Raw genomic sequence first — 115343 nt, forward strand, 5'->3', positions numbered from 1 at the left:
TTCAAAATGGGCCCAATCCTCAATGAATTGCAGGATCTTTCACACAAACTAGGCAATGACGAGTTCCTTGGCAAAGGTACACTCACCGTTTCCGAAATTTTCTTCACCTCCCCTAGCCGATGCGCGGTTGCTGACAGCTGTGCGGTATCTATCGACCGTCGTCTGACTTGGGGCGAGACATGGGAAGGCGCGCTGGATGAAATACGCGCCCTGCCGGCGGTACAAAACGCCGGAGCCGTCGTGTCAATGTATCACTACGATCGCCCGTCATGGACGGGACTTGTATACCCAACCGAATGCTACTTCCCAACCTGGAAAGTTGAAGAAAACCACTTCACTGTCCGTGCGTTGAGCAATGCCTATGAAGGACTCTTTGGCAAGGCGCCCGTGGTTGATAAGTGGACGTTCTCCACTAACGGCGTATCTATCATGGGCCGCCACGGTATTCCGGTCATCGGTTTTGGCCCAGGCAAAGAGCCTGAAGCCCACGCGCCAAATGAAAAAACCTGGAAATCACATCTGGTGACCTGCGCTGCGATGTATGCCTCTATTCCGCTAAGCTGGCTGGCAACCGAGTAATCCTGACCCGTCATTCCTCCCGTCGTTTGCGGCGGGAGTCTGGAGTTCTCTATGCGCGTATTGATTAAAAACGGCATTGTGATCAACGCTGACGGCCAGGCGAAACAGGACTTACTCATTGAGAACGGCCTGGTCAGCCAGCTTGCCGATGACATAACCCCGGAGCAGCCCTGCGAAATTATCGATGCCAGCGGGTGTTATGTGATGCCCGGTGGGGTTGATGTTCACACTCACTTTAATATTGATACCGGGCTGGCCCGCAGCTGCGACGACTTTTTTACCGGAACTCGCGCAGCGGCCTGCGGTGGTACAACCACTATCGTTGACCATATGGGCTTTGGTCCGGTGGGGTGTCGGTTACGCCACCAACTTGAAACCTACCATGGTTACGCCGCCTACAAAGCGGTTATCGATTACAGCTTTCACGGCGTCATTCAGCATATTAACCACGCCATCCTCGATGAAATTCCAATGATGGTTGAGGCAGGGATCAGCAGTTTCAAGCTTTATCTCACCTATCAATACAAACTCAACGATGACGAAGTGCTTCAGGCGTTAAGTCATCTGCATCGTGCAGGGGCGCTGACTACCGTTCACCCTGAAAATGACGCGGCAATAGCCCGCAGACGCGCTGAGTTTTTGGCCGCGGGTAATACTGCCCCCCGCTATCATGCCCTCAGCCGTCCGCTAGAATGTGAAGCGGAAGCCATCGCCCGAATGATCAACCTCGCCCAGCTTGCGGGTAACGCACCACTGTATATCGTGCATCTCTCTAATGGACTGGGGCTGGAATACCTGCGTCTTGCCCGTTCGCGCCACCAGCCAGTGTGGGTAGAAACCTGCCCGCAGTACCTTCTGCTGGATGAGCGCTGCTACGAACGAGAAGATGCGCTGAAGTATCTGCTCAGCCCACCTCTGCGTAATGCCAGCAATAACGATGCGCTGTGGTGTGGCATTACGGATGGTCAAATTGACGTACTGGCAACTGACCACTGCGCGTTTTCAATGGCACAGCGGCTGTATCTTTCCGGCGGTGATTTTAGCCGCTGCCCCAATGGCCTGCCCGGGGTAGAAAACCGTCTACTGCTGCTGTTCTCGCACGGCGTGATGACCGGACGAATAACGCCTGAGCATTTTGTCGCGCTCACCAGCGCCAACCCGGCAAAACTGTTTGGCCTGTGGCCGCAAAAAGGGCGGCTTGCTCCCGGAGCCGATGGCGATGTGGTGATTATCGATCCGCGTCGAACCACAACCATTCGCCACGAAATGCTGCACGACAACGCAGACTATTCACCCTGGGAAGGATTTGTCTGCCAGGGCTCTATTCGCCAGACCTTGTCCCACGGTCGGGTTATTTTCAATAACGGTAGCTTCACCGGCACAGCGGGTCAGGGGCGTTTTCTGCGCCGGGCCCCCTTTTCTACCGCCCATTTATCGATGAGCGGCAATGCATCCTAAAGTGAGGAATCCATGAGTAAAAGAATTGTACTTGCCCTCGGCGGCAATGCCTTAGGCGAGGATCTGGCCGGGCAAATGCAGGCAGTAAAACAAACATCACAGGCCATCGTTGATCTGATTGCTCAAGGGCATCAGGTGGTCGTGACTCACGGTAATGGGCCGCAGGTTGGGATGATTAACCTGGCCTTCGAAGCGGCCGCCAAAACCGATGCACATACACCAATGCTGCCAATGTCGGTCTGCGTGGCGCTGAGCCAGGGCTACATTGGCTACGATCTCCAAAACGCGCTGCGTGAAGAGCTGCTCTCGCGCAATATGCATATCCCAGTGGCAACGCTGATTACCCAGGTTGAGGTGGATGCCAATGATCCGGCGTTCAGCAACCCAACTAAACCTATCGGTTCATTTTTCAACAAGGAAGAAGCCGACCAGCTTTCCCTAAAGGGTTATGTGCTCAAAGAAGATGCTGGACGAGGCTATCGTCGCGTCGTTGCTTCGCCAAAACCGATTGATATCATTGAAAAAGAAACAGTTAAAGCCATGATGGATGCCTGCCACGTAGTGATTACCGCCGGCGGTGGTGGGATCCCGGTGATCCGCGAAGGTAACCATCTGCGCGGGGCAAGCGCGGTTATCGATAAAGATTGGGCCAGCGCCAAACTCGCGGCAATGATTGATGCCGATATGCTGATAATTCTTACCGCGGTAGAAAAAGTGGCTATCAATTTTGGCCAGCCGAACGAACAGTGGCTGGATAACCTGTCGCTGAGCGATGCAGAGCAGTTTATTGCTGAAGGGCATTTCGCCAAAGGTTCAATGCTGCCGAAGGTGGAAGCCGCCGCTTCCTTTGCTCGCTCACGTCCAGGCCGTAAGGCGCTGATCACCGTATTGAGCAAAGCAAAAGAAGGTATTGAAGGTAAAACCGGGACTGTTATTCAGGGATAAGTTAACTTATCTGGCCAACTATTGTCGTATCATATTGGCCAGATAACCAAAGCCATATCAGGCAACCGTCAGTAACGCTTTTTTCTCTTTCACGCTCCGATTCATTAAGGTCATCAACGCTTCCAGTACGCCGCCGCCAATCGCACGTGCTTTATCCGATACGCTGGTGTAATCCGCTTTCTCACCCCGCGGGTCTATATCTCCGATCTTAAAGCCGGTATCCACCACCAGCCCATCGTTCAATAACCCGCGAACCATACCACTCAAGGGGGCAAGGATATCCACATCGCCAACGAGAGCAATCACCTCACCTTCACTGACAATATCCCCGAGCTGTACCCGGTTACGCATTACGCCAGCGGCCGGAGAGCGAATTACCCGCCTTGAGGTGTGGCCCATGATATTACCCGGTACACCAGTATTTTCTTGCGCCCGGCCCTCATAAATCACCTGCCCCAGCCAATGGCCGCGATTGGTTTCAATCACCGCATGGCAGTCCTGCCCGGCGTTAAACCCTGGACCAAGTGCGATAACTGCCGGAGCCAGTCCCAGGTGCGTACCGAGATTTTCTTTCGCCAGGATGGCATCCACCACGCAGCCTGGCTGCAGCTCATCAAGAGATTCGCACAGTGGGTCAATCAGCACTGGAATCACACCATTCTCAGCAATACGTAACGCTTCCTGGACAGTGGAGACACGTCTGGCATTTACCCCTTCAACCGTCACTTCATCGTCAAATATCGCCTGAGCAAACGCAACGGTACGGCGGATAACCGTAGGTTTTTCAACTTCCAGCATGATGACCTTAAAGCCCGCGTGCCATAGCCGCAGGGCCACGCCGGTGGCGATGTCTCCGGCACCACGGATCACCACTCTCAGCGGTCGTGACGGCGTTTCCGTGCACATCATCAATCCACCAGGAGCCTTATTTTTAACCTGTAAGATTTCGGCCAGCACACTAATAGCAATCTCATTCGGCGTTTCTGCGCCAATGTTATAGCCCACCGGGGCATGTAACCGGGCAATCTTTTCTTCCATCACGCCGTTATCCCGCAACTGGCGGAGAAAAACCTGCACTTTACGGCGGCTAGCCAACAGCCCCAGCCAGGCGCTTGGCAGTTCAATCAGCCTGTCTAATGCTTCCCGGTCTTTATTATTGGTCGCTATCAGCACAAAGTTGTCCGGGCGAATCGCCAGTTTCTCTATCGTGCCACTGAAGGTGTCCGCATGCAGTAGCTGTGTTAGCGGTGGAAAAAAGGCAGGATTAAGGCTTTCCGGGTAGATATCCGCTACCGAAATTTCAAATCCCAACTGCGCCGCGCTATGGGCGACAGCACGATTGACATGCCCAGCGCCAATCAGCACCAGCCGTGGGCGAAGGCCGTGTACACTGATGTATACCGACATCGCACCGCCACAGTCAGAACCCACCGCATTGTTGCCGTTTCGCGCCATCCGACCATGAAACATTCTTGCCGCTTTTTCATTAATTGCTTCAAGCGCTTCATCAATGACTCTTCGCTCCACCATGCCACCGCCGATGGTGCCCAGGATACTGCCATCATCGAGGACCAGCATTTGAGCGGAATGCCGCGGCGTGGACCCTCTGCTGTCTACAATCTGAGCCAAAGCAAAGGGGCGGTTTTGTTCTTCCAGTTTTGCAGCTTCTGAGAAAATATTCATAACAACCTCAAATGGATATCCTTTCATTACCCCGAAATGGAGTCACTTTCTCTCTCGTCTGCGCGTAATTGCCTGTCTCTCCTGGACCGAACCGGCCCAGATCACATCCACCGCACCACCGGTCAATAGCTCACCTTCCTGTAAATTCTCATTTTGAGAAAGTTGATTAAGCAGCCAGATACGTCGACAACCCGGTGGCGTCCCTTTGAACACGCCCTGGGGGTGCTGAACCAGTCGATGCAATATGGGCCAATTCAGCCTTTCACCCTCGCCGGAGCCGGTTATGCGGGAAAAAAACGGCCAGCGATGGACTGTCGCTGGCCCAAGAGCTTTTCCGAGCATGTCAGCGCCCGTTATAGCAACTACGCAACAACAGGATAATGGAATGCAAGGTTCATGCTCATTTGGGGCTTTTATGGCAAAACCGTGAGCACCGTCAGCTTCTACCAGCACAACGTCGACATTACCCGCCGCCAGCAAGGCATCAAGCTGCGCGGGCGTGAAACCTTTGACCTTGCCCACGCTCGGTAACCAGGCTGAGAAACAAGCTTGGAGAGGGCTTTGCCATACCTCTGCGGGTAAAGCCCGGGGATCTCGACAGAAGGTCACCGGAAGGTGTCGCGGCAGGAACATATGTGTGGTGGTTGTCAGCAACACTCGCCGCCCCGCCTGCTGAAATACCCTCGCCAGCCATAATAAAGTACTGGTTTTCCCTCCCGCCCCAACGGCAGAAATTAGCAGCGGGCTTGCGGTGACGTTTAAATCACAAAACAATGCATCTATGTGGGGTATATTTTCCATTGTGTTTTGACGACTCCATAATGTTGAAGGATATATGAAACAAGTCGACTGTATTATTCCCGCCGCAGGTCTTTCTTCGCGCATGGGCCAATGGAAAATGATGTTACCCTGGCGCATGAGCACAATACTTGACGCAAGCATTAAAAATGCTCAGCAATTTTGTTCGAATATCATTCTGGTGACCGGTTATCGCCATGAAGAACTTGAGGCTCGATATTTTCGAGAATCCGGCATTACCCTTGTTCATAATCCAGATTATCAACAAGGGTTATTCTCATCGGTATCTGTGGGCGTAAATAAGGCTACTGCGGATTATTGTTTTATTAGTCACGGAGATTTGCCCTGTCTGCATCGGGAGATATTCGAATCCTTGTGGGAACAACGCATTAATGGCGTATTATTACCTCAATATCAGGGGACGCCTGGCCACCCTATTCTGGCGAAACGCGACGTCTTGCAGCAATGTTTACAACAGCATAGCGGGCAGTCAGTTCGCCAGGCCTTGCTCGCCCACAAGCATAAAATACTAGCCCTGGATTACCCTGAAATGATTTTTGATGTCGACACGCCAGACGATTTTAGTCGCCTGCAGCTTTATCAAAAGAACCCGAGACCTCAGTAAAATTATCATATTGATAGATAAGTATTGTTTTTGATAAATAGAGAAAATTACTTTTATTGAGTGATTTTAATTCTCATCACCGCCCCCTGTCCTTACTCACAAATTCGGGGAAAATAAGGATCTTACTCACATTTTTTCACTGTCCCTTTCCGATTAAAAATATTTGGTGTGATTGTTGCTCTTCCTCTCCCTAGCCGCCGGTTCTCCGGCTTATTCGATTTCACAGGTCAGTCTAAGGAGAGGATTATGGGCGATATCATGCGTCCCGTTCCGTTTGAGGAATTATTGACGCGTATTTTTGATGAATACCACAATCACCGGTCTATCTTCGGTATTCCCGAGCAACAGTTTTATTCGCCAGCAGCACAACAGCACCTGAGCGTTTTTGGCGAGCCGTGTGTCACGCCCGTCGGCCCTGCTGCCGGGCCGCATACTCAGCTGGCGCAAAACATTATTACCTCCTGGCTGACCGGCGGGCGGTTTATTGAGTTGAAAACGGTTCAAATCCTCGACCGTCTGGAACTGGAAAAGCCCTGTATTGATGCGGAAGATGAATGTTTCAACACCGAATGGTCGACAGAATTTACATTGCTGAAAGCATGGGATGAATATCTGAAAGCCTGGTTTATTCTTCATCTGCTGGAAAAAGTGCTGCCGTTAACGCCGGTGAAAGAAGGTAAATCGTTTATTTTCAATATGAGCGTCGGCTACAACCTGGACGGGATTAAACAGCCCCCGATGCAGCAATTTATCGATAACATGATGAATGCGGCGGGTCATCCTAAGTTTGCACAATACCGTGAAACGCTCCATCACTGGCTACACGATACCAGCGTTCGTATCCGCTATCCTGATGCTGAACTGGAGACATTAAGCCAGTCTATTCCGGCAGAGATGGTTCACGGCGTTACGTTGTCGACCATGCATGGCTGCCCGCCGGACGAAATAGAAGCCATTTGCCGCTATATGCTGGAAGAAAAACAGCTGAATACCTTTGTGAAGCTCAACCCAACGCTGCTGGGCTATTCGCGCGTACGTGAAATTCTCGATACCTGCGGCTTTGATTATATAGGCCTTAATGAAGCATCGTTTGAACACGATCTGAAGATTGACCAGGCGCTGGAGATGCTGCAGCGCCTGATGCAGCTGGCGAAAACGAAGAACCTTGGCTTCGGCGTGAAGCTGACCAACACGCTGGGCACGGTTAACAATAAAGGCGCGCTGCCGGGTGACGAAATGTATATGTCCGGGCGCGCACTGTTTCCGTTGTCAATCAACGTCGCCGCCCTGCTATCCCGTGAGTTTGAGGGCAAACTGCCTATTTCCTATTCCGGCGGGGCGAGCCAGCTTAACATCCGCGAAATATTCGAAACGGGTATTCGACCGATCACAATGGCAACGGATCTGCTTAAACCGGGTGGTTATCTGCGCCTAAGTGAGTGTATGCGCGAGCTGGAACAGTCCGATGGCTGGAATATGACTCAGGTTGATGTTTCTCGGCTGGACGCGCTGGCAGAGAAAGCCGTCAGCATGGCGTATACCCAGAAGCAGTGGAAACCTGACGACCGGATTGATGTCGGCGAAAAACTGCCGATGACCGACTGTTATGTCGCCCCCTGTGTTACGGCCTGCGCCATCAAACAGGATATCCCGGAATACATTCGCCTGATGGGTGAACAGCGCTATGCCGATGCCCTGGAGCTTATCTATCAACGTAACGCGCTGCCAGCGATCACCGGCCATATTTGCGATCATCAGTGTCAATACAACTGCACCCGACTTGACTACGACAGCGCGCTGAACATCCGCGAGCTAAAAAAAATCGCTCTCGAAAAAGGCTGGGATGAATACCAGCAGCGCTGGCATAAGCCCGCGGGCTCCGGGACGTTGCACCCGGTTGCGGTGATTGGGGCGGGCCCGGCTGGGCTCGCTGCGGGGTATTTCCTTGCTCGTTCAGGTTACAGTGTCACGTTATTTGAACGAAAAGCCAATGCCGGTGGTGTGGTGCGTAATATCATTCCGCAGTTCCGCATTCCCGGCGAGCTTATCCAGCAGGATATTGATTTTGTTGTGAATCACGGGGTTAACATCGTTTACGGGTGTGACCCATGCCTGACCGTCGAAAAGCTTCAACAACAGGGTTTCCGCTACGTGCTGGTTGGCACCGGAACGGATAAAAACAGCGGCGTTCAACTGCGGGGGGATAACCGGAATGTGCATAAATCGCTTCAGTTCCTGCGTGAGTTTAATCGCGGAGATAATCTCCAGCTCGGTAAACATATCGCTGTTGTTGGCGCCGGAAATACTGCAATGGACTGTGCCCGCGCGGCGCTGCGCGTACCAGGCGTAGAAAAAGCAACCGTGATTTATCGCCGTTCTCAGCAAGAAATGCCCGCCTGGCGCGAAGAGTACGAAGAAGCGCTACATGAGGGTGTGGAGTTCCGGTTCCTGAATAATCCGGAACAGTTCGATGCCGACGGCACGCTGACCCTGCGCGTGATGGCTTTGGGTGAAATGGACGACAAAGGTCGCCGTCGTCCGGTAGAAACCGAAGAAACCTGTACCCTGCAGGTAGATACGTTGATTACCGCCATAGGTGAACAGCAGAACGCCAAAGCGCTTGCTGCGATGGGCATTCCACTGGATGAACACGGTTGGCCAGACGTTAACGCCGACGGTGAAACGCCTGATTCTGGCGTGTTCCTGATCGGCGACGTCCAGCGCGGCCCTTCTTCCATCGTTTCTGCCATCGGCAATGCCCGGCGCGCTACTGACATCATACTGGCCCGGGAAAACATTCGCAGCCATCACGGTGAAAAACGCTGGAATAATGTCGATCCTTCCGAGGTTTATCGCCGTAAAGGCACCATCGTCGTTGCTCAAGTGGATAAAGATGACCGCGATGCCTTTGTTGCCCAGGAAGCCTCACGCTGCCTGGAATGTAATTATGTCTGCAGCAAATGTGTCGACGTTTGCCCGAATCGGGCCAACGTTTCTATCGCCGTACCTGGTTTCCAGAGCAGGTATCAAACGCTACACCTTGATGCTTACTGCAACGAATGCGGTAACTGCGCCCAGTTCTGTCCATGGCAAGGCAAGCCCTACAAAGACAAAATTACCGTTTTTAGCCTGCCCCAGGACTTCAGCCACAGCAGCAATCCTGGATTCCTGGTGGAGGGCAACCGGGTGCATATTCGCCTGAACGACCGGACATGGCTGTTAACGATAAATGAACGCGGTGAGTTCACCCGGATCCCGCCGCAGTTGGATGAGATGTGCCGCATCATCAGCCATATCCACCGTCACCATCATTACCTGCTGGGAGTCGTTGAAGCATGAATATCTTAATTCTGAAAAACGCCACAGCCGCACAGATATATCCGGCGATGGTGCGCGAAAATATCGATATCGCCATTGAAAACGATGAAATTATCGCGGTTGGGAGCAACCTGCGTAGTACATTTCCACAGGCCAATATTAAAGACATGCAGGGTCGTTTAGTCATGCCGGGAATGGTCTGCGCCCATAACCACTTCTATTCAGGGTTATCGCGCGGCATTCAGGCAAATATCGCCCCCAGCCCGGACTTTATCTCGACACTGAAAAACCTGTGGTGGCGGTTGGATCGTGCGTTAGATGAGGAGTCGCTGTACTACAGCGGGCTAATTTGCTCCCTGGAAGCGATTCGTAGCGGCTGTACCGCGGTGATCGACCATCACGCATCACCCGGCTATATTGCCGGGTCGCTCAGCCAATTGCGCAATGCCTTTATGAAGGTAGGTTTGCGCGGCATGACCTGCTTTGAAACCACTGACCGCAATTGTGGCCAGCAAGAGTTGCGGGCTGGCGTGGAGGAGAACATTCGGTTTGCAAACGAAATTGACCAGGCGCGGGAAGCTGGACGTGAGCCTTATCTGGTCGAAGCGCATATCGGCGCACATGCGCCGTTCACCCTCAGCAATGACGGATTGTCGATGCTTGGTGAAGCCATGAAAGCAACCGGCCGCGGGCTACATATTCACGCGGCGGAAGACAGCTATGACGTTTCTCACGGTCACCATCATTACGGCAAAGATTTGCTGGTTCGGCTGGCAGAATACGACCTGCTTAACAACAAAACGCTGGTCGCGCACGGTCTTTATCTCTCTGATGCCGATATCGCTCTACTGAATGATTGTGATGGTTTCCTGGTGCATAACGCCCGTTCTAATATGAACAATCATGTGGGCTATAACCATAAACTTAGTGCTTACCGCAATCTGGCATTGGGTACGGACGGTATTGGTTCAGACATGTTTGAGGAGATGAAATTTGCCTTCTTCAAGCATCGTGATGCCGGCGGCCCTCTGTGGCCAGACAGTTTTGGCCGCGCCCTCAGCAACGGTAACACTCTGCTCAGTCGCAACTTCAACGCCAAATTTGGCCTCATTGAGGCGGGTTACAAGGCCGACCTGACGATAAGCGATTATCTGCCACCGACGCCGCTACTTGCAGACAACATCGCCGGGCATATTGCCTTTGGCATGGGATCAAACCATGTCCACAGCGTGATGGTCAACGGTGTAATGGTGTATGAAGACCGGCAGTTCACGTTCGACTGCGCACCTGTTTTTGCTGAAGCACAAAAGGTAGCAACGAAAATGTGGCAGCGAATGGATTCACTCCCTTGATTAAGCCTTCTTTACCCGGTGCCTAAAGTACCGGGTCATTCGCCCGGAACAGAGATTGTTCCGGGCATAACTTATTAACGAAGAAACAGACCCGCGGTGGCGCGCTCGCGCTGCTTTTGCATTTCCCTCAGTTGCTGCTCACTTATCTTACGCAATGCCGTCGTCGGGCAAACATCAATACACGCCGGGCCAAGCTCGCGGCCCTTGCACAGATCGCACTTGACTATAGTTGCCTTCTTTTGTTGAGAATCCACGTCCACGGTAATTGCCCCGAACGGACACGCCACCACACAGTTTTGGCAGCCAATACAGCGGGAAGCATCGGCTTCGACACGCTCACTTCCCATCGTTAACGCCGTTACCGGGCAGGCACTTACACAGGGGGCATTTTCACATTGATGGCACATCACCGGCACACTCAAGGTGTCAAGGCGGAGCACTTTCAGGCGCGGCTGAAACGCCGCCTCCTCAGTAATGTGCTCCAGTGCGCAGGCAATCTCACAGGTTCGGCAGCCAATGCAGGATGCCGAATCCGCCAGGATAAAACTGGTCATACGCCCTCCTTGCATTTAAACATGTCCAGTATTTCACTGGCCGCCTGCCGGCCGGCAACCATTGCCGTGACCACGAGGTCCGCGCCGTGTACCGCATCGCCACCAGCATAGATTTTGTCATTGCTGGTTTGCGTTGTGCCTCGCCCTCTACCGCCTGTGCAGATTTGCCCCCAGCGGTCGAGCTGCACACCGTAACCACGGAGCCAAGGCATATCATGCGCCTGAAAACCGAATGCCATAATGAGAACGTCGGCAGGCAGTTCAAAGTCGGAGCCCGCAACAGGTCGAGGACGACGACGGCCATCAGGTCCCGGTTCGCCCATCTCGGTGCGGATCATGCCGATCGCCATTACCTTGCCTTTACGATCGCGCTTGATGTACTGAGGCTGCACGTTAAACTGGAACTCGACACCTTCTTCCCTGGCGTTAATGACCTCTTTTTTCGAGCCTGGCATGCTCAGCTCATCGCGGCGGTAGGCGCAGGTGACGCTCGCCGCCCCACGACGTATTGCGGTACGCAGGCAGTCCATTGCCGTATCACCGCCGCCAAGCACCACAATGTGTTTATCTTTAATATTAACCATTGGGTATTCCGCGCTCTCGTCCAGCCCCATCACTTCGCGAGTACTGGCAATCAGGAAAGGCAATGCCTGGATTACGCCAGGAGCGTCCTCACCCTCCAGCCCTGCCGCCATAAGGCCGTAAGTCCCTACACCAAGGAATACTGCATCATAATTCTCCATCAGATCGTTAAACTGTATATCACGCCCTACTTCATGATTAAGGTGAAAACGGATGCCCATTTCACTGAAAATGCTACGCCTGACGCTCAGAATTCCTTTGTCCAGTTTGAACGGTGGAATACCGAAAGTGAGTAATCCGCCAATTTCCGGGTGTTTGTCAAAGACATCAACCTGAACTCCAGCGCGAGCCAAAATATCAGCACATCCCAGCCCGGCAGGACCAGCACCGACAATTGCCACACGTTCTTTACGCGGCACGATGTCACTTATCTTAGGTCGCCAGCCTGACGCCAGCGCAGTGTCGGTGATATAGCGTTCCAGGTTGCCAATGGCCACCGAGCCGCCTTCTTTTTTTAGCGTGCACGCACCTTCACACAAACGATCCTGCGGGCACACACGACCACAGATTTCCGGCAACGAGCTGCTTTGATGGCACAATTCAGCGGCTTCGATAATCTTCCCTTCTTTCACGAGGCGGATGAAGTCAGGAATGTGGTTATGCAGAGGACATGTCCAGTTACACCATGCTTTTTGTGCACAGTGCAGGCAGCGCTCACTTTCGTACTCGGCATCGCAGTTGCCAAGCCCGAAGTAGATCTCTTCGAAATGCGTTTTGCGGATACCTGCTTCTACCTTTTTTGCTCCAACGCGAGGTGGCTTGCTGATAAATGCATCCCGGCGACTGGGCTGGCGAGTTAGCACCGTCTGCCCTTGTACACTCCGGATTTGTCGCTGACGGCGCAGGCCTTCTAACCCGGTATCATCCATCAGGCGTAGCGCTTGTGTTGGGCAAACGCTGACGCAGGCAGGTTTTCCTGTTGGATGCTCACTGCACAAGTCACATTTTTGTGCCAGCTGCGGGGCGCTGTCATCGGCAGAAACCATCTCAATGGCGCCAAAGGGACAGACGATCGCACAACTCTTACAGCCAATGCATTTCTCTTGCTTTAATTGAATGCTGTTATTAGCAAAATAGAGTGCATCTGTTGGGCAAGATGCGACACATGGCGCATCGTCACAGTGATGGCAGGTTGCCGCATTGCTCTCTTTACGGTGGAAAACAACGTGGATCCGCGGCTGAAAATCCGTACGCTTCAACGGCCAGCTGTCCTGATGGTGAGCGGTAACGCAGGCAACCTCGCAGGCATGGCAGCCAATACAGCTTGTGGCATCGGCAACAATAAATCTGTTCATTTGCTTCCCTTTTATTATTCAATAAATACATCAAGGGATGCGATGCAATATTCAGACGCATTTGTTGTTTTTAAGGAGAATGGATTTATTTTTGAGAGATCCGTCAATAAAATAATTAACAACATTAAAATCAGCACATTGAGATTCACCTGGCCACTTTAAATTATCGCCACGATATTCGCTCACTACCAATATGAGAGATAAATTATCTCAATGTGATATTCCACGCTGCACCTGTATTTATCCCTCGTCGCCAGCCCCGCTTTTATAGCTCATCTGCCGTGATTTAATTCACAAATATATTCATCTCAGGCCAAAGCACACATTTTTGGCACAGCTTACGCATAGATAACGCCGTGTGCGCAACTTGCTGGTGGCAACATCAGCTCAGGGAGGCATCTGCCTTCGAATCGTAACTTCCTCTCCGCCTCTACGAACGAGAGCCGAAGTCGTACAGGAGATAATTACTTCATGAAAGACTCTGCCATTCCTGCCTCAAACACTGCGGCATCAACCGCGCCGGTCGATGAGGTTCTGCCTATTACGCAAATGATTCTCTACGGCCTGCAGCATGTATTGGTGATGTACGCCGGTGCCGTAGCTGTTCCGCTAGTGGTCGGTAACGCCGTCGGTTTACCTGCTGAACATATTATCTTGCTGATAAGCGCGGACCTGTTTATCTGTGGTGCGGCGACCATCGTGCAATCTTTGGGTATTCGCCCCTGGCTGGGCTGCCGATTACCATTAATTCAGGGCTGCACCTTCGCAGCGTTAATCCCTATGGTGTTGATCGGCAAAGAGTACGGCATCGGTACTATTTCAGGCTCGGTTATCGTCTCCGGGATCTTTATTTTATTCTGCGCGCCGTGGATAAGCCGCCTGATTCGGTTCTTTCCCAAAGTCGTCATGGGTGGCATAGTCACCCTGATTGGCCTGTCTATTATGCCTGTTGCTGGCGGGTGGATTGGCGGCGGCAGCAGCGAAATGGATGGGTTTGGCGATATGTTTTCATTGCTGATGGCCGCTATCACGCTGGTTATCATTCTTAACCTCTACACCTTCGCTACCGGCGTTGTAAAAAATACCGCAGTGCTCGTTGGGCTTGTTATCGGCACAATTTTGTGGAGTTTTTTTAAGCCGCTAGATTTCCACCTGGTTAACGCCACCCCCTGGATGCACTTTCCGCAGTTGATGCAGTTCGCGCGCCCGGAATTCCATATTGTGCCGGTTGCTCTGCTGTCGATGGTTATGGTGGTGGTCATGGTTGAAACCATGTCTTCCATTATGGCAACCGGCGATATCGTCGGTAAAAAAGTGGACTCTGGCATGCTGCGAAACGGCCTTAATACCTGTGGCTTAGCCACCACGATCTGCGGTTTCTTTAACCTCTTCCCTTATGCAGCCTTTGCCCAGAACGTTGGCCTTATCGGCTTGACCGGCGTACGTAGCCGCTTTGTGGTATCGGTCTCTGGCGCGATTCTCATCTTAATGGGCGTATTTTCCAAACTGGCGGCGCTGGTGGTGCTAATCCCTAAGCCCGTGCTGGGGGGCGCAGGGATAGTGATGTTCGGGATGGTCGCGGTCTCCGGCATTCGTACCCTCGGTCAGGTCAACTATAGAAATAACAACAATGGGATGGTCGTGGCCTTAACGCTAGCTCTCGGTATGATGCCGGTGCTAGTCCCTAACCTGTTTACCCAGTTCCCCCCAATGATGCAGCTGTTTTTACACAGCGGGATAACTATCGGTACGTTGACCGCCATTGTTGCCAACCTGACGCTCAACGGCAGCGTACCTCTACGTGTTTCTCACGATGCCCCGGAACCCGATCCAGCACCGCCTAGCGCCGCTGCACGCAATATGGCCGTACGTACCGTGCGTATGTGGTTACTGCTGCGCAAAGTGCAGAAGGAACAACAGCTGCAGCAAAGCACGGAGAAATAATGGAAGACAAAATCTTACTCGCCCTGCTGGCACTTGCGCTGATGACAATCCCCGCCGTTCAGCAGGCTATCGCCTTTGGCATCAGCAGTCGTTTTAGCTTTGGGCTGCTGTTTTAGATTCACCGTTAACTGGAGGGCCATGATGAAAAAAGTGACCACCGTTTGCCCATACTGTGCCGCCGGCTGCAAACTACGGCTGGTGGTTGAGAATGGGAGGATCGTTCGCGCTGAGGCGGCGATGGGCAAAAATAATCAGGGCACGCTGTGCCTGAAAGGCTATTACGGCTGGGATTTTGTTCACGATACCCGCATTTTGACGCCGCGCCTGCAAACGCCAATGATCCGCCGCCACCGGGGCGCCAAGCTGGAGTCCGTGTCCTGGGATGAGGCGCTTAATTATGTTGCTACACGCCTCAGCGAAATCAAAGAAAAGTATGGTCCCGATGCTATCCAGACCACCGGTTCCTCTCGAGGCACCGGCAATGAAACCAATTATGTGATGCAAAAGTTCGCCCGCGCGGTGATCGGTACCAATAACGTTGATTGCTGCGCGCGCGTCTGACACGGCCCTTCGGTTGCAGGTCTGCACCAGTCGGTCGGTAACGGCGCAATGAGCAATGCCATCACTGAGATTGATAACAGCGATTTAGTGTTTATTTTCGGCTATAACCCGGCAGATTCACACCCTATCGTGGCAAATCACGTCCTGAACGCTAAACGCAACGGCGCGAAGATTATTGTCTGCGACCCCCGGCGAATTGAAACCGCCCGTATTGCTGACATGCATTTGGCGCTGAAAAACGGCTCTAACATTGCGCTGCTTAATGCACTTGGCAACGTCATTATTGCCGAGGCTCTCTACGACAACGCGTTTATTGCCCGACGCTCTGAAGGTTTTGACGAATATCGCAAAATCGTGGCTGGCTATACGCCGGAATCTGTTGAAGCTATTACCGGCATCAGCGCACAAGATATTCGCACCTGCGCACGGCTATACGCCACGGCTAAGTCCGCCACCATTCTATGGGGAATGGGAGTGACCCAGTTTTATCAAGGGGTTGAAACCGTAAGGTCGCTGACAAGCCTTGCCATCTTAACCGGCAACCTCGGTAAACCTGGCGTGGGCGTTAACCCTGTGCGAGGGCAAAATAACGTTCAGGGTGCCTGCGATATGGGCGCACTGCCTGATACTTTTCCTGGCTATCAGTTCGTTAAGGTTCCGGAAAACAGAGCGAAATTTGCCAAAGCCTGGGGGGTAGAAAACCTACCCGCACATACGGGCTATCGCATCAGTGAACTGCCACACCGCGCTGAACACGGCGAAGTGCGTGCGGCTTATATTATGGGAGAAGATCCACTGCAAACCGATGCCGAACTTTCGGCAGTGCGCAAGGCGTTTGAAACGCTGGAGCTGGTCATCGTGCAGGATATTTTCATGACCAAAACGGCAGCAGCGGCCGATGTTATTCTGCCCTCCACCTCCTGGGGAGAGCATGAAGGTGTCTACACTGCGGCAGACAGAGGTTTTCAGCGCTTCTTTAAGGCGGTGGAACCCGAGTGGGATCTCAAAACCGACTGGCAGATTATCAGTGAAATTGCCACCCGGATGGGCTACCCGATGCACTACAACTGCACCCAGGAAATCTGGGATGAGTTACGGCATCTGTGCCCGGACTTCTACGGAGCTACCTACGAAAAAATGGGTGAGCTTGGCTATCTGCAGTGGCCATGCCGTGATGTGTCGGATAAGGACCAAGGCACGTCGTATCTGTTTAAAGAGACATTTTCGACCCCAAACGGCCTGGCGCAATTCTTTACCTGCGACTGGGTTGCGCCCATCGATAAACTCAGCGACGAGTTTCCGATGGTGCTTTCAACGGTGCGTGAAGTCGGCCACTACTCTTGCCGTTCTATGACAGGCAACTGTTCTGCGCTGTCGACGCTGGCCGATGAGCCTGGGTATGCGCAAATCAACACTCTCGATGCCGCACGGCTGGGCATTGCTGATGAAGCGCTAGTGTGGGTGAACTCCCGCAAGGGGAGAATTATCACTCGTGCGAAGGTCAGTGAACGGCCCAATAAAGGTGCAATTTACATGACATACCAATGGTGGATTGGTGCCTGTAATGAGCTGGTAACCGAGAATCTTAGTCCGATTACCAAAACGCCGGAATACAAGTATTGTGCGGTTCGCGTTGAGCCGATTGCTGACCAGCAGGCCGCCGAGCAGTATGTCGTAGATGAGTATCGCAAATTGAAGGCACGGCTGCGGGAAAGTGCGATGGGCTAGCGAGGAATGTCTTATAGTTTTTGAGTGGGCCGGGCGATGTGATAACGTCCGGCTTTTTACTTAGTTCAGGATTTTAACGCGTGGTGAATGGAGTCGAGAATAGGCTGGTAGCCGGTACAGCGGCAGATATTGCCTTCCAGCACATCTTTAAGCTGTTCATCGCTTGGCTGCGGCTCTTTTTCCAGCAGCGCGGTAGTACTAACCAGTACACCAGGCGTGCAAAAACCGCACTGCACACCGCCTTTTTGAATAAACGCATCCTGTAATTTTTGCGTAACCGGATTATCGTTCAGACCTTCAAGAGTGGTGATCTCTGCCTCATCGCATTGTTCTGCCAGCACCAGGCAGGAACAGACCGCGTTACCGTCCATGATGACCGTGCAAGCACCACACTCCCCAATGGAGCACCCCTCTTTCGTGGCGCTCAGATGCAAAGTGTTACGCACCAAATCCAGCAGGCGCATGTTGCCTTCTACTTTGGCTTCGACCAGTTTACCGTTGACCTTTACTTTGATTGTGCTCATAGCTCTATCCTATACAGGGCACGTTTGCGCCCCGTCCTCATGGTTATTCTTCAGACGCTTGCGCCATCATGTCGCGGAACATGCTGATAAATACCGGCTGCTTATAGGCCGCAGACCAGCGTTTGCCGATCGCGGCATAAATCAGTTTGTCGAGTACCTCGCAGGCGCTGTCGATAGATGTCTGGTTCAGCCGTTGGCCCAGTAAACAACGTTCAACATCTAGCAAACGCTGAGGCTTGCTGAACAGCGCGCCGTCAACCAGTCGGCAGTAGCTCACCGTGCCGTCGTCGGCAAACTCCAGCAGGGCTGTCAGGCTTTGGCGAGTGATATTCAGGGCGTTTCGGCGGCCCAACTGATGGTAAAAACCTTTAGCGCCAGGTTTTGTCGGCAAAGGAAGGATAAGGCGGGTTAATAGCTCATCCGGCTCACGCTGCGTTTTGTAACCCGAGATCAGAAATTCGCCCAGCGACATACGGCGAACACCGCGATGAGACTGCAGTTCAATACTGCCGTCGTAGAGGATGGCCGGAGGGATGGAATCCCCACACGGCGCGGCGTTGACGATATTACCGCCGATGGTTGCCCGGTTACGAATTTGGTGTGACCCTACCGTGTGGCAAGCCTGTACCAACAGCGGATAGCGTTCGCGAAGCAGCGGATGTTCGGTAATGCGGTTGAACGTTACCGCCGCACCAATCGAAATCTCGTGCGTTTGTGCATCTTCGGTCACCTGCCTCAGCTCGCTGAGGCGCGAAATATCCACCAGCTTCATCGCTCGGGTTTGCATCCGTCCTTGCACAATCACGTCCGTGCCACCGGCAATAGCCGTGACGCCGTCACTTTTTAGCAGCTCCAGCGCCTCAGTTAACGTTTTAGGCCGCGTCACTGTGACATCCGTCAGACGTAATACCTGTTTTTTATTCTCAGGCTCGATCATCAATTCGCTCTGACGAGCCGGTTTTTTCAGGTTATACCCCAGGATCACCTGTTCCAGGGTTAACGGCAGCTTGTTGAAACGCGTTCCCAGCGCAAAGCTCACCGCGTTATTGATGGCCGCAGCGACTAACTCGGTGGCCGGCTCGCCTATCCCTTTCGCACCCAGCGGACCAGCTTTGTCTGGATTTTCGACGCCAATAACGGTAATTGGGGGAATATCTTTGATCGTTGGCAGCAGGTAGCTGTCAAAGTTCTCAGACTTCACCTGCCCGTGCTCAATGTTGAAATCCTCTAACAGCGCATAGCCAAAGCCCTGTGCCACACCGCCACAGACCTGCCCTTCAAACCCAACCGGATTCAGGACCTGCCCGACATCATGAGCGGCAGTAACGTGCAGTAAATCAGTTTTACCGGTGCTGATATTCACCCGAACCTCGGCCACCTGGCAGCCGTAAACCCAGGTAAAGTATGGGCTACCGCAGCCTTTTTCTTCATCCCAGTGAATGGGTGGCGGCACAAACCAACCGTATTCGGTCAGGCTCACGCTGGCCCACTTCGTTTTATTAACCGCAGATTTGAAGTCAATCCGTTGGCTGTTATCTCGTTTATTGAGAATAAAACCGCCCTGCCACAGGGTATCCTCAAGATGCGTTGCGCCGATGCTCTCACCGACAACGCTGAGAATGCGCTGTTTGATTTTCTCGGCAGCGTCAATAATCGCTCCACCGCCAACCATTGTTCCGCGCGTTGCCGCCGTGGAGCCACCATCCCCGATGACCGAGGTTGGCGGCTCCATAAAATGAAACTCACTCATCTCGATGCCAAACGCTTCGGCGGCAATCATCGTCATGGTGGTTTGCAGCCCTTGGCCGTTTTCCGATACCGATGTCGAAAGGTTTACGCTGCCGTCCTCATTGACCTGAATCAGCGCCGTTGAGGTATCAACCCCTTCAGCACCAATCGAACAACCGCGATAACTTAATGCCAGACCGATGCCGTAGCGGTAGACACCGCCCTTTTCGTTTAGAGCCTGATAATGTTTTCGCTTCGCCATAAACTCGGACGAAGCAGTGGCCTTCTCCAACACTTCATGCGCGGAAACCGTATGTTGGTCAAACACCTGGCCGGTAATCGACGCATCGCCTTGGCGTAACGCGTTAATTTCACGCACCTCGACAGGTGAAATTTTCAGGTACTCGGCAATTTCATCCATTAATGATTCGTGAGCGTAAACCACCTGTGGGGAACCAAAACCGCGCATCGCGGAGGTGTAGCTGTTGTTGGTGTACACCGCCGTGACGTCGATATGTACATTCGGGATGGCGTATGGCCCTGCGGCCTGCACTGACGAACGCCAGGTGACAAACGGTGACGATGCGGCATAGCCACCGCTATCGGCCAGAATATCAACTTTGATGGCATTGATACGACCGGTGTCGTCCAGCCCGACCTTATATTTCATTTTATACGGATGGCGTTTGCAGCTTTCGATAATTGACTGCTCGCGCGTGTAGGTAAATTTCACCGGTTTCCCGGTCAGACGCGTCAGCAGCGCTGAACGGCAGGCCAGATGGTCAATAACATCATCTTTGCCACCGAACGAGCCTCCCATAACGGCACGTTTTACGTTGATCAGGCTTTGCGGACAGCCCATGAACTTAGCGACAAAACCGCGAACGCGGTGCGGATTCTGCACCGATCCAGAAATAATCAGGCTGCCGTCGGTCGGGTCAAGCCAGGTCAGCACCACCTCAGGTTCAATATAAGCATGTTCCTGAAAGCCCACTTCATACTCGCGTTCGAGTATATGACTGGACTGCGCGAAGCCTTTTTCAACGTCTCCTTTGAGGGTGTGATGATGCGCGGCAATATTATCGCTGCGCTCCGGGTGAATGCAGCGAGCGTCTGGTGCAAGCGCAGCTTCAACATCGGTTAATGGCGCGTAGGGCGTATAGCGTACGTGGATTTTGTCGGCCGCCGCACAGGCCGCTTCATAGGTTGTGGCGGCAACCACGGCAATGACATCGCCGTGAAAGACCACTTCATCCTTAATAATTGGCAGGTAATCTTTAACGATAACGCCAACAACCGGCGTGCCGGGAATATCCTGCCAGGTGGCAATTTTGACCACGCCTTCAACCGCCAGCGCTTCACTCAAGTCGAGCTGCTCTATTTTTCCCGCCGGAATATCGGCATAACGACAGACGCCATACAACATATCCGGCAGCGTAATATCATCGCCGTAGATGGCCGTTCCTTTGACCTTTGCCAATCCATCCACGCGTCCTGGCGACGCTGAACGCAAAGCACACATAACGTTCCCCTTATTATCAAATCAGTCAGTCACTCACGGGAGAAACCCATCGTGCTAACGAATCCAATATTTGTGCCAATAATCAATGAGGTGGTGGTCGATGTGTTTTTTTGTGACCAGGCGTGAGAAAAACGACACTCGTTGAACGGGATATGTTGCTCAAGAGACAACTTAGGATCGTTTTTTAGCCTTACGCTGCTGAGATTCTCAAAGTAATAATTACGGATTATCAAAATAATAATGCGCAGATTGATGCGGTTACCCGCATTGCGAATTGATTATCTGCGTGAAGCACGCCCGTAGTTTTTCCCTCGTCTACAGTTAAGTTAACCAGTCCTCGTCGAATAAATCACCCTATGAGATTTGCGCTAAAAACCCATCTGTTCGCCCGCCTTCGGCTATTGATTTCAGTGGCTGCAGGCGTCATTTGTTATTTCGCCCTTCCCGCCCAGCTTGGTACCCTGCAAAGGCTGCTGATCGGCTGGAACGTTTTGGCCTGGCTTTACCTGATCTTTATCTGGTTTCGCATGCTGCGAACGGCAGCCAGCGACATCCCGCGAATAGCCAGAGTTCAGGACCAAAGTGCCGCGCTCGTGTTAAGCCTGCTTATCTTTGCCTGCATGGCAAGCCTTGTGGCTATCATGAGCGAACTGCCATCATTGCGCTCGCTTTCGGGAACGCCACTTGCGCTGCATATTGTTCTGACGGTAATGACGCTGATCGTCTCCTGGACTTTGTTGCCCAGTGCTTTCGCGATGCACTACGCACATCAACATTACTTGCACCGCAGCAAAGAGATCACTCCAATGATCTTTCCTGATAAACCAAGCGATCCAGATTATTGGGATTTCCTTTATTACGCTTTCACCATAGCCGTTGCCGCACAAACGGCCGATGTAGCCACCGGGACAACCGGCATGCGCAAAATAACCCTGCTGCAAGCGGTCATCTCGTTTATCTTCAATCTGGCAATTTTAGGACTTTCCGTTAACGTGGGAGCCGGGCTGTTGAGTTAAGCTTTTTGAGCAAGCAGACATTTCGTGAATGCCATACAAAACAGGCTATAATTTAACCAATATCGCCGCATGTAAAGGTGAAACACGATGCCTAATCCCTTCGATGCCTGCATGTCTATCGCCCTGATCTTAGGCGCATTACATGAAATGGGATTGATTCCCTGGTAGTGTGATGTCTGGAAATTGACAGCTGGATAAATCTCATTAAGGTGAGAGACGTACATAACGCTGTGCTTAGCGGAGCAGCGTCCTACTTCTGTTGCGTCTCAGGAACCCCATGACACCTACGCTTCAAACTTTTGTCGGTAGTTTGCTTCAGGATAATAAAACACTCGTCGCCTCTTACGATCTTGAGTCCCTGTCGCCCGACCTGAAAAATACTCTTCAGCTACAAACTTTGCGCCAGCCTGGCATTTATAACTATGCCCTATCTCCCTTTTCTCTCGACTATCGCAGCGTTCAGCGACTCTGCGTTATCAACGGGATGGGCGTCACGCTGGGGGATTCACTGATTGGTATTTCGGCGCTGCACGCAATCAAAACCATTAACCCTAAACTTCACCTGACGGTACTGCGTCCTCATACCTGCCAGGCTTATGTGGAAGAGATTTATCGACTCGCGGGTAATGTAATCGATGAGCTGCATTTTATGCCTCAGGAACTGGCTTCACTGGCGGGATATGATGCGCTGATTGACGCCGGGAACCAGCTCTTCCGGGAGGATTTCGCCACTCTGGAAATGCACGATTTTTTCCTGCGCCACCTTGGCATTGCCCCTGAGTCCGTATCCGAAGAGATAAAAACAAACCGCTGGCTTCGTGACGGCATGTCAGAGCAAATTTCCCCGTTGGAAGGTCGTTACGTACTGTTCAATCACCGCGCCAGCACTCCGCTTCGCGACATCCCAGCCGCTGTGCTCGTTGAATTTGTAGAACAGATCTATCAGCAGCACGACGTGCCCGTTGCAGGATTTGGCAAAATAGATCACCCGCAGTTTATCGATCTTTCTTCACGCTCAAGAAATACCGCAGACTTTATCGGCATTATTCGCCACGCCAGTAAAGTCTATACCTGTGATTCCTCGGCTTTACATATTGCCGCGGCCTTTGAGATACCTACAACGGCCTATTTTAACGCCATCAAACCGTCGTTGCGGGCGGCTTATTACCCCCAGTGTGGAAGCGTTGACCTGGGCACTGAGCGTTCCAAACTGCTACATCAAAGTGAAGATAGCGCGTTGTTAAAAGAGATAGAGGATAATTATTGGCGTTACCTTGCCGCTTTATAACGTCCAAAAGCTGGCCGTCATATTACGGCCAGCCCCAGGCTATTTATTGATGCCAATAACGAGCACGGTTGATTTCTTACATTGATTATCCTGGCAAATACCGGAGAACCAAATCTGCCCTTTACCGATGGCCAGCCCCTGATAATTCGCAAAAAGATCCTGATATGTCTGAGTCTTTACTACCGCAACCAAATCCGGCGTAAAAATAGCCTCATAGTTTTTAATGAACTGCTGCGACGTTTTGATCTGCACTTTTTTCCCCGCCAGCGTGACCTTTATTGGGTATGAAACCAGTTTTGCTACCTCAGCTTTATTCTGCGCCACGACCTGCGTTTTGAAGATATCGAAAAAAGCATGATAGTTCTGATGAGAGCTGAATAACTGATCCAGATTTGCATCCATCTCCTGCTCGGTGGCCGCGAACGACGAACCGGACAAGACAATTGTCGACACCAGCAACAGTCTGGCGAGTAGCGATGTAAACTTCATAAAATATACCCCTTGCCTTAAATATCATTGAATTATCGTATTTATATCGTTCTACATTCCCTGTCACACATACCCTTTGATGTACCGGGAATCCAACAGGCATTCCCTCGGCAGCATCATATATGATATAATTTTGACCAATCTATTGATTTTAAATACAAGTAAACAAAACGTATTAATATGAAACAACTTTTTCTGGCGCTCTGCCTTTTCACCCCCTTCAAAATGTCGATGGCATCGGTCAGTGGGACTTTTGATGTAAGAATGACGATTCTGCCAAAGCCACTGCCGCCAAAAGTGACTAAAATTAAACTTTCAGCAGATACGGTAATGATAATTAATGAATGGTAGTGTTTTCATTCATCTGGCAGTTTGTATGGCGACAATTCGCAGCCACTAAAAAGCCGCTGAGTGAATCCACCAGCGGCTTTTTGTTGTTGATTCAGGCTATCCGATCTTAACGTTCTATTCTTTGCCCAACGTCTATCCGGTTCCCGTCAGGATCGGCAAACACAAAGGCCCGCAGGCCATAATCTTTATCCTGAATCCCCTTAATGATCCTGGCCCCCGCCTGCTGGCAAAGCGCAAACAGCGCACTGGCGTCATCGACCAGAAGATGTGCCACCGGGAAATTCGCCGCCTTATGCTGCGGCTGCAGTGTCAAATGGAGTTCACTTCCCCCCTGTTTGACGATAACAAATCCAACCGGATCGCCATTTTGAAACGTCTGGCTAAACCCTAATCCGTCCACGTAAAATGCAATTGCCTGCTGCATATCTTTTACTGGCAACACTGCCGCAATACGGCCAAATCCCACAGTGAAATCCATTCTCAACCTCGTGATTGACTGAAATGTGGCCATCAATGCAGACGGTGCCGCAGCTGATGCATTTCATTTTGATGCCGGACGGTGCCAGGGTGAACTCATCATATCCGGGCGGTCAGCCTCACACAAAGCTTATCGGCTGGAGCCGTTTGCCCCATACTTATTACGCTTATGCTGATACAGCAGTTCATCTGCTTTCAATAACGCAGTTTCTAAGGTATCACCGGCCACCATCTGATAGCTCCCGTAAGAAAAAGCGACCATTTTCTGTTCGTCAATCGTCAGCAGGTAATCCTGAATACGTGCAATCACTTCGTTAGACTTGATCAGGCTGTAATCAATCAGGATCAGGCTAAACTCATCGCCACCAAGGCGAATGCCGTAATCGCTTTTACGAATAGATTGTGCCAACGCCTTGCCCAGATACTGAATAGCCCTGTCTCCCATGGCGTGACCAAGCGTATCGTTAATTCTCTTCAAACCGTCGCTATCAATAGAAATAACCGTAACCGCGATGTTGTTATTTAAGAGTCCCTGGATTTTCTGTTCCAGAGAGGATGTCAGTACCTTGCGGTTATATAACCCCGTCATCGCGTCGGTCATATTGTCGTGAGACAGCGACCGGTGGCGATTGAGCTGCTTGCTGGCATAGCGACAAAGCAGCCAGGTTCCACCTACATAGAGGGCAATTAGCCAGAAAATAGCAATCAGGAAGTAAATTCCGTCCAGTTGGACGTGCAGCGTATAGTAACCAGTGATGTTTTCCACGTAGGAAATGGGCGTAAACGATTTCAGCGCCGGATGATGGAAGCTAATTTTTGCGCCGGTGGCATTGTCGGTAACGTACAGGGATAAAAAATGCCATAACAGCGGCCTTTCTGCCGTATAGAAGGATGTCGCCAAATCGTCGATATTAATATCGGTAATAAACAACCCTTTTATTTCTTCGTGTTGAAATACCGGTGTAATCATACTGATAATGTTTTTATGGGTATAACCATCTTTATAAATATGGGAAACAATATTTTCGCCCTGACGCAGATCGGCTAACGCAGAATCGTCAATATTAATGGTCTTCGCGCTGCGATCGATATCTATACGACCATTTTCACTCACCAACCAGTTATTAAAGGTGTAATGATGGGTGTCGACAAGCTTATCAATGTAAATGTAGTTATTTTTCAGATCGATATAATAGCGGGTATTGTTGAACACATAGCCACTGTAGTTGGAGAAACTGTACTTAGACACAGCACGGGTGACGTTGTCTTGCACAACGAACAGCGCCGTCGTATCGCCCGCCCAGCTGGCGCAGGATGGATTGCGCGTTTGCAACGTCCCCTTCAACGCCATTAATTTTTGGCCGGCAAGATTTAAGCCATAAACACCATTTAATGATTCTGCATATTTACAAACATCAATTTTCGTATTCGCAACGCTTGTTATGCCTGATGGCGCAGAGGAAAAAGCGCGAGACAGACGGAAAGCCGCATTCTGGTTAATATACTCTTCATGAAACAACGCAGACTTGCCATTTTCTGCAATATACCCCATGTAACTTTTCAGATCCCGGTATTCTCGGAATACAAATCCGGCAAATATCAACGTCGTCAAAATAACGATAAATATAATGGTGTTGATGTATTTTAGCGGCGACAAGATGGTGTAATCCCTTGAAAATCCCACTTGTAAGGTAGGCCCGAGTATAGCATAGCGATAAGATGGCGTTGACCTGGCCGGTAGAATATTCCTGGTTGCAGTGTGCCAATTAAGGGACCAGGGTGCGACATACGCTCAAGACGAGCTTGCGTAACCAGCGGTGCGAGAGATCAGCCTCTGAGCGCGGATGCCACATCTGAGAAACGACAATCGGGCTCGTATTCACCGGCAGCTCAAACATTGCCAGCCTGGCGTTATCGCCCACCACCTCACGAACAGGTTGATTAAGCAGGAAAGAATGTGGGACCAGTGCAATCAGATCCGACCCCTGAGCCACCTTTAATGACGCCGGAAATCCCGGCACGACGGCGGCAATTTTTCGTGATAGCCCCCTTTTATCCAGCGCCTCATCTACGGGGCCGTGCGTGGAGCGGATACGACGGGAGGCGACCACGTGCCCATAGGCGAGATACTGCTCTACGGTTATCTCAGAGAACCCGGCCAGCGGATGTCCGGCTCGAACGACACCGACAAAGCGATCGCGAAACAGCGCCTGAAGCCGTATTTCCGGGCCCATTTCGCCCATGACGCCGATTTCAAGGTCTACCAGGCCTTCACGCAGATGACGCGGGCCTTTTTCAGGTTTTGAAGTAAAGCACAACTGAACACCCGGCGCTTCTGCCGCTGCGGCGGCGATAAGCGACGGCGCAAATGCCTCAATAAAGCCGTCATTGGCTCTGATAATAAATTCGCATGTCAGCGTGGAAAGGGACAACTCTGCTGTGGAGGGGCTCAGTAAGGCTCGAGCCTCAAGCGCAGCGTTTCTCGCACGGTCACGAATCGCTTCGGCATAGGGCGTGAGCACCATATGTCTTCCCGCCCTGACCAGCAGAGGATCGCCGGTTGCCGCCCGCAGACGACTCAGCGTACGGCTCATCGCCGAGGGACTGAGCCCCAGACGCCGGGCTGTGCCGGCCACGCTCCCTTCAGCAAGAAAGGTATCCAGCGCAAGCAGCAGATTCAGATCGGGTTCGTTCATTCTGGCATCCTGTAAAGAGATATGGCGTCTGGTGCAGCTATTTAGTGCATATCATGCGTCTTCCGCCTGTCTTTAAGTATCACTATATTTGCTGCACTGACAACCTGATACTGAATGCCGCGCTGCGGTAAGGAACCGTGATGGAATTATTTTCAACCCAGCCAGACGATGAAGGTTTACCCGGTCGCCAGCGCCTGATGGCAATGCTTGCCGTAATGACCACCGTGACGATGGCCGTATTCGATGGTTCGATGGTGAACATCGCGCTGCCGACTATCGCCAAAGCGCTCGGCGTGCCTGCGAGCGATGCCGTTTGGGTGGCAAATGGCTACCTGCTTGCCGCCGCCATGACGCTGGCGATCTTCGCCGCACTGGCGACCCGACTGGGCTTCAGGCAAATATTTGTTTTCGGGCTGGGCCTGTTTACCCTGGCCTCTGCGGGCTGCGCGCTATCCTCGTCACTTAATATGCTAGTGGTAATGCGGATCTTACAGGGAATCGGTGGCGCGGCGGTGCTGAGTATCTCTCCGGCAATTCTGCGTTCGGTATTCCCAAACCGCCTGCTCGGCAGGATCCTGGGGCTAAATGCCTTTCTCATCGCCACCAGCACGGCCATTGCTCCCTTGCTGGGCGGGACGCTGCTCTCCACGCTGGGTTGGGAATGGCTTTTTGCCGTTAATATACCGTTAGGCATTGTGGCGCTTGTACTGAGCCTGCGCGTTCTGCCGGGTGTTGCAGTCGCCAATCCTAAACCCTTCGATTATGCAGGATCGCTTATGTCTGCTTTGCTGTTGGGCTCGCTGATCATGGCCGCCGACAGCTTTACTAAAAGTGAAGACATGATGTCGGCATTGACGTACAGCGTTATTTCATTGCTTGCTGGCGCAGCCTTTGTCTGGCGTGAACGTCGCGCCGCACAGCCCGTGCTACCGCTGACCTTGTTCGCTTCATCACGGTTTTCGCTGGCTGCTATGACCTCGCTGGCTTCGTTCATCGGGCAAGGGATAACGTTTGTCGCTCTGCCGTTTTTATTCCAGAACGTTTATGGCTACAGCGCATTCGCCTCCGCCCTGCTCTTTACGCCCTGGCCCGTGGGGATCATGCTCGCAGCGCCTCGTGCCGGTCGGCTTGCCGACAAGCATTCACCAGCGCTTATCGCCACCACAGGTTTAGGCGTGTTTACGGTTGGACTGGTGCTTTTAGCCCTGTTGCCGGCTCACGCACAGGCATGGGATATCGGTTTACGTAGCCTGGTGTGTGGCATTGGCTTCGGTATTTTCCAGAGCCCCAACAACCGGGAAATGATGGCTAACGCCACGCGGGAAAACAGCGGTTATGCCTCTGGCATACTGGCCATTATGCGGACTTTCGGCCAATGCCTGGGCGCGGCGATCGTAGGTATTATTCTGGCCATTTACGGCAACGCAATATGGCAGGAGCCGCAGGCGATTCGCCTCAGCCTTTGGGTTGCTGCAGGTGCAACGCTGCTAGCTATAAGCTTAAGTGGCCTGCGTACCAGGCAACCAAAACAGCAAAATATTTAGCTGAGAAAATGATCTTCAGCCAGGCTATAGAGGTCAATATCCCTCGAGGAAACACCATGAATCTGGATGCGAAAACCGACTTAACTCTGGAAAGAGTGATCGACACGCCCCGACAGCTTGTCTGGGAGTGCTGGACCCAACCACAGCATCTAAAACAGTTTTTTGTCCCCCGCCCCCATAGCGTATCGGCCTGTGAGATAGATCTTCGGGTTGGGGGGCGGTTCAATACCGTTTTTAACGTTGATGGCCACGAGATGCGCAATAATGGCGTCTGGCTGGATATCGTGGACGGGCACAAGCTGGTCTTTACCGACGCCTACACCGAGGGCTGGAAGCCCGCAGAAAATCCGTTTATGACCGCTATCCTGTTGCTTGAAGACGCAGACAACGGGAAAACTCGCTACACGGCCATCGCTCGCCACCGCACGCCAGAGGCCCGGCAAGCCCATGAAGAAATGGGTTTCTTCACCGGCTGGAATATCGTAGTCGATCAGTTGGTTGAGTATGCACAAGGCATGAAGCGTTAACGCTGCAGCTTAGAGTGACCAGTCGCTATTTTGCAAAACAACCCTATAACCATCGGGATCGATAAAAGTAGCGCCCTTTACGTCCCAATAAGGGTTGAACGCAGACAGCCGGGTAAAACCGGCTGCCACCATTCTGGCGCAGGAGATTTCCCATTCGATACGCTCGGGCACATAAAGCACCAGTAAGTCATCTTCAGTCGGTCGTGGGGTAATGAGATGATGCTGGCAGACCGTAAATTCCAGATGCCAGCTCAGCGACGGGCGTCCCAGCATCACACCGCTGAAACCGTCATGATCGCTAAATTGCGCTATTTGCTGAAGACCGAGTCCCGCGCAGTACAGATCCCGGCTTCTTTCAAGACTGCTCACCGGACGGGCAATACGCATATGGCTGAAGTTCATCATTTTTTCCTGTTCTGATGTCCACTCAACCTTAATGTTATTCTTTTCTCGTCATTTTCCTCAGAGTGCGATTACAGGCTACAAACTGTAGGCAGGTATTGGGCGGAGCGTCCCCGTCAGGCTGTCGAAAACCGTACGTTCCGCCGTGACAATCGTCATACCGGATTGCCTCAGCACTGAGATATCCGCGGCGATGCGCTGCAGCCCAAACCAAAACAAGCCGTCGAGGGCGTTGACCTGAAGCCCGCCTTCGAGGGCAATTTTCAGCCGCTCTCTCGGGCTTCTGACCTGCAGCGCGATCTGCTGATAGGCCGTCGCTGGCGTGCCGCCTGGATCGATTCTGCGTATGCGATTCGAAAAACGATAGCGGAAGGCATCCGGCACGGCGCTGAGATCCTCTTTTATGCTGTAGACTTCCCCGCGCTTATTGTCGTTGATAACCACGCTCTTCTGGTTAAGCTGCAGCTCAGCGCGTAGTTTGTCGATCAGCTGCGGCGCCCGCAGAAGCAGTAGCCGAAAAGGCAGTTCAAAGCTGGTCACGTAGTCCACGTTCAGCAACGCCAGGCGCAGACGCTGCTCAGCATCCTGAGGCTCTCTCTGGAATTCCTCCTGGACCTCCTCCCATTGTCGGCTTATGCGAGGCGACGCTTCTGTTTCGGTGAAGCTGTACTTTTCAATCTGGTAATCAATGCGGTCGTTCATGCAGGCACCTTTCACATGTCAGGATCCAGCTCGCAAACCATCTCGTAACAGCGCAGCAATGTGCCGCTGCGCGACATGGGATAGAGTCCCTCTTTCACCACGCGAAATCCCTGCTTCAGGTAAAAGTCGCGGGCGTTCGGCGTGGAAGACAGCGTCAGCCTGCTCATCCCCCTTGATCTTGCTTCCTGCTTGATGGCCTGAAGGATCTGTTTGGCCAGCCCCCGACCCGTCCAGGCCGGCAGGGTAAAAATGGCCTCAACCGAACCATTTTTCAAATCCAAAAAACCCGTGGCCACCGGCTCGCCGTTTTCATTATCCGCGACAAAAAAAGGATTATTCACGATTTCGTTTCGGTAACCCTCGGGCATCTCATCGGGTGTCCATGCAGCCAGCACATCTTCAGGATAAGTATCCCGACAGCCAAAACGAATCGCCTCGTTTCTTATTGTCCACAGCGCCTGAGCTTCATTAAGCGTTGCTCGTCTAACCATCATGAAATGCTCCGTTACTTTAAGGAAAGTATGTCTGATGACTTAACGCAAAAAGGAATGTTAACCTTTGACAAAAATAACATTTAATTAAGGACCACTCGATGAAAAAAACATCTGCCCTGTCCGTTTCGCTGGCCCTGCTTTTTAACGCTTCGGCCTTTGCCGCTGACGCTAAACTGCCTGAGCCAATAGCCGCCCTGGAAAAGCAAGGCTTCGAACTGAAAGGGGAATTTAAAGCCCCGGGCGATCTGCAGGGTTACGCCATGCAATATCAGGGACAAGGCACAACCGTTTACCTGACGCCGGATAAACAGCACGCCATTATGGGCAACCTGGTCGATGCCGAGGGGAAAAACCTGAGCGATGCGGAAGTAGAGAAGTTTGTCTATGCACCGATGGCCAAAGCCATGTGGCAAAACCTTGAAAAACATCGCTGGGTAGCCGCCGGGAGCGAAAAAGCGCCGCGCATTGTCTACGTGTTTGCCGACCCGTACTGCCCGTATTGCACCCAGTTCTGGGAACAGGCTCAGCCCTGGCTGAAGTCAGGTAAAGTTCAGCTCCGCGTGCTGCTCGTCGGGATGCTACGTCCGGACAGCGGCCAAAAAGCGGCGGCAATTCTGATGTCGAAAGATCCGGCCAAAACCCTCGCCGACTATGAGAACAGCAAAGGGAAGCTGGCGCTGCAAAAACCAGAGAAAATAGATCCGGTTATCGGCGAAGCGTTGAAGGATAACCTGACGCTGATGGACGATCTCGGCGGCAATGCCACGCCGTCAATTTATTATCTTAACGCCGAAGGCCGCCTGCAGCAGCATCAGGGCATGCCGGATGCCGAAACGCTGAATACCATCATGGGCGATAAATAACGTTTATAGCCTCAGCAGCGGTTTGCGCTGGCGGCCCGGTTCACGGAACAGCTCCAGCGCCTGTCGCCACTCCTCCAGGGCGTACACCGCCACATCGGGCTGCTGCGTTTTTAGCAGCAGTTCCCAGAGCGATTCAAACCAACCCTGCCACTCTTCAACGGGCGTGACAGCCAGCGTATCGCGCAGATGAAATCGCTGTGCGGTGATGTATTTCCCGCGAGGAGAAAACGCTTTCCCACTCAGTAAACCGTAAGAAATCAACGCCCCATTCGGATTGAGGTGATCGAGCATCAATGTGGCTAACTCACCGCCGACGGCGTCATACACCACGTCAACACGGCCAGCGGCCTCGGCAATACCGCGGCCATCATCCATATTAAGCGGGATAACACCTGACTTGAGCAGTGCCGGTAGATGCTGCGCCGAGCGATAAACGCCATAAACCTCCGTAGCGCCTTGCCTTTTGGCCCACTGCGCCAGTAAACCAGCACACGTTGACCCCGCCGCTGTAACCAGTACGCTTTTTCCCGCCACAGGCCACTTTTTCAGCATCAGCCAGGCGGCCAGGGGATTGATATAACCACGCGCCGCAAGATCATCGGGAACGTTGTCCGGCACGACCACCGCCCATTGTACCGGGCAGTCAACCCATCGCTGCCAGGTGCCTTCCCCGCGCAGAGGCAGCACACGCTTGCCAATCCACGCAGGATGATCCGCCTGCTCTACGATACCAACACCTTCGTACCCGGCAATGCGAGGCGGAAAGACCCGATGGCGGTAAGCCCCGGTAATCGGAATAAGATCGGAAGGATTAAGAGGCGCATAGTGCATTCGCACCCGGAGCGTGCCGGAGATAAACGGCGCCAGCGGCGCTTGTTCGAGGGTTAAGACCTGTTCAGGTTCGCCAAACTGCCGGAACCAGAGGGCTGTGTTTTCCATACTGAATGCCTGCAACTGCCATATTGCAGGCACTATATCACGCCTGTGTCAGCATAAAACGCACCGTATAAGTGACCGTGTCACTTGTCATCTCATAAATTACGGTAGTAGAACGTCGTGGAGCATGGGCTGCCGTCCGGCATCAGCGCATAATGCGGAAGATCCCCCACGCGCAGCCAGCCCATACCCTGGTAGAATTTCTCCGCATCACTGCCGGTGGCGGTGTCCAGTACCAGAACTGATTTTCCCTGCGTGGTGGCAACGGCTTCCAGATAAGCCATCAGGCGCTGCGCAATACCTTTCCGCCGCGCCACGCGATGAACCAGAAGTTTAGCCACATCGGCCCGGTGAGGCTGATTTTCTGGCTGGCTGGTGATCAACTGCACGGTGCCGACAATACGCCCCAGCCCATCTTCCGCCACAATCATTGTGCGTTCGCCTCGTGCCACACTCTGCCCAACCTCATGCCAAAAAGCCGCCGCTTTTTCCGGCACTAACGGATGCAAAAAGCTGACCGAAGCGCCACCCGCCACACAATCAATCAGTACATCCGTTAATGATGCTGTGGCGTCGGCAAATTCACAGGCTTTGAGGGAACGAATGCGATACTCGGGCACAGAGACTCCTGAACAGTAGTTAAAAGTTATGTCGGGATATTACCGGAGGTAAGAATAGACCAGCTTACCCGGTAACGCCGAAACCAACTATTCAGGAAAGATATGGATAATCCGCCTGAGTTCAGGCCTTATCCGTCACCAAGAGAGAATATTAACAGCATTTCACCATAAGAAATTATGATTACGCCGGTTGGCTATAACCTCTCAAAACCTTTTGTTTGCCCTTCAGACCTTGAGGATTTTGCGCTTGCACCTTCAGCCAGGACATCCTCAAGGCCGGTATGCCGCGCAGGGTTGTACTCAATACAGTCCCAGTTGAATGCAAGCGTACGGGGATTGTCTACTTGCTGATTAAAATCGGTCACTTTGCCCTGCAGATGCTGCATGGCGATAAAGGCCCCTTCCTCATTTGTCGCGTTAAAAAGCAGAACAAACTTATCGTCGCTCTGCCTGGCGACCAGATCGGTTTCACGGAATGAAGTGCGCATCATTTCTGAGAAAATGACCAGGGCGCGGTCGACCTGTTCACGCCCAAAGCTGTCGTCAATTTGCGCCATTCCGTCAAGGTGGATAAACACCAGCGAAAGTGGCTCAGCCCGGCGGTTAGCGCCGCTTATAGCGTACTGCCCCAGAAACAAAAGGCCTTGACGGTTCAGTAGCCCCGTCAGCTCGTCGGTCATGGTGGGATCAAGCATCTCATCCTCCGGTGCAGACTCATCATAGGCTCTGCTTACAGTTTAGATGATCATTGCTCAGGCGGCGTAAATACGGTTTTTACCGGCTCGTTTGGCGTTGTACAGCGCATCATCCGCCGCTTTTAACCATTCGGCGGCATCCGGCATCTGTTTTGTCGCACAGGCAATCCCGATACTCAGGGTACAGAACGCATTCTTTTCAGGAAGGACTCGAACATTAATAGACTCCAGCAGGATCCGCTGGGCAATACCTTCCGCTTCTTCCAGCGAGGTATTTGGCATCAGGACCACAAACTCGTCCCCGCCCAGGCGCGCAGGCGTGTCGCTTGAACGAGTGACGATCCGCAGCACGTCAGACACCGCCATCAGAATGGCGTCCCCCACTTTATGCCCGAAACGGTCATTCACCTCTTTAAAATTATCTATGTCGATAAACATCAGCGCCGAACTACCGCAGGCAATGTGTAGCCGCGCCAGCTCATTGCTGATTTTACGCTCCAGCAGACGGCGATTGGCAATCCCCAACAAGGGATCCATCATGGCTATGTTTTCCAGCTCGCGGCTCTTTTCCCGCAGTTTCAGCGCGATAGAAGCCGTCAGCATACTGAGCGCGATAGTGTAAACCGCAATCAGCGGCAGCGTGGCGTACATTGTCCGGGCTGAAACTGCCGGAGTAAACGGCATCCCGTGGCTTATCCAGGTCAGCCCAAACGCAAGCACTATTGCCAGCATCGCCCGCTTCATCAACGGTTTTCCTCCGGCGGCCAGCCGGTCGGAAACCAGAATAGTGATAATCACCACCGACGGCAGCGCGCTGAGCGATATCATCGCAATCCAGAAGCCCCCGGCTGCCGCATCGATGACGAGGTTCTGTTTTTCACTGTTGACGGGTGATTTGGAAAAGCGAGCTTTTAACAGCGCAACGTGCGGCCAGACAAAGGCGTTAACGATTAACAGTGCTACAACCGGCACGGAGGACTGTTGCTCATTCAGCACCGACAAGAGCGGTAAGAAGCACAGAAACGTTCCCAACATACGCATGATATACATGCGATTAACGAAGCGAGAGCCGTGCGTTCTGGCATTTTTTTTCGGTTCTGATGGACTCATAAATATCTCAGACAGGCGAACCTGCCACGACAAACTGCACCGGCGTATTGCGCGATAATAAAGGATTCAAAGTGAACATGGCTATTAAGAATCGTCCATCTGCGATGCCGGAAACATTTCAGCATGAACGCTACTCGCGCTGGTCTTATTGCGCCCCTGTCGCTTCGATAAATACAAATACTTATCCGCCTCGGGAATCAGCTGATTAAAGGTTGCTTCCAGCGTATTGTTACCCAGCGCCGCCTCAGCCAGGCCAATACTGACGGTGATAAACAGCGATTGTTCTTCGTAATGAAAAGTACTGACTTCAATCGTTTTGCGGATCTGCTCGGCAATCTCAACACCCTGCTTGTTATCCCGAACCCGGCAAACCACTACAAACTCTTCTCCACCAATACGTGCCACCATTCCGCGATCACCGACCGTATTCAATACTCTGCTGGCGAAAGAGGCCAGCACGGTATCCCCGCATTCGTGGCCCCAACTGTCATTGATCCGTTTGAAAAAATCGATATCCAGCAGCATGACGCAAAGCAGCGGTTCTTGCGGGACTGGCTGATATCGCCCGCTGCGCTTGAGCGCTTCAAACAGACCGGAACGGGAATAAACGCCCGTCAGGTAATCATAATCCGCCCGCAGCGAAGTCTGCTTAATCAGCTGGTTAATGGCATCCACGCTGATGGAAACAATCAGCGGGCAAATAGCAATGGTGGCAATGCCCAGGCGCGCGGAGAACATTTGATCGACCAACAGCAGTGGCTGTTCGGAATGGAGATTAATTGCCGCATGGGCCACCAGCACAATTTCCACCCCGCCGGTAATCAGCGTTAGCAGCGCGGTAACTGGCAGAGGATAACGAATGGCGCACCAGATCAACGCCGGGAGCGGAAACGCCAGGCTGCCCGCTCCGCCGATAATCATCGCCGTGCAAACGGCAATCACCACGGAAAAAAACGGATACATGTCTGACGGCGCGATACCGGACAATTTACGCCAGGAGGGCCAGCTTGCGGTCAGTAAACAGGGCAGCATCAGCACACCGGTTGAAAACTGCTCGCTCACCCAGTCGGCATAAAGCGGCATAAACTTCTCATGGTAATCGCCGCTGATACCCAGCGATCCCACGGCGCCAAATAATGACGATAATATGGCGGCAATCAGCGAAAAGTTGAAAATATTAAAGGCATTTAGCGCCCAGTTACTCTCATCCATATTACGCGAATAACGCAACAATAAACGGGCGGCGGTGACAATAAAGACCATGTTTGAGAAGTTGATAATCGTCGACTGCCAGCCCCACTGGGTGGTAAAGGCGTCATAAATCAACATTGCCGAGTAGCAAATAAAATAATAAACGGCTTTATTCAGCCACGGGTTACGCACGAAAATAGCGGCCAGCACCGCATTCAGCGGCCAAAATAGCGAAAGATCGTTAACCAGGCGTAGCGAAGCGCCAAAGAAGTAAAACAGCGTGGTAAGCGCAAAAACACTGATCGCATTTAACAGCATTTTATCGGGGGAGAAGAATGAAAACTTAGGTCGATTAACCATGCTATCCTGGTTCATATCTATTCATCACCGCTGAAAATAAATAGCGCCATCAGGTGATTGCGAAAATAAGCATTAGCTTAGCATGTTTGCCCCGCTAACAACCCAGGGCATTGAGAGAAAGAAGAAAATTCACTCAACTCGCCAGCGTTCCGCATGAACTATTAGCCATAAGTTAAATTTTTGCCACCTTCTCCGCCGTCTTTTGTCAGCGGCAGGCTTTGTGGCTAAAAATTCAGACTTATTGCCGGGGAATAATTAGCAGCCTCAGGTTTAACCGATGTTTAACGTGACTGCCTTATAGTCCATAGACGTAGGATTTCCCGGAGCTGAAATGCGTAAAACACCCTGGGCGGAACGACTTATCATCACCGCCATAATGCTGGCCGTGCTGGCCACCGTTAGCCTTGTTGGCGTGCTATGGTTGCGCATACCTGGATTATTATTACTGCAATAACCGCATCGGTTAAAAAATAGAACGCCCGATGCGCTGAGAGAGAATTTCCAGCGCGGCCGTCCCGGCCAGTGAGTTACCGGACGCATCCAGCTCCGGGCACCACACGGCAATAGACATCTCATTTGGTACGTTGGCGATAATTCCGCCGCCCACCCCCGATTTCCCCGGTAACCCCACGCGATAGGCAAATTCCCCCGCGCCGTCATACATGCCGCTGGTGATCATCAACGCATTAATCTGCCGCGCGTGCTGAGCGGAGATCACCGGCTCATCAATGTGCAGAGCCCGCCCCTGATTGGCCAGAAATAAAAAAGTTTTGGCTAATTCCAGGCAACTCATTTCCAGCGAGCAGTAATGGAAATAGGTTTGCAGCACCGTAATCACATCGTTTTCAAAATTACCAAATGACTTCATCAGCCAGGCAATCGCGGCATTACGTGCCGAATGTTCAAATTCAGACCTCGCCACGCGCGTGTTGTACACTAAATCATCGGCGCCTGAGAGCGCACGGACGACTTCTAGCATGCGCTGTTTTGGCGCGCTAAGGCGGGTTTGCAGCATGTCGCACACCACCAGCGCCCCGGCATTAATAAACGGATTGCGGGGTTTGCCCTGCTCAAGCTCAAGCTGCAAAAGGGAGTTAAACGGCTGGCCGGACGGCTCTTTGCCAACGCGCTGCCAGATTTCATCCTCATCGTAGCGCCCCATCGCCAGCGTCAGGCTCAGCACTTTAGAGATCGACTGAATAGAAAAACGCTCTGCCGCATCCCCGGCGCTAAAGAATTCTCCGTCCACGGTACAAATTGCGATGCCGAGTTTATTGCCGGAAATCTCTTCCAGAGCCGGGATGTAATTCGCGACTTTCCCCTGGCCCAGCAAAGGGCGAACCTGGTCGAGGATCTCTTCCAGTAACTGATTGTTTAATTGAACCGGCACCGTGCGCTCCTGAGGCATAAGTTAAGCGGCAAAAGTATACCAGAGCCACGGGCCGATAATAAAACGAACTCAGGCGGTCATTTGAAAGCGAGCCACTGCTTTTTCAAGACGTTGAGACTCATCCAGCAAACGTTTAGAGGTGTTAGCCGAGGCCTTAATCAGCAACCCGGTCTGACTCACCGCCTGGTTGAGCGTGGTGATCCGCGTAGTAACGTGATGCACGCTAGCCCCCTGGTCAACGGAGGCGCTGGAAATTTCATTCAGCAATCCGCTTAAACGGGTCACCAGGGCAATCACATTTTTCAACTGCGTCTCCAGCTCTGAGACGGCTTCGCTGCCCTGCTCAATGCCCTGCAGCGAGTTATTGATCAGCGACTGAATGTTTCTGGTCGACTGGCTGCTCTGCTTCGCCAGCAGGCCAACTTCGCGAGCCACCACGGCGAACCCGCGCCCCTGGTTGCCCGCATGAGCGGCTTCAATAGCGGCGTTTAGCGCCAGAATATTGGTCTGGAAAGCGACGTTATCAATCATCGCCACAATGCCGCGCATCTCAGAGGAACGGGTCACAATATCCTGCATCGACATATTCACCGTGTGCATCATTTGGTCGCCCCCGGCCACCATCTCACGCGCTTCGTCCGCGCGTTGGTTCGCCTGAATAGCGTACTGACTGTTTTCCTGCACGCGGGATTCCAGCTCGGTGATATGCAGCGTGACTTTCTCCAGCTCCTGTTCCTGCTGAGAGGAGTGATTAGACAGCTCGTTATTCCCTTCCGCAAGCTGGCCAATATTGCTTAACAAGATGGCCGAGGATTCCCGCACCTCCAGCACCAGCTGCTGGATGCCTTGCTGCATTTCCAGCACGCTGCCGTGCAGCTGTTTCACCTCACGGTTAACCAGCTTTCGCTCAGCGGGCAGTCGTGACAAATCACCGGCGGCTAGAATATGCAAATGCTCAATAAGACTCCGCAGAGGACGGATCACCCAGCGGGCCACGCCCAGCCACACGGCTATCGCCACCACCAGCAAAATACCCAGCGCGATAATAAACAGCGTTTGCGCCTGGCTCAGGCTATGCAACAACGTATGGCTACCCTGAACAGTTTGCTTTTCGCCTTCGGTCTGATAGCGCGCGTACTGCTCGTTGAAATCAGACTGAAACGCCTGAATCGGCACTTCAAAGAAAGCATCGATGGAGGCCTTTTTTTGCATCCCTTCCAGCTGTTCTTTCAATCCGCCGTAGAACAGCTGATAGCTGTTAGCCAGACTCTCGCTGCCTGCCGGGTGAAGCTGCTGCCAGGCGGCAAAGTTCTGCTGCGAGACTTTCAGGGCGGCGTCGGCTTCATCCACCAGGCTGTTCCAGCTGCCGACCGAGCCGGTTTCTTTGTCCTGCATAAAGTAAACGCCCGCCCGGTTCAGCAGGTCACTGGTCATCAGCAGCGAGGTTCTTGCCTTCTCCATCACCACCTGCTGCTGATGAAGCTGGTTGCTTTCGAGCACGCTCTGGCGGGTTTCATGCAGGATGTTGGAGAGTGACACGGTGGAGAGAATCTGCAGCACGGAAAAGAGTGCGATAACGCCAACCACCCCGCTCAGCAGGCCGAACTCGCGGGGGCGGCGCGCAACCAGTTTGAGGGGATTTAAACGGCGAAAAATTTGACTTATGTTCATGATTTTCTTCAGTAACACAACGATGCCGCGAGTGTACTGAGCGAAAATGACAGAATTATTTCATTCTCATGACAAACAAGGCCACCTTCACGGCGGCCTTACTTTTTACTGATAGCGCGGGCATAAACCAGCATAACGTCTGCTCTTACCGGGGATAAAGAAGCATTTTTCCTCCCTGGCTAACGGATGTCAGGCGGGCGAAACTAGCGTCTGTCTTTCCACACGGTCTGAATATTACAGAACTCATGCAGCCCGAAGTGCGAAAGTTCGCGGCCAAACCCGCTCTTTTTCACCCCGCCAAACGCCACGCGTGGATCGCTGGCGCTATAGCCGTTGATAAACACGCCGCCGCATTCGAGGCGTGCCGCCATCTCCAGGGCCAGCTGTTCATTCGCCGTATACACCGTCGCAGACAGGCCATAATCGCTGTCGTTTGCCAGTTCAAGGGCATGCTCGCTGTCGCGGGCGACGGTAATCGCCGCCACCGGGCCAAACAGCTCCTGGCGGAACGCGGTCATCTCTGGCGTAACATCCGTAAGCACTGTCGGCGCATAGTAGTTGCCCTCGCCAGGCAATTTATCCCCGCCGATCAGCAGTTTTGCGCCCTGCTTAAGTGACGTTGTCACTTGCTCATGCAGTTCATCACGCAGATCGTAGCGCGCCATCGGCCCAATGCGGTTAGCTTCTTCCACCGGCGAGCCTACCTCGTAGTTTTTCAGCTCGGCAATAAAGCGGTCGGTAAAGGCTGCGGCAATTCCGGCTTCAACGATAAAGCGTTTCGCGGCGGCACATACCTGCCCGGTGTTCTGGAAGCGCCCGGCCACGGCGGCCTTCACGGCTTCATCGAGATCGGCATCATCCAGCACGATAAACGGATCGGACCCGCCCAGCTCCAGCACGCATTTTTTCAACGCGGCGCCTGCCTGAGCGCCAATCGCTGCGCCAGCTCTGCCGCTGCCAGTCACGGTGACAGCGGCCACGCGTGGGTCGTTAATCGCCTGGCTGACTCCCTCTGGCGTCACATTGAGCAGTTCGAACAGAGACGGCACAAAGCCCGCGTCAACAAACATCTGGCGAATGAGTTCAGCACAGCCCATCACGTTTGGCGCATGTTTCAGAATGTAGCTGTTCCCGGCCAGCAGAATTGGCACCGCCCCGCGCAGCACCTGCCACAGCGGGAAGTTCCACGGCATTACCGCCAGGATCGGCCCCAGCGGACGGTATTCAATCACGGCCTTATTGTTTTCAACCTGAGTCGCTTCCGCTCCCAGCATGGCCGGGCCGTGCTCGGCATACCAGTCGCAAAGGTTAGCGGACTTCGCCACTTCAGCGCGCGCCTGCAAAATAGGCTTGCCCATTTCGGCGGTGATCATTTGCGCCATCGCTTCGCCGTGTTTACGTACCGCCGCGCCCAAATCACGTAGCTTCTGCGCACGTTCGTTAAGCGGTGTGACGCGCCAGGCATTAAACGCCTGCTGGTTACGGGCCAGCGCGGCATCAATCTGAGCGGCGTTTTCGAAAGGATAAACTGCAATGCGCTCACCGGTAGCGGGATTGCGTGAAATGGCGTGAGTTTGCCCGGTTACTGATTGCATGGTGGTGCCTCGACAGGTGAATGAGATGTTAACAGTAGCCTTGAGGTGCAAAGTTTAAAAATGAATAATACTAAGCAAACCCTTCACGATTTGAGAAAGCTATGGATCTCACTCAGCTGGAAATGTTTAACGCCGTCGCCGAAACAGGCAGCATCAGCGCCGCCGCGCAGCAGGTACACCGCGTCCCGTCGAATCTCACGACCCGCATCAAACAGCTGGAAGCCGACTTAGGCGTGGCGTTGTTCATCCGCGAGAACCAGCGCCTGAAGCTCTCCCCATCCGGCCACAGCTTCCTGGCCTACAGCAAGCGCATCCTGGCGCTGGTGGATGAAGCGCGCATGGTGGTATCCGGTGATGAACCACAGGGGCCGCTGGCGCTGGGATCGTTAGAAAGTACCGCGGCGGTACGCATTCCCGGCGTGCTGGCAAACTTTAATCAGCGTTACCCGAAAATCCATCTTTCCCTCACCACCGGACCTTCCGGCGACCAGATTGACGGCGTACTCGAAGGCCGCCTCGCCGCCGCCTTTGTTGACGGCCCGGTGCTGCATCCTTCCCTCGAAGGACTGGCAGTCTATCGCGAAGAAATGACTATCGTCGCACCTGCGGATCATGCCCCTATTCTCAGCGGCGCGGACGTTAATGGCGAGAGTATTTATGCTTTCCGCGCCAACTGTTCCTACCGCCGCCATTTTGAGAGCTGGTTTCACGACAGCCGGGCGATGCCGGGCAAAATTCATGAAATGGAGTCTTACCACGGGATGCTGGCCTGCGTGATTGCCGGCGCAGGCCTGGCGCTGATGCCAAGAAGTATGCTGGAGAGTATGCCGGGCAGTCATCAGGTGAGCACCTGGCCGCTGCCGGACGATAAACGCTATCTGGATACCTGGCTGCTGTGGCGCAGAGACGCCAAAACCCGCCAGCTGGACGCTTTTATTTCCCTGCTGGAAACGCCTACGCAGGTGCCTTAATTAAGCGAGAAGATCGCCATACTTATAAGCGGCGGTAACCCCGCCGTCGATCAGGATATCGCTCCCGCTGATATAGGTGCCATTTGGGCCAAAGAGAAACTCGGCCAGGGCGCCAATTTCGTCCGGCGTGCCGCCTCTTCCCGCCGGAGATTTTGCCAGCATGTTTCGGTAGAACTCCCCGCGTTCAGCGCTGTTCAGCTCGTCATAGGCCAATGGGGTATACACGATCCCGGCGCTGATGCAGTTAATTCTCGCGCCTCGTCGCCCCCATTTTACCGCCTCGGCCATGACCCGCAGCGCATTGCCTCGCTTTGACAGCTGATAGGCATACAGGCTGTCATCAATGGCTTTGACTCGCGGTAATGCCAGCAGCTGTTCCGGTGGCAACGTTGCCAGCTCGTCGGCTTCGGCCTGCGTCAGCGCGTCCACATCCAGCCGGTGGCTGGACTGCGAGCCAATCACTACCCCGGAACCTCCCGGGCTAATAACCTTCCCGAATACCTCAAACACCACCGCCGTACCGTAGAGATCAACACGGAGAATATCCTGAGCGCTCGCCTGGGAAGGTGAAAGCCCGGCGGTGTGAATCACGCCCTTCACTTCTCCGTGGCCACAAGCCAGATCCACGAGCTTTTGAATGGATTCCCGCGAGCGAACATCAACCACGGTGGTGCTGACCCGAAATCCCGCCTGCTGCAATGTTTGCTGTGCGGCCTCGCTATTTTCCGGCGTGATATCAGCCAGCAAAATATGTTTGCCGGTACCCACGCGGCGGGCAATCGCCTGAGCAATCGACCCGCTACCGATAACGACAATAACGTCCTGGGAAGAAGGCATGTTTTTTCTCCTGAATAGTGGAATGCAATAAGGCTAGCACGGCCGGATTGCTTAATAACCGCCTCCGATGCGCTAGCCTTTATGAACTGCATTCATTAATTCCGGCGAATTTTGCCCGGCAAGTTAGCGCAGCAGGACTTTACCCACCAGATAGGTCACGGCTTTGCCGCCAATCAACACCCGGTCGCCCTTGTACTGACAGCGCAGATCGCCGCCGCGATAAGAGACCTGCCGCGCCTGCAGATGCGTTTTATTCAGCTTATCCGCCCAATAAGGGATCAGCATGCTGTGCGTTGAGCCAGTAACGGGATCTTCCGGCACCGATTCGCCAGGGCAAAAGAAGCGGCTGACAAAATCGTACTCGCCTTCGCCCGGCCCGGTGATACAGACCATTTTTTCCAGCGGGATCATGGCGTTGATATCGGGCTGAATCGCCTCAACCTGCGCCTGACTTTCCAACACCACCATATAATCACGCCCGACTCGCATCTCTTTACACTCGCTGATGCCCAGCGCGGCCAGCAGCTCGGGCAGTGGCGTAATCGGCTGCGTTTCCCAGGCCGGGAAATCCAGCGTTAGCCACTCGCCGTTACGCGTCACGGTCAGCGGGCCAACAAAACGCGTGCTGAAACGGATCGTCGCCTCCGGGTAATCCAGATGCTCGAAAATAACGTGGGAAGCCGCAAGCGTGGCGTGGCCGCAAAGGTTTATCTCCCCCTGGGTCGTGAACCAGCGCAGCTCAAAGCCCTCATCCGTGGTGACAAAAAAAGCCGTTTCCGACTGGTTATGCTGCTGTGACATTTTGAGCAGCGTTTCGTCCGGCAGCCATTCGCTGAGCGGGCAAACCGCCGCCGCGTTGCCGCCAAACGTTGTGTCTGCAAAGGCGTCTACCATATAAAAGTCAATTGCTTGCATTGGCGTTACTCCTGCTTTTCATTGTTATTTTCTTCACCTCTACCATGACATACTCGCCCACGCGGCGCTGCTTTTTTTCCACCGCCCCCTGGCGCAGGCTGCAAATGAGACATAAATCACAAAATGGGTTGTGTCGTCGATCTGATGGTTTTATGATCGCCCCCATTCCTACCCCTTATTTACCTGCATATTCCCTTATGACAATTGCTACCGTTTCGCGCAAAACGGCATGGCTGCGGGTCGTCACTCTCGCCGTCGCCGCCTTTATTTTTAACACCACCGAATTTGTGCCCGTCGGCCTGCTGTCTGACATCGCGCAAAGCTTTGGCATGGAAACCGCGCAGGTCGGGATCATGCTGACTATCTACGCCTGGGTAGTGGCCCTGATGTCGCTGCCCTTTATGCTGATGACCAGCCAGGTTGAGCGCCGCCGCCTGCTGATTAGCATTTTCCTGCTGTTTATTGCCAGCCACGTGCTGTCGTTCCTCGCCTGGAACTTTACCGTGCTGGTAATAAGCCGCATCGGGATTGCGTTCGCCCACGCCATTTTCTGGTCCATTACCGCCTCACTGGCGATTCGCATGGCACCAGCGGGCAAAAAAGCGCAGGCGTTAAGTTTGCTCGCCACCGGCACGGCGCTGGCGATGGTGCTGGGTTTACCGATCGGGCGTATCGTCGGGCAGTATTTCGGCTGGCGCACCACCTTCTTCGTCATTGGCGTAGTGGCAGCCATGACGCTGTTCTGCCTGATAAAACTGCTGCCTAAACTGCCGAGCGAGCATTCTGGCTCCCTGTCCAGCGTGCCCAAACTGTTCCGCCGCCCGGCGCTGGTCAATATCTATGCCTTAATCGCGGTGGTGGTCACCGCGCATTACACCGCCTACAGCTACATCGAACCTTTCGTCCAGCAGATTGCCGGGCTTAGCGCTAACTTTGCCACCCTGCTTTTACTGCTGTTTGGCGGCGCAGGGATAATCGGCAGCGTGCTGTTTGGCAAATGGGGGAATAAATACGCTTCGGGACTGGTGTCCGGCGCGATTGCGCTGATGGCCGCTTGCCTGCTTCTCCTGCTTCCTGCCGCGCATAGCGAACTCACCCTTGCCGGACTCAGCCTGTTTTGGGGAATTTCGATCATGATCGTGGCGCTGGGAATGCAGGTTAAAGTCCTGGCCCTGGCGCCGGATGCCACCGACGTGGCGATGTCGCTGTTCTCCGGGATCTTTAATATCGGCATTGGCGCAGGCGCATTGGTGGGGAACCAGGTCAGCCTGCATATTTCCATGTCAGATATCGGCTTTATCGGCGCTGTTCCAGCCCTTATTGCGCTGGTCTGGTCCATTCTGGTGTTCCGCCGCTGGCCGGTGGCGCTGGAAGAACAGCCCCAGCCTACGCATTAACAAAAATGCCCTCATGACGAGGGCATTTGAAGTTGCTGACAAAGAGGGAATAAGCGTGGTTTTTCCCTCTTTGTGGTTATCAGCCGAAAATCAATGAATTGATTTTCCTGTTTGTTTAAATATTTACTCTATTGCCAGAAGTTTGTCAGCAGTCTGAAATCATGCGGGATAAGTTTTAATAATTTCCAGCACGCCGTTAATAATAAACTGCACGCCCATACACACCAACAGGAAGCCCATCAGGCGGGAAATCGCCTCAATGCCGCTTTTACCCACCATACGCATAATCGCGCCGGAGCTTCGCAGGCTGGCCCAAAGAATCACCCCCACCGCCAGGAAAATCAGCGGCGGCGCAACGGTAATGACCCAGCCAGGGAAGTCAGAGCCGGCCCGCACCGTAGACGCGGAGCTGATGATCATCGCGATGGTGCCTGGCCCTGCCGTGCTCGGCATCGCCAGCGGCACAAAAGCAATATTGGCTTCCGGCTCTTCGCTTAACTCTTCCGACTTGGTTCTCGCCTCCGGAGATTCATGTGCTTTCTGCTGCGGGAACAGCATACGGAAGCCGATAAAGGCGACGATCAATCCCCCGGCGATACGCAGCCCAGGAATCGAAATCCCGAAGGTGTTCATCACCACCTGTCCGGCGTAATACGCCACCATCATGATGGCAAACACATTCACCGAAGCCATGAGAGCTGTGCGGTTGCGCTGCCGGCTGTTCATGTCCCCGGAAAGCCCAAGGAACAGCGCCACGGTGGTGAGCGGGTTCGCCAGCGGCAGCAGTACCACAAGGCCAAGGCCGATGGCCCTGAGTAAATCCATCATATTTTTATCCTTTTTTTGTCCTTTATTGAGCAGCTATAGCGCAGGTTAGACTATAGCAGCCCGCAGTTTACTGACCGCTGTTGAAGCGTTTTAGCTTTTCGTGGCATCGGCTGAATCATCACGTTGACTTATACTTGCCTCGGCAATAGTATCTGCCGTGACTAATCTACTTGCCTGGGCAAACATAGTGAAAAGCACCTGTGATCTGTTTAACGAAATGATCCCCCTCGGGCGATTGATCCACATGGTGAATCAGCATAAAGATCGCCTGTTAAACGATTCGCTCTCCCCGCTGGATATCACCGCGACCCAGTTTAAGGTGCTGTGCTCCATTCACTATGAAGTGTGTATTACCCCAGTCGAGCTGAAAAAAGTGCTTTCCGTTGACCTTGGTGCGTTAACCCGAATGCTGGACCGCCTGCTGTGCAAAGGCTGGGTCGAGCGTTTGCCGAACCCCAACGATAAGCGCGGCGTTCTGATCAGGCTGACGCCAGAAGGCGTGGCGCTGTGTGAAGAGTGCCGAAACCTGGTGGGGCTTAGCCTCCATAAAGAACTTACTAAAAACCTGACGGACGACGAAGTCGATACGCTTTATCGCCTGTTGAAAAAGGTATTGCCGTAAACCTGCAAAGAGGTGAAACGATGTCCAGACGCAACAATGATGCGGTCACAATTCAAAGCATTTTGGGGTGGATTGAAGAAAACCTGGAAACCCCGCTCTCGCTGGAGAAGGTTTCTCAGCGTTCTGGCTACTCCAAGTGGCATCTGCAGCGGATGTTTAAAAAAGAAACCGGCCACTCGCTGGGCCAGTACATCCGTAACCGTAAGCTGACCGAAATCGCGCTGAAGCTCAAAGAGAGCAACGAACCGATCCTTTATCTGGCCGAGCGCTACGGTTTTGAATCGCAGCAGACGTTAACCCGCACCTTCAAGAACTACTTTTCGGTGCCGCCGCACAAATACCGCGTCACCCGTCTTGCCGGCGAAGGTAAGTACCTTCACCCGTACAACCAGTATTGCAGTTTAAACTAATGCATCACCGTCTGTTTTGCAGACGTAACCGAGGAAATATGAAAGTCATCTCCGCAGCCGCGCTCATTCTGGCGCTGGCATCAACCAACGCTCTTGCGGAGCAATCCGGCAGCTTCAACGCCACCCAGGCCAACTACGGCAATATGATCACCTGCTCCGGCAGTCAGTTGTCCAAAGGCCCGCAGCAAACCGCGGCTGAACGTTCAGAAGAGCTGGGCTCTCCGTACTACCACGGTCACTCGCGTTCGTAAGATAAAGGCTGACCCGCCCGATGCTGGGCGGGTGCCGCGAAGATCAGGATGAAGCCCGCTTCACCGAACGGCCAAAACGCAGGCCAAAGACGTTGATATACAGCCCGCCCATAATCAGCACCGCCCCCAGCAACTGCATTACCGTCAGCTTTTCATCAAGCAGCAATGCCGCGCTTGCCATGCCCACCACCGGCACCAGCAGCGACAGCGGCGCCACGCGCCAGGTTTCATAGCGCCCTAGCAGCGTGCCCCAGATACCGTAGCCCACAATGGTGGAGATAAACGCCAGGTAGATCAGCGACAGAATAGTCGTCGTATCGATGTTCACCAGACTTTGCAGCATCGTTGCCGGGCCATCCAGCAGCCAGCTTGCCGCAAAGAACGGCAGCACCGGGATCAGCGCACTCCAGACAATCAGCGACATGATTGCCGGGCGCTGTTCATGCTGCATGATCATCTTGTTAAAGATATTGCCAAACGCCCAGCTCATGCCCGCCGCCAGGGTCAGCATAAAGCCGAGCAGCGCGACGTGTTGCCCTTCGAAACTGCCCTCAATCAGCACCAGCACGCCGAAGACCGCCAGAGTGATCCCGGCCAGTTGCTTAGCCTGCAGGCGCTCGCCAAAGAAAAACGTCCCCAGAATGATGGTGAAAAATGCCTGAGACTGCAGCACCAGTGAAGCCAGCCCGGCGGGCATGCCGAACTTGATCGCGGTGAACAGGAAGGCAAATTGCCCGAAGCTGATGGTCAGCGCATAGGCCGCCAGCAGTCGAAACGGCAGCTTTGGCCGGGCCACAAACAGCAGCGCCGGAAACGCCACCAGTAAAAAGCGCAGGCCCGCCAGCATCAGCGGCGGCATATTGTGCAGCCCCAGCTTAATCACTACAAAATTTACGCCCCAAATCACCACCACCAGCAACGCCAGCAGTCCATCTTTACGCGTCATTGTCCCGCCCCTGTTTTATTATCGATTTGTAAAAAAATAAACCTTATCGCCGGCAGCAAACAGATACAGATCCCACTTTTTGTCAGGAGTACAGATGTGTTGTATCGTGCTTATGTCAGATCTGGTTGCTATACCAGGCTGATTTTTCGTGATAAATCTTTCTCGCTCTCTTACCTCTTGATCATTAAAACAGGCCGCCATGACCGCCCTCAGAAATCTGTTTGCAGGCAAACAACTTGCAACAACTGTGTTACTTATTTCTTCGCTGCTGCTGACGATCGGGCGAGGTCTGACGCTACCGTTTATGACCATTTATCTTTCACGCGAATACCATATGGCGCTGCAGGATATCGGCCTGGCGATTACCGTCGCGCTGGTGGCCGGGGTGATCTTCAGCCTGTGGTTTGGCATCCTTGCGGACAAATTCGATAAGAAAAAGGCGATGCTGCTGGCTATCGTCATCTTCCTCGGAGGCTTTGCGGTGATCCCGCTGGTGCACAATGCCGGGCTGGTGGTGCTGTTTTACTCCATTATCAACTGTTCTTACACCGTGTTCTCCGTGGTGGTGAAGGCGTGGTTTTCCGAGACGCTGGACATCAGCCTGAAGCCCAAAATCTTCTCCCTCAACTATACCTTCGTCAACGTCGGCTGGACGGTTGGCCCGCCAATTGGCACCTTCGTGGTGATGTACAGCACCAACCTGCCGTTCTGGCTCTCCGCCATGACTGCCCTGCTGCCGATTCTGATGATTGCCCGTTACGTACAAAGCCTGCCGGTGAGCCCCCGTGCCACGGAAGTGGAAGACAAGGTTCTGCCGTCGCCGCGTATGATGCTGCGCGACAAACAGCTGATGTGGTTCACGACCTCGGCGTTTTTAGGCTCAATGGTTTACGGCGCGTTCGCCGGCTGCCTGTCGCAATACGCGATTGTGATCGGCGATACTGGTCTGGCGGAAAAAGTGGTCAGCGTCGTGCTGTCGGTCAACGCCATTGTGGTTGTCGCTTTCCAGTACTTCCTGGGCAAAAACATTCGCCCCGATAACATCAAAAAGATGATGTTCTACGGCACGCTGTTTTTCGTCTGCGGCCTCGGTGGCTTTATGATTTCTGGCACTAACCTGTGGCTGTGGGGCTTGTCTTCACTGGTGTTTACCATTGGGGAACTGATCTACGCGCCGGGGGAATACATGCTTATCGACAACATCGCGCCGTCCGGGCTGAAATCAAGCTACTTTGCCGCCCAGCAGCTCGGCTGGCTTGGTGGGGCCTGCAACCCGCTGGTCACCGGGCTGTTATTGAGCTGGCTGCCGCCCTATATGCTGTTCGTGGTGCTGATGGGGACGATTGTACTGGCTTACTACGCCATTGTGATCGGCATGAATACGCCGCCCCGTCAGCCCATAACGGCCTGACGAGGCGCTGGTGATTACACGTCTTTTTCGTATTTGATAAAGCCGGACTTCTTCGCCACTTTGTCGTACAGCGTCTGCGCGGTGGCGTTGGTTTCATGGGTATGCCAGTACAGCCGCGAACTGTTGTTGGCTGCAGCGTGCTGACGTACCGCTTCAATCAGCGCCCGGCCAACGCCTTTGCCTCTCGTCTGCGGCGCCGCGAACAGATCTTCCAGGTAGCAATAATTCGTGGCAGACCAGGTGCTGCGGTGATAGAGGAAGTGAGTGAAACCGAGCATGGTGCCCTGGTCGTCAAAGGCTCCGAATCCCCACATAGGTTCGTGCGTATCCAGCATACGTTCCCAGGTCAAATCAGTGACACTGTCACCAATCTGAGCATCATAAAAGGTCAGATACCCCTGCCAGAGCGCCTGCCACTGCGCCCGGTCGCCCGCCGTTAACAGGCGGACATTCACCTTGCGAGCGGGTTCGCTTTTCTGGCGGCTAAGTACGTCGCGAATAGCCGCCAGGCCAACACGCTGTACGCCGTTAGCCATATTGTCCGCGGCAAGCCAGCGTTCAAACGCACTTTTCACCAGCGGCCATTCGCCATCGGTGATGGAGAACCAGGCCGTATCGCGGGTGCGCCCTTTGTAGATGCCCATCTGGCGGAACACGCCTTCAAAACGAAAGCCCAGACGGAGCGCCGCGCGGCGGGATGGGCCGTTCAGGCTGTCGCACTTCCACTCGTAGCGGCGGTAGCCCAGTGCTTCAAAGGCATATTTCATCAGCAAAAAATGGGCTTCCGTGGCCAGAGCGGTGCGCTGCAGCAGCGGCGAAAACACTACAAAGCCGACTTCGATACTGCCGTTGGCCGGGTCAATGCGCATCAGCGACAGCGAGCCCAGCACTCTGCCGCCGGCGCTATCCACCACGGCATAATGAAAAGCGTCCGGGCTTTGTTCTGCCCCGGCAACGTACTGCAGAAAATCAGCTTCGTTATCGAAGGGCCCGACGCTGAGATAAGTCCAGCCGCGCGCATCTTCAGCCTGACTCCAGGCCTGCCAAAGCTGAGCCCCGTGCTGCGCCGCACTCAGCGGCTCAAGGCGGCAAAACTGCCCGTTTAACGTGACGCGCTCCGGCAGCGGGCGACGCTGCCAGTCAGGAAGAGATAAGCCAATCGGCTGCTGGAAACTGTTGACGGTAAAAGACATGCTAACCTCTGGAATTCGATGGTGAATGTCGAAAACTATAGGCGCACAGAGGTCCAGCCAAAAGTACCACAATCGGTAAATATTGGCAGACCACTTATATTGCCACCAGCCCGCGGACGCCCTCTTGTTCCATAGCGCTGCCTTCCCCGCGCTGGACTATCTCCCCGCGCGACATCACCAGATACTGGTCTGCAAGCTCTGCGGCAAAATCGTAAAACTGCTCTACCAGTAGAATCGCCATATCCCCTCGCCCGGCGAGGAGGCGAATCACCTGGCCGATCTCTTTGATAATCGACGGCTGGATCCCTTCTGTCGGCTCATCCAGAATCAGCAACTGCGGCTTACAGGCCAGGGCGCGGCCAATCGCCAGTTGCTGCTGCTGCCCGCCAGAGAGATCGCCGCCCCGCCTGAGCTTCATCTCTTTTAGCACCGGAAAAAGTTGGTAAATTTCGTCCGGGACGGCCTTTGCCTCCCGCCCGGAAAAGCGCGACAGCCCCATCAGCAGGTTTTCTTCCACCGTCAGCCGGGGAAAGATTTCCCGCCCCTGTGGCACGTAGGCAATCCCGGCCTGGACACGCTGGTGCGGTTTGCGCTGGGTGATGGTTTTCCCCTGCCAGGTAATACTGCCGCCTTTCACCGGGACCAGCCCCATCAGGCTTTTCAGCAGCGTGGTTTTCCCCACGCCGTTACGCCCGAGCAAACATGTCACTTCCCCTACGCGCACCTCAAAACTGACGCCGCGCAGAATATGGCTGCCGCCGTAATACTGGTTTAGCTCATTCACCTGCAGCATATTTGCTCCTTAACGGCCAAGGTAGACCTCAATAACCTGTTCATTAGCCTGCACTTCGCGCAGCGATCCTTCCGCCAGCACCTGCCCCTGATGCAGCACGGTGACGTGGTCAGCAATGGTTTCCACAAACCCCATATCGTGCTCAACCACCATCAGCGAATGTTTCCCCGCCAGGCTGCGGAATAGCTCCGCCGTGTACTCAGTTTCGGCATCCGTCATGCCCGCCGCAGGCTCATCCAGCAGTAGCAAATGCGGCTCTTGCACCAGCAACATGCCGATTTCGAGAAACTGCTTTTGCCCGTGGGACAGCAGCCCCGCCCGCCGATGTCGCTCCCCGGCAAGCCGCAGCGTTACCAGCATGTCATCAATGCGGTCGCGCTGCTCGCCGCTGAGTTTCGCCCGCAGGCTCGCCCACACCGACTTCTCGTTTTTCTGGGCGATCTCCAGATTCTCAAAAACCGTCAGCGCCTCGAATACCGTAGGTTTTTGAAATTTACGGCCAATGCCCTTCTGGGCGATTTCAATGGGATCCAGCCGCATCAGGTCGATGGACTGGTCGTAAAAAGCCTTGCCGCTTTGGGGTTTTGTCTTGCCGGTGATCACGTCCATCAGCGTAGTTTTTCCCGCCCCGTTCGGCCCAATCACGCAGCGCAGCTCCCCCACGCCGATATTCAGCGACAGGTTGGTTAACGCCTGAAACCCATCGAAGTTAACGTTGATATTTTCCAGCGCCAGCACCGGGTCGGTCTGCTCGCGAAAGCGATCCGTGGGGTACTGGCGGGTAAACAGAGATTCGGCAGGCTGCATCATTTCTCTCCTTTGCGCAGCAGGCCAATCACCCCGTGCGGTAAAAACAGCGTCACCAGAATAAAAATCAGGCCAAGGAACAACTGCCAGTACTCAGGCACCGCCATGGTGAAGTAGCTTTTCGACCCGTTCACCAGCCCTGCGCCTAATACCGGGCCGATCAGCGTGCCGCGCCCCCCCAGCGCCACCCAAATAGCGGCCTCGATGGAGTTAGTCGGCGACATTTCGCCTGGGTTAATAATGCCCACCTGCGGCACATACAGCGCCCCGGCTAAGCCGCACAGCACCGCAGAAAGCGTCCACACCAGCAGCTTGAAGCCCCGGGGATCGTACCCGCAGTACGTCAGGCGGTTTTCCGCATCACGCACCGCCGTCAGAATGCGGCCAAACTTGCTGCGCGCCAGCCAGAAGCCAAGCCCAACGCTTGCCACCAAAAGCAGAACGGTCGCGATAAACAGCCCGATACGCGTCCCGACCGCTGTAACAGGCATCCCCAGCAGAGTGGTAAAGCCGGTAAACCCGTTATTGCCGCCGAAGCCAGTTTCATTGCGGAAAAACAACAGCATTCCCGCGTAGGTCAGCGCCTGCGTCATGATCGAGAAGTACACACCCTTAATCTTTGAGCGAAAGGCGAAATAGCCGAACACAAACGCCAACAGCCCTGGGACCGCCATCGCCAGCAGCAGCGCCCAGGCGAAGTACTGTGTGCCGGACCAGTACCACGGCAGCTCGCTCCAGGAGAGAAACGACATAAACCCGGGCAGCCCGTCGCCCGCGGCCTGGCGCATCAGGTACATGCCCATCGCGTACCCGCCGAGGGCGAAAAACAGCCCGTGTCCGAGGGAAAGCAAACCGGCATAGCCCCAGACCAGATCCAGCGCCACCGCGACGACGGCATAACAAAGGATCTTGCCGATAAGCGTCATGGTATAGGTCGACAGGCTGAGCGGATTACTGGCAGGCAATAGCGTCAGAAACGGCAGCGTCAGCAGCAAAATCACCAGCAGCGTCCCCAGCCCCAAAACCAGACGCGGCGCTTTACGTCCGAGCGTTAAAGTCAGCGGCATAGTCATCAGTCAATGACCCTCCCTTTGAGTGCAAACAGCCCCTGCGGCCGCTTCTGAATAAACAGTACGATCAACACCAGAATTAAAATTTTGCCCAGCACCGCGCCAATTTGCGGTTCGAGGATCTTGTTGAAGATGCCCAACCCGAACGCCGCCGCCACGCTCCCGGCAAGCTGCCCGACGCCGCCCAGCACCACCACCAGGAAGGAATCAATGATATAGCCCTGCCCAAGCTCGGGGCCGACGTTACCCAACTGAGACAGCGCCACGCCGCCCAACCCGGCAATGCCGGACCCAAGCCCGAATGCGAGCATATCCACACGTCCTGTAGAAACGCCGCAACAGGCCGCCATCGCACGGTTTTGCGTTACGGCGCGCACGTTCATCCCCAGCCGCGTTTTATTCAGCAGCAGCCAGGTAAACAGCAGCACCAGCAGCACAAAGCCCAGCACTACCAGGCGGTTCCACGGCAGGATCAGGTTCGGCAATACCTGCAGCCCGCCGGACAGCCAGGCCGGGTTAGCCACTTCAACGTTTTGCGCGCCAAACAGCATCCGCACGATCTGAATCAGCATCAGGCTGATACCCCATGTCGCCAGCAGCGTCTCCAGCGGGCGGCCATACAAATGGCGGATAATTGTGCGTTCAAGCGCCATGCCAATCCCGGCGGTGATCGCAAAAGCCACCGGAAGAGCAACCAGCGGATAAAGCGCCAGCCACGCCGGGGCAAACTGCTGAAAAGCAGCCTGCACGCCCCACGCTGAGTACGCGCCCAGCATCAGCATTTCGCCATGCGCCATATTGATTACACCCAGCAGGCCGTAGGTGATCGCCAGCCCCAGCGCAGCCAACAGCAAAATCGAGCCCAGAGAAAGCCCCATAAATGCCTGGCCGAGGATATCCCCCAGCATCTGGCGACGTTCGATTTGGTGCAGCCCGTCAACCGCCGCCTGACGCACGTTGGCATCCGGCTCTGAGCCAGCATCGGTTAAAGGTTTGAGCAACGCTTCTGTGTCCGGGTCAGCGGACTTGCCGAGTAGCTTAACCGCCTCCAGGCGCACGGCGGCCTGCGGGCTGGTCAGCTCAAGACGAGCGGCGGCCAGTTCAAGCGCGTCCCGCACGCCTTGTTCTTTTTCTGCGCTAATCCGCTTTTGTAAGACGGGCAGCAACTCCGGTGGAGCCTCTTTCTGCAAGGCTTTTGCGGCATTCAAACGAGTGGTGACGTTGTCACTTATTAATTGATGACTGGCCAGCGCCCCGGCGACTAAAACGCGCAGTCGGTTGGTTAAACGGAGTTTTTTGGTTTCGCCTTGTGGCCGGGCTTCGTCGCCCAACGCCGTCAGCGTGGCACCGGTCTGGTTGAAAGCAGAATGTCCGTCGGTGACCAGCGTTTCCTGCTGCAGCGCATTGAGCAGCGGTAAACGCGCGGGATCGGGTGCCAACGTCCAGCTTTGCAGCAGGTCAGCCTGCGCCGTGCGGTTTGCCGCCGCAAACGTTTCTGCATCCCCGGCGGCGGCAAGCCCCGGTAATAAAGCGGCCACAACCAGCAGCAGCCGGGCCAGTGTTGCTAATGTCATGGCGTTCTCCTGAATGGTTTTACCCTGTTGCCCCTCACCCTAACCCTCTCCCCACAGGGGAGAGGGAACTGGATCGAGCATAGCTCTGCGCTTTTCTTCCTCTCCCTTCCAGGCAAGGCTTTCTCCTGTTGCCCCTCACCCTAACCCTCTCCCCAAGGGGGAGAGGGAACTGGATCGAGCATAGCCCTGTACTTATCTCCCTCTCCCTTTCAGAGAGGGCTTTCCCTCTTTCTCCCTCTCCCTTCCAGGGAGAGGGCCGGGGTGAGGGTAAATGCACCGAGGGGCGAACATCAGTTGCTGGCGGTCTTCACCGGCAGATCCGATTTCTTATCATTCCCCGGAATAAACGGGCTCCACGGCTGAGCGCGCACAGGTTTGTCGGTCTGCCACACCACGTTGAACTGGCCGTTGCTTTCGATCTCGCCGATCATCACCGGCTTGTGCAGATGGTGGTTGGTGGCGTCCATGGTCAAGGTAAAGCCGGAAGGCGCTTTAAAGGTCTGCCCGGCCATCGCCGCGCGAACTTTATCCACGTCTGTCGTGCCCGCTTTCTCTACGGCCTGCGCCCACATATGAATGCCAACGTAAGTGGCCTCCATCGGATCGTTGGTGACCACGGTGTTAGCGTTCGGCAGGTTGTGGGCTTTGGCGTAGGCCTTCCACTCACTGACAAACTGCTTGTTGGTCGGGTTATCAACGGACTCGAAATAGTTCCAGGCCGCGAGGTTACCCACCAGCGGTTTGGTATCGATGCCGCGCAGCTCTTCCTCACCTACGGAGAAAGCCACCACCGGGACGTCGGTCGCCTTCAGGCCCTGGTTCGCCAGCTCTTTGTAGAACGGCACGTTGGAGTCGCCGTTGATGGTGGAGATCACCGCCGTTTTACCGCCCGCGGAGAATTTTTTGATATTGGCTACGATGGTCTGGTAGTCGCTGTGGCCAAACGGCGTGTAGACCTCTTCAATGTCTTTGTCCTGGACGCCCTTAGAGTGCAGGAAGGCACGCAGGATCTTGTTGGTGGTACGCGGATAAACGTAGTCCGTACCCAGCAGGAAGAAGCGCTTCGCCGCCCCGCCGTCTTCGCTCATCAGGTATTCCACCGCCGGAATCGCCTGCTGGTTAGGCGCAGCGCCGGTGTAAAACACGTTCGGCGACATCTCTTCCCCTTCGTACTGCACCGGGTAGAACAACAGGCCGTTCAGCTCTTCAAAGACCGGCAACACGGATTTACGCGACACGGATGTCCAGCAGCCAAAGACCACGGCCACTTTGTCCTGACTCAGCAACTGCCGGGCTTTTTCAGCAAACAGCGGCCAGTTTGACGCCGGATCAACCACCACCGGCTCCAGCTTTTTACCCAGTACGCCGCCCTTCGCATTAATGTCGTCGATGGTCATCAACGCCACGTCTTTCAGCGGCGTTTCAGAAATGGCCATGGTGCCCGACAGCGAGTGCATGATCCCGACTTTGATGGTGTCCGCCGCCTGGGCTGCGAAGGCCCACCCGAAGCTGACAACCGAAGCGGAAAGCGCGAAAGCTTTAACAAAGGTACGACGTTGCATAAGTCTGACTCCCCTGAAGTAACAATAAGTGATTAGCTCAGCTTGAATTGCCGGGCCTGGTGCAGCATATGAAGTGTTATCTGACGAACCTCTTTCTGACTTGCGGCGATGTGGTCGTGTAGTCGGGTTTGGGCCTCCTCAAGGTTACGGTCCCGGACGGCAAGCAGGATCTGCCCATGCTCGGCATATGTCGCGCTGACGCGAGGCTGACGGGTAAAGTCCAGCCTGCGCACAATGCGAATTTTTTCGGTGATCTCCCGGTGAACCCTCGCCATTTCCGGGTTGCCCGCCGCAGAGACCAGCGTCATGTGAAAAGCCTCGTCGTGCGGGGCGACGTTCATTCCCTCTGCCAGCGGTGGTTCATCCAGCCAGAACTGTTTCAAAGCCTGCAGCGGTAGCGGGAAAACAGAATCAGCCCGCAGGCAAAGCCGTTTTACAGCCTCCAGTTCCAGCACGATGCGCAGATCGTAAAGCGCTTCGAGATGATCGAAATCTACCGCGCGGATCTGCCAGCCGCTGCGAGACTGCACATCGACATAGCCTTCCTGCTGCAGGGCGTAAAGCGCCTGGCGAACCGGCGTGCGGCTGGCGCTCATGCGCTCCGCAATTTCGTTTTCGCTAAAGCGGTCGCCCGGCAGCAGGAGGAAGTCGAAAATTTCCTGTTTGAGCTGCTGGTAGATTCGCTCGGCTACGGCTTCTGGTCGCTTTGGCATAGTGGTTTCCGTGTTGTTTTACCCTCACCCCGGCCCTCTCCCTGAAAGGGAGAGGGAGAAAACGTGAAGATCCTCTCCCTTCCGGGAGAGGGGGAAAGAAAGTGAGGCTCTGTTTTTATTCCCTCTCCCCTCTGGGGAGAGGGTCAGGGTGAGGGGCTAAATCCCCCTACACCGCCTCCAGCCACAGCAGCGCATCCCCAGGCCCCACCGGTCGGCCCTGCTGACACTGGATCCGCACCACCTTGCCGTCGCACGGGGCGCTAACCAGCAGCTCCATTTTCATCGCCTCAACGACGAGCAGCGGCTCGCCCTGCTTCACGCTTTGCCCCGGCTCAACCAGGATCTTCCAGATGTTGCCGTTCAGGTCGGCGCTGACGAGCTGCCCGATCTGTTCTTCCTCCGGCAGATCCTCCGCCATTAACGCGCTCTCCACCGCCGCGCTTTCCTGTTCTTTCCAGTGCGCCACTTCGCTAAGAAAAGCCTCCTGCTGGCGGCTGCGGAAAGCGGTAATATCGTCGGCGTTGTCCGCGAGAAAACGACTATATTCGGCAAAATCGAACTCAACTTCTTCGATCTCAACCTGCGCACGCCCTTCCCGGAATGCCGTGCGGAACGCGGTTAACTCTTCCTCGCTCACCGGGTAGAAACGCACCTGGTCGAAAAACTTGAGCAGCCACGGCTCGTCGCCAAACTGTTCGTTTTTCAGGAATTTGTTCCAGATAGGCAGCGTGCGCCCCACCAGCTGATAACCCCCCGGTGAATCCATGCCGTAGATGCACATATACATCCCGCCGATCCCTACCGTGCCTTCAGCTGTCCACGTCCGCGCCGGGTTGTACTTCGAACTCAACAGGCGATGACGCGGGTCGAGCGGCACAGCGCAAGGTGCGCCGAGATACACATCTCCCAGGCCGAGCACCAGATAGCTGGCGTCGAACAGGATCTGTTTCACCTCATCACGGCTTTGCAGCCCGTTGGTGCGCTGAATAAAGTCCACGTTGTTTGGCAGCCACGGAGCCTCTTCCCGCACCGTTTGTTGATAACGCTCCACCGCCGCCAGCGTGGCGCTGTCTTCGAAGGCCAGCGGTAAATGCACGATGCGGGAAGGAATTTTCAACTGGGTCACATCGCCCAGCTGTTTCTCAATGCCCAGCAGCAGCGTGAGCAGTTGGCTCTGGGAAATACGCTGGCTGTCATAGCGGATCTGCAGCGAACGCACGCCGGGGGAAAGCTCCTCGATCCCCGCTTGTGCCGCCTGATTAATCGCCTTCATCAGCAGATAGATACGCAACCGCAGCGCCAGGTCGAGTACGTTATCGCCGTATTCGATCAGCACATAGTTGTCGCCTGCCTGACGGTAAACCACCGCCGGAAGCTCAGCCTGAGTGGGGATTTCCGCCAGAATCGCCGCGCTGGTCGTCGCACCTGGCGCAATGGAAGGATGCAGATCCGGCAGGCTGGCGCCGGCACACAGGTTGGTCACCGCCACCTGCTGGGCAATCTCCAGCGACTGCGCGTGCTCAAAGCTGATGGCATGGAAACGAATCCGATCGCCCGGCTTCACCTGCCCGACTTTCCACAACTCCGCTTTGGCAATCGTCACCGGGCAGACAAATCCGCCGAGACTTGGACCGTCACGCGTCAGGATCACCGGGAAGTCACCGGTAAAGTTCACCGCACCGATGGCATATTCGCAGTCGTGCACGTTGGAAGGGTGTAACCCCGCCTCGCCACCGTCGGCTCTGGTCCATTCCGGCTTTGGCCCGACAAGGCGCACGCCGAGGCGGTTAGAGTTGTAGTGAACCTGCCATTCAGCGTTGAAAAAGGCCTCCATCGACTCAGACGTGAAGAAATCCGGCGCGCCATGTGGCCCGTAAAGCACGCCAATCTCCCATACCTCTCCGTACTGCGGGATTAGCGCAGGTTCAGGGGTCTGCGGCAGGCTAATCGGCGCAGGCGTAGTGCAGGCTGGAAGGCAAGGCTGAGAAATGGCAAGCACATCCGCGACGCGTAATGTGCGCCCCGCATGCCCACCAAACTGGCCAAGCGCAAAGGTAGAGCGGCTGCCGAGGTACACAGGCACGTCAAAACCGTTACGCACCGCCAGATAGGTACGGCAGCCGCTGGTCGCCCTGCCCAGCGTCAGGATCTGCCCGGCTTTCACTACTGTGGGCTGCCAGAAGGTTACCGGCTGGTCATCCAGCGTCGCCGGGCAAGGCGCGCCGGTCAGCGCGATAGTGGCTTCACTGTGGAAGCGCAGCGTCGGCCCCTGCAGGGTAAACTCCAGCCCGGCGGCGGAAGGATGGTTGCCGACAATGCGGTTCGCCAGGCGGAAAGCAAAATCATCCATCGGCCCGGACGGCGGCACGCCGATATCCCAGTATCCGAGGCGGCCTGGGCTGTCCTGAATGCTGCTCCAGGTGCCCGGCTCCAGCACTTCCACGGCCTGCGCCTGATAGCTCACGCTATCCAGCAGGCGCGTCCACATTACGCCAGCTTTGAACTCCGGCAAGCGGACGATCTGGCGCAGATAATCGAGGTTGGTGGCGATCCCATGCAGGCGGGTGGCGGCCAGCGCATCGTTCAGTTTACTTAACGCCTGCAGGCGGTCTTCACCGTGAACGATGATCTTGGCGATCATCGGATCGTAAAACGCACTGACTTCGCTGCCGGTGCTGACCCAGCCGTCAACCCGCACGCCTTCTGGGAAATAAACGTCGGTTAATACGCCCGGCGACGGCTGGAAGTTTTTCAGCGCGTCCTCGGCATAAATACGGACTTCGATAGCTGCGCCCTGAGGGGCTTCGGCCATTTTTTGCCAGTCCGGCGACGCGCCTGCCGCCACCAGAACCATGCATTCGATCAGATCCAGACCCGTGACGCACTCGGTTACCGGGTGTTCAACCTGCAGGCGCGTATTCACCTCCAGGAAGTAGAATGCATCCCGCGCTGCGTCGTAGATAAACTCCACGGTTCCCGCACTGCGGTAATGAACGGATTCACCCAGCGCCACGGCGGCACGGTGCAGCGCTGCTCGAGTGGTCTGCGGCAGATTTGGAGCTGGCGTTTCCTCGACCACTTTTTGGTTGCGGCGCTGCAGCGAGCAATCACGCTCCCCCAGGGCAACCACCTTGCCTTTTCCATCGCCAAAAATTTGCACTTCCAGGTGCCGGGCTTTGTCGACAAAACGTTCGATAAACACGCCGTCGTCGCTGAAAAACTGCGCCCCCATGCGCTTCACGCTTTCCCAGGCCTCGAGCAGTGCAGGTTCGCTGTCGCAGCGAGTCAGACCGATCCCACCCCCGCCCGCCGTGGTTTTGAGCATCACCGGATAGCCGATTTCCGCTGCCGCCAGCCGTGCTTCCGCCAGGGATGTCAGCAGCCCGGTGCCGGGAGTCATCGGCACATCTACGCCGGAGGCCAGCTCTCGGGCGCGGTGCTTCAGGCCAAAATCACTGATTTGCTGCGCCGTTGGCCCGATAAAAATAATGCCTGCTGCTTCACAAGCCTCGGCAAATTCCGCCCGCTCCGAGAGGAAGCCGTAACCGGGGAAAATCGCCTCCGCGCCGCTCTCTTTTGCCGCCGCCAGTATTTTCTCGATATTCAGATAAGTGTCGCTGGCTTTATCTCCGCCGAGCGCTATCGCCTCATCGGCATCAATAACGTGCTGCGCGCTGGCGTCCGCGTCGGAATAGACGGCCACGCTGGTAATGTTCATTTTCTTCAGCGTGCGAATGGCACGACAGGCAATTTCGCCGCGGTTGGCAATTAAGACTTTGTTAAACATATTCCTCTCCTTAAGCGCCAGGTTGACGGGCAAGCCAGGCCTTCCAGCCGCCCCATGCGGTAATGTCCGTGGCGCCTTCTGTCGCACACGGCTCACAAATGAAGCCCTTTACGCTGCGCCCGTCCTGCAGGGTCAACGTGCCGATCCCCAACGGGGCGGGGATTTCGGCAACAAATTCGCCAAAACGCGCGAGCGGGATATCCCACAGCTCAACGGCGATCGGCTGCCCTTCGGCAGCGCGAACCAGGCCCGGCTTCGGGGGCTGAGTATTCGCCAGGGCGTAAAGGCGATAGGTATCTGCCGTACAGGTTTCTTCGACAAAGACGGCGTTGCGGCTGGTTAGCTGGTGGTTAAGCGGCATCCCACGCAGATGTGCGCCCACAACAGCGACGCGCACGAAGCTGCTGGCAGGTGTCATGGTCTGTTGTTCTGGCAATTTCTGGGCCGTTGCTCCGACAGGGAGATCAAGCTGCGCCTGCCACTGCGCGCCAAAATGGCTGAGCGCGGCATCATGCCAGGCCGAGGCGATCAGCGTGATCCCAGCTGGCAGACCATCTGCCCGGAAATCCGCCGGAAGCGCCAGCGCGCTCAGGTCTGCCAGATTGGTAAAGTTGGTGTAGGTGCCAAACTGCGAGTTATAGGCCACCGGCTCGTCGCGCATTTCGGCCAGCGTGTGAATCGTCGGTGACGTTGGCACCACAAGGGCATCAAACGCGGAAAGCTGCTGCTGAATGCGGCGGGCAAGTTCAGCGCGGGTGTATTCCGCCTGCCAGGCATCGCAGGCCGTGAAACTCAGCCCGTTGGCGACGATCCCACGCACCGTAGGGTCCATGGCATCAGGATGTTTTTCGAGGATCTCTTTCACCGCGACGGTGCGCTCGGCCACCCAGGCCCCGTTATACAGCTGCTCGGCCAGCCGGGTGAAATCGCTGAAATCTACCGCCACCAGCTCCGCGCCCATCGCCATTAATCTGTCCAGCGCAAGCTGGAAAGCCTCTTCGCTGAGTTTGTCGCCAAAGAATGTCAGGCGGTCTGGAATGGCAAAACGCAGGCGTGGGCTAAACCGGGCCGGGGCGGTGTGAGGGTTGCTTCGGGAATAAGGATCGAGCGGATCGTACCCACCTGCTACACTGGCGACCAGGGAAGCATCCGCCGCCGAATGGGCGAAGATCGAAACACAGTCGTTGAGGCGGCAGGCCGGTACCACGCCCGCCGTAGAGAGCCAGCCTTTGGTCGGCTTTAAGCCAACGATGTTATTGAACCCGGCAGGAACGCGCCCGGAACCTGCAGTGTCCGTTCCCAATGAGAAGCAAACCAGCCCGCGAGCCACCACGGAAGCGGAGCCTGAACTCGAGCCACCGCTAACGTAGTCTGGATTGAAACTGTTCACCACCGCGCCATACGGCGAGCGGGTACCGACCAGCCCGGTCGCAAACTGATCAAGGTTGGTTTTGCCCACTACAATGGCTCCGGCGGCGCGAAGTCGAGCAATCACCGTGGCATCATCGGCGGGATGATAAGTAAACACCGGGCAAGCGGCGCTGGTTGGCATCCCGGCTACATCAATATTGTCTTTAACCGCAAACGGCACGCCAAATAGCGGGAAATCCGTCGGCGTTTTTTCCCCATCATTAATGACCTGCAATAACGCTTTTATTTGCTCATTAATTTGCTGTTCACTGGCGATATATATCCACGCATTATCCTGCCGCGAAATATTAGCCATTAATTGCTGATAAGCGCCCGGCAACGAATGCGGCTGCGGCTGGTAATCGGCGACCCACTGCGACAATAAAGCGACTGACATAAGCTGGCATCCCACTTGGTATACAAGATGGAATAGATAAAGCAATTACAGTGCCAGAGTTTATTACGTGCTGTTTTACAAGGATTTAATATTAAAAAATAAGATTTTATTATATTTAAAGCACCGTCACGGGGCGTTATTTTAGTGCGAATGGATAATTAAGAGGATATATCTGGCGGCGAATATAATACCTTCGCCGCCAGGGAAGGTTATTTTCCGCTGCGGCGAGCGGAAACCGTGGCTAATGCCGCCCAGTCGAGATGCTCATCGCCGTGAGCCAGCGCATCGAGGTAGTTATCCCGCAATACGCCCGCAAAACCCATTGGCACATTTTTATTTTCCGCGGCCTGCTGCGCCAGGCGCACGTCTTTCAGCCCCAGCTTCATGGTAAACCCGGCCGGGCTGTAGCGTGATTCGGCGATCATCGCGCCATAGTTTTTATACGCTGGGGCGGCAAACAGGGTGCTGGTCAGCATGCCGAGGAAATCCCCGGCGGCTACATCGTAGGCCCCGACCAGCGCAGAAGATTCCCCCATCGCTTCGATGGCGCTGGCGAGCATAAAGTTAGCCGCCAGCTTAACCGCCGCCGCCTGCTCTGGCCTGTCGCCAAAGCGCCAGGTTTTTTGCCCCAACACATCGAAAAGCGGCTGCACGCTGTCCAGCAGTTCCGCAGGCCCGGCTGTAAGAATGTTGAGATTGCCTGCGGCGGCAACGTCCACGCGTCCCAGTACCGGCGCAGCAATATAGCGATGCCCGGTTGCGCTGGCTTTTTCCGCCATTTCATTGGTAAAAGCGACGGAAACCGTGGCCATGTTGATCCAAATAGCGTCCTGCGGCAATGCATTGAGCGCGCCCTGCTCAATCACCACGCGGCGGCTGGTGTCATCGTCGGCCAGCATAGTGATCAACACTTCGCTGTCGGTGAACGCTGCTGGCGTGGCGTGTATTGTCGCCCCTTTCGCTTTTAAGGCTTCAGAAGGGCCCGGAGAACGGTTCCAGACGGCAACCTGATGCCCGGCTTTCAGCAGATTTTCTGCCATTGGCTGGCCCATACCGCCCAGCCCGATAAATCCAATACGCATATTAACTCCCGGCTAGAGAATAGTGCCGCTGCGGGTCAACTGCTCGCGGCGTTCTTCGGTTTCTTCTTTGTGGTGATTGCCTTTGTGGGCAATCGCGATACGCAGCCGCTGCTGCTGGGCATAGCGGTCTTCCCGCGTGAGCGCTGCATCGTCGCTGAGTTCAATCAGCAGTTCGTTCATCGGAATGATGATGTCTTTGGCAATGGCGGCGTCTACGCGGCTGATAACGTCTGCAAGATGGGTCATGGCGTATTCCTTATCATGTTTTGCCCCTCACCCTAACCCTCTCCCCAGAGGGGAGAGGGAATAAAAAGAGAACCCCTTTTCCCAGGGCGAGGGAATAAAAAACCAGCATCTGTATTCCCCCTCTCCCTTCCAGGGAGAGGGCCGGGGTGAGGGTCGATATCAATTAATCCAGCTTCGCTTTAGAGAAATCACTTCCGGCGAGGCTAACGGTATACCCGCTCACGTTGCTGCGGGTTGCGTAGAAGGTTTTACCGTTCGCCAGCGCAATCCACGGCGCCTGCTGATAGTAAATTTCCTGCGCCTGAACGTAGAGCTTCGCGCGGGCAGCCGGGTCACTGGTCAGCTTCGCTTTCTGTACCAGTGCATCGTAGTTTTTGTCACACCAGCGAGCGACGTTCGAGCCGCTGGCAACGCTGCCGCAGCCCAGCAGGGTATCGGCAAAGTTATCCGGGTCGCCGTTGTCGGACATCCAGCCAAACAGCGCCGAGGAGTGTTCCCCTTTCCGCATCCCGGACAGGTATTCGCCCCATTCGAAGGTAACGATTTTGGCGTTCACGCCCACTTTCGCCCAGTCGCTTTGGATCATCTCCGCAATGCGCCGCGAGTTCGGGTTGTAAGGTCGCTGCACCGGCATGGACCACAGATCGGTATCAAAGCCCTTCTCCAACCCGGCCTGCTTCAGCAAGGCTTTGGCTTTTTCGGGATCGTAGCCGTAGTCTTTCAGATCCTTGTCGTAGCCCAGCATAGTCGGCGGGATCGGCGATTTGGCTACCGAGCCGGAGCCCATAAAGATGGCGTTGACGATGGCTTTTTTGTCCACCGCATAGTTCAGCGCCTGGCGCACCAGCGCGTTATCGAACGGCTTCTTGCTGGTGTTGAACGCCAGGTAGCCGACGTTCAGGCCATCGATGCTGTGCAGCGCCAGGTCTTTGTCCGCCTTGATGGCGTCAAACTGCACCGGGGCTGGCGCAGGAATAATCTGGCATTCATTTTTTTGCAGCTTCGCCAGCCGGGTTTGCACATTCGGGGTGATGGAGAAAATCAGGTGTTTGGTCGGGACTTCGCCTTTCCAGTAATTCGGGTTGGCGACGTAGCGAATCACCGAATCCACTTTGTAGTCCTGCAGCGCGTAAGGCCCGGTGCCGATCGGGTTGTTGTCCACGCGCTCCGGCGTCCCGGCTTTCAGCATCGCATCCGCGTACTCCGCAGACAAAATAGAGGCAAAGTCCATGCCCCAGTCGGCGAGAAACGCCGCGTTAGGCTGGCTCAGGGTGAACTGGACGTGATAGTCATCCAGCTTTTTAACGTCCACGATGAGCTTGTCGAGGCCGACGTCGTTGAAGTATTCGTAGTTCGCCTGCGACACCTTGTGGTACGGGTTGTTGGCGTCTTTCTGGCGCATGACCGAGAACACAACATCGTCTGCATTGAAGTCACGCGTGGGTTTAAAGAACTTGTTGCTGTTGAACTTCACGCCCTTTCGCAGGGTAAACGTATAGGTTTTGCCATCGGGACTGATTTTCCATTCCGTCGCCAGCGACGGTACCGGCGTGTTGTCGGTCAGGCTGAAATCAATCAGGCGGTTGTACAGCGTTTGCGAGCTGGCGACAAAGCTTGGGCCGGAGCTGGCAATTTGCGGGTTAAAGGATTCAGGAGAGGCTTCGGAGCAGTAAACCAGCGTGCTGTTGGCTGCCGCCATCGCGCTTCCTGCCGGGAGGAGCGCGCTCAGCAGCAGACCGAGCAGTGTTTTCCCTTTAGACATAGTGTTTGCCTTTTATTTGCTTGCCAAATGGTTGAGCTACTTATTATTTCTCACAGTAATAACAGCACAGCCCTTAGCGACAAGCAAATGGTAAAGCTTCCCTTTCTATACAATAGTGGCGGTTAAGGCGGACATCGAACCAATATCGAAATCACATGCTGAAAAATCATCCAGACCTCTGGCCGTATGTTTTTTCATATTGATTAAGAATTAATTAAGAAGCCAAAAATGGTTAAGGCAAAATAACTTGAATACACTCCCCCTCATCTTATAATCCGTATGAACATTTATTCAAACCTCAGATCAAAAAAAAGGATTAATTTATGGGGGCTCTTGCTGTTTCTTTTTCAAAACCGATTGTTAATATCCGCAAAGATTATAAAGAATACATAAACAAACATTATAATGGGGGTGGAATGTGTTTTGGTGCGGCCTTGTATTGGGCAACTCAGACGCTCAGTGAAACTCTTTCACCTACCCCTACTGCCAAGACGATGCTTATCCAGAATAGAGATGCTTTTTTTAAACTGAGCATCAACTTACACAATTTATACAAAGAATATATGGCTAGTCATACTAATGGCTATCCAGTAATACTCGAAAGAATAAAACAACAAGAACAGTTTCTTTTAGGAAAAACCAGCCCTAACCTAATATATTCATTCAGCAATGGCGAGCAACTCATAACCGATATACGCCTTATGTGTGGAGGTTCCGGTCTTAGCAAAAATAAAGCGATCATCTTAAAAACAAGATTAACCCATGATAATAGCGAAGGCGGTTATTTCCATTCCACTGCACTAGTCAACCTCAATGGGGCTATTTTTTCTTCGATGCCAATAGAGGTGTGTACCATTTTGGCGAAAAGTTCTCCAGCTCACCAGAAAGAATAATTAAACTTATAGTGAAAAATCTGAGGCTGCCGGCCAACTCGCAATACAAATATTGTGATGGCAGTTATCACATCAATATTCAAGCCCCAAAAAACCTAACAACATCGGTATTTCTTGGCGCCGGAGCCTCCTCCCCTCAACAATGCCAAATGCCCAGCGGAGAAATTCCGGAAGCGCTTCTCATAAGTGAATTAATAACCGGCTGGTCAAAATGCTAAGACTTATTTTCAGTCTGAGCTTTAACATTTAGCTATCGACTCCCATACTCCAAAAGGCCTGTGGGTACAGGCCTTCAACTCGGAGTGCGAACATCTACTCAGCCGCCACCTTCGCGCCCTGCCCGGCGAAATCACGCCACAGACAGGTCAGTACCGCGATGATCATCAGCCCCAGAGAGACCAGCGAGACAGTGGTAAACCCATGATCGGTATAAAGCGGCCCGTAGCTGCTGCTGCCGGCAAACACCGCGAGATAAGTCACGGCGCTGTTTAATCCCATCAGCGTGCCGCGCTTAGCCGGGTCGATGGCCGTCAGGCGCTGAATCAGTAAGTTCACGCCCAGGTGGTTCACCAGACCCAGCACAAACAGCAGGCAGATAACACCCAGCAGCGAACTGCCGAGCATCGCCAGGCCCAGGTAAACAATGGCGGCTACCAAAAGTACAAGCGGCATCAGGCGTTTGGGGCCAAACCGATCCACCATCCCGCTGAGCAAGGCGGCACAGCCGAACCCTGCCCCATAGGCAATCGCCACTCCGCCGTTGGCCGTCACCGGCAGGCCGAGATCCTGATGCAGGTGATCGCCGAGGTAGGCATAAATCCCGTAAAACGCAGTCATAAACGCGCCACACACCACCAGCAACGATTTGATACCCGGCAGCCCCAGGGCAGACAGCGGTGAAGGCGCCATGCCCCCCGCCGGGCGATCCTGCATGTTCAATCTGACAAGCGCGATCAGCGCCAGGGCCGCCAGACAGCTCACGGACACATACACCGCGCGCCAGCTGAACAATTCCGTCAGCACCACGGAAAACGACACGCCGGCGATCATGCTCAGCGTCCAGCCGGTCAGCACCTTGCCGATGGTCCGGCTTTCACGCCCCGGCTCCGCGATAGCGGCGGCGCTGGCGTAAATCGCGGGCAGCGCGATACCGGAAGCCATCCCGGCAATCAACTGGGCGGCAATAAATACCGCCACGGAAGGCGAAGCCGCGCAAAGCAGCAGTGCCGCGCCCAGCAGCATCATGGTGAATTTGAGCATCCGCGCCGACCCGACTAAATCGATTAAACGAGCCAGGAAAAGTGCGCTCGCCGCAGTCCCCAGGCCAAAAGCCGCCGCGGCCATCATCACCGTGGGCACACCCGCCCCGATAGACGATGCCACTGCCGGGGCAATCGGCCCCAGCACCATTGAGTTAGCACCGATAACGCCGACGCAGCCGGTCAGCACATACACGGCTTTGGCGGGAGACAGAGACGGCTCTGGATGCAGTTCCAGACACTGGCTGTTTTTCATTTTTCTTCCTGGCAATGATTAAACTTGACTTACATTCGATAAAAACCAATTTTATCCGAATGAAATTCAGCGTCATTAGCCAGGGGCAATATGAAAAAAGAAACAGACAGTATTAAGCAGAACGGTGCGGCAGAGCGAACTCTTGATGCCGCCGACCGAAGAATATTAGGCGCGCTGGTGGAGGACGCGACCATCAGCTACGCCGAACTTGGGGAAAAGGTCGCGCTTTCCGCCCCGGCGGTACACGAAAGAGTCAAACGCCTGAAGCGTTCCGGGGTGATCCAGCAGACGGCGGCACTGCTCGACCCGAAGGCCATCAGCAAATCCCTGCTGGCGTTTGTCCACATTGATACCAAAGGCTGGGGGAAGACGCCGGATCTGCTGCGAATTTCCGCCTACCCGGAAGTGGAAGAGATCCATTCCGTGGCCGGGGACACGTCCATGCTGCTGAAGGTCCGCACCGAGGACTCAAGGGCGCTTGAGGCTCTGCTGGCGCATCTGTATGAGATCAACGGCGTGGTAGCGACCAGGACGTATATCGTGTTGTCTACCTATCTCGAACGCCCTGTCCAGCCCGGCATTACCCGCGACTGGCCGGAACAGGACTAGCGTCATTTAACGATATAGCGCGTTGAGGCAAAGTTATTCAGTATCTTATGGATAATAAAGGTCACGGCCAGGGTGCCGACAATCGCCACCGACACCGATGAAATACGGTACAGCGCGCTAAAAACGATATCCTGGTTAGGATGCATGTATTGCCCGAACATCAGCGCCAGCGTGGTCAGAATAGAAAAGCCCACGCCCGGCCCGACCTTCTCGAACACGTGAATTCGCGCAGCCAGCAGCAGGCCGAGGCTAATCAGCGGCATCAGCAGGATCAGATGGCGGCTAAAATCGTAGATCACCAGCTGCACCAGAATCGCGTACAGGCACCCGGCAATCACCCCAACAATGCGCCACCAGGACGAAAGGATCGCCCCGCGAAAATGCATGGGGAACAGGGCAAAAATACCTGCCATTAGCGCGGCCAGGGAGTCATTCAGCGTATAGACCTGGAACACGGTGAATAAAATGGTCGCCGTTAACGAGGCAAGCAGCGTTTCATGCATTACCCGTGGCCCGTCCTTTTGAATCGCAGGCGGCGGCTTGCGCGGCTCGACGTCCGGCAGCAAATAACAGCTAAGTGCCGACAGCCCCACGGCTAACAGACTGCCAATGATGTTAGAAAACATCAGGTCGCTCATGTCGGTGGTCGGGTAGCTCAGGAAGTTCGCCATTACGCTTAAACAGACCACGCCCATGGAGCCAAACAGGAAGAGCGGCCCCCGGCTCATCAGGTAGAAGCGCGTCATGTACATCAGGAACACAATCAGCGTCATCGGCAGCGGGTAATTCGCCAGCACCGCAAACAGCAGCGTCATTTCCACGCAATTCAGCAGCGCATTGGCGATCATCTGCCGGGCAATATGTCCGTTAAAAACAGGCACCAGCCCGGTGAGCATGATGGGGTAAACCACATAGAACACCCCGTACTGCGTGTTAACCCAGCTGTAGACGAACATCCCCACGCAGCCCGCCATGACTATGCGCAGCATATGGCGGAAATCATTGCCGCTGAACGGCGTCGGCGCATTGCGCTTCAGCGGGCCAAGAATAAATTTAATAAACATAATGCAGGTAGCTCACCAGCCTGATTTGCATCCCGCCGATAAACGAAGCGAAAGCGGAAGGCGAATTGTAGAGCTGCACCGTGGCTCGCGCCCCAGCCGGCAGATCTGGCGTTTTCCCGTCTTCAAGCAGCAAATGAATGCGCATACGCTGCGCGTCCCTCACCCAGCGGTTTGAAGTTTCCGGCGCGGAGAGCTGCCCGTTGATAGCCTGCTGCCCCGGCAAAACGCCCGCGTCTTTGCTGGTGACCCGGGCTTTGAAAACCTGCCCCGGCAGGCCATCAAAAACGATGTCCGCCGTGGTTTCTGGTCGGGTTTTACTCAGGCTTTTTTCCCGGAAGTCGGCCACGATATCGAGTTTGTTGTTAACTAACGCCAGCGCGGGGGAACCTGCCCCGGCATACCAGCCCTCTTTTAGCTGTAAATTGCTGATGATTCCGTCGCTGCTGGCCACCACGCGGGTGTAATCCAGATTTAGCCGGGCGTCGTTCAGCAGGTTGCGGTATTTTTGCAGCGTAACGTTTTGGTCCCCATGTTCACCCCGCGAAATCACCAGCTGTGCCAGCGCCGCCTGGAGGTTGTTGACGTTTTGCACCGAGCTTTGCCAGCGCGTAAAGGCCGCGTCCAGATCCTGTTTGGAAATCAGGTTGCCACTGCTAAGCCCGTTAAAGCGATGATAGCTGCGCCCGGCGTTGTCGGCATCCAGCTGAGCAGCTTTGATTTTTGCCCGTGCGGCGCTGATTTGGGCGTCAATTTGCTGGTTGTCGAGTATCGCCTGCTGATAGGCAATTTCCGCGCGCTCGAGCTGATTCTGGTAAGGCTTATTGTCGATGTCGAATAGCACATCCCCTTTTTTCACCACGCTGTTGTTGCTGACGTAGATATGCGTCACATAGCCCGATACGCGGGATGACACCGGAGTCACCACGCGCATCACGGTGGAGTCCGGGGTTTGCGGCACCCAGATGTCGGCGGCCAGAAAATAGCAAAACATCGCGGCAAACAGCGCCAGCGTGACTTTTACCCAGCGGGTAAATCGTTGTTCAGGGGTCATAACTACTCGCTAAATGAGAAATACGCCGGGAAGCCCGACGTGAAAGAACTATCGAATTTTGATCATGTTGGCGGCCAGCAGGTTTACCGTCTGGCTGAACTGTTCTATTTGCTGCGCCGGAATGCCCTGCGCGACCTGCGCCTGGCAGCGCTCCACCGTTTCACTTACCGCTTTAATCGCTTTTTGGCCCGCGGGCGTCAGCGAGATAAATTTCACCCGCCTGTCTTTTTCGTCCGGCGTGCGGGTGACGTAGCCCTCTTTTTCCAGCTGCGCCAGCGTGCGCGTCAGAGGCGGCAGGTCGATACCCTGCGCCCGGGCCAGATCCGTGACGGTGATTTTCTCCCCCGCCACGCTGAGCTGCATCAGCGTCGTCCAGCTGCTTTGGGTCAGACCGGTAAACGCCACGGCATCATCCACAATGCCGCGCCAAAGGCGCACCAGCATCGCCAGGCGCATCCCAAGCGGACGGTCGGGAAAATCGATAATGTCGTATTTATCGTCATGCATCGGGTAATCCCCATGTATATAGTCACCATGATAATTATCATGATAAGTATTTATTTGGTGAATACAACTGACAATAACCAGGGGTAATTACTGAGGGAATGGCAAAACAAAAGCGCCCGCAGGCGCTTTAGAAAAGAAAGGTGTCGTTAGCTCAGGCGGGCAGCAATATCGGCCACGCGTGCGCCATACTTCACGGCAGTGTCCAGGTCACCCTGGGCAATTTGTTCAGCGCCTGCATCAGCCGGAGACTGCACCAGCAGCCCAACTGAGCCGCCCAGGTTGTTCGCGTCTTCGCGGGTCGCCGCCAGCGTGTTCGCCGGCAACTGGCCCAGGCTCACCCAAATACCGCCGTGCTGAGAAGCCAGAGTTTGCATCCACTGCAGGCTCACCTGCTTGTCGCCGTTCAGGCTGGCGCTGTTGGTGAAACCGCCAAACACTTTGTCCTGCCAGCCACGGGTGAACCAGACTTTGGACGACGCATCGGCAAACTTCTTAAACTGCCACGGCACGTTGCCCATGTAGGTCGGCGCCCCAAAGATGATCCCTTTGGCGTCGTTCAGTTTTTGCCAGTCCGCTTCCTGAATATCACCGTTGCTGTCTACGGCAATCAGTTCGGCGTTTGCCCCCTGGGCAACATGCTCTGCCACACGCTTAGTGTGACCGTATCCGGAAAAGTAAATAACAGCGATTTTAGCCATAATATTTCTCGACATGGTTAGAGGGAAAGCTCTGGCCTGGTGGCCGTGAAATCTGGGTTCATCGTGTCTATCTTTTTCTTTCTGGTCAAGAAGTTACCCGCCAGTAAGTGACTTACTCGCAGGTAAGTATCGCCCGCATCTTACCGTCCCATTTTGTCTAATAGCCAGATAATTTACCCATTTTGGCGTCTCTTCTGCCGTTTGACTTAGGGCCGCTTCGTTAAACTGTAAAGCGTGAAGATGGCTCTCGGGTGAGCCGTTAACAGCAGGATTGATGACGTGGCAAAAACATTATTGCGCAGCGGATGCCTGGATGACTTTCTCGCGCTGGGCGAAAACGGTCAGGCAGTGTTTGATTCCGCGTTTCAAATACGCGAAACATTACGCCTTCGTAAACAGCAGGCCGTCGCCGATGCGCTGGCCATTCCCCAGCCGAACGACGAAGGCGACCGCGTCGACTGGTATGCGCCTCAGGAAGGCAGCGTCACCAGTTGGGCCGCCGCCAGCGACGAAGAGCGTCGCACCGCCCTTCGCTATCTGGATAATTGTTTATCTAACGTGGCCTCGCTCAGCGCCCGCTGCCAGCAGGCGGAGAAAACCTCGATCCGCCTCTTTGGCGCACTGCTGGAAAAAGCCCTGCAGTTCCCTGGCAGCCAGCACGTCTATCTGGTGAACGGCAAGCCGGTGATCACCTTCTGGGGTTTTGTGAATCTTAACCAGGGCGCACGGGACGATGTGCTGGAGTGCCTGCGGGTGGTGGAATCGCGCGAGCCTGAAATCGCGTTTATCCCTGAAGAAGCGATGCCGGAGCCGGAGCCGCTGCCAGTAGAAATTAGCGAGCCCGAAAAACCGCTGCTTGAAACCCCGATGGCGGTTCAGGTGGATGATGATTCTCCAGTTTATAGCCTCGCCGCAGTGAAAAAAACCGCAGCCGAAGAAGAAAAACCAGCCCCGCGCCCGGAACCTGCCGCTGTAGTTGCGAAGCCTCGCCGCCGCTGGCTGCTGCCGGTCGCCGCGGTGATTGCCGTCGCCGTTGCGGCTCCAGTGGGTTATCTGCTGCTTAGCGAGAACCAGACCGTGCCGGTGGCAACCGCCCAGGCCGAAGTCCCGCCTACACCTATTGCGCCAGCCCCCATTCAGGCCGTCGATGTAGCGAAAACAACTTTGCCGCTGACGCCTGCCGAAGTTGTGGTGCCGCCTAAACCTGAGCCAGCGCCGGTTGCCGCGCCAGAAGAAAATCCTGAGCCGATTGTCGTGGCCGCAGACGTGCCGAAGAATGCGTTAATTCTACCGGCAGAAGCCGTGAAAATTGGCTCCACCAAATTCCTCAACGGCACCTGGCGAGCACAGATCGATTTCAGTGACCCAATCACCGGTAAAGCCCCAAGTCTTCGCTACCAGATAGCCAACAACAAAGGCACGGTGCGCCTGGTGCACGGCGACAACATTGTCTGTAAAGCCGAGGTGTTTTCCGGCCTGCATCAGAACGGCGCGCTGATGATTAAAACCCGCGGTAACGCGCGCTGCAGCGACGGCAGCCGCTACCCGATGCCGGAAGTGACCTGTAAAACCGGCAGCAACGGTGCCGCCGTTTGCACCGGCCGCTATGAAGGCGACAAAGTCATACCGATCACCTTCCGAAAAGTGAGTAACTGATCATGCTGGCGACCCTTTTTCACTACAAGCCGAGCGTCACGCTCATCAAAGACAGCGGCATTCAGTTCCTGGACTTTGGCCTTGCGCCGCAGACTAACGCCGCCCACGCCGGGCGCTTTGTACGCCAGACGGCCAACGGCCCGCTGTTACGCCTTGATTACGATGTTGTGCCCGGCAAATTTACCCTGCCGGGCGAAAACGGCACCGCGCCAGAAGTGGTGAAACCCGAAAGCACCATTACGCTTGGCCACTCCCTGCGGGTAATGGATAAAACCTGGCTGCCGCTGCCGTTCCTGCGCTTTAACCCACCGCGTACCTTTGTGGGCGGCCCGGATAACTGGGCTCGCGTGCAGGTGCGTGTTCTGGAAACGCCAGATTCTGCAGGAAATACGGTGCGTATCAGCATCGCGCTGGACAGCAAAATTTACGCGGACGATCATCCCGCCGCCCATCTGGCGCCGACGGAAAATGACGTCCGCAACGGCGCCCGTTTTGCGCTGGCCTGGCACAACCACGAGATCAAAGACTTCCTCGACCAGACCTGGGTGGACGGCTGGCTGCGCGAAACCTTCTCCCAGTTTGCCACGCGTGTGGAAGAGCGCACCGAGCGTGAACTCGCCGCCGCGATGAAAGCCTTTGAATACCAGGCTCATTATCTGAACATTCTGGAACTTATCGGCAACCAGCTCGCCGTCCCGGAAGTGAAGATCGTCACCGCCACGCTGCAATCCCCGCCGATTGACGTAGATCTGGTGCTGGATGTGGGCAACACCCACACCTGCGGCGTGTTGATCGAAGATCACGGCGAAGAAAACGACGGTCTGCGCCAGACCGCCGAGCTGCAGATCCGCTCCCTGAGCGAGCCGCAGCTGATCAACGACGCGATGTTTACCAGCCGCCTTGAGTTCAGCGAGGCAAAATTTGGCAAACAGCATTTCTCCGTTGAAAGCGGGCGCGATGACGCCTTTGTCTGGCCGTCTATTGCCCGCGTGGGCGACGAAGCCCGCCGCATGGCCTGCGCTCGCCTCGGTACAGAAGGCGCCAGCGGGATCTCCAGCCCGCGCCGCTACCTGTGGGACGTCACGCCAGCCAGCCAGGACTGGCGCTTCAGTCAAATGGGTGTGAAAACCCAGCGTGAGCCGCTGGCGACCGCATTCCCGCTGATGAACCTGATGAACGACGACGGCCAGCCGCTGTACGCCCTGCCGATGGACGAGCGCCTGCCGGTGTTTTCGCCGCAGTACAGCCGCAGCTCGCTGATGACCCTGATGCTGTGCGAGCTGCTCTCCCAGGCGCTGATGCAGATCAACAGCATAGGATCCCGCCAGAGCATGGGGCACCCGACCTCACCTCGCCAACTGCGCAACCTGATCCTGACTTTACCTTCTGCAATGCCGAAGCCTGAGCGCGAACTGTTCCGCCAGCGGATGCAGGAGGCCGTCGGCCTGGTGTGGAAAGCGATGGACTGGCACCCGACCGACGAAGGCTTCACCCTCGAGCGCGACAAAAAGAAAAGTATCGTGCCGGTGCCAGAAGTGCAGATGGAGTGGGACGAAGCCACCTGCGGCCAACTGGTCTGGCTGTATAACGAGGCGCTGGTGAATTACGCCGGGCAAACCGGGCGCTTCTTTGAAAGCCTCGCCCGCCCTGACCGCCCCCTGACGCCGGACGAACCCGTCGGTAAAACCCTGCGCGTGGCTTCGATTGACATCGGCGGCGGCACAACCGATATGGCCATCACCCAGTATCAACTGGACGACGGTGTGGGCAGCAACGTGAAAATCGCGCCGCGCCTGCTGTTCCGTGAAGGCTTTAAAGTCGCCGGGGACGATATTTTGCTGGACGTGATTCAGCGCTGCGTCCTGCCTGCCTTGCAGGCGCACATTCACAAAGCTGGCGTTGCTGACGCACCAGGCCTGATGACCACGCTGTTCGGGGAATCTGGCCGCATGGACACCCGCGCCACGCTGCGCCAGCAAACCGCGCTCCAGCTATTTATTCCGCTTGGCCATGCGGTGCTTTCTTTCTGGGAAGAGAGCGACCCGGAAGCGCCGGATTCGGTGCTGGAAGCCACCTTCGGCGAGCTACTGACCCAGCAGCCAACCCGCAACGTGATCAACTACGTTCAGCAGGCGGTGCAGCACGAGCTGCCTGCCGACGCGCCGCAGTTCGACATCATGAGCGTACCGCTGCAGGCGGAAATTGCCGCGCTGCAGGATGCACTGCTGGCGGGCCAGTTCACCCTCACCGCCCCGCTGCAGGCGCTGTGCGAAGTGATCAACCATTATTGCTGCGACGTGCTGTTAGTCACCGGTCGCCCTGGCTGTCTGCCTGGCGTGCAGGCGCTGCTGCGCCACCTGCAGCCTGTGCCGGTTAACCGCATTGTCTGGCTCGATAACTACCAGACCCACGAGTGGTATCCGTTCAGCCAGCAAGGGCGCATCGGTAACCCGAAATCTACCGCCGCGGTGGGCGCAATGCTGTGCAGCCTGGCGATGGATCTGCGCCTGCCGAGCTTTAACTTTAAAGCCGCCGATATTCAGGCCTACTCCACCGTGCGCTATCTGGGCATGCTGGACGGCAACGACCGGCTGCTGGAAGACAATGTCTGGTACCGGGATATCGATCTCGACAGCCCGCAGGCGAACCTGGACACCCGAGTCCACTTCCCGCTGCGCGGCAACGCCTGCCTGGGCTTCCGTCAGTTGGATAACGCCCGCTGGCCAGCCACGCCGCTCTACACGCTGGCGATTAACTCTCCGCAGCTGGCGAAATCAATTGCCGGAGACGGCGTGCTGAACGTGCGCCTGAAGCAGACCAGGGAGGCGGAGTCATTCAGCCTTGCCGAAGCCTGGCTGTCGGACGGCAGCAAAGTCCCCCTCGAACAACTGAGTTTTAAACTGAATACCCTCGCCGGCAGCTACAGCGGGGCGACGCATTACTGGATAGACAGCGGGAGCGTATACCAAAAATGAAGCAGCTAACTACCACGCTCAGCCATCTGGTGAACTGGGTTCAGATGACCCGCACTTTTTCGCCGCTGCTCGACAATGAAGCGGACAGCCTGCTTGCGCGCCTCCAACAGCTGAGCGAACGACACCGTCGCATCAGCGCGCTGGAGGATGCTCCGCTGACGCTGGGCATTTATGGTCACGCCCTGGACGGCAAAAATCATCTGCTGAATACCCTGCAGGGCAGCCCGAATGGCCGCATCGATATTCAGCTCGGCGATAAACGCCTGGACTACCTGACGCACATCAATCCTGGACATACGCCAGCGGCGATGGCGGTGCGTTTTAGCGTGCAGCAGCCGCCGGAAGTGGATAATTACCCGCTGCTGCTGACGCTGTTCAGCGAGGCCGAACTGGCGCAGCAGTTTATCAACCGATATCACGCCTCTGACGCACCCCGCCGGGCAACATCCAGTGCGGTTGCCCTGCGGCTGACTGAACTTGAAGCCCGCCGTCTGTCTGCAGCTGCACCAGGATTAACCCATGAGCAAACGGCCGATCTGCTGTACGGCTACCACCGCCTCCAGCGCCGCCAGCATCACCTGGATGAGCGCCTGGTTTACCGCATGGCCGAGCTTGCACCTTGCCTTTCGACAGAAGATCGCGCCTCGCTGTTCGCCCTGTTGTGGGGCGAAGATAGCGCCCTGACGGAAACCTGGCTTCGGCTGGCGCAGGCCTTGCAGCATCTGGGCTGCGTGGAGCAGGTTCTGGCCCCGGCAAGCCTCGTGGTGGACAGCTTCCTGCTGCCTGCCGAAGGTTTTCTGATACCTTCCGGCCCTGAAGAGGCGCCGGAACAGGCGGATGTGATGGTTTGCCCGCTAGTACGGAATCAGCCGGGTTCGCACCTCAGCCTGCCGCAGAACGACCTCGCGCAACTGTGCGCCGAAGTTATTTTCACCCTCGGCCAGCCAACCGCGCTGAGCAACGTGGATTTACTGGATATCCCGGCGAATCAGCTAAGCTGGTACACCACTCGTCTTCAGCCGGACACGCTGCTGGTGTGTAACGCCGTCAGCGAGCGCGGTGAAGTTCAGGCGACGGGGAAAGCGCTGACGTGGTGGGTAGACAGCACCCAAAGCCCGGGGCACAGCGCGCTGCCGGGCCTGGTCTGGGCCATCACGCCGTTTGATGCCCGTTTTACGCTGGGTGCCAGCCTGGATGACGGCGTTCAGCGCCTGATCGGCAACCCTGGCAAGCGCTGGGGCACGCTGCAGGCGCTCGACAGCAGAAACATGCATCGCCTGCTGGAATGGTTGACTGATGCACTTAATGGCACCCGCCGTGAACAGCGCCTCGCCGCCCTGCGCAACGACCTGGAAGCGCAAACCGTCGCGCTGTTCCAGCGCTTTATTGACGCGCAGCAGGCCACTCCGCAACAGGCTCGCCAGCAGGCAGAAGATCTGGTGCGAGCTCTGCAGGCCCGGGCAACCCAGCACGGTGATTTGCTGGCAAGCCTGGTGCCATCCCGGGATGCGCTGCAGCAGATATGGCTGCAGCACCAACAGCAGCATCAGCCTAAACCGGAAGGCTTTGCGCTGGAGATAGACTTGTTTGCCGATGCGGCCGAGCAGATTGTCCCCCAGACCGAAGGCATCAGCTACGCCCGCGCCGTGCACCAGCTTTGGGTTAACCACCTGCGCCTGCTGGGCCAGCGTCGGGAGGCGGCGCACCAGTTTGGCCTGGACAGCGTTCAGCTTCAGGCGCTGTGCGATGTGCTGATCGTCGCCAGCTACCGGCTGGATGTGCCGATGAGGCTGGAACGCAGCATGCAAAACGGCGATTCCGGGCTTGAGCTGGATATTTCCCGCGCCAGTACGGTGCTGGGTGATTTTATTGCCTGGCTGGGCTACGCCAGCGTGACGGTTTCCGATCGGCCTGCAAGCCGTGTCAATAAAGGCCAGGCCGTGTTTGCACCGCCCGCGCAGGCGGATATCAGTCGCCGCCTGACGAAACTGGGCGAGCAGCCCACACGCGGCAACGCCAGCTACGTGTATGACTGGCTGGTCGCGCTGTATACACGTGCAACGGAGAATATCGGCTATCAAAACCCGCTGGATATTAATGAGAAGCAGCGGCAGACGCTGGTAAAGCTGCTGGGGTGAATTAGAGCGTTTGCCTCTCACTCCGGCCAAGGGGGAAACAAGCCGAGTTCAATATTGCTTATTCCCTCTCCTTCTGCCTCTCCCACTGGGAGAGGCTATCTGCAAACTATTCTGCTGCGGGTTCTTTATTATCGTCATCACCAATATTGCTGCTGTAACGGCAATATTATAGGGCATGCATTTCCGTCGCGGATATTAATTACGCCGATGGGTTAATAAAACCCGTAGTGTTAAACTCACCTTTTATTTATACTCCTCATAACTAAACGAATTAAACCTCGCTTCCCCGCCCGAATTCTCACGCGCCATATTAATGCACCTTGATATGATCCTGATCAATAGCCCACTCAATTAAAGATAAATTAACATTCATCAAAGTCTTAATCGTTGCTTAATTAAACACTTACAGAAGGAAAATCGCCGCCGTATCCAGGAGTATTCATTCGCGATAGTAAGCTTTGCCTTTGGGTTGATTTTGCTATCCGTAAGTATTACCCCCACAACCTCCATCTATAGGGAACTTAGAATATGAATATGAGAAAGAAACTATTTTTTGCCTGTTTTACGGCAGCCGGTATTTTTTCCGCCAGCACGGCCCTGGCGGCGCCAACCTGGATTAACGACGATGTGTTTTCCCTTGACGTTAAACCGACAGTGGTTAAAACAAGTACGTTATCTATGTCCACCTCAAACCCATTAACTTCAGAAGGTAATGTAAAACCCGGCGATCGTTTATTTACCATTAATGTCAGTGCGGATGCGACGACGAAAGTAGCCCTTACTGGTGCGAATGAAACAATCATTGCAGAGACTGGAGCCGTCCGTAATACGCGTAGCGGACCTATTTCTCTACTAGGTTATCTGCCGTCAGGATATACTCAACACATAACTAATGAACAAGAGTTTTTTCCTGTCGGCAGTAGCTCAGATCCTTACAACAGAGTTTTATTATTAGAAGGTGAGGATATATACAATTTAGATATCACTGTAGCTTCAGATGCAGAAGAGAAGTATACCCTCCCCGGCACTTACACCTTTGAATTCGTTGCCCAAGCCTATACAGAATAACCCTTCACTTACATTCATAAAATTTTAAATTACAGGTGACACAGTAATGTTTAAATATTTAATTATCTTAAGCCCACTAGCATTTGCATTTAATGCCTCTGCCATTAATTTTCAGGGCACCCCGGTCACGACAAAGGCTGACGTTGTAGTCAAACAAGACAGCAGAATAACTCTGAGCGCAGGGGGTGTGGCAAATAATATTCCAGAAGATAACGTGGGGACTGGACAAATCTTTAAATTATACGTCGACGCATCCGAGGCGAACACTAAGATTTCAATTGCGGGGGGGAGCGAAACCATTATCAACGAGGACGGAACTGTATATAGCAACGCTAAAGATGACGGCACTAAACTTATCCTACAGATAGATAAAACAAATACGAAGAAGGTTAGTACGGATACAGCCTATTTGCCTGCAGCTGCAAACCAGGTTACGGGTGCCAGCTCCTTATTAACCACTATGACTAATAGTGGTAGAGAGATAGTTATTTTCAATGGCGCAGACGTCCCACAAAACGTCACCCCGGGTGAATATGTTTTTAGCTTTATTGCTCAAGCCTATACCGAATAAGCCAGCCGCAATAACAGCCTGAGAGACATGCCAAAAACAGGTTTCTTAGTCTGCCTGAAAAAACAAACATCGCCCCCGCAAGGGGGCGTTCGTATCAGCCTTTAATAAGGGAAGACATTATTTTCCGGATAAAAAGGCTGGCCGTATCTCGTCTCCGTTTTGTCAACCGCGGCCGGTTCACACGGCGAAAATTAAATTAGCGCATATTTCTGTAGCGCTGTTGCTCTGTTTATACGGTCATGCGGCAATACCGCAGACAACGCGGCAAATAACGTCGACGTACAGCAGTTTTCCGTCAAGCTCTTCCACGCCGTCCGGCGGCGGGTGTATTAGTTAACCGCGCTGGCCTGCCTCTGCCCGAACCAGGACAACACGGTCACGCTGGGGGCGTCAGCCCCTCACCCCGGCCCTCTCCCCAGAGGGGCGAGGGGGAAAACACGCTACCGAAGACACTGCTTATTCCCTCTCCCTTCCAGGGAGAGGGTTAGGGTGAGGGTAAGCAGCGACGCCGCACTAAAGTGACTCGCAACAAATTCTGGCAGGTGGCAACCCATTAACTTTCCCGCTACAATCCGCCTACCCATCCACTCAACGAATATAAGGAGGATCCCCATGATGTCTTGTGAGCGCTTTAACCGTTCGCATACTTTTGGCGATCGTCTCTGCTCAAGCGTTATCGGTTCCGTGCTGCGATAACTTCGGCTTGAGCGAAGAAACTTACTGAATCCCTTCTCTCGGGCTTACCGGGTTATCGTCAGCGTTATACGACGAGGCGTTTGCACGCCATAACTCTTGAGTAAGCACATATGAGCACTTTATTAACCGCCCAGTCTCTGCACCTCGACACCGCTTTCGGTTCGCTGCTGGAGTCCATCACTTTTACCCTGAAAAAAGGCGACCGTATTGGCCTGATCGGTCATAACGGCTGCGGCAAAAGTACCCTGCTGAAACTGCTGGATGGCACCCTTTTGCCCACCAGCGGCTCGGTGACTCGCGCGGCTAGCTGCCTGATGGCAAGGGTCGAACAGCACCTGCCGGAAAGCCTTAATGCGATGACCATGCTCGATGCCGTGCTGGCGCAAATTGAGGAAAACCAGCGTGATAGCGAACGTTGGCGGGCAGAAGCTTTGCTGGCAAGCATGGGCTTTAACGAAACGGACTGGCGGCTGACCGCCGGCACGCTGAGCGGCGGGCAGCATACTCGCCTGCTGCTGGCGCGAGCGCTGATTAGCGAGCCAGACTTGCTGCTGCTGGATGAGCCCAGTAACCACCTGGACTTGCCCACGCTGCTTTGGCTGGAACAGTTCCTGCGCAGCTGGAGCGGCAGCTTCGTGCTGGTTTCACACGACCGCAGCCTGCTGGATAACGTCACCAACGGCAGTTGGATTTTGCGCGATTGTTCACTGCATTTCTTCGCTCTGCCGTGTTCTCAGGCACGTAGCGCGCTGGAAGAACGTGACAAGACCGACGCCCACCGCCATCAGGCGGAGCAGAAGGAAATCGACCGCATTACCGCCAGCGCCAAACGGCTGGCGATTTGGGGCCGGGTCTACGACAACGAAGACCTCTCCCGAAAAGCCAAGCAGATGGAAAAGCGCATCGACCGGCTGAAGGACGAACAAACTGAGCTCACGGCGGGCAGCCAGTGGCAGCTTAAGCTGAAAGGCGAAGCGCTGATTGCCGACAGGCTGCTCGAGCTGGAAGCGCTGAAGGTTCGGCCCGCGCCGGAGTGTGAGCCGCTGTTTACCCTGCCGTTACAAAGGGTGAAAAGCGGCGACCGCGTGGCGGTGATCGGCCGGAACGGCTGCGGCAAGTCTTCTCTGCTGCGCCTGCTTTGGCAGCAGTACCAGCAGCCGGAACGTGAGGACGCTATTCGCCTGCATCCTCGCGTGCACATGGGGTATTACGACCAGACGCTACACCAGCTTAACGACGGTGACTCTCTGCTGGCTGCACTGGAACCGTTTGCCCCGCTCAGCGAACAGGACAGGAAAATGGCGTTAATCAGCGCCGGATTCCCGTGGCTGCGGCACCAGCAAACCGTCAGTACGCTGAGCGGTGGAGAACGTTCGCGGCTGCTGTTCGTTGGCCTGACGCTGGCCCGCTACTCCCTGCTGATGCTGGATGAGCCGACCAACCACCTGGACATGGAAGGCAAAGAGGCGCTGGCGGAAACGCTGCAAACCTTTGAAGGTGGCGTGCTGCTGGTGACCCACGACCGCGAGCTGATCGCCAAAGGCTGTAACCGCTTCTGGCTGGTGGATAACGGCGTGTTAAGCGAATGGCACGACCTGGACGCGCTATATGCCCTGCTGACCGCCGAGGAAACCGGGCAGCTGGTGGCCGAAGCCAAACCAGAGCCATCTGTCATTCAAACTCAGCGCTACAGTGAAAGCGATGCGCTGCTGGAACGGCTTATCGAGCTGGAAGAAAAGCTGGCGGAGGACGTGGCGCGTAAGGAAAAGCACCAGAAACCGGCGCTGCAAAAGCAGTGGCGGGCAGAGATTGAGGCGTTAAATAAAAAGTTAGCGATTTAACCGTAAAGCCATCCCTCGGGATGGCTTTTTTATTACGCTCTGCACTGTTCGGCCAGCACTCTCGCCAGCCCGGCGGGGTTTTCCCACGACATGGAATGCCCGGCGCTCGGTACGATGGCAGTTGTCACCCCGGCCTTCTGGAAAGCGGTGAAATCTTCATCCGGCAGCGAAAGCTCACCAAAAATAAGCGTTTTGGGGATCTTTAGCTGGGCAAAAAGCTGATGCCAGTCCGGCTCTATGCCGCTGACCAGGCTGACTGCTGCGCGCCATACCGCCCTGGGATCGCTATTTTGCAGGCTGCCGGACCACGGATTCGCCTCGTTAGCTGCGATGGCTTTTTGGTAACCATGAGCCACAAATTCGTCTTCTGTCTGCGCGGCAATCATGCGGCTGTACATTCCACCGCCAGCACGGAAATTGGGCTCCGACACCATCAACCCCGCAATTTTCCCCGGCATGGCGGCGGCGACTTCAATCGCGATACTGCCGCCCATGCTATGGCCGTACAAAAAGAAACGATTTAATCCTAAATGCTCCACCAAATCGGCCACCACGTTTGCCTGTTCACGGGTGCTGTAGCCGTATTCCTGCGGCCTTTCGCTGTAGCCGCTGCCGGGTAAATCGATGAGAATACTGCGGCGGGAACTCCAGGCCGGATCGCTGACGACGCGGGGATATTCATAAGAGGAGGCACAGCCGAGGCCGTGAATGAACAGGAGTGGCACACCCCCGCCGGGTAAATCCAGATAGCGCACGCGGCATTGCGCCGTGGCGGAGAAGAAGTTTTGCATCAACATTCCCTTTTCTTACAATAACTGTGTTTATATACAGTATACCGTGTTTTCCTGCCACTCCTTTCTCTAAAATGCTCCTGGCCGGCCTGGCTTTAATAGCTTGCTCCCCTGTCGGCTGGCAAAGGAGCAAGGGCAGAGATTATTTCAGGGGTTCGGGCAGCTTAATCACCCAGAAATCGTTCTGTGATTCTGGTTTTTCCAGTGGCTTAAGCTCGATTTTGGTCGCCACTTCCGCACCGTCTTTCAGCAGGTGACCTTTGCCGTCCACCTGATAGTCGTCGGCGTTCGCCAGCACGGCCTGCAGGCCAAAGTCGTTGTCGTTGATCACGGCAATCGTCTGGTTATCAATCAGCGCCATGCCTTCGGCTTTTTCCTGCTGCCAGCCCAGCTTGCGCAGGTCGACAATTTCTTTTTTACTCGCCAGCTTGATGCCGCGCGCCTTCAACTGCTCAGCATCATCAAACTCTGGGGCTTTTTCTTTATCGAACCCGGCCAGGTCTGTGGCGCCATTCAGGTCAACCACGTAGACCAGATTGCGCATTTGCTTGTTTTTGTCGCCGCCTTGCTCAATCAGCAACAGGCGGTGATTATCCAGCGCCACGATGTCGCCAATTTTGGCATCTTTGGCTTTTTTGTAGACGTCCACGTCGATCGGGTAGCCGTACATTTCGGTTTTACCGGTCGCCGGGTCGAGGCTGACCAGGCGCGTGAACTGCGCGCTGTTTTTGGTTTTGCCGTCAATATCCAGCGTGCTCTGCACCGCCGCAATAATCCGGCCATCCGGCATACGGGTTATGCCTTCGAACCCACGGTTAGGCTGACGCCATTTGACAATATTCGGCAATCCGCCCGCCACGCCCTGTTCACCGTGCTCAGCCTGCGGGCCATATTTTTTCAGGATTTTGCCGTCAGCATCGACATGGATGACGAACGGGCCGTACTCATCGCACAACCAGTAACCGCCCTTGCCGTCCGGCGTGATGCCTTCGGTATCCAGCCCGCGTTTGTCGCTCTTCAACTGCTGCAACGCATCGCTCAGGGCAATTTCATTGGTGGCACCAATTAGCCCTTCCGGCAGCGGCAGCCCGCTAATGGGCCCCTGCGCATCATGCAGCGGCTTCGCGTCGATAGCTTCGGCTTTGCCGTTGCTCACGCGGATGGTCATCAGCAGCGGCGTGAAATCAGGGTTGGCAAAAATCTTGGACTCTTTTTTCCCGGCTTTCGGCGAGTCAGCATTGGGACCACGATCCGTCACGGTGGTAAAGATCAGGTCGTCGCCCTGCTTGCCCATAAAGGTCAGGCCCGAACCTACGCCGACCGGCAGTCCATGAGGGAAGTTAGCGGCATATTCACCTTTATAGGCCACGCTATCCCCTTGCGGAAAGGTGACAACGTAACGATCAACCTGTGCATCCGCAGCGTAAACAGCCAGAGGGAAAGCGGTACTGCAAAGTAAGGCAAGTGTTTTTAATTTCATGGTTTTTATACATATCGGTGGTTGAGGTACCGGAGTTATAAAATAGCCAGATGACAGTAAGATTACACTTTGTGCTCTAAATTTCTCGCCCGGTAAATATCCCCTTCGTGCTGCCGATAACCCTACGGCCAGCAGTGTTGAATGCCCTTCAGCGCTGCCTGGGAAAAGAATATTTCACCGACTTAAGGATTTAGTATGTCAGTCAGGCGTTTTTCGATTTTGGTTTTCAGCACGCTATTACTTATTTTTCTCGCCAGCACGGCCTCCAACATTTGGTCCCTTACCCGCAGCAACCACGCCCTCAATGACGTCAACAGTGAAATCCGCGTTGTGTTATCCGTGATTGATCCCATTAACCACAGCCGCACCATGCGCGTTCGTGCCATGCAGGCCATTCAGGAGATGGAATCCGGCAACGCCACGCAGGCTAACCAGAGTCTGGTCGGGGCCAAAGAAGCGCTTGATAAAGCCGACACCAGCTTCCAGGCTTACCAGGAGGCGGCCAAACAGCCCGGGGAACAAACGCTCGCCGATGAGTATAAAGCCGCCTGGCTCGCCTACCGCGACGGTGGGCTACAGCCCCTGCTGGACGCTGCCAAAGCCAATGACAAAGTCCGCAGCGCTGAACTGGTCACGGCCACCATCCCGGCGCTCGACCGTGGATTCGAAATCACGCTGGATAAGCTGCTGGCGTTCAGGGAAGAGCACGCGCACCGGCTCAACGACGACGCGCAGGCCGGTTTTCATTCAAGTTTTGTCGCCATTGGTCTGTTTGCCGCGCTGTTTATTGCGATTCTTGCCGCCGCCTTTGTTTTGCTGAAAGTGCGCGTCCTTAAAGAGCTGGATACCGCGAAGGCACACTGCGCTGAAATTGCCAACGGCCTGCTGCATCGTTCCATTGATATCAAATCCAATGATGAAATTGGCCAGATGATGCACAGCCTCGAGCAAATGCGCCTGTCGCTCACTGAAATTATCCACCAGGTGCGCGAGTCCAGCACCACCGTTGGTTATGCGTCAGAAGAAATTGCGGCGGGCAATACCGATTTGTCCGCCCGCACCGAAGAACAGGCGGCATCGCTGGGTGAAACGGCGGCCAGCATGGAACAGCTTACCGTCACGGTTAAACGGACGTCAGAAAGCTCGCATCAGGCCAATACTCTGGCTAACGGTATGCGCGCGGCGGCGAGCGAAGGTCAGCAAATCGTCGACCAGGTCATAGGCTCCATGCGCAATATCGAAACCAGTTCCGGCAAAATCGACAGCATTATCTCCATCATTGAAGACATCGCTTTCCAGACCAATATTCTTGCCCTTAACGCAGCGGTTGAAGCCGCTCGTGCGGGTGAACAAGGCCGAGGTTTTGCGGTGGTTGCAGCCGAGGTGCGCAATCTCGCCCAGCGTTCTTCCGTGGCGGCAAAAGAAATTAAGGAGCTGATTGAGTTGTCCGGCCAGCAGGTCACCAACGGCAGCGAGCTGGTGAACCGTGCTGGGGAAAGCATGAAGCGTATTTCCGCGTCGATTACCCAGGTCACCACGCTGATGGCCGAGATCGCTGTCTCTACCGGCGAGCAAAGCCGCGGTATTGAGCAGATTAATCAGGCTGTGCTGCAAATGGACGTGGTCACCCAGCAAAATGCCGCGCTGGTTGAGCAGGCTTCCGCTGCCGCGCATTCCCTTAAAGATCAGTCTCACCGGCTCAATGAAGCCGTCTCGGTGTTTAAACTCGCCTGATAACATTGCGGCTACCCCATCGCGCGTTGGGGTAGCCTTTGTTAAGTTTCTGTAGCGATAAAGATTGATCTGCGTCACGGTCTGCCGTTAAATACAGTCTCTTGTTACTAGTCTGTTACTCATCATGATCGTTCGCCCGCCTCAACACTGGTTAGCTCGCCTCTTCGTCTGGCACGGCTCGGTACTGGAAAAAATCTATTCCCGCCTGCTGCTGAATCTGCTGCTTTCTATTAGCGTTATTTTCTTCCTGCCGTGGTATGAAACCCTCGGGATCAAGCTCACCATTGCGCCGTTTAGCATTCTCGGCGTGGCGATCGCCATTTTCCTCGGGTTCCGCAACAGCGCCTGCTATGCACGCTTTAACGAAGCGCGATTGCTGTGGGGACAGTTGGCTATCACCTCGCGCTCTTTGCTGCGTGAGGTAAAAACGCTGGCGGGGGATCAGCCTGAGGCGGTGCAGCGGTTTGTGAATTTACAGGTTGCCTTCTGCAACAGCCTGCGCATGACGCTACGTAAAAAGCCGCAGCAGGAAATGCTTAGCCGTTACCTGACCCCGCAGGATCTGGCCTGGGTCAGCGAAAGCCACGCGCCGTGTAACCGCATTTTGATGCTGATGGGAAGCTGGCTGAATCAACAGCGCGAGAATGGTGTGATTTCCGATGTGCTGTGGCGCAGCCTGGACAATCATCTGAACGAACTGTCGGCCGTGTCCGGCGGCTGCGAACGCATTATGTCTACGCCGATGCCCTTCGCCTACAGCCTGATTCAGCACCGCACGGTGTATATCTTCTGCATTATGCTGCCGTTTGCCCTGGTAACCGACCTGCACTACATGACGCCATTTGTTTCCGTGTTTGTGTCATATACCTTTATCTCTCTGGATTCGCTGGCCGAAGAGCTGGAAGATCCGTTTGGTACCGAGGATAACGACCTGCCGCTGGATGCTATTTGCGTGGCCATTGAACGTGATTTACGGGACATGAACGATGAGGCGGAGAAACCGGAGGCGCTGAAGCCTAACCGACATTATCGGCTGAGCTAGTTTGCCCCTCACCCCGGCCCTCTCCCCGGAAGGGAGATGAGGAAAACAGAGATTGCCGTTCTTTTATCCCTTCTCCCCCTTGGGGAGAAGGTTATGATGAGGGGAAAGCTTGTTTACTTCAGCAGGCGAACCTTCACTGACTTACCTTTGATTTTGCCCTGTTGCAGCTGTTTCCAGGCGTGGCGCGCCACGGACTGACGTACCGCAACGTAAACATGGATTGGGTGGACGTCGATTTTGCCGATGTCCGCACCTTCCAGCCCCATATCCCCGGTTAACGCCCCCAGAATATCGCCCGGACGCATTTTGGCTTTCTTGCCGCCGTCGATGCACAGCGTCGCCATTTCTGCTTCCAGTGGCTTCACGGAAATGCCGGACGGCAGCTGCTGCCATTTCAGGGAAAGATTCAGCATTTCTGCCAGCACGCTGGCGCGCTGCGCCTCTTCCGGTGCACAGAAGCTGATAGCCAGCCCGCTTTGCCCGGCCCGCGCGGTACGGCCAATACGATGAACGTGCACTTCCGGGTCCCACGACAGTTCGTAGTTAATGACCATTTCCAGTGCTTTAATATCCAGCCCACGTGCCGCAACGTCCGTTGCCACCAGCACACGGCTGCTGCCGTTGGCGAAGCGCACCAGCGTCTGGTCGCGGTCACGCTGTTCCATGTCGCCGTGCAGCGCCAGGGCACTTTGATGGCGCTCGTTCAGCGCATCGCAAACGGCCTGGCAATCTTTTTTGGTGTTACAGAAAACAACGCAGGACGCTGGCTGATGTTTGCTGAGCAGCGCCAGCAGCAGGCCGATTTTGCCCCCGCGAGAGACTTCATAAAACTGCTGTTCAACGGACGGCAGCTCATCCACGGTATCAATCTCGATAGTCTGCGGGTCGCGCTGAATTCGCCCGCTGATAGCGGCAATGGCTGCAGGCCAGGTGGCGGAGAAAAGCAGCGTCTGGCGTTTGGCCGGCGCATGGGCAATCACTTCATCGATGGCGTCGGCAAAGCCCATGTCCAGCATGCGGTCGGCTTCGTCCAGCACCAGCGTTTGCAGCGCATCCAGCTTCACCGTTTCTTTTTTCAGGTGATCCAGCAGACGACCTGGCGTGGCAACGATAATGTGCGGCGCATGCTGTAACGAGTCGCGCTGCACGCCGAACGGCTGGCCGCCGCACAGGGTCAGAATTTTAATATTTGGCATGTAGCGTGCCAGGCGACGCAGCTCTTTAGCGACCTGGTCGGCCAGCTCGCGCGTTGGGCACAGCACCAGCGACTGGGTTAAAAACTGGCTGGCATCAATGTGCTGCAGCAAACCGAGGCCGAAAGCGGCGGTTTTGCCGCTGCCGGTTTTAGCCTGCGCACGGACGTCTTTTCCGGCCAGAATGGCGGGCAAAGCCGCTTCCTGAACGGGCGTCATTTCGTGATACCCCAGTTCGCTAAGGTTGGCGAGTTGTGCTTCAGGTAAAGCGTTCAGTGCGGAAAAAGCGGTCACAATGGTCATCTCTTAATAATAACGGGCAGGCGCGTATGCTAGCAGATTCGCGTGATTCAGGCGTGAGTTTATCAATTTTGCTGCGTTAGCGAGTGAAACAGTAAAAACGGCGCCTTTCGCTAAGGCACCGTTTTCCGTAGAGAACAAGAGCGCTATTCGCTAATCGGCAAATAACCCTGCCATTCTGGCCTGAAGCGTTCGCCCTGCTCCGCTTTTTCCAGATGGATAAAATACTCCCCCACGCTTTCTAACAGCAGGCAGTCATCAACGTCTTTCAGGTTGTCTTTGTGCTGCTGATAGCTTTCGACCAGCAGGCTGGCAATCGCCTTCTCTTTTGCCTGCGCCGGATTTTCCGCCACGAAGAAATCAAACTCATGCAGCTCCGCCAGCGTTTTCGGACTGTAGCCGCCGACGTTCACAAAAAAGAGTTTTTGCGTTTGCTCAACAGGTTTATCCGAAAGGCGAATGTGGTAGCCGTCGGCCCAGTTCAGCTTGCCGTAACCGTCGATATGGATTTTATCTTTGTCACCAAACCAGGCTGCACGTAATGCAGGCCATGCGTCCTCTGGTTTCTCCGCAGCCACAAACTGGACGTCATGCACTTCGATATTGGATCTTCCGGCATTGCCGCCCACATAAAAGACGTAAAGTTCCATCTGTTCTCCTTATTAATCGCTATATAAAATAATATATAACGATTGTCGTTTGAATAATTTTCTCTGTGCCTTAAAGATTGATCGCCAACAGGAAGGTGGATAAAAAAACGATTACTATGCTTGAGCTTTTCGCCCTAAGCTAAATCAGCAGCAGATGCTTAAACAGACAAGGAGCCAGAATGTTCGAAGATAATGATTATAAGCTGTATGTCATCGTGAACCGCAACGCCGACGTCAGCGTGCAAATGAATGCCGTGGGGCACCTGTGCGGCGGTATCATGCTTAAAGTCGATAAGCCTGTATTTCATGACTACCCCAACCAGGATAGCGGCTTAAGCGCCTGGATGAACCATTATCCGGTGGTGGTGCTTCAGTCTAAAAACAGTAGCCAGTTGGGGACGACGCTGGAGAAATGCAGGGAAGAAGGCGTGCTGTATAACTTTTTTACCACCACCATGCTGTCGCATTCTTCTGAGCAACAAATCAAAGACACTCGCGAAACCCCTTTCGCTGAACTCGATTTTGTTGGCATTGCGCTTTACGGCGAAACTGAAAAACTGAAACCGCTGACCAAAAAGTTTTCCGTCTTTAAAGGTTAAACATTCCGGGTAATGATGCCTCGCGCAGTTACCCAGCCTTTACCCTTCGTCTCCGGCGTAAAAATTGATGATGTCATCCTCAAACCAGCAGCCCACTTTGTAATACATCGCGCAGCCAATCAGAAAACTGGCAATGAGTATTAATGCAGTCAACAATCCTTTCACTTCGAAACGCTCTCCCATGATTCTGGCTGTGATATTGACAGGCCGGTTGAAAAAAAGTTCAGCAGCGAAACTATTCTGGCCGTAGCACAATCATCACCGACGCTTCGGGGCTTTGCGATGGCAATTCTGTCACAACGTTTTGGTTTACTAGGGTTGCCAATTTTCTGAGCAGGCCAGGTACCATTGTGTCCGATAACCACCTTCATTTCAAAAACGTCACCGGTTTCTTTTACCGTGCCGTTCCGACGGAGTTCCTCAGCAGCGTGCTGTCGCGCAGTCGGCCCGAGTCCCCAGGACGTTATCATCGGCCAGGACAAACAATTCTTTATATGAGTCCGGTAAGTGAGTGGGCAACGCTCGCAGTTGCCGCCCATATGCGAAAGGACGGCAAACCGCGGGTGCTTGTCCCACTGTATGTCGAAGGTGCGCGGGTGTTAGACCAGCGAGACGAATATTCCTGTCTGGCTTTAGGCATTAACCGCGATCTGTCTAATCACTGCTGGCTCAGCGCCCTGCAGCAAAATATTGAACCGCCTTCCTGGCAAAACGCTGACCAGGCGCGCGTCTCCAACGCCGATGGCATTATCGACCGCTCCCGAGGCATTCCCGACGGCTGGCATTTGAATTTATTTCGCTGGAATGCGTTGGGCGGCCCGACGGTAACTGTGTGCGGTGAACCGATTCCCGTTCCGCTGCCGGAGAGTTTGGGTTTATAGAGAATGACGCTGAGCACGCCCTAAATGAAATGTGCTGGCAGAATTCGCCGTCATCTATGCGCTATATTTTGCCAGTTCCGCTTCGGGCATACCGACAGCGCGAGCCACATGGCAAATCTGTTGCCAGCTATTGGTATCAATTGGAATGCCCTGTTGCTGACGCTCCATTCGCTGAATCTCTTCCCACTCGCCGGGCACTAGGATAGGTTGTTCTCCGGGTTGCGGGGAGTTTTTTACCCAATCAATAAAACGTTGGGCCTCCTGTTGCATCTCTGGGGCATCGAAAGCCGCCGGATCTAATAGCACGCTGGTCATACAGTTAAAAATGGCCGCCTGGGACGTTTGCAATGAATGAGGGTGCGTCGTTTGCCCCCCGGACACGGCTCCGCCAAGCACCTCACACATCACCGCCAGGGCATAACCTTTATGTAAACCAAATGCCAATAGTGAACCAAAAGGCGACTCGTGCATCACCCCGGGGTTGTTTGTTGGCAGACCATGACTATCGATCAGATTCCCTTCAGCGACCGAAACGCCTTTGTTCCATGCCACGCGGGTTTTACCGTAAGCAATTCCGCTGGTGGCAAAATCCAGCAGCAGCGGCGCTTTGCCGGAACGAGGAAATACCGCACAGAACGGATTGGTCCCAAAACGGCGATCGCTGCCATTAAACGGCGCAACCATGGGGTCACCCACGACATTGACGAAATGAAACGAGATAAACCCAGCCCTGGCACACATTTCAGCCCAATGGCCAATACGGCCAATATGGTGTGAATTCCGCAGTGCGATAGCGCACATTCCCAGTTTCCGCGTGCGCTGAATCGCCAAATCCATAGCATCCGCAGCCATCACCTGCCCAAAGCCCTGCTGACCATCCACGGTCAGCACTGCCCCTGCATCTTTGACCACCAGCAATGTTTTATTCTGCTGCAATAATCCCTGGTCTCTCGCTGCAATATAGCCTGGGATCATGCCCACACCATGAGAGTCGTGGCCAGCCAGATTTGCCGCCACCAGATGATCGGCAATTTTTTGCGCCTCTGCTCTGTGGCTCCCGGCATATATCCACAGATTGAAGACCAACTGATGCAATCGATCGGGGGCAATTCGAATCTCGTTCATCGCTTTCACTCCATCTTTGGTGTTCATTGCAACGGATATGTCATAACGGAATTTCTGTAGTTGATCCACTCACCTTTTTACTGACGCAGATATTTGCCTTAACGGTGCTCTCAATAATTCCATTTTGGGCTCGCGACGGTATTTTTCTTTAACAGGCTGCGAAACTCTTTCAGATACGGTTCATTACTGCGGCCGCGTTTACAAATAGCAGAAAACGGTGACTGGAAGCCAAACTCATTGGGCAGTAATACACGCAGACGGTTCTCTTTTATCCACGGCCAGGCATAATGTTCGGGGAGATAGCCAATATACTTTCCGGAGAGGATCAGCAGCAGTTGGGCGTCCACCGTTTCCACCGTCGCGCTGCCTTTACTGAATCCCCGTCGCCGTAAATCGCCCGCGTTCCAGTAGCTACGGGTGACCAACGGGCACTGGCTGATCTTGTCTTTGTCGAGTTGATGGCTAAAAAACATCGGGTTCAGATCGCTGCAATAGAGCCAGTGCTGCTCGCGATACAGCGGTTCACTGATGATATTATTGACCTGGGAATTGTAGCTGCCGATGGCAAGGTCAATATGGTTGTTGAGCACGCCGCTAATCTGTTCCGCCGGAGTACGAATAATCAGTTTGATATGTATATAGGGAAATTTATCAATAAAGCTGCGTAACACCACCGGCAGCGACAGCGCGGTTTCTGTTTCCATCGAATCGAGCGCCGAGATACAAAGCGTCCCGCTATGCTCCCCCTTCAACAACGACGACTGCCGCTCCAGTTCGTGCAGTTCACCTAAAACGCGGATCGCTTGTTGTAAAAATTGCTGTCCTTTTTCCGTCAGCGAAAAACCACCCCGCCCACGCTGACACAAACTGAAACCAAGCTGCCCTTCCAGTTGTGACATCGCATTACTGATGGCCGAAACCGAAATGCCCAGTTCCTGCTGAGCGCGATTAAAACTCTCCAGCCGCGCGACCGTTTCGAAAACCTGTAACTGCCGGATATTGAGGCTACTGTCGTTTTGCATCGTCATTAGTTCACAAAAAGATGAAGTAATTATTTATAACAGACGATTTAACATCCCGTACAATTTTCACACTATCCCTCCTGTTACGTTTTGTCCGTCATCTTCAGGAGCTAAAATGGATAGCCATTTTCATCAACCGCAAAGTGGCAACGAAATGCCACGATTCGCAGGCCGTGCAACAATGATGCGCCTGCCATTTGTTGAAGATTTACAAAGCCTTGACGCTGCCTTTGTTGGCATACCGCTGGATATCGGCACCTCACAACGTTCCGGGACACGCTACGGACCGCGCTATATTCGCGCCGAATCAGTGATGATCCGCCCGTATAATATGGCCACCGGCGCCGCGCCGTTTGACTCGTTATCCGTTGCAGATATCGGCGATGTCCCGATTAACACCTACAGTTTGCTCAAATCGGTGCAGATTATTGAGGATTACTACACTGGTTTAAATCGTTATCCGCTGATCCCTCTCACCCTTGGTGGTGACCACACTATCACTCTGCCTATTCTGCGGGCATTGACCAAAAAACATGGCCCCGTGGGGTTGATACATGTTGATGCCCACACCGACACCAATGATGAAATGTTCGGTGAAAAAATTGCTCACGGCACCACATTCCGACGCGCCGTCGAAGAAGGATTGCTGGATCTTAAGCGCGTGGTGCAGATTGGCCAGCGCGCCCAGGGCTACGCTGCCGGTGATTTTCAGTGGGGTGTTGATCGGGGTTTCCGTCTGGTGCAGGCCGAACAGTGCTGGCATAAATCACTGTCCCCGTTAATGGCTGAAGTCCGCCAGCAGATGGGGGACGGACCGGTTTACCTTAGCTTTGACATCGACAGTCTGGATCCTATCTGGGCACCCGGAACCGGCACACCGGAGGTGGGTGGACTGACCTCGATTCAGGCCTTAGAGATTGTACGCGGCTGCCGTGGACTGAATCTGATTGGCAGCGATCTGGTCGAAGTCTCTCCTCCTTATGATGTCAGCGGCAATACCTCTCAACTGGCCGCAAACCTCCTGTACGAAATGCTCTGTGTATTACCCGGCGTAAAATACCAATAGGGGTGTTGTCATGCAGCTCAATATCTTTCGCACTCTTTGGGGGGTGACAACGCCCTGGCCACAAACCTTAAGTGAATTAAAAAGCGTCGGTTGCTGCGGGATTGAAGCACGCGTACCGTCCACCGCTGAAGAACTGCAAAACCTCGCCGGGCGTCTGTTGACCGCAGAGCTGGAGTATATCGCGATTGTGTTTAGCGGCGGTGGCGTGATTCCTGCCCAGCACGAAACCCCGGAACATCATCTGGAGCGGCTAAAAGAACGTTTCGTGGCTGCAAAAATACTGAACCCGCGCTTTGTTAATCTGCTCGCCGGCAACGATCGCTGGCCGCTGGCTCAGCAGGTAGATTTTCTCGGCAAAGTGCATGAGATGGCCTCCGATATCGGCCTGGTTTGCAGTTTTGAAACTCACCGGGCGACATCGCTATACAGTCCATGGCTGACGCTCGACATTATCCGACAACTACCGCAGCTACGTTTCACCGCCGATATCAGTCACTGGATTGTCGTCAGTGAGCGTTTGCTGAACGACCCCTGCGACGATTTCAGCACTTTTATCGAGCGCGTCCATCATGTGCAGGCCCGTGCAGGTTATGACCAGGGGCCGCAGATCCCTCATCCTGCCGCGCCGGAATATCAGGACGCGTTAGCGTTCCAGCAAAAGTTCTGGATGAAAATCTGGCACTCACAGCGTAAGCGTGGTTACACGCAAACCACACTGACGCCGGAATTTGGCCCGGATGGCTACCTTCATCACCTGCCCTTTACCAACGTACCGGTTGCCGACTTATGGTCGCTGAATGCCTGGATGGCCCGGTATCAACAGCAGCAATTTCGCCAGTTTTTATCACTAACTGAAAAGGAAATGCAGCAATGAACAGCATAAGACACGCATTCACCGAACTCCCCACCATCGATATCAGCGATCTGACCAGTGACGATTTGGCTAAGCGCCAGGCCGTTGCCGATGCGATAGGCAAATCATCGCGTGAAGTCGGGTTTTTCTACGTCACTGGCCACGGTATCGCACCAGAGCTGATTGCCGGGATCCGTGCTGCGGCGAAACAGGTCTTCGCCATGTCGATGGAAGAAAAGATGGCCTATTACATCGGCCATTCAAAAAGCCATAAAGGTTATGTCCCGGAAGGGGAAGAGATCTACGGCTCCGGTAAACCAGACCATAAAGAAGCCTTTGATATCGGTTTCCAGGCTGCTGACGATCACCCGTTTGTTGTCGCCGGCACGCCGCTTATCGGCACTAACGAGTGGCCAGCGTTACCGGAGTTTAAATCCCGGATCCTCGCCTACTATGAAGCGGTCTTTGCCCTTGGCCACCGTCTGTTTGACGCTTTTGCCCTCGCGCTTGGTTTACCAGAGGGATATTTCAAGTCGATGGTCACCTGCCCGCCCGCGAAACTGCGGCTGATCCACTACCCCTTTGATGCAAGTGCCGAAGACTTTCCTGGCATTGGCGCACACACCGATTATGAATGCTTCACGCTGCTGCTGGCCGATCAACCAGGGCTTGAAGTGCTCAATGAAGACAGCGTGTGGATAGATGCCCCGCCGGTGAAAAACGCGGCCGGGGAAGAAGCCTTCGTGATCAATATTGGCGACATGCTGGAGGTGCTAAGCGCAGGCACCTTTATTGCCACTGCCCATCGTGTACGCAAGGTGCCACAGGAACGCTACTCCTTCCCGCTGTTTTTCGCCTGCGACTACCACACTCTTATCCGCCCGCTGCCGAACTTTTTGGCTGCCGGTGAAGCCAGTGAATACCAGGAGTTGAGTATCGGCGAGCATATGTGGAGCCAGGCATTACAGACCTATCGCTACCTGCGCGAGAAAGTGGCCAAAGGCGAACTCCAGTTACCGGAGAGAGCCAGGGGCACAAACACATTTGGTCATTTGAAAAAACAAGCCCAACAAAAAACCACAATAATACATGAGGATAAATGATGAATAGCGCCTTAAAAAAAGTCTCGTCCCGCGTGGCGTTAGCGCTTATCGCCAGCGTATGTTTTTCCCCTTTGGCCCAGTCGGCGGAGCTGCTGACCAACGGTGTATTTAAGGTTGGGATGGAGGTCACTTACCCACCGTTTGAATCCTATGACAGCAATAACAATATCGTCGGTTTTGACCCGGAATTTTCAGCCCTGATTGCCGGGCAGTTAAAAGCCAAACCACAGCTGATCGACACCAAATTCACCAGTCTGATCCTGGGGATAGGCAAGAAGTATGACGCGGTCATCTCCGGTATGTACGTTACTCCGGAACGCCAGAAACAGGCCGACGCGATTCCGTATGCCCTTTCCGGGGCTTCGATTATCGCCCTGAAAGGTGGCCCGGTGCAGCCGAAAACGGAAGATGAACTCTGCGGCCTAAAAGTCGGGCTACAGCAAGGCACGTCGTGGGTGGACAGCCTGAAGAAACACTCGGATGAATACTGTACGCCGAACGGGAAACCGGCCATCACTATTCTGGAGTTCCCAACGGCACCGGAAGCGTCTCAAGCCCTGCTGTCGCAGAACACTAACGCGCAGCTTGAAATCGCCCCTGCTGCGCAAATTCTCGTGGATAAAAGCCGTGGCCGTTTAGCGATTAGCTCCACGCGTCTGGTCTATCCGATGCCACTGGGGATTTACGTTGCAAAAGGAAATACCCAACTGGTTGATGCCATTAAATCCGCGTTGGTGACGTTAAAAGCCAACGGAAAATATGCAGACATTATTAAGAAATACAACTTAGAAAGTATCGATTAAGACAATCAATTATTGAGCAACAGGAGTCGATATGGCGTTCGATTGGGGATATTTTTTTTCGTTATTTAGCATTGGGGCATTCTGGCAGGCGTGTGTGACGGTTATTTTTGTCAGCTCATTATCCTGGTCGATTGGTCTGGTATTAGGTTTTCTTTTAGCCTGCGCAAAGCTCTCAGCCCCGCGCTGGATTAAGATCCCCGTCGAACTCTATATTTGGTTTTTCCGCAGTGTGCCCTTAATGGTACTGCTGGTGTTCGTCTACAACTTGCCGCAGCTGTTCCCGGTGACGCAGCCGCTTCTTGGGGTGCCGTTTATCGCCGGGCTGGTATCGCTGACCGTCACGGAAGCCGCTTATATGGCAGAAATTCATCGCGGTGGTTTAATTTCCGTGGCTAAAGGGCAAAGCGAGGCAGGCCACGCATTAAGTTTTAGTTTCACCGGAATCCAACGCTTAATTATTATTCCGCAGTCGTTTCGCATTGCTCTGCCGACGCTAATTAATGAATACATCACCGTGATTAAATTGAGTTCGATATTGTCGGTAGTGTCACTGCCCGAATTACTGCTGACCGGCCAGCGTTTATATGCCCAAAATTTCCTTGTCATGGAAACACTGCTTGCGGTGGCCGTTTATTACGTCATGGTGGTGACGGTATTTACCTGGCTGTTTAAAGCGCTGGAAAACCGGCTGGATATTCAGCGCAAACGCCCACAAACACTGAGCGATGCCGAATGCCTGACTCTACGCCAAAGCCTGCCCACGTTGTCGGAAGCAAAAGAATCGGTTTCTACCCGCGGCACGCCTCCAGCCCTTGATTTGCGCGATCTCCGCAAGTCCTGGGGGCAACATCAGGTGCTGAAAGGCATCAATATGAAGGTCGAGAGTGGTGAGGTAATAAGCATCATCGGCCCATCCGGCTCGGGAAAAACCACGCTTATCCGTACTATTAACGCGCTGGAAAACATCGATGCAGGAGAGATCATTCTCTACGGTGAGGACTACCTGAAAGGTAACGCCATTATCGATAAACACCGGCTACGCGCGGGCGTACGCAGAATCGGTATGGTCTTCCAGAGTTTTAATTTGTTCCCGCATCGTACAGTGCTCGACAACGTGATGCTTGCTCCGCTGTACCACAAACTGCTCGACCCGCACGCCGCCCGCGCGCAGGCGCTTGGGCTACTCGATCGCGTAGGGCTTCTGGCGCACGCCAATAAATACCCGAACCAGCTCTCCGGCGGCCAGCAACAACGTGTCGCCATCGCCAGAGCACTGGCTCTGAAACCGGACATCATGCTGTTTGATGAGCCCACCTCTGCGCTGGATCCTGAACTTGTCGGCGAAGTGCTAAAGGTGATTCAGTCTCTTGCCCGGGAAGGCATGACGATGTTGATCGTCACGCATGAAATGGACTTCGCGTTATCCATTTCCGACAGAATTGTCATTATGGAACATGGCGTGATTCAGGGCGACGTCTCCCCGCAGGTTATCCGCGGCACGGAGCAGTCTCCTTCTCTTAACCGCATCCGTGAATTTATGGGAGTCTAGTCATGGTTACAGAACAACACCTGCGTCAGCAACTGGCTGCGGCCTACCGCCTGGCGGCAATGTTCGGCTGGGAAGATACCCTTTACACTCACTTCTCCGTCCGCCTTCCCGGTGACGGTACGCCGCGCTTTTTAATTAATCCCTTTGGCATGATGTTTGATGAAGTCACGGCCAGTAACCTGATCGTTGTGGATATGCAAGGCAGGGTCGTGGAAGGCAATGCTCCGGCCAATTCCGCAGGCTTTACCATCCACAGTGCGGTGCATATGGCACGGGAAGACGCCCACTGCGTAATGCACACGCACACTTTGCCCGGCATGGCCGTCGCCGCCTGTCATGATGGCCTGCTGCAGCTTAATCAAATCAGTACCGAGTTTTACCGGCGCGTTGGCTACCACCCTTATGAAGGTGTGGCGTTTGATCTCGATGAACGGGAGCGTATTCAACATTCGCTGGGTAACCACATTGCCCTGATCCTGCAAAGCCACGGCTTGTTATCGGTGGGCCGTACCGTCGCAGATGCGTTTTACATCATGTATTACCTTAACCGCGCCTGTGAAATCCAGATGGCCGCCTCACAGCTGGCACCTCTCAGCCCGATCCACACCATCGCCCCACACCTCAGTCAACATGCCTGCGAACAGTTAATGGGTGTCGAAGAGGAACGGCAACTGGTCTGGCAGGCGTGGCTACGTCGTCTTGATCGCATTGATACCTCGTACAAAGGTTAACGTTATGCCTGATATAACAATTGTTGTGGATTGCAGCGATGCGGATTTCGCCCATGAGATTTGTGTTGCTCTGCGGCAGTTTCCTGATGTAGATGCGGTATTGCCTGACAATCAGGCCGCCGCTGAAGCAAGCTATGCCTGTTGTTGGTATCCGCACCCGCAGCTGTTGACTCGCTCGCCAAAACTGAGGTTAATTCAGGCCGCTTCAGCTGGCGTTGACCACCTTCCCTCCCCGGTGTTCACCAGCGAGATCCCACTCTGCCGGGTAGTGGATGACAGTTTTCGTCACGGTATGTTCGAGTACGCGCTGTGGGGCATATTATGGTTCCAGCGCTATTTCGATCGCGCTGTAGCTCATCAGCGCTTGCAGATATGGAAATGCTACCCGCAGCGTACCGCCGCCGATTACCACATCGGTATCATGGGGCTGGGGGAAATCGGGGGATACATTGCCAGTCAACTGGTGGCGCTGGGTTACCGGGTATCTGGCTGGTCGCGCAATGAAAAACAGCTAAGAGGCGTTGATGGCTATCACGGGCAGCATCAGCTTGAGCCTTTTCTGAACTCGCTTGATGTGTTGGTCAATGTTCTGCCGCTCACTGAACAAACGTGCGGTATCCTGGCGGAGCCGCTGTTCAATCAGCTCCCGAGGGGAGCCGCGGTGATCAACTGTGGCAGAGGTGAACATATGGTCAGTGGCGACCTGCTATCTGCCCTCAACAGCGGTCATCTTTCTGGCGCCGTGCTCGATGTATTTCCGCAAGAGCCGCTGCCGCAGGGCGACCTATTGTGGGCGCACCCGCAGGTGGTGATCACCCCACATATGGCCTCCTCAGCCTCTGTCGATATTATCGCTCGCCAGTTACTTGAAAATATTCAGCGCCAGAACCAGGGATTACCGCTGCACAGAGCAGTCAATAAGCAGACGGGGTATTAGCTTCATCAACATCCTAAAGATCAGCAAACCCACGCCTGCGGCAGATCGGCATAGCGCGTGGTATAGCGCGGCGACAGCATTTCGCGCTTCATCGCCCACGGCTGCTGTATGCCCTGCCCGGCAAAATAGAGCGTGCCTTTGCCCTGCTTTTGATTCAGGAAGTCCAGCACGGTCATCAACTTTTCGCCGTTAGGGCGTGGAACATTGCTGTCGAACAAATCGAATTGCGCCACACCCTGACTAAAGAAATCGCCCAGCATGACGCCCGCTTTCTGGTAACGGTGCCCCGCCTGCCAGATAGCATCGAGGCTCTGCAATGCGGCCTGAATAATATCCCGGCTGTCCTGCGTGGGAATGAGCAGCGAAACGGACGAACAGTTCCCGTAATAAGGTTCATTCACGGCAAACGGGCTGCTTTTCACAAAAGCAGAGATCACCCGGCAATATTGATGCTCAGCCCGCAGCTTTTCCGCCGCCCGGCTGGCATAACTGCCGATCGCCTGGCGCATATCCTCATACTCGGTAATGCGTTCCCCGAACGAACGGCTGCAGATTATTTCCTGTTTGGCGGCAGAGAACTCATCCATTTCAAGGCATGACTCGCCGCGCAATTCGCGCACCGTTCTTTCCAGCACCACGCTGAAATGCCGTCGAATAAAACGGATATCCGCGTCGGCAAGCTGTAAAACCGTTTTGATACCCATGGCGTCGAGTTTTTTCGACAGTCGCCGCCCCACGCCCCAGACTTCACCCACGGGCAGCTGTGCCATAAGCCAGCGCTGGTGCTTCGGGCGGGATAAATCAACCACACCACCGGTTCGCTCCTGCCACGTTTTTGCCGCAAGATTTGCCAGTTTAGCCAGCGTTTTTGTTGGTGCGATGCCCACGCCCACCGTCAGGCGGGTGCGCTGGCGAATGGTTGCACGGATCGTCTGGCCAAAGGCCTTCAGGTTGTAGCAATTACTCACGCCCGTTAAGTCACAAAATGCTTCGTCAATGGAGTAAATCTCGACCCTCGGCAGCAGCTCTTCAAGCACGCCCATCACCCGCTCGCTCATGTCGGCATACAGCTCGTAGTTGCTGCTAAACGTCAGCACGCCGTGCCGCCTGAGCGCCTCTTTCTGTTTAAAGAAAGGTTCCCCCATTTTGACAAAGGACCGGGCTTCCGCAGAGCGGGCGATGACGCAGCCATCGTTATTGGATAAGACCACCACCGGCTTTCCGGCTAAATCCGGGCGGAATGCCGTTTCGCAGGAGGCGTAGAAGCTGTTGACGTCCACCAGCGCAAACATGCTTAGCCCGCCGCTTTGATGATAAAAGTGACGATGCCGAAAATATCGAGTTCGGCTTCATCGGTGACGGGAATCGGTGCCCAGGCGCTATTCATCGGCAGTAGCATCACCGTGGGGCGAAGCTGCAGGCGCTTCACGGTGAACGCCCCGTCAATCGCCGCAATGACTATATCGCCCTGTGACGCCGTTCTTGAGCTGTCCACAATCAGCAAGTCCCCTTCGCCAATTCCCCCTTCCACCATCGAATCCCCCGCCGCCTTTACGAAATAGGTCGCACCGGGATTGCGCACCAGCAGCTTATTGAGATCGATACGTTGCTCAACATAGTCCTGAGCCGGTGACGGAAACCCGCACTGCACCAGGTCAGCAAAGAGAGGAAAGGAAGCGTCAGGGCAACAGGCCGCAGGTTTGAGAAGGTTCATGATACCGCCAATACAAATACTGTTTATATATACAGTATCAGGTAAAAAAGACACTTCAAGTAAGAAAACACGTACTTTTGCTAAGCCCTTCGTTTTGCGAGTGAAAAAATTCGAGCACGCTGGCAGAAACCACAAAAGCCTTCAGGTGTAATGAGCATGGGCATAATGATATGGTCAGTTGCAAGCCCGGTACCCAACAAAAGGACGCGTGATGACACAGCCAGTGATTCAGGATTTGCTTAGCCAGCTCGAAACCCCGGAAGATGCCGCGGCGCTAAGCTGGGTGGAAAAACAAAATAAGCGCACCACGGACAGGTTTGCCACGGGAGAGCGCTTCCAGCAAATGCGGGGCGCGATCCTGCAGTCGCTGGACGATAAAACCAATATTCCCTGGGGGAGCCATTACCGCAACGCGGTGTATAACTTCTGGCAGGATGACGAACACCCTCGCGGTATATGGCGCCGGACTTCTGAAAGCTCTTACTTTACCGCGACACCAGAATGGGAAACGGTGCTGGATGTCGATCGTCTGAATGAAGAGGAAGGCGCAAACTGGAGCTACCATGGCGCCGATCTCCTCCACCCGGACTATTCCCGGGCGCTGATCTTTTTATCCAGCGGCGGCGATGCCTGTGAAATTCGTGAATTCGATCTGGTAAATAAAAAGTTTATCCCCGAGGGCTTCTTCCTGCCGGAAAGCAAAAGTTCGGTCAGTTGGCTGAATGAAAACACGCTGCTGCTGGCGCTCGATGCAGGAGAGGACACGCTCACGACGTCCGGCTATCCACGCAGTGTCTATCGCTGGGCTCGGGGCTCATCGCCGCAGGATGCGCCGCTCATCTACGCCGGTGAAGCGACGGACATGGCCGTTTCAGCCTGGCATGATGACACCCCCGGTTTTGAGCGGGATCTGGTGCACTGCAGCAAAGACTTTTACCATGGGCAAACCTGGCTTTTGACCGGCCAGAACACCCTGACGCTTATCGCCATCCCCGAAGATGCCTCCTGCGGATTTTTCAAAGACTGGCTGCTGGTCACACTGACTTCCGACTGGACAATCGCTGAGACGACCTGGCCTGCAGGTGCCCTGCTGGCGATTGATTTGGCTGATTTTCAGCGGGGCGAGCGCAATTTCATTGCACTCTTCACACCCAACTCGCGCACGACGCTGCAAGGCTACAGTTCAACCCGCGACTACCTCCTGCTTAACCTGAGCCAGGATGCCGTTGAAAAGGTCGAATTTATAAAAATCGATAACGGCCAGCGGCACTGCATAAAAACGCTTGAGCTGCCTGATTTCACCAACGTTTCCGCCGGCGGTATCGACGATGAAAGTAACCGCTACCGGCTGGTCAGCCACGGATTTCTGCAGCCACACAGCCTCAGCTATGGCGATCTGGACAATGACACGCTCAGCCTCGTGAAACAGGATCCGACCTGCTTTGACGCCGGAGAGTTTAGCGTGACCCAGCACTTTGCCCTTTCGCTGGACGGAACCCGCGTCCCCTACTTCCAGGTGGCCGCCAAAGCGCTGGCGCTGTCCGGTGAGAATCCGACGCTGCTGTATGGTTACGGTGGATTTGAAGTTTCTTTAACACCTCATTACCTGGACTCAAAAGGCGTGACATGGCTGCAAAACGGCGGGGTTTACGTCGTCGCGAATATTCGGGGCGGCGGTGAATATGGCCCCGGCTGGCACCAGGCTGCGCTCAAACAGCATCGTCATCGCGCCTGGGAAGATTTTACCGCTGTGGCAAGCGACCTGGAGGCGCGGAAAGTCACCTGTGCCGCAAAACTTGCCGCGCAGGGCGGGAGCAACGGCGGCCTGCTGATTGGCAATATGCTCACCGATTACCCGGAGTTATTTGGCGCGCTGGTGTGTGAAGTCCCGCTGCTGGATATGCTGAACTATCACCGCTGGCTCGCGGGGGCATCCTGGATTGCCGAGTATGGCGACCCGGACATTGCCGAAGAGCGAGAGTGGCTGCGGCGTTATTCTCCTTTCGACAAAGTGTCCGCTGACGTAGATTATCCACCCACGCTATTCACCACCGGCACCCAGGATGACAGGGTTAGTCCGGCTCATGCCCGCCGAATGGTGGCACGGATGCAGCAGCAAGGGCACGAGAACGTCTGGCTGTATGAGGAAACGGACGCCGGCCACGGCAGCGCGCCGGAAAATAGCCAGACGGCGTCCCATCAGGCTATGATCGAAGAGTTCCTCTGGCAGATGCTGACCGGGAAATAAACGTGGGCGGTGCGTCAAAGGCGCGCCGCTTCGTCATTAGCGAATCTAATGCAACAGCATATTTTTTAATTTTTATTTATCGCTCAAAGGCTATTTAATTCGTCCTCAATCAATGAAAAGGAGACCGATAAATGGCTGGCGAGAATAACCTGGCAATCCTGCTGAGCAATGCTGCCCCGGAGCTTAACCCAGGGAAATATGTTTTTTGCACTTTACCCGCGCCTTCAGCGGAATTAAAAGATGCCGCGATTGTGACCGTCCGCGAGGTTGAAGGCGTCACGCTGGTTTTGCCGCAGGATCTGGCGGATAAACATGCCGTTAACTACGATTACGTCGCCAGCTGGATCACCCTGAAGATTCACTCATCCCTCGCCGCCGTAGGCCTTACCGCCGCATTTTCACGCGCGCTGGCGAAAAAAGGCATCAGCTGTAACGTGGTGGCTGGGTATTATCACGACCATATTTTCGTGGCGCATACAGATACCGAATCAGCCATGTCGGCCTTGTCATCTTTGGCATCCGAGGCATAAGCGGAGAAATAAGCAGGGGAAGCTTTTGCCTCCCCTGATAACAGCGCTATCAACTGCGGATAAATTTCAGGATGTCCGCATTGATGGTATCGGCATGCGTGGTATGCATCCCGTGCGGATAGCCGGGGTAGATGTGCAGCGTGCTGTTGCTGAGCAGTTTATCCTGCAGAATAGCCGCATTTTTGTACGGTACAACCTGGTCGTCATCACCCTGCAGAACCAACACCGGCACGGTGATGGCTTTCAGATCCTCGGTCTGGTCGGTTTCTGAAAACGCTTTGATCCCCTCATAGTGCGCTTTCGCGCTGCCGGCCATGCCCTGCCGCCACCAGTTCCGAATACTTCCTTCAGAAACCTCAGCGCCCTGGCGGTTAAAGCCATAGAACGGGCCAGAGGCAACATCAAGGTAAAACTGCGCGCGGTTTGCCGCCAGCGCCTTACGGAAGCCGTCAAACACCTCAAGCGGCGTCCCGCCCGGATTACTCGCCGTTTTCACCATTAATGGTGGAACGGCACTGATTAAAACAGCTTTCGCAACGCGCCCCTGAGGCTGGCCGTATTGGGCGACATAGCGGGCCACCTGTCCGCCGCCGGTTGAGTGGCCAACGTGCACGGCATTTTTCAGATCCAGATGTTCCACCACCGCCGAGGCATCCGCCGCATAATGATCCATATCGTGCCCGTCGCTGACCTGGTCAGACCGGCCATGTCCGCGTCTGTCGAACGCGATAACCCGGAAGCCTTCGCCTAAGAAAAACAACATCTGGTTATCCCAGTCATCGGCGCTGAGCGGCCAACCGTGATGAAAAACAATCGGTTGAGCCGTTTTCGGCCCCCAGTCTTTATAAAAGATATTGACGCCATCTTTCGTCTTTACGAATGTCATAAACCTCACTCCTTGCTGCTATGAATTACGTTTAACCTGATAAAGCATAGCCGATAGACGTGGCATGACCGTAAATCCTGCTGGCATTCGCCGCCGCAATCCGTACCATACACGCCAGCATGACACGCTGTGCGTGTTGGATTCAGAGCCCGAGACTTTCATGACCACTCAAAAAGAACAGTACAACCTGAACAAGTTACAGAAACGCCTGCGTCGCAACGTGGGTGAAGCGATTGCCGATTACAACATGATTGAAGACGGCGACCGCATTATGGTTTGCCTTTCCGGCGGCAAAGACAGCTACACGATGCTGGAAATTCTGCTTAACCTGCAGAAAAGCGCGCCAATCAGCTTTAGCCTCGTGGCGGTAAACCTCGACCAGAAACAACCGGGGTTCCCTGAGCATGTGCTGCCGGCTTATCTGGACAGCATCGGCGTTGAATACAAGATTGTGGAAGAGAACACCTACGGCATCGTGAAAGAGAAGATCCCGGAAGGCAAAACCACCTGCTCTCTGTGTTCCCGCCTGCGCCGCGGCATTCTTTACCGCACCGCCACCGAGCTGGGCTGTACCAAAATCGCGCTGGGCCACCACCGCGACGATATTCTGCAAACGCTGTTCCTGAATATGTTCTACGGCGGCAAGATGAAGGGCATGCCACCAAAGCTGATGAGCGACGACGGCAAACATATTGTTATCCGCCCGCTGGCCTACTGCCGCGAGAAAGACATTGAGCGTTTTGCCATCGCCCGCGAATATCCAATTATTCCATGCAACCTGTGTGGCTCGCAGCCAAACCTGCAGCGTCAGGTAATTGCCGACATGCTGCGCGACTGGGATAAACGCTACCCGGGCCGCATTGAGACGATGTTCAGCGCGATGCAGAACGTGGTGCCGTCGCATCTCTGCGATACCGAGCTGTTTGACTTCGCGGGTATTACCCACGGTTCAGAAGTGGTGAACGGCGGCGACCTGGCGTTCGATCGCGAAGAAATCCCTATGCAGCCCGTTGGCTGGCAGCCAGAAGAAGACAACGCTGATGCCCCGCTGCAGCGTCTGGATATCCTGGAAATTAAATAATCTTCATTCCCTCTCCGCCCGGAGAGGGAAAGCTTCAATGATGTGTTGGTGGGTCGATTATCGGCCTTGGATCCGGGTCGGTCGGCGGATCGGGTATCGGCTGTGGTCTGGGGATCGGGTCTGGTACCGGCACGGGTTCGGTGGGGAAAGCCGGGTCGCTCATCATCAGGCTGTTGCGATACAGCATCGTCATCTCCTGCGTGGGTGAATCGCCCTTTAAAGCATAGTCCACAAATTGCAGGCAAAAAAAAGCCGACTTTGAAAGCCGGCATGGTATGAATCAATTGTGCTATGCAGTAATTCTAAAAAAAGGAAGTAAGACAATATGGAGCGCAACGCCCATCGCTTGACGTTGCATTCACCTGCGAGAGAGAGTTTGCCGCGGCAAGGCTTTCGGTTTCTTGATTTTGCTCAATAACGACGCCGTTTTTGCCCACAAACTCGTTCAAAACCTCGCAACTTTACAGCCATTTACTGCGATGTAACCACCAGGCAACACCACCTATCATAACCACCAACATTATGCAGAACAGCGCGAAGCCGAAGGCCCAGCCGCCGCCGGGGATACCGCCGAGGTTGACACCGAACAGCCCGGTTAAAAACGTGCTGGGTAAAAAGACCATCGCCATCAGCGACATGGTGTAGGTTCTGCGGTTTAAAGATTCCTGCATAACCTGGGAGATTTCATCGGTCATCACGCCGGTGCGGGCGATGCAGGCGTCGATTTCGTCCAGCCCCCTGCCCAGTCTGTCGGCAATGTCCTGCATACGTCGGCGTTGGTCATCGTTCATCCAGCTTAGCCGCTCGCTGGCAAGACGTGCATAGACGTCACGTTGCGGCGACATATAGCGACGCATGACAATCAGCTGTTTACGCAACAGCGCTAAAGCCCCGCGAGGCGGCACCTGCTGGTCGAGCAGATTGTCTTCGAGATCGATGATTTTATCGTGCATTTGCTCAATAAATTCGCTGGCGTGGTCGGTGAGCGCATCGCAGGCATCCACCAGCCAGCTGCCGCAGTCGGTGGGGCCAGTGCCTTCATTCAGATCGTTCACCACATCATCCAGCGCAAGAACCTGCCGCCTGCGGGTTGAGACAATCAGCCGTTCATCGATGTAAAGCCGCACGGCCACCAGTTGATCCGGGCGTTCATCGGTGTTGCCGTTAATACAACGCAGCGTGATTAGCGTGCCGTCACCTACGCGAGAAACGCGGGGGCGCATGCTTTCACCGGCTAACGCCTCCCTGACATAGTTCGGCAACAGCGGCGTGTTGGCCAGCCAGTCAGCGCTGTCAGCGTTGGTGTAATTCAGGTGTAGCCAGCAGGGATGCTCGCTGTCGATAATTTCATTGCTGTCGAGGGGCTTCACGCCGCCCTTGCCGTCCAGTTGCCAGGCAAATACCGCGTCCGGCACGTGCAGCTCGCTGCCTTTAATTACATCCACTGCGCAATCCTCAAGCTGAGTCAGTTCTTTCTGTCAGTCTAGCCATCTCTGATACGAAGGCAACCGCTGGTTGGCGTGAAACAGTCTGAATTCGCTGGAGAAATCGCTTAATCATTAGACAACCCAACGTCAGGGACTAAAGTTAAGCACATAGCGATATCGGCTCAGAGGGATAAGGATCAGCATGTTATCAGAGCGACGTAAGCCCACCTCGGATCTGGAATTACGCCTGGCCATGATGCGCCAGCGTTCCGTCACCATTAGCACCTGTTGGTTTCTCTGGCTCAACCTGCTGTTCTCTGCGTTTATATTCGGGCGAGATATCTTCACGCCGCTGCGTGAATCTGCAGTAACCGTTCGTTTTCAGCATCTGCTCGACGGCACCATGATAGTGATATCTATGCTTTGCGCGGCCACGCTTTTTATTGTCAACATGGTCGACAATAAGCAAAGCGAGCCGCTGCGAGTCTTTACTCACCGCGTGATAGCGCTGCTCAGTCCCTGCTGGGCATTGGGCTTTTTTATTTTGCTGTCGGAGCATGATGTCAGAACTGTGTTTCCTTTTACCTCGCTGCTGATTTTTTCCGCGCTGATTTCGCTCTATTCCGACACACGGGCGCTCTATGCCTTCGTGATTCCGATCTGGCTGGTGGCGTTTGCCGGGAATTTTTTCTACCCGGCAGATGACGTTATATTTCTTAGCCTTATTTTCCTGCTTGTCGCCGCTGTTTTTGAATCGGGCCGGCGTATTTTGCACGGCTGGTGCCGGCTGGCCATGCAGCGGGAGCTGGAAAACAACGCGCTGATTCATCAGTTAAAATCGCTGGCAAACAGAGATCCTCTGACCGGCATCGCTAACCGCCGCAGCTTTCAGTTGTTGCTGGATAAAAGCGTGCAGCGCGGCCAGCAGATGAATACTTCGCTGTCGCTTATCATGGTAGACGTGGATCATTTTAAAAATTACAACGACCGCTATGGTCATCTGGCCGGCGACGAATGCCTGATTCGCGTCGCACAGATTCTGGAGGCATCTGTCCGCCACCACCGGGATCTCGTGGCTCGTTTCGGTGGCGAAGAGTTTATTATTCTGCTGCCGGGCGCCAGCAGCGAAGAGGCCGTGTTGGTTGCGCAACGCATCCAGCGTAACCTGGCCCAGGCCGCGCTTGAACACAGCGCTTCGCCCGTGAATCCAGCGGTAACGGTGAGTCTGGGAATAGCCGGCTGGTCAAAAGAAATCAGCACATCCCGGTTGATTGCAGAGGCAGATGCCGCGCTGTATTCGGCTAAAGCTCAGGGGCGAAACCGCTGGCACCGCTACGGCGTGGAAAACAGTGCCCGAGTCGATGAGCCTGTCGAGGGATAAAAAAAACCGGGCAATGGCCCGGTTCTTACTAACGTAACTGGCTGTCTTTCGAGCCACGTCGGTTATAGCCTGAGAACGTGGCCCGGTGCGCATCTTCCGCCTGTTGGCAGCTAATACACAACCGCACGCCCTGAATCGCTTTGCGCCGTGCTTCCGGAATGCGTTCGCCGCATTCTTCACAGTACTCAAGGCTTTCGCCCTTCGGTAGCTCGCTGCGCGCTCTGGCCACGGCGTCGTCCACGGTACTGTCGATTTGCTCCTGAACGGCGCCGTCATTGGCCCAACCTGATGCCATCTCGTCACCTCCGCAATCGCTATGCCTGAGGTGACTATAATAACACTTTTTCTGACTAAATTTTAGCCGCGCTTAGTGTTTGATAATATACATCGTGCGGCTGTAGGCCACGTCTTCCGGGTTGTTGATCGGGTAGCCCTTCAGCCACGGTTTGATCAGGCGGCCGTTGGTGTACTGGTAGATTGGCGCGATGGGCGCTTTTTCCTGAATGATTTTTTCGGCGGCATTGTAATCCGCATTCCGCGCTTTGTCGGTGGTTTCCTGCGCTGCCTGAGACAGCAGCTTGTCGTATTCCGGGGAATTGAAGCGTGAAATATTGCCGCTGTGAGTGGAAGTTAGCAGCGACAGGAAAGTAGAAGGTTCATTGTAATCCCCTACCCATGACGCACGAATGACGTCGAAATTGCCGGTGTTGCGGCTGTCGATGTAGGTTTTCCACTCCTGATTTTGCAGCTTCACGTCAACGCCCAGATTTTTCTTCCACATTGACGCAACGGCAATCGCAATCTTCTGGTGGTTTTCGGAAGTGTTGTACAACAGCGTCAATTTCAGCGGTTTGGCATCGCCATAGCCGGCGGCACGCAGCAGCATTTTCGCCTGGGCGTTCAGCTCCTGCTGGCTCATGTCTTCAAACAGAGAGCGGTCCGGCTTAAAGCCCGCGGTAACGTCAGGCGTAAAGCGCCAGGCCGGTTTCTCTCCCGTGCCCAATACTTTCTCGGCCATCAGACGGCGGTCGATGGTCATACTCAGGGCGAGGCGAACGCGAGCATCTGCCGTCGGCCCTTTTTGCGTGTTAAACGCGTAGTAATAAGTGCCAAGCTGCGGCGGCGTATAAACCTGCCCTGGAATGTCTTTCAGCAGTTTCTGGTAGAGGTTTTTCGGGAAAGACTCGGTGATGTCGATATCACCCGCCAGGTAACGCTTGGTTGCCGCAGACTCCTGGTTGATAGGGATAAAGGTCACTTTGGTCAGCACCGTTTTCCCGTTGTCCCAGTAGTTTTTATTCGGCACCACAACCAGCTTCTCGTTCACCACGCGGTCCTGCAGCGTAAATGCGCCGTTGCCCACAAGATTGCCGGGTTTCGTCCACTCATTACCTAATTTTTCGACGACCGCTTTAGGCGTGGGGTAGAAGGCAAAGTTTGCTGCCAGGCCAGGGAAAAATGGCACGGGTTTATCGAGCTGTACACGCAGCGTTTTAGCATCCACGGCGGTAACGCCTAGCTGGTCTGCGGGCAATTTCCCGTCGATAATTGCCTGGGCGTTGGTGATACCCGCCAGCGCGGCAAACCAGGCAAACGAAGAGGTATTTTTAGGGTCAACCAGGCGCTGCCAGCTGTAAACAAAATCCTGGGCGGTAACAGGCGTTCCATCGGACCAACGGGCGTTGTCGCGGAGCGTAAACGTCCAGATGCGGTTATCGTTGCTTTGCCATTTGGTGGCAACACCCGGCACCAGCTCGCCCTTTTCGTTTTGGTTAACCAGGCCTTCAAATAAATCGCGAATAACCTGAATTTCCGGCAGACCAACCGCTTTGATAGGATCCAGGCTCGCGGGTTCATCTTTAATATGTCTGACTAACTCCTGACTGCTCGCCAGCTTCGTTCCCGCAGGAACATCCGCCGCCCAGGCGCTTTGCAGCATGGCGGCCACGGCCAACGCACAACAGCTAAAACTGAGGCTTTTTTTCATCGCTTTCCTTCCGTGTTTTTGCATTCAGGAGATTTGTGTAAGTTACTGTAGCGTAATTTATTCTTTTGATTCCAGGAAAAAGCTCACATCTGCGGATTAAGGTGAGTTTTACCCAAAACATTGCTATTAATGACGTTAATAGCCGCTTTATTCAGTGAGAGGAATATCATGCCCACGACCCGCCCTCGCCCCCAGCGCGGCCATCTGCCGCCGGGCTGTGAACGCTACGGCAAATCGGTATTAGGTGCGCCGCTGCTCTATTTCCCCGCGACTCAAACAGAAGAACGCGGTGGGCTTATCATTGCCGGTACTCACGGGGATGAAAACGCCGCGATGGTGGCGCTATCATGCGCCTTGAGAACGCTTGAGCCGCAGTTCAGGCGGCACCATGTCGTGCTGGCGGTGAACCCGGACGGCTGCCAGCTTGGCCTGCGCGCCAACGCGCACGGCGTCGACCTGAACCGCAACTTCCCGGCGGCCAACTGGAAAGCTGGCGATACCGTCTACCGCTGGAACAGCAGCGCGGACAAGCGTGACGTGGTGCTTTCTACCGGGCAAACGCCGGGTTCCGAGCCGGAAACCACCGCGTTGTGCCAGCTTATTCATCAGTTGCAGCCCGCCTGGGTAGTCTCTTTTCACGATCCGCTGGGCTGTATTGAAGATCCGCACAGCTCCGCACTGGGGCACTGGCTGGCGGAAGCCTTTGCGCTGCCGCTGGTGACCAGCGTTGGCTACGAAACGCCGGGGTCATTCGGCAGCTGGTGTGCCGATTTAGGTCTGCCGTGCATTACGGCTGAGTTCCCGCCGATATCAGCCGATGAGGCCAGCGAGCGCTATCTGCGGGCGATGACTGACCTTTTGCACTGGCACAGGTAATTATTAGGGATACAGTTTGCCCGTTTCAAAATGCAGCGATGGCTCCACATCAACGGCAAGCCAGGTGGGGCCATCGAGGTCGGCAAAGCGCACCTTAGCCGCCAGCGGTAAAGCGGCGGCAATGGCGCGGGATGTGCAGAGCATACAGCCAAGCATGACATCAAAACCCTGTTCCCGCGCGGCCTGAGCCAGCAATAATGCCTCTGTTAACCCCCCGGTTTTATCGAGCTTAACGTTCACCATGTCGTAGCGTCCGACAAGCGCCGGCAGGCTGCTGCGGGTGTGGCAGCTTTCGTCGGCGCAAATCGGCAGCGGGTGAATAAAATTCGCCAGCGCATCATCATCCCCCGCCGGTAGCGGCTGTTCCAGCATCGCCACGTTGAGATCGGCCAGCAGCTGGCAGCGGGCGGCCAGGCCATCGCTGCGCCAGGACTCGTTGGCATCCACAATCAAAATGGCTTCCGGCACCGCCGCCCGGATGGCCACCATTCGTTCGGTGATAAGGCGATCGTCCAGTTTTACCTTGAGCAAACGCGCCCCCTTCTGCCAAAGCAACGCCGCTGAGGCAGCCATTTGTTCAGGGGCGGCGATCGTCACGGTTTGCGCCGTGGTCACCATTTCTGGCAATTCGACCGCATTCAGGGCTGATATCGTGGTGTGTTTCTGGCGGGCTTCCAGGTCCCAAAGTGCGCTGTCAATGGCGTTCCGAGCCGCCCCAGCCGGAAGAGCCTGCTGTAATTCAGCACGCGTCATACCGCGCTCAAGCTGTGAAAGTACCGTGGTGATTTGGGCCAGCACCGAAGCATCGCTTTCGCCATAGCGCGGGTATGGCGTGCATTCACCGACGCCTTTTATGCCGTCTTCTTCAATTTCCACCACCACAACAACCGCCTCGCTGCGGGTTCCACGCGATATCACAAATGGTGTATGGAGCGGCCAGGCTTCCTGGTAAACTTTCACTGTTCTCATTCTCAGTCTCCCTTGGGGTTATCGCCTGAGTATAGCGAGCCCACGCTTTTGCATGTACTTTCAGTTTTTTATGTTCATCACGGATTTCCTGGAATACACTGTTCCCGGCGTTAATTTTATGTAAAAGGAAGATTAAACATGTCACAAACCGTTCATTTCCAGGGCAACCCGGTCAAGGTTGCAGGTCAGATCCCACAGACGGGCAGCAAAGCCGCCGCCTTCTCTCTGGTCGCGAAAGATCTTTCTGACGTTGCGCTGAGCCAGTTTGCCGGCAAACGTAAAGTGCTGAATGTTTTCCCAAGCATCGACACCGGCGTGTGTGCCGCGTCCGTGCGCAAATTCAACCAGCTGGCTACCGAGCTGGATAACACCGTTGTGCTGTGTATTTCTGCCGACCTGCCGTTCGCTCAGTCCCGTTTCTGCGGCGCTGAAGGCCTGAACAACGT

General features: G+C 54.6%; 101 protein-coding genes (2 of these 101 running past the window's edge). 45 read left to right on the plus strand and 56 right to left on the minus strand.

What is annotated here, in order from left to right; translation table 11 throughout:
- The 3 genes in view from LH23_RS17120 to arcC are tightly spaced (at most 51 nt apart) and all read left to right on the plus strand, a layout consistent with a single transcriptional unit that may run on beyond the window.
- Nucleotides 1-579, plus strand: the final stretch of a protein-coding gene (locus LH23_RS17120) for a YgeY family selenium metabolism-linked hydrolase (RefSeq protein WP_039293740.1). Its footprint begins 633 nt before the window's first position; the window shows 579 of its 1212 coding nt (coding positions 634-1212); the start codon falls outside the window, past its left edge; the stop codon is at nucleotides 577-579.
- Nucleotides 580-630: 51 nt separating this feature from the next.
- Nucleotides 631-2037, plus strand: coding sequence for a dihydropyrimidinase (hydA, locus tag LH23_RS17125; protein ID WP_039293743.1), 1407 nt, complete (start codon nucleotides 631-633; stop codon nucleotides 2035-2037).
- 12 nt (nucleotides 2038-2049) lie between these two features.
- Nucleotides 2050-2982, plus strand: a complete 933-nt coding sequence (arcC, locus tag LH23_RS17130) for a carbamate kinase (protein WP_039293746.1) — start codon at nucleotides 2050-2052, stop codon at nucleotides 2980-2982.
- A gap of 57 nt (nucleotides 2983-3039) precedes the next feature.
- On the opposite strand, the gene yqeB is transcribed toward arcC, so the two are convergent.
- On the minus strand, nucleotides 3040-4665 hold the full coding sequence (yqeB, locus tag LH23_RS17135) for a selenium-dependent molybdenum cofactor biosynthesis protein YqeB (protein ID WP_039293749.1): 1626 nt from the start codon (nucleotides 4663-4665) through the stop codon (nucleotides 3040-3042).
- Between the two features lie 42 nt (nucleotides 4666-4707).
- Nucleotides 4708-5466 carry a selenium cofactor biosynthesis protein YqeC gene (gene yqeC, locus LH23_RS23575; RefSeq protein ID WP_071842741.1) on the minus strand — a complete coding sequence of 253 codons (759 nt, stop codon included), beginning with the start codon at nucleotides 5464-5466 and terminating at the stop codon, nucleotides 4708-4710.
- 34 nt (nucleotides 5467-5500) lie between these two features.
- Between yqeC and LH23_RS17140 the strand changes: the two genes are divergently transcribed.
- From LH23_RS17140 to ssnA, 3 genes are all read left to right on the plus strand, one after another.
- Nucleotides 5501-6088 (plus strand): NTP transferase domain-containing protein, encoded by a 588-nt coding sequence (locus LH23_RS17140; protein ID WP_039293751.1) that lies wholly within the window; start codon nucleotides 5501-5503, stop codon nucleotides 6086-6088.
- Nucleotides 6089-6334: 246 nt separating this feature from the next.
- Nucleotides 6335-9427 (plus strand): putative selenate reductase subunit YgfK, encoded by a 3093-nt coding sequence (gene ygfK / locus LH23_RS17145; RefSeq protein ID WP_039293754.1) that lies wholly within the window; start codon nucleotides 6335-6337, stop codon nucleotides 9425-9427.
- A gap of 2 nt (nucleotides 9428-9429) precedes the next feature.
- Nucleotides 9430-10758: a putative aminohydrolase SsnA gene (gene ssnA, locus LH23_RS17150; protein ID WP_197062523.1), complete on the plus strand. Its 1329-nt coding sequence runs from the start codon at nucleotides 9430-9432 to the stop codon at nucleotides 10756-10758.
- 74 nt (nucleotides 10759-10832) lie between these two features.
- On the opposite strand, the gene LH23_RS17155 is transcribed toward ssnA, so the two are convergent.
- The gene (locus tag LH23_RS17155) at nucleotides 10833-11312 is read right to left on the minus strand and encodes a 4Fe-4S dicluster domain-containing protein (protein WP_039293760.1); all 480 of its coding nucleotides are present in this window, start codon (nucleotides 11310-11312) and stop codon (nucleotides 10833-10835) included.
- Nucleotides 11309-13249 carry a formate-dependent uric acid utilization protein YgfT gene (gene ygfT, locus LH23_RS17160; RefSeq protein WP_039293763.1) on the minus strand — a complete coding sequence of 647 codons (1941 nt, stop codon included), beginning with the start codon at nucleotides 13247-13249 and terminating at the stop codon, nucleotides 11309-11311. The genes LH23_RS17155 and ygfT overlap by 4 nt, the downstream gene beginning before the upstream one ends.
- Before the next feature lie 471 nt (nucleotides 13250-13720).
- Here ygfT and LH23_RS17165 point away from each other — a divergent pair, with 471 nt between their 5' ends.
- Entirely contained in the window at nucleotides 13721-15193 is a 1473-nt protein-coding gene (locus tag LH23_RS17165; RefSeq protein WP_039293767.1) for a nucleobase:cation symporter-2 family protein, read from the plus strand.
- 141 nt (nucleotides 15194-15334) lie between these two features.
- The gene (gene fdhF, locus LH23_RS17175) at nucleotides 15335-17482 is read left to right on the plus strand and encodes a formate dehydrogenase subunit alpha (RefSeq protein ID WP_081946119.1); all 2148 of its coding nucleotides are present in this window, start codon (nucleotides 15335-15337) and stop codon (nucleotides 17480-17482) included.
- A gap of 65 nt (nucleotides 17483-17547) precedes the next feature.
- On the opposite strand, the gene LH23_RS17180 is transcribed toward fdhF, so the two are convergent.
- Both LH23_RS17180 and LH23_RS17185 read right to left on the minus strand, forming a co-directional pair.
- Nucleotides 17548-18006, minus strand: coding sequence for a (2Fe-2S)-binding protein (locus LH23_RS17180; protein ID WP_039293779.1), 459 nt, complete (start codon nucleotides 18004-18006; stop codon nucleotides 17548-17550).
- A gap of 43 nt (nucleotides 18007-18049) precedes the next feature.
- Nucleotides 18050-21256, minus strand: a complete 3207-nt coding sequence (locus tag LH23_RS17185) for a molybdopterin cofactor-binding domain-containing protein (RefSeq protein WP_039293783.1) — start codon at nucleotides 21254-21256, stop codon at nucleotides 18050-18052.
- A 356-nt stretch (nucleotides 21257-21612) separates the two neighbouring features.
- On the opposite strand from LH23_RS17185, the gene LH23_RS17190 reads away from it, so the two are divergent.
- On the plus strand, nucleotides 21613-22272 hold the full coding sequence (locus LH23_RS17190; RefSeq protein ID WP_039293786.1) for a DUF1345 domain-containing protein: 660 nt from the start codon (nucleotides 21613-21615) through the stop codon (nucleotides 22270-22272).
- Between the two features lie 277 nt (nucleotides 22273-22549).
- Complete coding sequence (locus LH23_RS17200) at nucleotides 22550-23560, plus strand: glycosyltransferase family 9 protein (protein WP_039293792.1); 1011 nt, start codon at nucleotides 22550-22552, stop codon at nucleotides 23558-23560.
- Nucleotides 23561-23599: 39 nt separating this feature from the next.
- Here the strand turns inward: LH23_RS17200 and LH23_RS17205 are convergent, their stop codons facing one another.
- The 4 genes from LH23_RS17205 to LH23_RS17220 all read right to left on the minus strand — a co-directional run bounded on the left by LH23_RS17205 (nucleotide 23600) and on the right by LH23_RS17220 (nucleotide 27573).
- Nucleotides 23600-24049: a hypothetical protein gene (locus LH23_RS17205; RefSeq protein ID WP_039293795.1), complete on the minus strand. Its 450-nt coding sequence runs from the start codon at nucleotides 24047-24049 to the stop codon at nucleotides 23600-23602.
- A 457-nt stretch (nucleotides 24050-24506) separates the two neighbouring features.
- Nucleotides 24507-24878 (minus strand): VOC family protein, encoded by a 372-nt coding sequence (locus LH23_RS17210; RefSeq protein WP_039293798.1) that lies wholly within the window; start codon nucleotides 24876-24878, stop codon nucleotides 24507-24509.
- A 129-nt stretch (nucleotides 24879-25007) separates the two neighbouring features.
- Complete coding sequence (dgcJ, locus tag LH23_RS17215; protein ID WP_081946121.1) at nucleotides 25008-26561, minus strand: diguanylate cyclase DgcJ; 1554 nt, start codon at nucleotides 26559-26561, stop codon at nucleotides 25008-25010.
- An 82-nt stretch (nucleotides 26562-26643) separates the two neighbouring features.
- Nucleotides 26644-27573, minus strand: coding sequence for a LysR family transcriptional regulator (locus LH23_RS17220; RefSeq protein ID WP_039293800.1), 930 nt, complete (start codon nucleotides 27571-27573; stop codon nucleotides 26644-26646).
- 140 nt (nucleotides 27574-27713) lie between these two features.
- On the opposite strand from LH23_RS17220, the gene LH23_RS17225 reads away from it, so the two are divergent.
- Both LH23_RS17225 and LH23_RS17230 read left to right on the plus strand, forming a co-directional pair.
- Nucleotides 27714-29117, plus strand: a complete 1404-nt coding sequence (locus tag LH23_RS17225; RefSeq protein ID WP_039293803.1) for an MFS transporter — start codon at nucleotides 27714-27716, stop codon at nucleotides 29115-29117.
- 56 nt (nucleotides 29118-29173) lie between these two features.
- Nucleotides 29174-29644, plus strand: a complete 471-nt coding sequence (locus LH23_RS17230) for an SRPBCC family protein (protein ID WP_039293805.1) — start codon at nucleotides 29174-29176, stop codon at nucleotides 29642-29644.
- A gap of 9 nt (nucleotides 29645-29653) precedes the next feature.
- On the opposite strand, the gene LH23_RS17235 is transcribed toward LH23_RS17230, so the two are convergent.
- The 3 genes from LH23_RS17235 to LH23_RS17245 all read right to left on the minus strand — a co-directional run bounded on the left by LH23_RS17235 (nucleotide 29654) and on the right by LH23_RS17245 (nucleotide 31242).
- Nucleotides 29654-30046 (minus strand): VOC family protein, encoded by a 393-nt coding sequence (locus LH23_RS17235; RefSeq protein ID WP_039293808.1) that lies wholly within the window; start codon nucleotides 30044-30046, stop codon nucleotides 29654-29656.
- Nucleotides 30047-30124: 78 nt separating this feature from the next.
- Nucleotides 30125-30748, minus strand: coding sequence for a hypothetical protein (locus LH23_RS17240; RefSeq protein WP_039293810.1), 624 nt, complete (start codon nucleotides 30746-30748; stop codon nucleotides 30125-30127).
- Between the two features lie 11 nt (nucleotides 30749-30759).
- On the minus strand, nucleotides 30760-31242 hold the full coding sequence (locus LH23_RS17245) for a GNAT family N-acetyltransferase (RefSeq protein WP_039293811.1): 483 nt from the start codon (nucleotides 31240-31242) through the stop codon (nucleotides 30760-30762).
- Between the two features lie 98 nt (nucleotides 31243-31340).
- Between LH23_RS17245 and dsbG the strand changes: the two genes are divergently transcribed.
- A complete protein-coding gene (gene dsbG, locus LH23_RS17250; RefSeq protein WP_052050305.1) occupies nucleotides 31341-32105 on the plus strand; it encodes a thiol:disulfide interchange protein DsbG in 765 nt (254 codons plus the stop codon).
- Between the two features lie 3 nt (nucleotides 32106-32108).
- Here the strand turns inward: dsbG and LH23_RS17255 are convergent, their stop codons facing one another.
- The 5 genes from LH23_RS17255 to LH23_RS17275 all read right to left on the minus strand — a co-directional run bounded on the left by LH23_RS17255 (nucleotide 32109) and on the right by LH23_RS17275 (nucleotide 37032).
- Nucleotides 32109-33044: a zinc-dependent alcohol dehydrogenase family protein gene (locus LH23_RS17255; RefSeq protein ID WP_039293814.1), complete on the minus strand. Its 936-nt coding sequence runs from the start codon at nucleotides 33042-33044 to the stop codon at nucleotides 32109-32111.
- Nucleotides 33045-33136: 92 nt separating this feature from the next.
- Nucleotides 33137-33661 (minus strand): GNAT family N-acetyltransferase, encoded by a 525-nt coding sequence (locus LH23_RS17260; protein WP_039293817.1) that lies wholly within the window; start codon nucleotides 33659-33661, stop codon nucleotides 33137-33139.
- Nucleotides 33662-33855: 194 nt separating this feature from the next.
- A complete protein-coding gene (locus LH23_RS17265) occupies nucleotides 33856-34356 on the minus strand; it encodes a GGDEF domain-containing protein (RefSeq protein WP_052050308.1) in 501 nt (166 codons plus the stop codon).
- A gap of 57 nt (nucleotides 34357-34413) precedes the next feature.
- A complete protein-coding gene (locus tag LH23_RS17270) occupies nucleotides 34414-35466 on the minus strand; it encodes a diguanylate cyclase (RefSeq protein WP_197062491.1) in 1053 nt (350 codons plus the stop codon).
- A gap of 84 nt (nucleotides 35467-35550) precedes the next feature.
- Nucleotides 35551-37032: a GGDEF domain-containing protein gene (locus tag LH23_RS17275; RefSeq protein ID WP_081946123.1), complete on the minus strand. Its 1482-nt coding sequence runs from the start codon at nucleotides 37030-37032 to the stop codon at nucleotides 35551-35553.
- Between the two features lie 316 nt (nucleotides 37033-37348).
- On the opposite strand from LH23_RS17275, the gene LH23_RS24370 reads away from it, so the two are divergent.
- On the plus strand, nucleotides 37349-37471 hold the full coding sequence (locus LH23_RS24370) for a hypothetical protein (protein ID WP_254902675.1): 123 nt from the start codon (nucleotides 37349-37351) through the stop codon (nucleotides 37469-37471).
- 9 nt (nucleotides 37472-37480) lie between these two features.
- Here the strand turns inward: LH23_RS24370 and glsB are convergent, their stop codons facing one another.
- From glsB to sad, 3 genes are all read right to left on the minus strand, one after another.
- A complete protein-coding gene (gene glsB / locus LH23_RS17280) occupies nucleotides 37481-38407 on the minus strand; it encodes a glutaminase B (RefSeq protein WP_081946124.1) in 927 nt (308 codons plus the stop codon).
- 69 nt (nucleotides 38408-38476) lie between these two features.
- Nucleotides 38477-40078, minus strand: a complete 1602-nt coding sequence (locus LH23_RS17285; protein WP_039293824.1) for a methyl-accepting chemotaxis protein — start codon at nucleotides 40076-40078, stop codon at nucleotides 38477-38479.
- A 203-nt stretch (nucleotides 40079-40281) separates the two neighbouring features.
- Entirely contained in the window at nucleotides 40282-41673 is a 1392-nt protein-coding gene (sad, locus tag LH23_RS17290; protein ID WP_039293826.1) for a succinate-semialdehyde dehydrogenase, read from the minus strand.
- A 101-nt stretch (nucleotides 41674-41774) separates the two neighbouring features.
- Here sad and ptrR point away from each other — a divergent pair, with 101 nt between their 5' ends.
- Nucleotides 41775-42644, plus strand: a complete 870-nt coding sequence (ptrR, locus tag LH23_RS17295; RefSeq protein WP_039293830.1) for a putrescine utilization regulator PtrR — start codon at nucleotides 41775-41777, stop codon at nucleotides 42642-42644.
- Here ptrR and LH23_RS17300 read toward each other — a convergent pair whose 3' ends face one another.
- Together LH23_RS17300 and LH23_RS17305 are read right to left on the minus strand one after the other, a co-directional pair.
- The gene (locus LH23_RS17300; protein ID WP_039293833.1) at nucleotides 42645-43481 is read right to left on the minus strand and encodes an SDR family oxidoreductase; all 837 of its coding nucleotides are present in this window, start codon (nucleotides 43479-43481) and stop codon (nucleotides 42645-42647) included. It abuts the gene before it with no gap.
- A 123-nt stretch (nucleotides 43482-43604) separates the two neighbouring features.
- Nucleotides 43605-44396: a PhzF family phenazine biosynthesis protein gene (locus LH23_RS17305; protein ID WP_039293835.1), complete on the minus strand. Its 792-nt coding sequence runs from the start codon at nucleotides 44394-44396 to the stop codon at nucleotides 43605-43607.
- A gap of 197 nt (nucleotides 44397-44593) precedes the next feature.
- Between LH23_RS17305 and LH23_RS17315 the strand changes: the two genes are divergently transcribed.
- Nucleotides 44594-45793 (plus strand): sugar transporter, encoded by a 1200-nt coding sequence (locus tag LH23_RS17315; RefSeq protein ID WP_039293840.1) that lies wholly within the window; start codon nucleotides 44594-44596, stop codon nucleotides 45791-45793.
- A gap of 159 nt (nucleotides 45794-45952) precedes the next feature.
- Here the strand turns inward: LH23_RS17315 and LH23_RS17320 are convergent, their stop codons facing one another.
- Nucleotides 45953-46621, minus strand: a complete 669-nt coding sequence (locus LH23_RS17320) for a MarC family NAAT transporter (RefSeq protein ID WP_039293843.1) — start codon at nucleotides 46619-46621, stop codon at nucleotides 45953-45955.
- 187 nt (nucleotides 46622-46808) lie between these two features.
- Here LH23_RS17320 and marR point away from each other — a divergent pair, with 187 nt between their 5' ends.
- Genes marR through marB form a run of 3 tightly spaced genes read left to right on the plus strand, consistent with a single transcriptional unit; the run spans nucleotide 46809 to nucleotide 47904 of the window.
- Nucleotides 46809-47243 carry a multiple antibiotic resistance transcriptional regulator MarR gene (gene marR, locus LH23_RS17325; RefSeq protein ID WP_008459031.1) on the plus strand — a complete coding sequence of 145 codons (435 nt, stop codon included), beginning with the start codon at nucleotides 46809-46811 and terminating at the stop codon, nucleotides 47241-47243.
- 20 nt (nucleotides 47244-47263) lie between these two features.
- Nucleotides 47264-47653 (plus strand): MDR efflux pump AcrAB transcriptional activator MarA, encoded by a 390-nt coding sequence (gene marA / locus LH23_RS17330; protein WP_039293847.1) that lies wholly within the window; start codon nucleotides 47264-47266, stop codon nucleotides 47651-47653.
- Between the two features lie 38 nt (nucleotides 47654-47691).
- Nucleotides 47692-47904, plus strand: a complete 213-nt coding sequence (marB, locus tag LH23_RS17335; protein WP_039293849.1) for a multiple antibiotic resistance regulatory protein MarB — start codon at nucleotides 47692-47694, stop codon at nucleotides 47902-47904.
- Between the two features lie 43 nt (nucleotides 47905-47947).
- Here the strand turns inward: marB and eamA are convergent, their stop codons facing one another.
- Complete coding sequence (gene eamA, locus LH23_RS17340) at nucleotides 47948-48850, minus strand: O-acetylserine/cysteine exporter (RefSeq protein WP_039293851.1); 903 nt, start codon at nucleotides 48848-48850, stop codon at nucleotides 47948-47950.
- 199 nt (nucleotides 48851-49049) lie between these two features.
- Here eamA and LH23_RS17345 point away from each other — a divergent pair, with 199 nt between their 5' ends.
- Nucleotides 49050-50261 (plus strand): MFS transporter, encoded by a 1212-nt coding sequence (locus LH23_RS17345; RefSeq protein WP_052050311.1) that lies wholly within the window; start codon nucleotides 49050-49052, stop codon nucleotides 50259-50261.
- A gap of 14 nt (nucleotides 50262-50275) precedes the next feature.
- On the opposite strand, the gene LH23_RS24395 is transcribed toward LH23_RS17345, so the two are convergent.
- The 12 genes from LH23_RS24395 to LH23_RS17405 all read right to left on the minus strand — a co-directional run bounded on the left by LH23_RS24395 (nucleotide 50276) and on the right by LH23_RS17405 (nucleotide 66657).
- Entirely contained in the window at nucleotides 50276-51454 is a 1179-nt protein-coding gene (locus LH23_RS24395; protein ID WP_039293854.1) for a GNAT family N-acetyltransferase, read from the minus strand.
- 94 nt (nucleotides 51455-51548) lie between these two features.
- Nucleotides 51549-52247, minus strand: a complete 699-nt coding sequence (gene urtE, locus LH23_RS17355; protein ID WP_039293857.1) for an urea ABC transporter ATP-binding subunit UrtE — start codon at nucleotides 52245-52247, stop codon at nucleotides 51549-51551.
- Between the two features lie 9 nt (nucleotides 52248-52256).
- Nucleotides 52257-53054, minus strand: a complete 798-nt coding sequence (urtD, locus tag LH23_RS17360) for an urea ABC transporter ATP-binding protein UrtD (protein ID WP_039293860.1) — start codon at nucleotides 53052-53054, stop codon at nucleotides 52257-52259.
- Nucleotides 53054-54127: an urea ABC transporter permease subunit UrtC gene (gene urtC / locus LH23_RS17365; protein ID WP_039293863.1), complete on the minus strand. Its 1074-nt coding sequence runs from the start codon at nucleotides 54125-54127 to the stop codon at nucleotides 53054-53056. Before urtC ends, urtD begins: the two co-directional genes overlap by 1 nt.
- The gene (gene urtB, locus LH23_RS17370) at nucleotides 54127-55698 is read right to left on the minus strand and encodes an urea ABC transporter permease subunit UrtB (protein ID WP_039293865.1); all 1572 of its coding nucleotides are present in this window, start codon (nucleotides 55696-55698) and stop codon (nucleotides 54127-54129) included. Before urtB ends, urtC begins: the two co-directional genes overlap by 1 nt.
- A gap of 290 nt (nucleotides 55699-55988) precedes the next feature.
- Nucleotides 55989-57260 (minus strand): urea ABC transporter substrate-binding protein, encoded by a 1272-nt coding sequence (urtA, locus tag LH23_RS17375; RefSeq protein WP_039293868.1) that lies wholly within the window; start codon nucleotides 57258-57260, stop codon nucleotides 55989-55991.
- Between the two features lie 32 nt (nucleotides 57261-57292).
- Nucleotides 57293-57973: a GntR family transcriptional regulator gene (locus tag LH23_RS17380; protein WP_039293871.1), complete on the minus strand. Its 681-nt coding sequence runs from the start codon at nucleotides 57971-57973 to the stop codon at nucleotides 57293-57295.
- 166 nt (nucleotides 57974-58139) lie between these two features.
- Nucleotides 58140-61760, minus strand: a complete 3621-nt coding sequence (gene uca, locus LH23_RS17385; RefSeq protein WP_039293874.1) for an urea carboxylase — start codon at nucleotides 61758-61760, stop codon at nucleotides 58140-58142.
- Between the two features lie 10 nt (nucleotides 61761-61770).
- Nucleotides 61771-63567: an allophanate hydrolase gene (gene atzF, locus LH23_RS17390; RefSeq protein ID WP_052050317.1), complete on the minus strand. Its 1797-nt coding sequence runs from the start codon at nucleotides 63565-63567 to the stop codon at nucleotides 61771-61773.
- A 209-nt stretch (nucleotides 63568-63776) separates the two neighbouring features.
- Complete coding sequence (locus LH23_RS17395; protein WP_039293876.1) at nucleotides 63777-64649, minus strand: NAD(P)-dependent oxidoreductase; 873 nt, start codon at nucleotides 64647-64649, stop codon at nucleotides 63777-63779.
- Nucleotides 64650-64661: 12 nt separating this feature from the next.
- A complete protein-coding gene (locus LH23_RS17400; RefSeq protein ID WP_039293879.1) occupies nucleotides 64662-64895 on the minus strand; it encodes a DUF2526 family protein in 234 nt (77 codons plus the stop codon).
- A gap of 163 nt (nucleotides 64896-65058) precedes the next feature.
- A complete protein-coding gene (locus LH23_RS17405) occupies nucleotides 65059-66657 on the minus strand; it encodes an ABC transporter substrate-binding protein (RefSeq protein WP_039293882.1) in 1599 nt (532 codons plus the stop codon).
- Between the two features lie 323 nt (nucleotides 66658-66980).
- On the opposite strand from LH23_RS17405, the gene LH23_RS17410 reads away from it, so the two are divergent.
- On the plus strand, nucleotides 66981-67550 hold the full coding sequence (locus LH23_RS17410; protein ID WP_039293885.1) for a hypothetical protein: 570 nt from the start codon (nucleotides 66981-66983) through the stop codon (nucleotides 67548-67550).
- Between the two features lie 312 nt (nucleotides 67551-67862).
- Here LH23_RS17410 and LH23_RS17415 read toward each other — a convergent pair whose 3' ends face one another.
- Nucleotides 67863-69065, minus strand: coding sequence for an MFS transporter (locus LH23_RS17415; RefSeq protein ID WP_039293889.1), 1203 nt, complete (start codon nucleotides 69063-69065; stop codon nucleotides 67863-67865).
- Nucleotides 69066-69155: 90 nt separating this feature from the next.
- Here LH23_RS17415 and LH23_RS17420 point away from each other — a divergent pair, with 90 nt between their 5' ends.
- Nucleotides 69156-69674, plus strand: a complete 519-nt coding sequence (locus LH23_RS17420; protein ID WP_039293892.1) for an Lrp/AsnC family transcriptional regulator — start codon at nucleotides 69156-69158, stop codon at nucleotides 69672-69674.
- A gap of 2 nt (nucleotides 69675-69676) precedes the next feature.
- Here the strand turns inward: LH23_RS17420 and LH23_RS17425 are convergent, their stop codons facing one another.
- The 4 genes from LH23_RS17425 to LH23_RS17440 all read right to left on the minus strand — a co-directional run bounded on the left by LH23_RS17425 (nucleotide 69677) and on the right by LH23_RS17440 (nucleotide 72994).
- Nucleotides 69677-70738: a DUF2955 domain-containing protein gene (locus tag LH23_RS17425; protein WP_052050320.1), complete on the minus strand. Its 1062-nt coding sequence runs from the start codon at nucleotides 70736-70738 to the stop codon at nucleotides 69677-69679.
- Entirely contained in the window at nucleotides 70728-71789 is a 1062-nt protein-coding gene (locus LH23_RS17430; protein WP_039293895.1) for an HlyD family secretion protein, read from the minus strand. The genes LH23_RS17425 and LH23_RS17430 overlap by 11 nt, the downstream gene beginning before the upstream one ends.
- A gap of 48 nt (nucleotides 71790-71837) precedes the next feature.
- Nucleotides 71838-72296 carry a MarR family winged helix-turn-helix transcriptional regulator gene (locus LH23_RS17435; protein ID WP_039293898.1) on the minus strand — a complete coding sequence of 153 codons (459 nt, stop codon included), beginning with the start codon at nucleotides 72294-72296 and terminating at the stop codon, nucleotides 71838-71840.
- A gap of 146 nt (nucleotides 72297-72442) precedes the next feature.
- Nucleotides 72443-72994: a flavodoxin family protein gene (locus LH23_RS17440; protein ID WP_039293901.1), complete on the minus strand. Its 552-nt coding sequence runs from the start codon at nucleotides 72992-72994 to the stop codon at nucleotides 72443-72445.
- Between the two features lie 279 nt (nucleotides 72995-73273).
- On the opposite strand from LH23_RS17440, the gene LH23_RS17445 reads away from it, so the two are divergent.
- From LH23_RS17445 to LH23_RS17470, 6 genes are all read left to right on the plus strand, one after another.
- The gene (locus tag LH23_RS17445) at nucleotides 73274-74650 is read left to right on the plus strand and encodes an SrfA family protein (protein ID WP_039293903.1); all 1377 of its coding nucleotides are present in this window, start codon (nucleotides 73274-73276) and stop codon (nucleotides 74648-74650) included.
- Between the two features lie 2 nt (nucleotides 74651-74652).
- Nucleotides 74653-77625, plus strand: a complete 2973-nt coding sequence (locus tag LH23_RS17450) for a virulence factor SrfB (RefSeq protein WP_039293906.1) — start codon at nucleotides 74653-74655, stop codon at nucleotides 77623-77625.
- A complete protein-coding gene (locus LH23_RS17455) occupies nucleotides 77622-79763 on the plus strand; it encodes a virulence factor SrfC family protein (protein ID WP_039293909.1) in 2142 nt (713 codons plus the stop codon). The genes LH23_RS17450 and LH23_RS17455 overlap by 4 nt, the downstream gene beginning before the upstream one ends.
- Before the next feature lie 528 nt (nucleotides 79764-80291).
- Complete coding sequence (locus LH23_RS17460) at nucleotides 80292-80831, plus strand: hypothetical protein (RefSeq protein WP_039293913.1); 540 nt, start codon at nucleotides 80292-80294, stop codon at nucleotides 80829-80831.
- A 46-nt stretch (nucleotides 80832-80877) separates the two neighbouring features.
- The gene (locus LH23_RS17465) at nucleotides 80878-81402 is read left to right on the plus strand and encodes a hypothetical protein (RefSeq protein WP_039293915.1); all 525 of its coding nucleotides are present in this window, start codon (nucleotides 80878-80880) and stop codon (nucleotides 81400-81402) included.
- A gap of 806 nt (nucleotides 81403-82208) precedes the next feature.
- Entirely contained in the window at nucleotides 82209-83939 is a 1731-nt protein-coding gene (locus LH23_RS17470) for an ABC-F family ATP-binding cassette domain-containing protein (RefSeq protein ID WP_039293918.1), read from the plus strand.
- A 32-nt stretch (nucleotides 83940-83971) separates the two neighbouring features.
- Here LH23_RS17470 and LH23_RS17475 read toward each other — a convergent pair whose 3' ends face one another.
- Both LH23_RS17475 and LH23_RS17480 read right to left on the minus strand, forming a co-directional pair.
- Nucleotides 83972-84730: an alpha/beta fold hydrolase gene (locus tag LH23_RS17475; protein ID WP_039293921.1), complete on the minus strand. Its 759-nt coding sequence runs from the start codon at nucleotides 84728-84730 to the stop codon at nucleotides 83972-83974.
- Nucleotides 84731-84872: 142 nt separating this feature from the next.
- Nucleotides 84873-86210 carry an esterase-like activity of phytase family protein gene (locus LH23_RS17480; protein WP_039293923.1) on the minus strand — a complete coding sequence of 446 codons (1338 nt, stop codon included), beginning with the start codon at nucleotides 86208-86210 and terminating at the stop codon, nucleotides 84873-84875.
- A gap of 195 nt (nucleotides 86211-86405) precedes the next feature.
- On the opposite strand from LH23_RS17480, the gene LH23_RS17485 reads away from it, so the two are divergent.
- Nucleotides 86406-87944, plus strand: a complete 1539-nt coding sequence (locus tag LH23_RS17485) for a methyl-accepting chemotaxis protein (protein WP_039293925.1) — start codon at nucleotides 86406-86408, stop codon at nucleotides 87942-87944.
- 124 nt (nucleotides 87945-88068) lie between these two features.
- On the plus strand, nucleotides 88069-88986 hold the full coding sequence (locus tag LH23_RS17490) for a bestrophin family protein (protein WP_039293928.1): 918 nt from the start codon (nucleotides 88069-88071) through the stop codon (nucleotides 88984-88986).
- A 113-nt stretch (nucleotides 88987-89099) separates the two neighbouring features.
- Here the strand turns inward: LH23_RS17490 and dbpA are convergent, their stop codons facing one another.
- Both dbpA and LH23_RS17500 read right to left on the minus strand, forming a co-directional pair.
- A complete protein-coding gene (dbpA, locus tag LH23_RS17495) occupies nucleotides 89100-90473 on the minus strand; it encodes an ATP-dependent RNA helicase DbpA (protein ID WP_039296840.1) in 1374 nt (457 codons plus the stop codon).
- A 152-nt stretch (nucleotides 90474-90625) separates the two neighbouring features.
- Complete coding sequence (locus LH23_RS17500) at nucleotides 90626-91129, minus strand: DUF1543 domain-containing protein (RefSeq protein ID WP_039293930.1); 504 nt, start codon at nucleotides 91127-91129, stop codon at nucleotides 90626-90628.
- Nucleotides 91130-91308: 179 nt separating this feature from the next.
- On the opposite strand from LH23_RS17500, the gene LH23_RS17505 reads away from it, so the two are divergent.
- The gene (locus tag LH23_RS17505) at nucleotides 91309-91728 is read left to right on the plus strand and encodes a DUF2000 family protein (protein ID WP_039293932.1); all 420 of its coding nucleotides are present in this window, start codon (nucleotides 91309-91311) and stop codon (nucleotides 91726-91728) included.
- 39 nt (nucleotides 91729-91767) lie between these two features.
- On the opposite strand, the gene LH23_RS24060 is transcribed toward LH23_RS17505, so the two are convergent.
- Nucleotides 91768-91911, minus strand: coding sequence for a hypothetical protein (locus LH23_RS24060; RefSeq protein ID WP_156107034.1), 144 nt, complete (start codon nucleotides 91909-91911; stop codon nucleotides 91768-91770).
- A 167-nt stretch (nucleotides 91912-92078) separates the two neighbouring features.
- Between LH23_RS24060 and LH23_RS17510 the strand changes: the two genes are divergently transcribed.
- Nucleotides 92079-92609: an RES family NAD+ phosphorylase gene (locus tag LH23_RS17510; protein ID WP_039293934.1), complete on the plus strand. Its 531-nt coding sequence runs from the start codon at nucleotides 92079-92081 to the stop codon at nucleotides 92607-92609.
- Nucleotides 92610-92663: 54 nt separating this feature from the next.
- Here LH23_RS17510 and LH23_RS17515 read toward each other — a convergent pair whose 3' ends face one another.
- Nucleotides 92664-93734 (minus strand): malate/lactate/ureidoglycolate dehydrogenase, encoded by a 1071-nt coding sequence (locus tag LH23_RS17515; RefSeq protein ID WP_039296841.1) that lies wholly within the window; start codon nucleotides 93732-93734, stop codon nucleotides 92664-92666.
- Nucleotides 93735-93844: 110 nt separating this feature from the next.
- A complete protein-coding gene (locus tag LH23_RS17520; RefSeq protein ID WP_039293936.1) occupies nucleotides 93845-94756 on the minus strand; it encodes a LysR family transcriptional regulator in 912 nt (303 codons plus the stop codon).
- A gap of 115 nt (nucleotides 94757-94871) precedes the next feature.
- Here LH23_RS17520 and speB point away from each other — a divergent pair, with 115 nt between their 5' ends.
- From speB to LH23_RS17555, 7 genes are read left to right on the plus strand one after another with little or no spacing between them, the layout of a single operon-like run.
- Entirely contained in the window at nucleotides 94872-95822 is a 951-nt protein-coding gene (speB, locus tag LH23_RS17525; protein WP_039293939.1) for an agmatinase, read from the plus strand.
- A 10-nt stretch (nucleotides 95823-95832) separates the two neighbouring features.
- A complete protein-coding gene (locus LH23_RS17530; protein ID WP_039293940.1) occupies nucleotides 95833-96696 on the plus strand; it encodes a TIM barrel protein in 864 nt (287 codons plus the stop codon).
- Nucleotides 96693-97778: an isopenicillin N synthase family dioxygenase gene (locus LH23_RS17535; protein WP_039293942.1), complete on the plus strand. Its 1086-nt coding sequence runs from the start codon at nucleotides 96693-96695 to the stop codon at nucleotides 97776-97778. Before LH23_RS17530 ends, LH23_RS17535 begins: the two co-directional genes overlap by 4 nt.
- Nucleotides 97778-98581, plus strand: coding sequence for an ABC transporter substrate-binding protein (locus tag LH23_RS17540; protein ID WP_039293945.1), 804 nt, complete (start codon nucleotides 97778-97780; stop codon nucleotides 98579-98581). Before LH23_RS17535 ends, LH23_RS17540 begins: the two co-directional genes overlap by 1 nt.
- A gap of 31 nt (nucleotides 98582-98612) precedes the next feature.
- Nucleotides 98613-100130 (plus strand): amino acid ABC transporter permease/ATP-binding protein, encoded by a 1518-nt coding sequence (locus LH23_RS17545; RefSeq protein ID WP_039293948.1) that lies wholly within the window; start codon nucleotides 98613-98615, stop codon nucleotides 100128-100130.
- Nucleotides 100131-100132: 2 nt separating this feature from the next.
- On the plus strand, nucleotides 100133-100861 hold the full coding sequence (locus tag LH23_RS17550) for a class II aldolase/adducin family protein (RefSeq protein WP_039293951.1): 729 nt from the start codon (nucleotides 100133-100135) through the stop codon (nucleotides 100859-100861).
- 4 nt (nucleotides 100862-100865) lie between these two features.
- Nucleotides 100866-101798 (plus strand): 2-hydroxyacid dehydrogenase, encoded by a 933-nt coding sequence (locus LH23_RS17555; protein ID WP_039293952.1) that lies wholly within the window; start codon nucleotides 100866-100868, stop codon nucleotides 101796-101798.
- 20 nt (nucleotides 101799-101818) lie between these two features.
- On the opposite strand, the gene umuC is transcribed toward LH23_RS17555, so the two are convergent.
- Together umuC and umuD are read right to left on the minus strand one after the other, a co-directional pair.
- On the minus strand, nucleotides 101819-103090 hold the full coding sequence (gene umuC, locus LH23_RS17560; protein WP_039293954.1) for a translesion error-prone DNA polymerase V subunit UmuC: 1272 nt from the start codon (nucleotides 103088-103090) through the stop codon (nucleotides 101819-101821).
- Between the two features lie 2 nt (nucleotides 103091-103092).
- Nucleotides 103093-103512 (minus strand): translesion error-prone DNA polymerase V autoproteolytic subunit, encoded by a 420-nt coding sequence (gene umuD, locus LH23_RS17565; RefSeq protein ID WP_039293957.1) that lies wholly within the window; start codon nucleotides 103510-103512, stop codon nucleotides 103093-103095.
- 211 nt (nucleotides 103513-103723) lie between these two features.
- Here umuD and LH23_RS17570 point away from each other — a divergent pair, with 211 nt between their 5' ends.
- Together LH23_RS17570 and LH23_RS17575 are read left to right on the plus strand one after the other, a co-directional pair.
- Nucleotides 103724-105760: a prolyl oligopeptidase family serine peptidase gene (locus LH23_RS17570; RefSeq protein ID WP_039293959.1), complete on the plus strand. Its 2037-nt coding sequence runs from the start codon at nucleotides 103724-103726 to the stop codon at nucleotides 105758-105760.
- A gap of 131 nt (nucleotides 105761-105891) precedes the next feature.
- Nucleotides 105892-106290: an ACT domain-containing protein gene (locus tag LH23_RS17575; RefSeq protein ID WP_039293961.1), complete on the plus strand. Its 399-nt coding sequence runs from the start codon at nucleotides 105892-105894 to the stop codon at nucleotides 106288-106290.
- Between the two features lie 49 nt (nucleotides 106291-106339).
- Here LH23_RS17575 and LH23_RS17580 read toward each other — a convergent pair whose 3' ends face one another.
- Entirely contained in the window at nucleotides 106340-107176 is an 837-nt protein-coding gene (locus tag LH23_RS17580) for an alpha/beta fold hydrolase (protein ID WP_039293963.1), read from the minus strand.
- 160 nt (nucleotides 107177-107336) lie between these two features.
- Here LH23_RS17580 and ttcA point away from each other — a divergent pair, with 160 nt between their 5' ends.
- Nucleotides 107337-108257, plus strand: a complete 921-nt coding sequence (ttcA, locus tag LH23_RS17585; RefSeq protein ID WP_039296842.1) for a tRNA 2-thiocytidine(32) synthetase TtcA — start codon at nucleotides 107337-107339, stop codon at nucleotides 108255-108257.
- Between the two features lie 461 nt (nucleotides 108258-108718).
- Here the strand turns inward: ttcA and zntB are convergent, their stop codons facing one another.
- Nucleotides 108719-109702, minus strand: a complete 984-nt coding sequence (gene zntB / locus LH23_RS17590) for a zinc transporter ZntB (RefSeq protein ID WP_039293965.1) — start codon at nucleotides 109700-109702, stop codon at nucleotides 108719-108721.
- A 184-nt stretch (nucleotides 109703-109886) separates the two neighbouring features.
- Between zntB and LH23_RS17595 the strand changes: the two genes are divergently transcribed.
- Nucleotides 109887-111065 carry a diguanylate cyclase gene (locus tag LH23_RS17595; RefSeq protein ID WP_052050326.1) on the plus strand — a complete coding sequence of 393 codons (1179 nt, stop codon included), beginning with the start codon at nucleotides 109887-109889 and terminating at the stop codon, nucleotides 111063-111065.
- A gap of 28 nt (nucleotides 111066-111093) precedes the next feature.
- On the opposite strand, the gene LH23_RS17600 is transcribed toward LH23_RS17595, so the two are convergent.
- Both LH23_RS17600 and LH23_RS17605 read right to left on the minus strand, forming a co-directional pair.
- Nucleotides 111094-111360 carry a DksA/TraR family C4-type zinc finger protein gene (locus LH23_RS17600; protein WP_039293969.1) on the minus strand — a complete coding sequence of 89 codons (267 nt, stop codon included), beginning with the start codon at nucleotides 111358-111360 and terminating at the stop codon, nucleotides 111094-111096.
- Nucleotides 111361-111432: 72 nt separating this feature from the next.
- Nucleotides 111433-113052 (minus strand): peptide ABC transporter substrate-binding protein, encoded by a 1620-nt coding sequence (locus LH23_RS17605; RefSeq protein WP_039293972.1) that lies wholly within the window; start codon nucleotides 113050-113052, stop codon nucleotides 111433-111435.
- Nucleotides 113053-113220: 168 nt separating this feature from the next.
- Between LH23_RS17605 and mpaA the strand changes: the two genes are divergently transcribed.
- Nucleotides 113221-113928: a murein tripeptide amidase MpaA gene (mpaA, locus tag LH23_RS17610; protein ID WP_039293975.1), complete on the plus strand. Its 708-nt coding sequence runs from the start codon at nucleotides 113221-113223 to the stop codon at nucleotides 113926-113928.
- Nucleotides 113929-113931: 3 nt separating this feature from the next.
- On the opposite strand, the gene ycjG is transcribed toward mpaA, so the two are convergent.
- Entirely contained in the window at nucleotides 113932-114897 is a 966-nt protein-coding gene (ycjG, locus tag LH23_RS17615) for an L-Ala-D/L-Glu epimerase (protein WP_039293981.1), read from the minus strand.
- A gap of 138 nt (nucleotides 114898-115035) precedes the next feature.
- Between ycjG and tpx the strand changes: the two genes are divergently transcribed.
- Nucleotides 115036-115343, plus strand: partial view of a thiol peroxidase gene (tpx, locus tag LH23_RS17620; protein WP_039293984.1) — the 5' portion only. Its footprint extends 199 nt past the window's final position; 308 of the gene's 507 nt are visible here — the first part of the coding sequence; it begins with the start codon at nucleotides 115036-115038; its stop codon lies off the right edge, out of view.

It is taken from the genome of Cedecea neteri (genome assembly GCF_000758305.1).
Taxonomy (GTDB): domain Bacteria; phylum Pseudomonadota; class Gammaproteobacteria; order Enterobacterales; family Enterobacteriaceae; genus Cedecea; species Cedecea neteri_C.

Bases quoted from the DNA above. Each gene is read 5' to 3' on its own strand.
- LH23_RS17500 (WP_039293930.1), bottom strand. From the start codon at position 91,129: ATGGAACTTTACGTCTTTTATGTGGGCGGCAATGCCGGAAGATCCAAT.
- urtC (WP_039293863.1), bottom strand. From the start codon at position 54,127: ATGACTATGCCGCTGACTTTAACGCTCGGACGTAAAGCGCCGCGTCTG.
- LH23_RS17545 (WP_039293948.1), top strand. From the start codon at position 98,613: ATGGCGTTCGATTGGGGATATTTTTTTTCGTTATTTAGCATTGGGGCA.
- LH23_RS17240 (WP_039293810.1), bottom strand. From the start codon at position 30,748: ATGAACGACCGCATTGATTACCAGATTGAAAAGTACAGCTTCACCGAA.
- ygfT (WP_039293763.1), bottom strand. From the start codon at position 13,249: ATGAACAGATTTATTGTTGCCGATGCCACAAGCTGTATTGGCTGCCAT.
- umuC (WP_039293954.1), bottom strand. From the start codon at position 103,090: ATGTTTGCGCTGGTGGACGTCAACAGCTTCTACGCCTCCTGCGAAACG.
- LH23_RS24370 (WP_254902675.1), top strand. From the start codon at position 37,349: ATGCGTAAAACACCCTGGGCGGAACGACTTATCATCACCGCCATAATG.
- LH23_RS17180 (WP_039293779.1), bottom strand. From the start codon at position 18,006: ATGAGCACAATCAAAGTAAAGGTCAACGGTAAACTGGTCGAAGCCAAA.
- LH23_RS17595 (WP_052050326.1), top strand. From the start codon at position 109,887: ATGTTATCAGAGCGACGTAAGCCCACCTCGGATCTGGAATTACGCCTG.
- LH23_RS17245 (WP_039293811.1), bottom strand. From the start codon at position 31,242: ATGATGGTTAGACGAGCAACGCTTAATGAAGCTCAGGCGCTGTGGACA.
- urtA (WP_039293868.1), bottom strand. From the start codon at position 57,260: ATGCAACGTCGTACCTTTGTTAAAGCTTTCGCGCTTTCCGCTTCGGTT.
- LH23_RS17475 (WP_039293921.1), bottom strand. From the start codon at position 84,730: ATGCAAAACTTCTTCTCCGCCACGGCGCAATGCCGCGTGCGCTATCTG.
- LH23_RS17190 (WP_039293786.1), top strand. From the start codon at position 21,613: ATGAGATTTGCGCTAAAAACCCATCTGTTCGCCCGCCTTCGGCTATTG.
- eamA (WP_039293851.1), bottom strand. From the start codon at position 48,850: ATGACGCGTAAAGATGGACTGCTGGCGTTGCTGGTGGTGGTGATTTGG.
- LH23_RS17305 (WP_039293835.1), bottom strand. From the start codon at position 44,396: ATGCAAGCAATTGACTTTTATATGGTAGACGCCTTTGCAGACACAACG.
- LH23_RS17535 (WP_039293942.1), top strand. From the start codon at position 96,693: ATGAACAGCATAAGACACGCATTCACCGAACTCCCCACCATCGATATC.
- LH23_RS17575 (WP_039293961.1), top strand. From the start codon at position 105,892: ATGGCTGGCGAGAATAACCTGGCAATCCTGCTGAGCAATGCTGCCCCG.
- umuD (WP_039293957.1), bottom strand. From the start codon at position 103,512: ATGAACCTTCTCAAACCTGCGGCCTGTTGCCCTGACGCTTCCTTTCCT.
- LH23_RS17555 (WP_039293952.1), top strand. From the start codon at position 100,866: ATGCCTGATATAACAATTGTTGTGGATTGCAGCGATGCGGATTTCGCC.
- LH23_RS17440 (WP_039293901.1), bottom strand. From the start codon at position 72,994: ATGGCTAAAATCGCTGTTATTTACTTTTCCGGATACGGTCACACTAAG.
- LH23_RS17345 (WP_052050311.1), top strand. From the start codon at position 49,050: ATGACCGCCCTCAGAAATCTGTTTGCAGGCAAACAACTTGCAACAACT.
- LH23_RS17435 (WP_039293898.1), bottom strand. From the start codon at position 72,296: ATGCATGACGATAAATACGACATTATCGATTTTCCCGACCGTCCGCTT.
- LH23_RS17420 (WP_039293892.1), top strand. From the start codon at position 69,156: ATGAAAAAAGAAACAGACAGTATTAAGCAGAACGGTGCGGCAGAGCGA.
- LH23_RS17185 (WP_039293783.1), bottom strand. From the start codon at position 21,256: ATGTGTGCTTTGCGTTCAGCGTCGCCAGGACGCGTGGATGGATTGGCA.
- LH23_RS17605 (WP_039293972.1), bottom strand. From the start codon at position 113,052: ATGAAAAAAAGCCTCAGTTTTAGCTGTTGTGCGTTGGCCGTGGCCGCC.
- LH23_RS17415 (WP_039293889.1), bottom strand. From the start codon at position 69,065: ATGAAAAACAGCCAGTGTCTGGAACTGCATCCAGAGCCGTCTCTGTCT.
- LH23_RS17515 (WP_039296841.1), bottom strand. From the start codon at position 93,734: ATGAACGAGATTCGAATTGCCCCCGATCGATTGCATCAGTTGGTCTTC.
- LH23_RS17210 (WP_039293798.1), bottom strand. From the start codon at position 24,878: ATGGATTTCACTGTGGGATTTGGCCGTATTGCGGCAGTGTTGCCAGTA.
- LH23_RS17485 (WP_039293925.1), top strand. From the start codon at position 86,406: ATGTCAGTCAGGCGTTTTTCGATTTTGGTTTTCAGCACGCTATTACTT.
- urtD (WP_039293860.1), bottom strand. From the start codon at position 53,054: ATGCAGCCTGCCGAATCTCTGTTTACCCGCCAGTACCCCACGGATCGC.
- urtE (WP_039293857.1), bottom strand. From the start codon at position 52,247: ATGCTGCAGGTGAATGAGCTAAACCAGTATTACGGCGGCAGCCATATT.
- LH23_RS17490 (WP_039293928.1), top strand. From the start codon at position 88,069: ATGATCGTTCGCCCGCCTCAACACTGGTTAGCTCGCCTCTTCGTCTGG.
- LH23_RS17165 (WP_039293767.1), top strand. From the start codon at position 13,721: ATGAAAGACTCTGCCATTCCTGCCTCAAACACTGCGGCATCAACCGCG.
- LH23_RS17315 (WP_039293840.1), top strand. From the start codon at position 44,594: ATGACAATTGCTACCGTTTCGCGCAAAACGGCATGGCTGCGGGTCGTC.
- LH23_RS17265 (WP_052050308.1), bottom strand. From the start codon at position 34,356: ATGCTTGATCCCACCATGACCGACGAGCTGACGGGGCTACTGAACCGT.
- marB (WP_039293849.1), top strand. From the start codon at position 47,692: ATGAAAGTCATCTCCGCAGCCGCGCTCATTCTGGCGCTGGCATCAACC.
- LH23_RS17430 (WP_039293895.1), bottom strand. From the start codon at position 71,789: ATGACCCCTGAACAACGATTTACCCGCTGGGTAAAAGTCACGCTGGCG.
- yqeC (WP_071842741.1), bottom strand. From the start codon at position 5,466: ATGGAAAATATACCCCACATAGATGCATTGTTTTGTGATTTAAACGTC.
- LH23_RS17425 (WP_052050320.1), bottom strand. From the start codon at position 70,738: ATGTTTATTAAATTTATTCTTGGCCCGCTGAAGCGCAATGCGCCGACG.
- LH23_RS17550 (WP_039293951.1), top strand. From the start codon at position 100,133: ATGGTTACAGAACAACACCTGCGTCAGCAACTGGCTGCGGCCTACCGC.
- speB (WP_039293939.1), top strand. From the start codon at position 94,872: ATGGATAGCCATTTTCATCAACCGCAAAGTGGCAACGAAATGCCACGA.
- LH23_RS24395 (WP_039293854.1), bottom strand. From the start codon at position 51,454: ATGTCTTTTACCGTCAACAGTTTCCAGCAGCCGATTGGCTTATCTCTT.
- ycjG (WP_039293981.1), bottom strand. From the start codon at position 114,897: ATGAGAACAGTGAAAGTTTACCAGGAAGCCTGGCCGCTCCATACACCA.
- ptrR (WP_039293830.1), top strand. From the start codon at position 41,775: ATGGATCTCACTCAGCTGGAAATGTTTAACGCCGTCGCCGAAACAGGC.
- LH23_RS17470 (WP_039293918.1), top strand. From the start codon at position 82,209: ATGAGCACTTTATTAACCGCCCAGTCTCTGCACCTCGACACCGCTTTC.
- LH23_RS17600 (WP_039293969.1), bottom strand. From the start codon at position 111,360: ATGGCATCAGGTTGGGCCAATGACGGCGCCGTTCAGGAGCAAATCGAC.
- mpaA (WP_039293975.1), top strand. From the start codon at position 113,221: ATGCCCACGACCCGCCCTCGCCCCCAGCGCGGCCATCTGCCGCCGGGC.
- LH23_RS17395 (WP_039293876.1), bottom strand. From the start codon at position 64,649: ATGCGTATTGGATTTATCGGGCTGGGCGGTATGGGCCAGCCAATGGCA.
- LH23_RS17275 (WP_081946123.1), bottom strand. From the start codon at position 37,032: ATGAACCAGGATAGCATGGTTAATCGACCTAAGTTTTCATTCTTCTCC.
- LH23_RS17270 (WP_197062491.1), bottom strand. From the start codon at position 35,466: ATGAGTCCATCAGAACCGAAAAAAAATGCCAGAACGCACGGCTCTCGC.
- LH23_RS17580 (WP_039293963.1), bottom strand. From the start codon at position 107,176: ATGACATTCGTAAAGACGAAAGATGGCGTCAATATCTTTTATAAAGAC.
- LH23_RS17220 (WP_039293800.1), bottom strand. From the start codon at position 27,573: ATGAACGAACCCGATCTGAATCTGCTGCTTGCGCTGGATACCTTTCTT.
- uca (WP_039293874.1), bottom strand. From the start codon at position 61,760: ATGTTTAACAAAGTCTTAATTGCCAACCGCGGCGAAATTGCCTGTCGT.
- LH23_RS17480 (WP_039293923.1), bottom strand. From the start codon at position 86,210: ATGAAATTAAAAACACTTGCCTTACTTTGCAGTACCGCTTTCCCTCTG.
- LH23_RS17155 (WP_039293760.1), bottom strand. From the start codon at position 11,312: ATGACCAGTTTTATCCTGGCGGATTCGGCATCCTGCATTGGCTGCCGA.
- arcC (WP_039293746.1), top strand. From the start codon at position 2,050: ATGAGTAAAAGAATTGTACTTGCCCTCGGCGGCAATGCCTTAGGCGAG.
- LH23_RS17320 (WP_039293843.1), bottom strand. From the start codon at position 46,621: ATGATGGATTTACTCAGGGCCATCGGCCTTGGCCTTGTGGTACTGCTG.
- sad (WP_039293826.1), bottom strand. From the start codon at position 41,673: ATGCAATCAGTAACCGGGCAAACTCACGCCATTTCACGCAATCCCGCT.
- LH23_RS17570 (WP_039293959.1), top strand. From the start codon at position 103,724: ATGACACAGCCAGTGATTCAGGATTTGCTTAGCCAGCTCGAAACCCCG.
- LH23_RS17460 (WP_039293913.1), top strand. From the start codon at position 80,292: ATGAATATGAGAAAGAAACTATTTTTTGCCTGTTTTACGGCAGCCGGT.
- LH23_RS17540 (WP_039293945.1), top strand. From the start codon at position 97,778: ATGAATAGCGCCTTAAAAAAAGTCTCGTCCCGCGTGGCGTTAGCGCTT.
- ygfK (WP_039293754.1), top strand. From the start codon at position 6,335: ATGGGCGATATCATGCGTCCCGTTCCGTTTGAGGAATTATTGACGCGT.
- LH23_RS17205 (WP_039293795.1), bottom strand. From the start codon at position 24,049: ATGAAGTTTACATCGCTACTCGCCAGACTGTTGCTGGTGTCGACAATT.
- marA (WP_039293847.1), top strand. From the start codon at position 47,264: ATGTCCAGACGCAACAATGATGCGGTCACAATTCAAAGCATTTTGGGG.
- ttcA (WP_039296842.1), top strand. From the start codon at position 107,337: ATGACCACTCAAAAAGAACAGTACAACCTGAACAAGTTACAGAAACGC.
- LH23_RS17505 (WP_039293932.1), top strand. From the start codon at position 91,309: ATGTTCGAAGATAATGATTATAAGCTGTATGTCATCGTGAACCGCAAC.
- LH23_RS17450 (WP_039293906.1), top strand. From the start codon at position 74,653: ATGCTGGCGACCCTTTTTCACTACAAGCCGAGCGTCACGCTCATCAAA.
- LH23_RS17380 (WP_039293871.1), bottom strand. From the start codon at position 57,973: ATGCCAAAGCGACCAGAAGCCGTAGCCGAGCGAATCTACCAGCAGCTC.
- LH23_RS17285 (WP_039293824.1), bottom strand. From the start codon at position 40,078: ATGAACATAAGTCAAATTTTTCGCCGTTTAAATCCCCTCAAACTGGTT.
- LH23_RS17520 (WP_039293936.1), bottom strand. From the start codon at position 94,756: ATGCAAAACGACAGTAGCCTCAATATCCGGCAGTTACAGGTTTTCGAA.
- LH23_RS17230 (WP_039293805.1), top strand. From the start codon at position 29,174: ATGAATCTGGATGCGAAAACCGACTTAACTCTGGAAAGAGTGATCGAC.
- LH23_RS17405 (WP_039293882.1), bottom strand. From the start codon at position 66,657: ATGTCTAAAGGGAAAACACTGCTCGGTCTGCTGCTGAGCGCGCTCCTC.
- hydA (WP_039293743.1), top strand. From the start codon at position 631: ATGCGCGTATTGATTAAAAACGGCATTGTGATCAACGCTGACGGCCAG.
- atzF (WP_052050317.1), bottom strand. From the start codon at position 63,567: ATGTCAGTCGCTTTATTGTCGCAGTGGGTCGCCGATTACCAGCCGCAG.
- LH23_RS17300 (WP_039293833.1), bottom strand. From the start codon at position 43,481: ATGCCTTCTTCCCAGGACGTTATTGTCGTTATCGGTAGCGGGTCGATT.
- LH23_RS17410 (WP_039293885.1), top strand. From the start codon at position 66,981: ATGGGGGCTCTTGCTGTTTCTTTTTCAAAACCGATTGTTAATATCCGC.
- yqeB (WP_039293749.1), bottom strand. From the start codon at position 4,665: ATGAATATTTTCTCAGAAGCTGCAAAACTGGAAGAACAAAACCGCCCC.
- LH23_RS17140 (WP_039293751.1), top strand. From the start codon at position 5,501: ATGAAACAAGTCGACTGTATTATTCCCGCCGCAGGTCTTTCTTCGCGC.
- LH23_RS17530 (WP_039293940.1), top strand. From the start codon at position 95,833: ATGCAGCTCAATATCTTTCGCACTCTTTGGGGGGTGACAACGCCCTGG.
- LH23_RS17255 (WP_039293814.1), bottom strand. From the start codon at position 33,044: ATGGAAAACACAGCCCTCTGGTTCCGGCAGTTTGGCGAACCTGAACAG.
- LH23_RS17235 (WP_039293808.1), bottom strand. From the start codon at position 30,046: ATGAACTTCAGCCATATGCGTATTGCCCGTCCGGTGAGCAGTCTTGAA.
- LH23_RS17455 (WP_039293909.1), top strand. From the start codon at position 77,622: ATGAAGCAGCTAACTACCACGCTCAGCCATCTGGTGAACTGGGTTCAG.
- LH23_RS17200 (WP_039293792.1), top strand. From the start codon at position 22,550: ATGACACCTACGCTTCAAACTTTTGTCGGTAGTTTGCTTCAGGATAAT.
- urtB (WP_039293865.1), bottom strand. From the start codon at position 55,698: ATGACATTAGCAACACTGGCCCGGCTGCTGCTGGTTGTGGCCGCTTTA.
- LH23_RS24060 (WP_156107034.1), bottom strand. From the start codon at position 91,911: ATGGGAGAGCGTTTCGAAGTGAAAGGATTGTTGACTGCATTAATACTC.
- dsbG (WP_052050305.1), top strand. From the start codon at position 31,341: ATGAAAAAAACATCTGCCCTGTCCGTTTCGCTGGCCCTGCTTTTTAAC.
- LH23_RS17400 (WP_039293879.1), bottom strand. From the start codon at position 64,895: ATGACCCATCTTGCAGACGTTATCAGCCGCGTAGACGCCGCCATTGCC.
- LH23_RS17465 (WP_039293915.1), top strand. From the start codon at position 80,878: ATGTTTAAATATTTAATTATCTTAAGCCCACTAGCATTTGCATTTAAT.
- LH23_RS17225 (WP_039293803.1), top strand. From the start codon at position 27,714: ATGGAATTATTTTCAACCCAGCCAGACGATGAAGGTTTACCCGGTCGC.